This window comes from Streptomyces litchfieldiae, assembly GCF_031845365.1.
Classification (GTDB): domain Bacteria; phylum Actinomycetota; class Actinomycetes; order Streptomycetales; family Streptomycetaceae; genus Streptomyces; species Streptomyces litchfieldiae.
The window spans coordinates 111,667-227,009 of record NZ_JAVREL010000007.1; the positions used below are offsets into that span (position 1 = coordinate 111,667).

At 73.6% G+C, this 115,343-nt stretch carries 95 protein-coding genes, 2 pseudogenes and 2 riboswitches (2 of these 99 only partly in view); of the genes and pseudogenes, 54 read left to right on the plus strand and 43 right to left on the minus strand.

The features are described 5' to 3' along the window. Positions 1-662: the 5' portion of a sugar kinase gene (locus RM590_RS14435; RefSeq protein ID WP_311704933.1), read on the minus strand. It extends 322 nt beyond the left edge of the window; only the first 662 of its 984 coding nucleotides appear in the window; the start codon lies at positions 660-662; the stop codon falls past the left edge of the window. Between the two features lie 215 nt (positions 663-877). On the opposite strand from RM590_RS14435, the gene RM590_RS14440 reads away from it, so the two are divergent. Both RM590_RS14440 and RM590_RS14445 read left to right on the plus strand, forming a co-directional pair. Continuing rightward, positions 878-2,704: a serine/threonine-protein kinase gene (locus RM590_RS14440; protein WP_311704934.1), complete on the plus strand. Its 1,827-nt coding sequence runs from the start codon at positions 878-880 to the stop codon at positions 2,702-2,704. Positions 2,705-2,728: 24 nt separating this feature from the next. After that, entirely contained in the window at positions 2,729-3,226 is a 498-nt protein-coding gene (locus RM590_RS14445; RefSeq protein WP_311704935.1) for a hypothetical protein, read from the plus strand. A 57-nt stretch (positions 3,227-3,283) separates the two neighbouring features. Here the strand turns inward: RM590_RS14445 and RM590_RS14450 are convergent, their stop codons facing one another. Continuing rightward, complete coding sequence (locus tag RM590_RS14450; protein ID WP_311704936.1) at positions 3,284-4,405, minus strand: aminoglycoside phosphotransferase family protein; 1,122 nt, start codon at positions 4,403-4,405, stop codon at positions 3,284-3,286. Between the two features lie 232 nt (positions 4,406-4,637). On the opposite strand from RM590_RS14450, the gene RM590_RS14455 reads away from it, so the two are divergent. Further along, positions 4,638-6,116 carry a DNA-binding protein NsdB gene (locus tag RM590_RS14455; RefSeq protein ID WP_311704937.1) on the plus strand — a complete coding sequence of 493 codons (1,479 nt, stop codon included), beginning with the start codon at positions 4,638-4,640 and terminating at the stop codon, positions 6,114-6,116. Between the two features lie 78 nt (positions 6,117-6,194). On the opposite strand, the gene RM590_RS14460 is transcribed toward RM590_RS14455, so the two are convergent. After that, entirely contained in the window at positions 6,195-7,595 is a 1,401-nt protein-coding gene (locus RM590_RS14460) for a PP2C family protein-serine/threonine phosphatase (RefSeq protein WP_311704938.1), read from the minus strand. A 217-nt stretch (positions 7,596-7,812) separates the two neighbouring features. On the opposite strand from RM590_RS14460, the gene RM590_RS14465 reads away from it, so the two are divergent. The 4 genes from RM590_RS14465 (at position 7,813) to RM590_RS14480 (ending at position 12,638) form a co-directional block, all read left to right on the plus strand. Continuing rightward, positions 7,813-9,249 (plus strand): HEAT repeat domain-containing protein, encoded by a 1,437-nt coding sequence (locus RM590_RS14465; protein ID WP_311704939.1) that lies wholly within the window; start codon positions 7,813-7,815, stop codon positions 9,247-9,249. Between the two features lie 127 nt (positions 9,250-9,376). After that, on the plus strand, positions 9,377-10,501 hold the full coding sequence (locus RM590_RS14470; protein WP_311705086.1) for a glycosyltransferase family 4 protein: 1,125 nt from the start codon (positions 9,377-9,379) through the stop codon (positions 10,499-10,501). After that, positions 10,498-11,691: a glycosyltransferase gene (locus RM590_RS14475; RefSeq protein ID WP_311704940.1), complete on the plus strand. Its 1,194-nt coding sequence runs from the start codon at positions 10,498-10,500 to the stop codon at positions 11,689-11,691. The genes RM590_RS14470 and RM590_RS14475 overlap by 4 nt, the downstream gene beginning before the upstream one ends. Then, on the plus strand, positions 11,685-12,638 hold the full coding sequence (locus RM590_RS14480; protein ID WP_311704941.1) for an SGNH/GDSL hydrolase family protein: 954 nt from the start codon (positions 11,685-11,687) through the stop codon (positions 12,636-12,638). The genes RM590_RS14475 and RM590_RS14480 overlap by 7 nt, the downstream gene beginning before the upstream one ends. A 19-nt stretch (positions 12,639-12,657) precedes the next feature. On the opposite strand, the gene RM590_RS14485 is transcribed toward RM590_RS14480, so the two are convergent. After that, the gene (locus RM590_RS14485; RefSeq protein WP_311704942.1) at positions 12,658-13,110 is read right to left on the minus strand and encodes a Crp/Fnr family transcriptional regulator; all 453 of its coding nucleotides are present in this window, start codon (positions 13,108-13,110) and stop codon (positions 12,658-12,660) included. Between the two features lie 172 nt (positions 13,111-13,282). Between RM590_RS14485 and RM590_RS14490 the strand changes: the two genes are divergently transcribed. The 5 genes from RM590_RS14490 (at position 13,283) to RM590_RS14510 (ending at position 24,949) form a co-directional block, all read left to right on the plus strand. Beyond that, positions 13,283-15,718 (plus strand): SpoIIE family protein phosphatase, encoded by a 2,436-nt coding sequence (locus tag RM590_RS14490; protein WP_311705087.1) that lies wholly within the window; start codon positions 13,283-13,285, stop codon positions 15,716-15,718. A 9-nt stretch (positions 15,719-15,727) separates the two neighbouring features. Beyond that, positions 15,728-17,797, plus strand: a complete 2,070-nt coding sequence (locus RM590_RS14495) for a SpoIIE family protein phosphatase (RefSeq protein WP_311704943.1) — start codon at positions 15,728-15,730, stop codon at positions 17,795-17,797. Positions 17,798-17,891: 94 nt separating this feature from the next. Further along, positions 17,892-19,409, plus strand: coding sequence for a hypothetical protein (locus tag RM590_RS14500; RefSeq protein WP_394813863.1), 1,518 nt, complete (start codon positions 17,892-17,894; stop codon positions 19,407-19,409). Next, positions 19,406-20,278, plus strand: coding sequence for a hypothetical protein (locus tag RM590_RS14505; RefSeq protein ID WP_311704945.1), 873 nt, complete (start codon positions 19,406-19,408; stop codon positions 20,276-20,278). The genes RM590_RS14500 and RM590_RS14505 overlap by 4 nt, the downstream gene beginning before the upstream one ends. 33 nt (positions 20,279-20,311) lie before the next feature. Further along, positions 20,312-24,949 (plus strand): hypothetical protein, encoded by a 4,638-nt coding sequence (locus RM590_RS14510; protein WP_311704946.1) that lies wholly within the window; start codon positions 20,312-20,314, stop codon positions 24,947-24,949. A 31-nt stretch (positions 24,950-24,980) separates the two neighbouring features. Here the strand turns inward: RM590_RS14510 and RM590_RS14515 are convergent, their stop codons facing one another. Further along, positions 24,981-25,262, minus strand: coding sequence for a hypothetical protein (locus RM590_RS14515; RefSeq protein WP_311704947.1), 282 nt, complete (start codon positions 25,260-25,262; stop codon positions 24,981-24,983). Between the two features lie 258 nt (positions 25,263-25,520). Here RM590_RS14515 and RM590_RS14520 point away from each other — a divergent pair, with 258 nt between their 5' ends. Together RM590_RS14520 and RM590_RS14525 are read left to right on the plus strand one after the other, a co-directional pair. Continuing rightward, complete coding sequence (locus RM590_RS14520; protein ID WP_311704948.1) at positions 25,521-27,920, plus strand: sensor histidine kinase; 2,400 nt, start codon at positions 25,521-25,523, stop codon at positions 27,918-27,920. A gap of 90 nt (positions 27,921-28,010) precedes the next feature. Further along, positions 28,011-28,466: a roadblock/LC7 domain-containing protein gene (locus RM590_RS14525; RefSeq protein ID WP_311704949.1), complete on the plus strand. Its 456-nt coding sequence runs from the start codon at positions 28,011-28,013 to the stop codon at positions 28,464-28,466. A gap of 163 nt (positions 28,467-28,629) precedes the next feature. Here the strand turns inward: RM590_RS14525 and RM590_RS14530 are convergent, their stop codons facing one another. Beyond that, on the minus strand, positions 28,630-29,352 hold the full coding sequence (locus RM590_RS14530) for a M15 family metallopeptidase (protein WP_311704950.1): 723 nt from the start codon (positions 29,350-29,352) through the stop codon (positions 28,630-28,632). Between the two features lie 145 nt (positions 29,353-29,497). On the opposite strand from RM590_RS14530, the gene RM590_RS14535 reads away from it, so the two are divergent. Together RM590_RS14535 and RM590_RS14540 are read left to right on the plus strand one after the other, a co-directional pair. After that, positions 29,498-31,543 carry an acetoacetate--CoA ligase gene (locus tag RM590_RS14535; protein ID WP_311704951.1) on the plus strand — a complete coding sequence of 682 codons (2,046 nt, stop codon included), beginning with the start codon at positions 29,498-29,500 and terminating at the stop codon, positions 31,541-31,543. A 31-nt stretch (positions 31,544-31,574) separates the two neighbouring features. Next, positions 31,575-32,468 (plus strand): hypothetical protein, encoded by an 894-nt coding sequence (locus RM590_RS14540; protein ID WP_311704952.1) that lies wholly within the window; start codon positions 31,575-31,577, stop codon positions 32,466-32,468. 20 nt (positions 32,469-32,488) lie between these two features. On the opposite strand, the gene ptsP is transcribed toward RM590_RS14540, so the two are convergent. Then, positions 32,489-34,156: a phosphoenolpyruvate--protein phosphotransferase gene (gene ptsP, locus RM590_RS14545; RefSeq protein ID WP_311704953.1), complete on the minus strand. Its 1,668-nt coding sequence runs from the start codon at positions 34,154-34,156 to the stop codon at positions 32,489-32,491. A 179-nt stretch (positions 34,157-34,335) separates the two neighbouring features. Here ptsP and RM590_RS14550 point away from each other — a divergent pair, with 179 nt between their 5' ends. From RM590_RS14550 to RM590_RS14590, 9 genes are all read left to right on the plus strand, one after another. Then, positions 34,336-34,944, plus strand: a complete 609-nt coding sequence (locus tag RM590_RS14550) for a CDP-alcohol phosphatidyltransferase family protein (protein WP_311704954.1) — start codon at positions 34,336-34,338, stop codon at positions 34,942-34,944. A 135-nt stretch (positions 34,945-35,079) separates the two neighbouring features. Further along, on the plus strand, positions 35,080-37,575 hold the full coding sequence (locus RM590_RS14555) for a mannose-1-phosphate guanyltransferase (protein ID WP_311704955.1): 2,496 nt from the start codon (positions 35,080-35,082) through the stop codon (positions 37,573-37,575). Between the two features lie 311 nt (positions 37,576-37,886). After that, a complete protein-coding gene (locus RM590_RS14560) occupies positions 37,887-38,789 on the plus strand; it encodes a DUF881 domain-containing protein (RefSeq protein WP_311704956.1) in 903 nt (300 codons plus the stop codon). Then, complete coding sequence (locus RM590_RS14565) at positions 38,786-39,118, plus strand: small basic family protein (protein WP_311704957.1); 333 nt, start codon at positions 38,786-38,788, stop codon at positions 39,116-39,118. Before RM590_RS14560 ends, RM590_RS14565 begins: the two co-directional genes overlap by 4 nt. Before the next feature lie 4 nt (positions 39,119-39,122). After that, positions 39,123-39,893 carry a DUF881 domain-containing protein gene (locus RM590_RS14570; protein WP_311704958.1) on the plus strand — a complete coding sequence of 257 codons (771 nt, stop codon included), beginning with the start codon at positions 39,123-39,125 and terminating at the stop codon, positions 39,891-39,893. A 201-nt stretch (positions 39,894-40,094) separates the two neighbouring features. Next, positions 40,095-40,757 carry an FHA domain-containing protein gene (locus tag RM590_RS14575; RefSeq protein WP_394813864.1) on the plus strand — a complete coding sequence of 221 codons (663 nt, stop codon included), beginning with the start codon at positions 40,095-40,097 and terminating at the stop codon, positions 40,755-40,757. A gap of 77 nt (positions 40,758-40,834) precedes the next feature. Continuing rightward, positions 40,835-41,308 carry a bifunctional nuclease family protein gene (locus tag RM590_RS14580; RefSeq protein ID WP_059008346.1) on the plus strand — a complete coding sequence of 158 codons (474 nt, stop codon included), beginning with the start codon at positions 40,835-40,837 and terminating at the stop codon, positions 41,306-41,308. A 179-nt stretch (positions 41,309-41,487) separates the two neighbouring features. Next, complete coding sequence (locus RM590_RS14585) at positions 41,488-42,054, plus strand: MerR family transcriptional regulator (RefSeq protein ID WP_311705088.1); 567 nt, start codon at positions 41,488-41,490, stop codon at positions 42,052-42,054. A gap of 57 nt (positions 42,055-42,111) precedes the next feature. Further along, complete coding sequence (locus RM590_RS14590; protein ID WP_311704960.1) at positions 42,112-43,500, plus strand: DNA polymerase IV; 1,389 nt, start codon at positions 42,112-42,114, stop codon at positions 43,498-43,500. Here the strand turns inward: RM590_RS14590 and RM590_RS14595 are convergent. Further along, positions 43,467-43,856 carry a PRC-barrel domain-containing protein gene (locus RM590_RS14595; RefSeq protein WP_311704961.1) on the minus strand — a complete coding sequence of 130 codons (390 nt, stop codon included), beginning with the start codon at positions 43,854-43,856 and terminating at the stop codon, positions 43,467-43,469. The genes RM590_RS14590 and RM590_RS14595 overlap by 34 nt on opposite strands. A 135-nt stretch (positions 43,857-43,991) precedes the next feature. Then, positions 43,992-44,089: riboswitch (glycine riboswitch) on the plus strand. After that, a riboswitch (glycine riboswitch) is annotated at positions 44,090-44,210 on the plus strand. 60 nt (positions 44,211-44,270) lie between these two features. On the opposite strand from RM590_RS14595, the gene gcvP reads away from it, so the two are divergent. Beyond that, positions 44,271-47,168, plus strand: a complete 2,898-nt coding sequence (gcvP, locus tag RM590_RS14600) for an aminomethyl-transferring glycine dehydrogenase (protein ID WP_311704962.1) — start codon at positions 44,271-44,273, stop codon at positions 47,166-47,168. A gap of 70 nt (positions 47,169-47,238) precedes the next feature. Here gcvP and RM590_RS14605 read toward each other — a convergent pair whose 3' ends face one another. After that, positions 47,239-47,808: a hypothetical protein gene (locus RM590_RS14605; protein ID WP_311704963.1), complete on the minus strand. Its 570-nt coding sequence runs from the start codon at positions 47,806-47,808 to the stop codon at positions 47,239-47,241. A gap of 274 nt (positions 47,809-48,082) precedes the next feature. Between RM590_RS14605 and RM590_RS14610 the strand changes: the two genes are divergently transcribed. Further along, positions 48,083-49,573, plus strand: a complete 1,491-nt coding sequence (locus tag RM590_RS14610) for a glutamate--cysteine ligase (RefSeq protein WP_311704964.1) — start codon at positions 48,083-48,085, stop codon at positions 49,571-49,573. Between the two features lie 80 nt (positions 49,574-49,653). Further along, positions 49,654-50,457, plus strand: coding sequence for a CPBP family intramembrane glutamic endopeptidase (locus RM590_RS14615; RefSeq protein WP_311705089.1), 804 nt, complete (start codon positions 49,654-49,656; stop codon positions 50,455-50,457). A gap of 6 nt (positions 50,458-50,463) precedes the next feature. Here RM590_RS14615 and RM590_RS14620 read toward each other — a convergent pair whose 3' ends face one another. Then, positions 50,464-51,147, minus strand: coding sequence for a DUF4232 domain-containing protein (locus RM590_RS14620; RefSeq protein WP_311704965.1), 684 nt, complete (start codon positions 51,145-51,147; stop codon positions 50,464-50,466). A gap of 309 nt (positions 51,148-51,456) precedes the next feature. Here RM590_RS14620 and RM590_RS14625 point away from each other — a divergent pair. Then, positions 51,457-52,398, plus strand: a pseudogene (locus RM590_RS14625) (DMT family transporter); the annotation flags it as partial. Here RM590_RS14625 and RM590_RS14630 read toward each other — a convergent pair. Further along, on the minus strand, positions 52,390-53,070 hold the full coding sequence (locus RM590_RS14630; RefSeq protein WP_311704966.1) for a pyridoxamine 5'-phosphate oxidase family protein: 681 nt from the start codon (positions 53,068-53,070) through the stop codon (positions 52,390-52,392). The pseudogene RM590_RS14625 and the gene RM590_RS14630 sit on opposite strands and share 9 nt — an antisense overlap. A 57-nt stretch (positions 53,071-53,127) precedes the next feature. Between RM590_RS14630 and RM590_RS14635 the strand changes: the two genes are divergently transcribed. Then, a complete protein-coding gene (locus RM590_RS14635) occupies positions 53,128-54,459 on the plus strand; it encodes an aminotransferase class I/II-fold pyridoxal phosphate-dependent enzyme (protein ID WP_311704967.1) in 1,332 nt (443 codons plus the stop codon). 68 nt (positions 54,460-54,527) lie between these two features. Next, positions 54,528-55,433: a LysR family transcriptional regulator gene (locus RM590_RS14640; RefSeq protein WP_311704968.1), complete on the plus strand. Its 906-nt coding sequence runs from the start codon at positions 54,528-54,530 to the stop codon at positions 55,431-55,433. Between the two features lie 212 nt (positions 55,434-55,645). Here the strand turns inward: RM590_RS14640 and RM590_RS14645 are convergent, their stop codons facing one another. The 4 genes from RM590_RS14645 to RM590_RS14660 all read right to left on the minus strand — a co-directional run bounded on the left by RM590_RS14645 (position 55,646) and on the right by RM590_RS14660 (position 60,556). Then, on the minus strand, positions 55,646-56,047 hold the full coding sequence (locus RM590_RS14645) for a Rieske (2Fe-2S) protein (protein WP_394813865.1): 402 nt from the start codon (positions 56,045-56,047) through the stop codon (positions 55,646-55,648). 402 nt (positions 56,048-56,449) lie between these two features. Next, entirely contained in the window at positions 56,450-57,721 is a 1,272-nt protein-coding gene (locus RM590_RS14650) for an alginate lyase family protein (protein ID WP_311704969.1), read from the minus strand. A 619-nt stretch (positions 57,722-58,340) separates the two neighbouring features. Next, entirely contained in the window at positions 58,341-59,357 is a 1,017-nt protein-coding gene (locus RM590_RS14655) for a hydroxyacid dehydrogenase (RefSeq protein ID WP_311704970.1), read from the minus strand. Positions 59,358-59,452: 95 nt separating this feature from the next. Continuing rightward, positions 59,453-60,556, minus strand: coding sequence for a LacI family DNA-binding transcriptional regulator (locus tag RM590_RS14660; RefSeq protein WP_311704971.1), 1,104 nt, complete (start codon positions 60,554-60,556; stop codon positions 59,453-59,455). A 510-nt stretch (positions 60,557-61,066) separates the two neighbouring features. Between RM590_RS14660 and RM590_RS14665 the strand changes: the two genes are divergently transcribed. The 5 genes from RM590_RS14665 to RM590_RS14685 all read left to right on the plus strand — a co-directional run bounded on the left by RM590_RS14665 (position 61,067) and on the right by RM590_RS14685 (position 70,241). Next, positions 61,067-62,401, plus strand: coding sequence for an ABC transporter substrate-binding protein (locus tag RM590_RS14665; RefSeq protein ID WP_311704972.1), 1,335 nt, complete (start codon positions 61,067-61,069; stop codon positions 62,399-62,401). 10 nt (positions 62,402-62,411) lie between these two features. Next, positions 62,412-63,350, plus strand: a complete 939-nt coding sequence (locus tag RM590_RS14670) for a carbohydrate ABC transporter permease (RefSeq protein ID WP_311704973.1) — start codon at positions 62,412-62,414, stop codon at positions 63,348-63,350. Between the two features lie 219 nt (positions 63,351-63,569). Beyond that, on the plus strand, positions 63,570-64,253 hold the full coding sequence (locus tag RM590_RS14675; RefSeq protein ID WP_311704974.1) for a carbohydrate ABC transporter permease: 684 nt from the start codon (positions 63,570-63,572) through the stop codon (positions 64,251-64,253). Positions 64,254-64,316: 63 nt separating this feature from the next. Continuing rightward, positions 64,317-67,754, plus strand: coding sequence for a putative Ig domain-containing protein (locus tag RM590_RS14680; protein ID WP_311704975.1), 3,438 nt, complete (start codon positions 64,317-64,319; stop codon positions 67,752-67,754). Between the two features lie 447 nt (positions 67,755-68,201). Beyond that, a complete protein-coding gene (locus RM590_RS14685; RefSeq protein WP_311704976.1) occupies positions 68,202-70,241 on the plus strand; it encodes a family 43 glycosylhydrolase in 2,040 nt (679 codons plus the stop codon). A 567-nt stretch (positions 70,242-70,808) separates the two neighbouring features. On the opposite strand, the gene RM590_RS14690 is transcribed toward RM590_RS14685, so the two are convergent. After that, on the minus strand, positions 70,809-70,958 hold the full coding sequence (locus tag RM590_RS14690; RefSeq protein WP_311704977.1) for a hypothetical protein: 150 nt from the start codon (positions 70,956-70,958) through the stop codon (positions 70,809-70,811). A 62-nt stretch (positions 70,959-71,020) separates the two neighbouring features. Continuing rightward, the gene (locus tag RM590_RS14695; protein ID WP_311704978.1) at positions 71,021-72,232 is read right to left on the minus strand and encodes a Gfo/Idh/MocA family protein; all 1,212 of its coding nucleotides are present in this window, start codon (positions 72,230-72,232) and stop codon (positions 71,021-71,023) included. Between the two features lie 188 nt (positions 72,233-72,420). Between RM590_RS14695 and RM590_RS14700 the strand changes: the two genes are divergently transcribed. From RM590_RS14700 to ung, 8 genes and pseudogenes are all read left to right on the plus strand, one after another. Beyond that, positions 72,421-73,212 carry a helix-turn-helix domain-containing protein gene (locus RM590_RS14700; RefSeq protein ID WP_311704979.1) on the plus strand — a complete coding sequence of 264 codons (792 nt, stop codon included), beginning with the start codon at positions 72,421-72,423 and terminating at the stop codon, positions 73,210-73,212. Positions 73,213-73,588: 376 nt separating this feature from the next. Then, complete coding sequence (locus tag RM590_RS14705) at positions 73,589-73,702, plus strand: hypothetical protein (protein WP_311705091.1); 114 nt, start codon at positions 73,589-73,591, stop codon at positions 73,700-73,702. A gap of 102 nt (positions 73,703-73,804) precedes the next feature. Then, entirely contained in the window at positions 73,805-74,182 is a 378-nt protein-coding gene (locus tag RM590_RS14710; protein ID WP_311704980.1) for a hypothetical protein, read from the plus strand. Between the two features lie 337 nt (positions 74,183-74,519). Then, positions 74,520-75,350, plus strand: a complete 831-nt coding sequence (locus tag RM590_RS14715) for a HipA family kinase (protein ID WP_311704981.1) — start codon at positions 74,520-74,522, stop codon at positions 75,348-75,350. After that, the gene (locus tag RM590_RS14720; RefSeq protein ID WP_311704982.1) at positions 75,347-75,745 is read left to right on the plus strand and encodes a DUF3037 domain-containing protein; all 399 of its coding nucleotides are present in this window, start codon (positions 75,347-75,349) and stop codon (positions 75,743-75,745) included. The genes RM590_RS14715 and RM590_RS14720 overlap by 4 nt, the downstream gene beginning before the upstream one ends. An 84-nt stretch (positions 75,746-75,829) precedes the next feature. Beyond that, positions 75,830-76,591 carry a 3-oxoacyl-ACP reductase FabG gene (gene fabG / locus RM590_RS14725; RefSeq protein WP_311704983.1) on the plus strand — a complete coding sequence of 254 codons (762 nt, stop codon included), beginning with the start codon at positions 75,830-75,832 and terminating at the stop codon, positions 76,589-76,591. Between the two features lie 77 nt (positions 76,592-76,668). After that, a pseudogene (locus RM590_RS14730) lies at positions 76,669-76,851 on the plus strand (SDR family oxidoreductase); the annotation flags it as partial. A gap of 73 nt (positions 76,852-76,924) precedes the next feature. Continuing rightward, positions 76,925-77,596, plus strand: a complete 672-nt coding sequence (ung, locus tag RM590_RS14735) for a uracil-DNA glycosylase (RefSeq protein WP_311705092.1) — start codon at positions 76,925-76,927, stop codon at positions 77,594-77,596. 3 nt (positions 77,597-77,599) lie between these two features. Here ung and RM590_RS14740 read toward each other — a convergent pair whose 3' ends face one another. After that, positions 77,600-78,004 carry a DUF3224 domain-containing protein gene (locus RM590_RS14740; RefSeq protein ID WP_311704984.1) on the minus strand — a complete coding sequence of 135 codons (405 nt, stop codon included), beginning with the start codon at positions 78,002-78,004 and terminating at the stop codon, positions 77,600-77,602. 104 nt (positions 78,005-78,108) lie between these two features. Between RM590_RS14740 and RM590_RS14745 the strand changes: the two genes are divergently transcribed. Both RM590_RS14745 and RM590_RS14750 read left to right on the plus strand, forming a co-directional pair. Continuing rightward, positions 78,109-79,071, plus strand: a complete 963-nt coding sequence (locus RM590_RS14745; RefSeq protein WP_311704985.1) for a helix-turn-helix transcriptional regulator — start codon at positions 78,109-78,111, stop codon at positions 79,069-79,071. A gap of 65 nt (positions 79,072-79,136) precedes the next feature. Continuing rightward, positions 79,137-80,051 carry a Gfo/Idh/MocA family protein gene (locus tag RM590_RS14750; protein WP_311704986.1) on the plus strand — a complete coding sequence of 305 codons (915 nt, stop codon included), beginning with the start codon at positions 79,137-79,139 and terminating at the stop codon, positions 80,049-80,051. Here RM590_RS14750 and RM590_RS14755 read toward each other — a convergent pair. After that, complete coding sequence (locus tag RM590_RS14755) at positions 80,048-80,956, minus strand: undecaprenyl-diphosphate phosphatase (RefSeq protein ID WP_311704987.1); 909 nt, start codon at positions 80,954-80,956, stop codon at positions 80,048-80,050. The two genes, RM590_RS14750 and RM590_RS14755, sit on opposite strands and share 4 nt — an antisense overlap. 380 nt (positions 80,957-81,336) lie before the next feature. Between RM590_RS14755 and tuf the strand changes: the two genes are divergently transcribed. Then, complete coding sequence (tuf, locus tag RM590_RS14760) at positions 81,337-82,512, plus strand: elongation factor Tu (RefSeq protein WP_311704988.1); 1,176 nt, start codon at positions 81,337-81,339, stop codon at positions 82,510-82,512. Positions 82,513-82,591: 79 nt separating this feature from the next. Next, the gene (locus tag RM590_RS14765) at positions 82,592-83,434 is read left to right on the plus strand and encodes a spermidine synthase (RefSeq protein ID WP_311704989.1); all 843 of its coding nucleotides are present in this window, start codon (positions 82,592-82,594) and stop codon (positions 83,432-83,434) included. A 10-nt stretch (positions 83,435-83,444) separates the two neighbouring features. Here RM590_RS14765 and RM590_RS14770 read toward each other — a convergent pair whose 3' ends face one another. Continuing rightward, positions 83,445-84,527 (minus strand): hypothetical protein, encoded by a 1,083-nt coding sequence (locus RM590_RS14770; protein ID WP_311704990.1) that lies wholly within the window; start codon positions 84,525-84,527, stop codon positions 83,445-83,447. A gap of 92 nt (positions 84,528-84,619) precedes the next feature. Here RM590_RS14770 and RM590_RS14775 point away from each other — a divergent pair, with 92 nt between their 5' ends. Next, on the plus strand, positions 84,620-85,075 hold the full coding sequence (locus tag RM590_RS14775; protein ID WP_311704991.1) for a DUF4442 domain-containing protein: 456 nt from the start codon (positions 84,620-84,622) through the stop codon (positions 85,073-85,075). Between the two features lie 34 nt (positions 85,076-85,109). On the opposite strand, the gene RM590_RS14780 is transcribed toward RM590_RS14775, so the two are convergent. Further along, positions 85,110-85,970, minus strand: a complete 861-nt coding sequence (locus RM590_RS14780; protein ID WP_311704992.1) for an EamA family transporter — start codon at positions 85,968-85,970, stop codon at positions 85,110-85,112. A gap of 122 nt (positions 85,971-86,092) precedes the next feature. Between RM590_RS14780 and RM590_RS14785 the strand changes: the two genes are divergently transcribed. Both RM590_RS14785 and RM590_RS14790 read left to right on the plus strand, forming a co-directional pair. Next, a complete protein-coding gene (locus RM590_RS14785; RefSeq protein WP_311704993.1) occupies positions 86,093-86,668 on the plus strand; it encodes a helix-turn-helix domain-containing protein in 576 nt (191 codons plus the stop codon). A gap of 28 nt (positions 86,669-86,696) precedes the next feature. Further along, on the plus strand, positions 86,697-87,251 hold the full coding sequence (locus RM590_RS14790; RefSeq protein ID WP_311704994.1) for a YbaK/EbsC family protein: 555 nt from the start codon (positions 86,697-86,699) through the stop codon (positions 87,249-87,251). Between the two features lie 7 nt (positions 87,252-87,258). Here RM590_RS14790 and RM590_RS14795 read toward each other — a convergent pair whose 3' ends face one another. After that, positions 87,259-88,134 carry a pentapeptide repeat-containing protein gene (locus RM590_RS14795; protein WP_311704995.1) on the minus strand — a complete coding sequence of 292 codons (876 nt, stop codon included), beginning with the start codon at positions 88,132-88,134 and terminating at the stop codon, positions 87,259-87,261. A 358-nt stretch (positions 88,135-88,492) separates the two neighbouring features. Next, positions 88,493-88,885 (minus strand): VOC family protein, encoded by a 393-nt coding sequence (locus RM590_RS14800; RefSeq protein WP_311704996.1) that lies wholly within the window; start codon positions 88,883-88,885, stop codon positions 88,493-88,495. Positions 88,886-88,960: 75 nt separating this feature from the next. Between RM590_RS14800 and RM590_RS14805 the strand changes: the two genes are divergently transcribed. Continuing rightward, entirely contained in the window at positions 88,961-89,125 is a 165-nt protein-coding gene (locus RM590_RS14805; protein WP_311704997.1) for a hypothetical protein, read from the plus strand. Positions 89,126-89,141: 16 nt separating this feature from the next. Here the strand turns inward: RM590_RS14805 and fxsT are convergent, their stop codons facing one another. From fxsT to RM590_RS14835, 6 genes are read right to left on the minus strand one after another with little or no spacing between them, the layout of a single operon-like run. Beyond that, positions 89,142-92,738 (minus strand): FxSxx-COOH system tetratricopeptide repeat protein, encoded by a 3,597-nt coding sequence (fxsT, locus tag RM590_RS14810; protein ID WP_311704998.1) that lies wholly within the window; start codon positions 92,736-92,738, stop codon positions 89,142-89,144. Then, positions 92,735-94,039, minus strand: coding sequence for a CHAT domain-containing protein (locus RM590_RS14815; RefSeq protein ID WP_311704999.1), 1,305 nt, complete (start codon positions 94,037-94,039; stop codon positions 92,735-92,737). The genes fxsT and RM590_RS14815 overlap by 4 nt, the downstream gene beginning before the upstream one ends. Next, positions 94,036-95,862 (minus strand): hypothetical protein, encoded by a 1,827-nt coding sequence (locus RM590_RS14820; RefSeq protein WP_311705000.1) that lies wholly within the window; start codon positions 95,860-95,862, stop codon positions 94,036-94,038. Before RM590_RS14820 ends, RM590_RS14815 begins: the two co-directional genes overlap by 4 nt. Positions 95,863-95,864: 2 nt before the next feature. Next, positions 95,865-96,839, minus strand: coding sequence for an AAA family ATPase (locus RM590_RS14825; RefSeq protein ID WP_311705001.1), 975 nt, complete (start codon positions 96,837-96,839; stop codon positions 95,865-95,867). Continuing rightward, a complete protein-coding gene (locus RM590_RS14830; RefSeq protein WP_311705002.1) occupies positions 96,836-97,795 on the minus strand; it encodes a hypothetical protein in 960 nt (319 codons plus the stop codon). The genes RM590_RS14825 and RM590_RS14830 overlap by 4 nt, the downstream gene beginning before the upstream one ends. Further along, the gene (locus RM590_RS14835; protein WP_311705003.1) at positions 97,792-98,220 is read right to left on the minus strand and encodes a hypothetical protein; all 429 of its coding nucleotides are present in this window, start codon (positions 98,218-98,220) and stop codon (positions 97,792-97,794) included. Before RM590_RS14835 ends, RM590_RS14830 begins: the two co-directional genes overlap by 4 nt. A gap of 136 nt (positions 98,221-98,356) precedes the next feature. Between RM590_RS14835 and RM590_RS14840 the strand changes: the two genes are divergently transcribed. Further along, positions 98,357-98,947, plus strand: a complete 591-nt coding sequence (locus RM590_RS14840) for a dihydrofolate reductase family protein (RefSeq protein ID WP_311705004.1) — start codon at positions 98,357-98,359, stop codon at positions 98,945-98,947. On the opposite strand, the gene RM590_RS14845 is transcribed toward RM590_RS14840, so the two are convergent. The 11 genes from RM590_RS14845 to RM590_RS14895 form a co-directional block, all read right to left on the minus strand. Beyond that, the gene (locus RM590_RS14845; RefSeq protein ID WP_311705005.1) at positions 98,916-100,289 is read right to left on the minus strand and encodes a polysialyltransferase family glycosyltransferase; all 1,374 of its coding nucleotides are present in this window, start codon (positions 100,287-100,289) and stop codon (positions 98,916-98,918) included. The genes RM590_RS14840 and RM590_RS14845 overlap by 32 nt on opposite strands. Then, on the minus strand, positions 100,286-101,263 hold the full coding sequence (locus RM590_RS14850) for a glycosyltransferase family 2 protein (RefSeq protein WP_311705006.1): 978 nt from the start codon (positions 101,261-101,263) through the stop codon (positions 100,286-100,288). Before RM590_RS14850 ends, RM590_RS14845 begins: the two co-directional genes overlap by 4 nt. A 143-nt stretch (positions 101,264-101,406) precedes the next feature. After that, positions 101,407-102,192 (minus strand): SAM-dependent methyltransferase, encoded by a 786-nt coding sequence (locus RM590_RS14855; RefSeq protein WP_311705007.1) that lies wholly within the window; start codon positions 102,190-102,192, stop codon positions 101,407-101,409. After that, positions 102,189-103,073, minus strand: coding sequence for a helix-turn-helix domain-containing protein (locus tag RM590_RS14860; RefSeq protein ID WP_311705008.1), 885 nt, complete (start codon positions 103,071-103,073; stop codon positions 102,189-102,191). Before RM590_RS14860 ends, RM590_RS14855 begins: the two co-directional genes overlap by 4 nt. Before the next feature lie 353 nt (positions 103,074-103,426). Further along, positions 103,427-104,941, minus strand: a complete 1,515-nt coding sequence (locus RM590_RS14865; RefSeq protein WP_311705093.1) for an N-acetylmuramoyl-L-alanine amidase — start codon at positions 104,939-104,941, stop codon at positions 103,427-103,429. A gap of 178 nt (positions 104,942-105,119) precedes the next feature. After that, complete coding sequence (locus tag RM590_RS14870) at positions 105,120-106,553, minus strand: glucose-6-phosphate dehydrogenase (protein ID WP_311705009.1); 1,434 nt, start codon at positions 106,551-106,553, stop codon at positions 105,120-105,122. Next, on the minus strand, positions 106,550-108,379 hold the full coding sequence (locus RM590_RS14875) for a glycoside hydrolase family 15 protein (protein ID WP_311705010.1): 1,830 nt from the start codon (positions 108,377-108,379) through the stop codon (positions 106,550-106,552). The genes RM590_RS14870 and RM590_RS14875 overlap by 4 nt, the downstream gene beginning before the upstream one ends. A gap of 10 nt (positions 108,380-108,389) precedes the next feature. After that, on the minus strand, positions 108,390-109,355 hold the full coding sequence (locus tag RM590_RS14880; RefSeq protein WP_311705011.1) for a zinc-binding dehydrogenase: 966 nt from the start codon (positions 109,353-109,355) through the stop codon (positions 108,390-108,392). A gap of 174 nt (positions 109,356-109,529) precedes the next feature. Then, on the minus strand, positions 109,530-110,009 hold the full coding sequence (locus tag RM590_RS14885; RefSeq protein ID WP_311705012.1) for a hypothetical protein: 480 nt from the start codon (positions 110,007-110,009) through the stop codon (positions 109,530-109,532). A gap of 40 nt (positions 110,010-110,049) precedes the next feature. Continuing rightward, complete coding sequence (locus RM590_RS14890; RefSeq protein ID WP_311705013.1) at positions 110,050-110,469, minus strand: VOC family protein; 420 nt, start codon at positions 110,467-110,469, stop codon at positions 110,050-110,052. Continuing rightward, positions 110,466-111,464 (minus strand): serine/threonine-protein kinase, encoded by a 999-nt coding sequence (locus tag RM590_RS14895; RefSeq protein ID WP_311705014.1) that lies wholly within the window; start codon positions 111,462-111,464, stop codon positions 110,466-110,468. The genes RM590_RS14890 and RM590_RS14895 overlap by 4 nt, the downstream gene beginning before the upstream one ends. A 183-nt stretch (positions 111,465-111,647) precedes the next feature. Here RM590_RS14895 and RM590_RS14900 point away from each other — a divergent pair, with 183 nt between their 5' ends. After that, positions 111,648-112,112: a hypothetical protein gene (locus RM590_RS14900; RefSeq protein ID WP_311705015.1), complete on the plus strand. Its 465-nt coding sequence runs from the start codon at positions 111,648-111,650 to the stop codon at positions 112,110-112,112. 208 nt (positions 112,113-112,320) lie between these two features. On the opposite strand, the gene RM590_RS14905 is transcribed toward RM590_RS14900, so the two are convergent. The 3 genes from RM590_RS14905 to RM590_RS14915 all read right to left on the minus strand — a co-directional run. Beyond that, positions 112,321-113,244: an RNA polymerase sigma-70 factor gene (locus RM590_RS14905; RefSeq protein ID WP_311705016.1), complete on the minus strand. Its 924-nt coding sequence runs from the start codon at positions 113,242-113,244 to the stop codon at positions 112,321-112,323. Between the two features lie 259 nt (positions 113,245-113,503). Then, on the minus strand, positions 113,504-114,529 hold the full coding sequence (locus RM590_RS14910) for an ABC transporter permease subunit (protein ID WP_311705017.1): 1,026 nt from the start codon (positions 114,527-114,529) through the stop codon (positions 113,504-113,506). Then, a protein-coding gene (locus tag RM590_RS14915) for an ABC transporter ATP-binding protein (RefSeq protein ID WP_311705018.1) crosses the window boundary here: on the minus strand, positions 114,526-115,343 show its 3' portion. Its footprint extends 106 nt past the window's final position; 818 of the gene's 924 nt are visible here — the last part of the coding sequence; its start codon lies beyond the right edge, outside the window; the stop codon is at positions 114,526-114,528. Before RM590_RS14915 ends, RM590_RS14910 begins: the two co-directional genes overlap by 4 nt.

Genomic DNA, 115,343 nt, shown 5'->3' on the forward strand with positions numbered 1-115,343 from the left:
GCGCCGATCAGCTCGCGCACCTCCTCCGCCGTGGCCACCGGCCACAGCCGCGCCGCCTCGTCGAGGCCGACGAACACCACGTCCGCCGCCCGCGCCAGGCGCAGCAGCTCGGGCCCGGCCGGGCCATCCCACAGCGCGGGACGGTGGTTGACGTCGAAGCTGACCACGGCGCCGGACACGGGCCGTTCCAGCAGCAGGTGCTCGACCAGCCGGCGGCAGCCGTCGGACAGCGCCGGGGTGATGCCGCTCAGATGCACCACCCGGGGCCGCGCCGCCACCACCGACGCGGCCGTCTCCGGCCCCATCGCGGCGGCGGCCGAGCCCGCCCGGTAGTAGTACACCGAACTCCCGGACGGCGCGGGGTCCTTGAAGTACACCCCGGTCGGGCGGCGTTCGTCGCGGCCCACCAGGGAGACATCCACCCCGGCGGCGGCCACCTCGCCGACCACCAGCTCGCCCAGCGGGTCCGCGCCCACCCGGCCGCACCACGCCGCCCGGTGCCCGAGCCGAGCGAGGTTGACGGCGACGTTCGACTCGGCGCCCGCCGACCGCAGGGTCATCGCCGAGCGGCCGTCGAGGCGGCCCCCGGGCTCCGGCGTTACCTGGGCCATCGTCTCGCCGAGGCAGACCGCGTCGATGGGCGTTGCATATATCGCAACCATGGCGCGCATGGTAGCGAATGGCTTACGGAGGAGCGGAACGGGCATCGCCATTCCGTGGTGAACTTCATCGCCGCGCCCGCTCGCGATCGAATGCGCATACGACGGTGGAAAGTTCCTCTTTCCCGCCGATTGGCATAAGTACGTCCCCGGCAGGAAGCCATACTGGGGACGGTGGGGGCGCGACAGGCACGGATGACGGGGGCGAGAGACGGGCGATGGCGGAACACGCTCTGATCCACGGCCGCTACCAACTGCTCGAACTGATCGGGCGCGGTGGGATGGGCGAGGTGTGGCGTGCCCGTGACGAGGCGCTGGACCGGCGGGTCGCGGTGAAGTGCCTCAAGCCGCTGGGCACGCGGCAGGAGGAGTCGTTCCTCCGAGTGCTGCGCGAACGGTTCCGCCGCGAGGCGCGGGTGGCCGCCGGACTCCAGCACCGGGGGGTCACCGTCGTGCACGACTTCGGCGAATCCGACGGCGTGCTCTATCTGGTGATGGAGCTGCTCGACGGCCGCAATCTCAGCGAGCTGCTCAGCGCGCGCAGACCCGAGCCGCTCCCCGTGGCCGAGGTGGCGGACGTCGCCGACCAGGTCGCCGCCGCCCTCGCCTACACCCACGAACAGGGCATCGTGCACCGGGACCTGAAGCCCGCCAACGTGATGCGGCTCGCCGACGGCACCGTCAAGATCTGCGACTTCGGCATCGCCCGGCTCGCCCACGACATCGGCCTCAGCGCCAAGCTGACCAGCGCCGGCATGGCCGTCGGCACCCCGCACTACATGTCGCCCGAGCAGATCGCCGGGCTCACCGTGGACCACCGCAGCGACCTCTACTCGTTCGGCTGCGTCCTGTACGAAATCGCCACCGGCGCCCCGCCGTTCGACCTCGGCGACCCCTGGGCCATCCTCCTCGGGCACCGCGACACGCCCCCCGAGCCGCCGCGCGTCCGCCGGCCCGAACTGCCCGAGGAAATGGAGGCGTTCATCCTCGCCCTGCTGGCCAAGGACCCCGAGGACCGCCCCCGGGACCCCGCCGCGTTCGCCCGGGAGATGGTCGCGGCCTGGCGCCGGGACACCACCGCCCTGCGGATGCCGGCGCCCCGGCCGCCCGAGCGGCTGCCGGAGTGGACCCGCGGCATGCGCGCGGGCTCCCGCGCCAGCGGCTCCTGGTCGCTGCGGCTGCCGCCGCCCGACCGGTCCGCCGGCCTCACCGGCCAGTGGACGACGGGCCTGGCCCCCGCGACCCTGGTCCGGCCCCCGGCCGAGCGCCGCGGCCCGGCCCCCGAGTACCTGGCGGTGCTGGCCAGCCGCCACCGCGCCGGCCTGAGCCTGGGCCGGCTCGGCCGCTGGGAGGAGGCGTGCGACGTGCACCGCGCGGTCGCCGCGGAACGGGAGCGCGCCCTCGGCGAGGACCATCCGGACACCCTGGACAGCCGGTACGAGACGGCCTACGCGTTGGGCCGCCTCGGCCGCTGGGAGGAGGCGCTGGAGGGCCACCGGCGGGTGGCCGAGGCGCGCGCCGGAGTCCTCGGCGCCGACCACCCCGCGACGCTCGACGCCCGCTACGAGACCGGCATCAGCCTCGGCCGGCTCGGCCGCCCCGCCGAGGCGCTGCGGCTGTACACGGAGCTGGCCGAGGCCAGGACCCGCGCCCAGGGCCCCACCCACCCCGAGACGCTGCGCGCCCGGCACGGCCGGGGCATCAGCCTCGGCCGGCTCGGCCGCTGGGAGGAGGCGCTGGCGGAGGCCCGGCAGGTGTGGGGCATCCGCGGCCAGGTCCTGGGTCCCGACCACCCCGACACCCTGGTCAGCCACCGCGAGATCGCCGTCGCGCTGGGCTGGCTGGGCCGCTGGGACGCCGCGCTGGCGGAGTACCGGCAGGTCAGGCAGGCGCGGGAGCGGGTGCTCGGCCCGGGCCACCCGGATGCGCTGACCAGCCGCAACGACGAGGCCCACTGCCTGGAGCAACTGGGCCGTTCCGGCGAGGCCGTCGAGCTCTACCGCCAGGTGGCCACTCTGCGGGAGCGTGAGGGGACCGAGGGCTGAACGCGCCCCACGTACCATTGCGGCATGTCGTTTCTCCGCCGCCGCAACGCCGCTTCCCCCGCCGGGCCCGACTTCGACGTGCTGGCCATGGACCCGGGCGACTGGCCGGGCGTGCTGGGCGCCGGGCTGCTGCCGGCGCCCGACGGGAGCTGCCAGGGAGTCGTGCTGCGCTACGACCTGTTCGGCGGCCGGGGCCCGGCGATGGTCATCGGGAACCTGCCGGAGGGCTCGCCCGCCCGCGACGTGGCCGACGGAGAGGTGCCCTTCGAGGTCCACCAACTGCTGCTGGCGCTGGAGATGGACGAGGAGGTGCGGGCGACCGGCTCGGAGGAGGTCCCGGTGATGCACGACGGGAATCTCCTCATCGTGCGCCGGATCACCTGTACCGAAGGCCGGATCGCCTGCGTTCAGTTCGACCGCAGCGACGGCGTGCTGGTCACCATCGCGAGCTGGGACCGGCCCATCACCGACGAGCTGTACCAGCTTCTGAAGCCGCTGCCCGCCGAGATGTTCCAGCGCTGACGCGGGTGGCGGCGGGCCTGCCCGGGGTCGTCCGCACGGCCCCCGCCCGCCGCCCGGTCACCTGGTGCCCACCGCCGCGCGCACCGCGCGGCGGGTCAGCGCCCAGTCGTCGTGCAGCCGGCGCAGCAGCCGGCGGCGTTCCTCGCCGTAGGACAGCCGCCCGGCGCCCCCGTCCTCCCCGGTGGGGGGCGGGACGGACTCGGGGCGGCGCATCGCCTGCTGCACCGCGTCCTCGCACAGCCGGATCTCCCGGGTCAGCACGAGCATGAGGTTCACCAGGAACGCGTCCCGCTCCAGCGGTCCCGCGGCCTGGGCGGTCTGGCTGACCTGCCGCCGCGTCGCGGGCGCGTCCCGCAGCGAGGTCCACAGCGTCGCCAGGTCATAGCCCGGCAGATACCAGCCGGCCGCCTCCCAGCCGGTCAGCACCGGGCCGGTCGGCGACAGCAGGACATCGGCCAGCAGCGTTCCGCCGTGGTTCACCTGCCGGGGCAGCTCCTGCCGCCCGCGGGCGCGCAGCCCGTGCAGCAGCACCTGGAGATCGCTGACATCCCGGTCGGTGAGCAGCCCCAGCGCGTGGTAACGAGCCACCCGCGCCGGGTAGTTGATCGCCTCGGGCAGCTCCTCGGCCGGTGGCCGCCAGCAGTTGAGCCGGTGCACCGCGTGCAGCGTCGCCCGCAGATCGGCGGCGGACGGCGGGATCGCGGGATACCGTGGCCCGGCCGCCGGGCGGCCGGGGATGAACTCCGTGATGAGTACGAGGCCGTAGGGGTCGTCCGCGATCAGCCGCGGCACGCGCACCGGCGGCCGGTGCCGCAGGAAACAGCGGTGCGCCGCTATCTCCTGCTTGAAGAGGGCGGCCGAGGACCCCGAGGGGTCCAGCAGGCACTTGGCCACCACCGCGCGCCGGCCGGTCATCCCGACGAGCGCCACGCGGTGCGCGTCGTCGCGCAGGACCTGCACCGGGCCGAACTCCGGACAGATCTCGTGCACGGCGGACAGCGCGGCGCGCAGCCGTTCCCCTCGCGCGCCCGAGAGGTCCAGCCGGGCCGCTGCCGTGGGCGGCGGGCCGCTCCGGCGGGGCCGGCGGGCCCGCTCGTCCGCGCCGCCGGGCGTGCCGCCGGGCTGGCCACCCAGCCGCGGACGCTGCCGGGTGATCACGGGGGAGGGTGCTGAATACATGGGTGGGCATGGTCCCTTCGTGTGCCGGAAGGTTCACGGCGCCCCCCGGACCGGACGGCCCGTACACCCTGGGGAAGTGCCGGGGGCACCGGACCGGGGTGGCGCGGTGTCTACACCACCGCCTTTCACGGGTGGCACACCATGTGGCGAGGCATGGCGAACCATGGCGAATCGTCATACGGGCGTTGCGTGGCGGTTACTGTCAACTCAGCCGAGATCCTGGGGGCTTGACGTGAGCAGAAGATCCAACACCCGACTCGCCGATCTGTTCCGGCTGACGGGGTGGTCCAAGGGGGAACTCGCCCGGCTGGTGAACCGCCAGGCGGCTGCTCAGGGCCATCCTCAACTGGCCACGGACACCTCGCGGGTGCGGCGGTGGATCGACGTGGGGGAGACGCCGCGCGATCCGGTGCCCGAGGTGCTGGCGACCCTGTTCACCGAGCGACTCGGCCGTGTCGTGACCACCGAGGACCTCGGGTTGCGCCGACCCGGGCACGCGGGGAACAGGCCGTCCCTCCACGGACTGCCGTGGCCGCCCCGGCGGACTGCCGCGGTCCTCACCGAATTCACGGGAATGGACCTCATGCTCAACCGACGCGGCATGGTGGGCGCGGGCGCCGCGCTCGCCGCAGGCTCAGCACTCAGCGACGCCATGCACGACTGGCTCCGGGCCGCCCCGGCCCGGCACGCCGCCCCCGACGACTCAACATCCTCAGACGACCCGGCCGGTCTGGACCGGTACGAGGCGGCCCCCATCGGTTCCGAGGAGATCGAGGCCCTGGAGCACTCGGTCGAGATCTTCCGGGCCTGGGACGCCTCCCGGGGCGGCGGGCTGCAACGCAAGGCCGTGGTCGGCCAGCTCAACGAGGTCGGCGGCATGCTGGCCTACCGGCATCCGCCGCACCTCCAGCGGCGGTTGTGGGGCGTCGCGGCCAACCTCGCGGTGCTGGCCGGGTGGATGTCCCACGACGTGGGCATGGAGCCCACGGCCCAGAAGTACTTCGTCATCGCCGCGCACGCCGCCCGGGAGGGCGGCGACCGGCCGCGTGCCGGGGAGGCGCTGTCGCGCGCCGCCCGCCAGATGGTGCATCTGGGGCGCCCCGACGACGCGCTGGACCTGATGCAGTTGGCCCGGTCCGGCATGGGCGAGGAGGCGCTGCCGCGCACCCGGGCCATGCTGTGCACGATCGAGGCCTGGGCCCAGGCGTCCATGGGCCACGGCCAGGCGATGCGGCGGCTGCTGGGCGAGGCCGAGGAGCTGTTCGTCTCCGACCGGGCGGAGGTTCCGCCGCCGAGCTGGATGCAGATGTTCGACGAGGCCGACCTGCACGGCATGCAGGCCCTGGCCTACCGCACGCTCGCCGAGCACGACCCGTCGGCGGCCCGTTCGGCCGGCCGGCACGCCCGCCGGGCGCTGGCCCTGCGGGTGGACGAACGCCAGCGGTCCCGGATCTTCGACCAGATCACCCTGGCCTCGGCCTGCTTCATCGCCGACGACCCGGACCAGGCCGACCGTTACGCCCGGCTGGCGCTGGCCGCCATAGGGGAGAACTCCTCGCACCGGACCTGGGACCGGCTGCGCGAGATGTACCGGCTCACCGGCATTTACGCGGAGTACCCGGGCATCGCCGACCTGCGGGAGCAGATCGAACAGGCCATGCCCGCCCGGGCGTCGGCCGCCGCGCCGCCCGGCGCCGCCCGCCTCGTGTGAGGGGCACGGGGCCCGCCGTCCGTCCGTGCCGGACGAGGGAGCGGCACGGACGGACGGCACCGCCCCGGCCGGCGCGCGTCAGCGCCTGACGCGCGCCACCAGCACGCAGGCGTCGTCCTCGCGCCCCGCTTCGCCGCACTCGTCCAGCACCACGCGCAGGCATTCCAGCGCGCTGTCGGCGGACGTCAGCCGGGGCGCCAGCCCGATCAGCCGCAGATCGCCGCCGTGGCCGGACCGGCCGTCCGGGGGGATGTCCGAAAACAGACCATCCGTGTGGAGCACCAGCACATCGCCGGGCTCCAGCCGGTCGGCCCGCTGGGCATAGCCGGCGTCCGTGACCGCGCCGAGGAGCGGCCCGGCAGGCCGGGGCAGCGCCCATCCGGTGCCGCCCCGGCACAGCAGTGGCGCCGGGTGCCCGGCCTGGGCCCAGGTCAGCAGCCCGCCGTCCGGTTCGTAGCGGCAGCACAGCGCGCTGGCCAGAATCGGATGCACGCCGCGGTCGAGAAGCTGGTTCAGATGGCCGAGCAGCGTGCCCGGCTCGGTGCCGGTCAGCGCGATGCCGCGGATCGCGCCCAGCGCGGTGGCCGTGCCGGCCGCGGCGGCCGGGCCCCGGCCGGAGAGGTCGCCCACGCTGAGCACGAAGCCGCCGTCCGGCAGTTCCAGCGCGTCGTACCACTTGCCGCTCATCGGCGCGCCGGGCCGGGCCGGCAGATACCGGGCGGCCAGCTCCAGCGAGCCGGGCAGGCCCTTCGCGCGCCCGGGCTCGGGCGAGCCCAGCCAGGGCGCCAGCGCAGAGTCCTCCAGTTCGATCGCCAGCCCCGCCCGGGCGAGGCCGCGGTGGCGCCGCAGCTCGTCCTCCGCGCGGGCCTCCTCGCGGCCGGCCGCCGTCGCGCTGCGGCGCAGCTCGCTCACGTCGCGGATCATGGCCCACATCGCCACCGTGCCGCCGGCCTCGTCGACGATGGGCTCGCCCGCCATCTGCACGGTGCGCCGCGAGCCGTCCGGCCGGATCACCCGGAACTCGCAGTCCATCGGCTGCCCGTCGACCAGGCAGCCGGTGACGGCCGCGGTCAGCGTCGGCTGGTCCTCGGCGGGCAGGCAGGACGGCAGTTGGTCCAGGGTGAGCGGCCCGTCCTGGACCGGCCTGCCGAAGATCGAGAACATCTCCTCGGACCACTCGACCCCGTCGGTCAGGAGGTTCCACTCGGCGCTGCCGATCCGCATCCCCAGCCGCGCGCGCCCCTCGGGCGCCGGGGCGTCCCGGAGCTGGTCCAGCAGCTCCCCGACGTCCCCCAGCCGGTGCGCGGCCAGGGACCACACGGCCTGCCGTATCCCGTGCCCGGCCCCGGCCGGGGACTCGCCGAGCCGCGCGGCGTTCAGCTCGTCGCGCAGCCGGCGGGCCCGCGCGATGAGGTCGTCGAGAGTCGCCCCCGCGGGAACGTCGTTCGCGGGATGTTCAGGGTTTTGGGAGGAGAGCATGGCTGGTCCCCGATACGGCGCGATGAAGCCTGACAGGCCGGAGCGGTCTGCGCGGACGACTCCAGACTGTTGCACAGCCTTCCCCGCTCCGTAAGAGATTCAGCCGCCCGGGGGCGACCGATGCGGTTCGGGAGGTGTAGAACGGCTGTCACCGGCAAGGAGCCGCCCAACGGAAATCCCGTTGCCAGGGGACCCGACGCACCGGATGCTGACTCATATGTTCGCCAGTCCCATCGAAACAGGCATAGCGCCCAGCGGGTCCCTTCTCGGGCTCCTCCAGCGAGGGCGCGGCGACGGGTGGCTGCACGCCCTCGCGGCTCCCAGGGCGCAGGCCGTCGCCGCCCTGGAGCAGTGCGTGCTGCACGACCCACGCCAGGACTGGCGGCTGGAGCACCGCTCGCTGTACTACGCCCGGCTCTACGTCGAGCTCGACGCCGGCCTCGACGGCATCGCCGCCCACCTCGCCGACCCGGAGGACGCGCTGCGCGACGAGGAGGAGCGCACCGGCCTCGCCCTGTCGGTGCTGGGCCACCTCGCCTCCTACGGCAACGCCGAGGCGCTGCGCCTGCTGCGGCGCTACGCCATCGAGGGCGCCAACTGGCGGTGGGCCCTGGACGAGCTCGCGGTCCGCGACGACGACGCGGGGCTCCGCGCCCTGGGCCCCGAGATCCTGGCCCGCTTCCCGGCCACCGAGGAGGGCGAGGCGGCCCTCACCGCCGCCGTCCGCGACTCCTTCGAACCGCGCCCCTGGCACATCTGGGCCGCGGATCCGGCCCGCCCCGGGCAGCGCGCCCGGCTGGAACGCGCCCTGGAGGACGGCGACTTCGACCGCTGGCAGCGCCAGCTCCGGCCGCCGGGGCCGCAGCCGGGCTGGAGCGTCCGGGCCGTGCTGGACTGGGCGCGGGAGGGCTACGAACAGACCCCCCGGCAGTGGCGCGAGGCGCCCGCGGCGCGCTGCCTGGCCGCCGTCGCCGGGCCCGAGGACCGCCCGGAGCTGCTGGCCGCCGCCGCCGGCGACCAGCCCGCGGCGCGGGCGGCGGCCCTGCGGCACCTGGCCGAGCGCGGCGACCCCGAGGTGTTCCCGCTCATCCGGGCCGGCGCCGCCGCGGCGGACCCGGACATCGCGCGCTCCGCCGTCACCGCGTTCTCCCGCATGCGCGGGCCCGCCGCGCTCGCGCACGCCAGGCGCTGGGCCCCCCGCCAGGACGAACTCGGCGCGTGCGCCGCGGCCATGCTGGCCGAGCGCGGCGAGGTCTCCGACGCGCCGCTGGTGCTGACCGCCCTGCTGCGCGCCGTGCGCACCCACGGCAGCGACGCCCGGGAGCTGCGGCCCCTGGTGGAGGGCGCGGGCCGGCTGGCCGTGACCAGCGCGGCGCCCGTGCTGCGCCACATCTACCGCGAGACGTCGTCCTCCCATCTGCGCGGCCACGCCGCCCGCGCGCTGGCCGCCACCGACCCCTCGTTCGCCGCCGGGTTCGCCATCGAATGCCTGTGGGACTGCGAGGAGGACACTCGCGAGGTCGCCGCCCGCTTCGCCACCACCGTCGACAGCCGCGTCGTCGAACGATTGCGGCGCCTCGCCACCGATCCGGCCGAGCGCGCCGGGGTCCAGACTGCCGTCCGCGGCCGGCTGGCGGACCGCGCCGTGGGCTGAGCCGACGGCCACCCGCCGCCGCCCGGGGCCGGGTGGTGATGCTCATGGGACGTTTCCCGAACGGACATACGGATGTGGGCAGGGGAACAGCGGCGGCGGTGACAACTGCCGTATGCGCACCTCCCCGATGCGAGTCGCCATCATCACCGAGTCCTACCCCCCCGATATCAACGGTGTGGCGCACTGCGCGCTCCAGACCGCTCGCCACCTGGCGCGGCGCGGACACCACCCGCTGGTCATCGCCCCCGCCCCGGCGCCCGGCGTCCGGGTCCCGCACGACGGCCCCGCTCCCGTCGTGCACATCCCCTCCCTGCCGCTGCCGGGCTATCCCCAGGTCCGCGTCGCGCTGCCCAGCCGCAAGCTCGCCGCCGCGGTGGCCGCCCACCACGCGGACGTCGTCCACCTCGCCAGCCCGTTCATCCTCGGCGTGCGCGGTGTCGCGGTGGCCGCCCGTTTCGGCATCCCCGCCGTCGCCGTCTACCAGACCGACCTCGCCGGTTACGCCCGCACCTACCTCGGCGCCGGCGAACTGGCCGCCTGGCGCCGGATCCGCGCCGTGCACTCCGCGGCCGACCTGACGCTGGCGCCCTCCACCGCCTCGCTGCGGGCGCTCGTGGAGCGCGGCATACCGCGGGTCCATCTGTGGCCGCGCGGCGTGGACACCGAACGCTTCCGGCCGGACCGGCGCGATCCCGGGCTGCACCGCGAACTCGCCCCGAACGGCGAGCTGCTCGTCGGCTACATCGGCCGGCTCGCCCCGGAGAAGCACGTGGAACTGCTCGCCGAGGCCGCCCAGTTGCCCGGCGTGCGGATCGTCGTGGTCGGCGACGGGCCCAGCGAGACGATGCTGCGCTCGGCCCTGCCCGGCGCCCACTTCCTCGGCCGGCGCACCGGCGACGACCTCGCCCGCGTCTACGCGACGCTGGACGCGTTCGTGCACACCGGCCCGTTCGAGACGTTCTGCCAGACCGTGCAGGAGGCGCAGGCCAGCGGCGTGGCGGTGGCCGCCCCGGCCGTCGGCGGTCCGCTGGACCTGGTCGACCACGGCCGCACCGGGCTGCTCGTCGAGCCGCGCGACGCCGCCGCCGTGCGTGAGGCCGTCCGCACCCTGCGCGACGACCCGACGCTGCGCGGCGCCCTGGCCCGCGCCGGCCGGGCCGCCGTCGAGGGCCGCACCTGGGAGGCCGTCGGCGACCGCCTGCTGGACCACTACGCCCGGCTGCTGGACGCGCGGGCGGTGGCCGTCAAGTGAGCACCCGCACCGACCACGGCCTGCGCATCGTCCGCCTCGCCAACTTCGTCGCCCCCGCCTCCGGGGGGCTGCGCACCGCCCTGCGTGAGCTGGGCGTCGGCTACCGGGCGGCCGGGCACGAGCCCGTGCTGATCATCCCCGGCGAGAGCGCCGGCGACGCGATGACGGGCCAGGGGCGGGTGATCACCCTGCCCGGTCGCGTGCTCCCCGGCACCGGCGGCTACCGCGTCCTGACCGACCGGCGGCGGCTGGCCCGGCTGCTGGCCCGGCTGGCGCCCGACCGGCTGGAGGTCTCTGACCGCACCACCCTGCGCTGGACGGGGGAGTGGGCCCGGCAGCACCGGGTGCCCGCGGTGATGGTCTCCCACGAGAGCGTCGACGGCGTGCTGGCCACCTGGGGCCTGCCGGGCGGGCTGTGCCGCCTGGCCGCCGACCGGTTCAACGTCCGCACCGCGCACGCCTACACGCGCGTGGTGTGCACCACCGAGTGGGCGGCCCGCGAGTTCCGCCGGGTCGGCGCGCGCAATGTAGTGCGCGCCCCCCTCGGCGTGGACCTGCGCCGCTGCCGCCCGGAGCTGCGCGACACGGAGCTGCGCGACGAACTGGCCGGCGGCGCCCGGCTGCTCCTGGTCATGTGCTCCCGGCTCTCGCCCGAGAAGCGGCCCGGGATCGCCCTGGACACGCTCGCCGAGCTGCGGCGCGGTGGCATGGACGCGGCGCTGGTCATCGCCGGTGAGGGCCCGCTGGGCGCCCGGCTGCGCGAACGCGCCCGCGCCGAGCGGCTGCCCGTCGTGTTCGCCGGCCACATCGGCGACCCGGCCGACCTCGCCGTGCTCCAGGCCACCGCCGACATCGTGCTGGCCCCCGGCCCGGCCGAGACGTTCGGGCTGGCCGCGATGGAGGCGCTGGCCTGCGGCACCCCGGTGGTGGCCAGCGCCCGTTCCGCGGTGCCCGCGCTGCTGGGCACGGCCGGCACCAGCGCCGACGGCGACGGCCGGTCCTTCGCGGAGGGCGTGCGGCGCCTGCTGGCCCGCCCGGAGGCCGCCCGCCGCGCGGCGGCCCGGGAGCGGGCCGAGCTCTTCCCGTGGAGCCGGGCGGTCGACGCGTTCCTCACCGCGCTCGACGCGGCCCCCACCAGCCCGTCCCGCACCCCGTTCCCCGCCGCGACGGACGGCGGCGAGCCGTGCTGAGCGGCGTTCCGGCGCCGCCCGAGGCGGGCGGCGCCGGGCCCGGGCGGCAGGCGCTGCGGTTCGCCGCCCTCGGCGACTCCCTCACCGAGGGCCTGGGCGACCCGCTGCCCGGCGAGCGCTGGCGCGGCTTCGTCCCGCTGCTCGCCGCCGGGCTGCCGCCGCCCGGCCGGCCCGTGCTGGTGGCCAACCTGGCGCGCAGCGGCGCCCGCACCGCCGACGCGGCCGGCGAGCAGCTCGCCACCGCGCGGCGGCACCGCCCGCACCTCGCCTCGGTCATCGTCGGCGGGAACGACACGCTGCGCTCCCCGTTCGACCTCACCCGCGCCGCCCGGGATTTGGAGGTCATCCTGGCCACCCTGACCGGCGACGGCGCGGTCGTCCTCACCGCCTGCCTGCCCGACCCGGGGCGCATGCTGCGGCTGCCGCACGCGCTCACCCGCCCCCTCGCACGGCGCATGCAGGCGCTCAACGAGGTGGTGCACCACCTGTCCCTGCGCCATGGCGCGGTGCACGTCCACCTGGCCGACCACCCCCTCACGGCCGACCGCGCGGCCTGGAGCGTGGACCGGCTGCACCCCAGCGAGCTCGGCCACCGGCTGCTGGCCCGGGAGTTCCACGCCCGGCTGGCCGCCCGCGGGCTGGCCGCCGGCCCCCCGCCGCCGGCCGCCTGTGACCAGCCGCCGCCCAGCCGTTCGGCCGGCGCCCGATGGCTGGCCACCCGCGGCACCCGCTGGGTGCTGGCCCGCTCCACCGACCTGCTGCCGGGCCTGCTGCGGCTGGCCACCGCCGAGACCCGCCACCGGCTGGCGGGCACGGAGGACCGGCTCGAACGCGCCGCCCGCGAGGCCACCCGCGCCGCGCTGCTGGCCACGGCCGGCCCGCCGCTCCCCGGCGTGCCGGACCCACCCCGGCGGGCGGCGGAGCGCGCCCTGGAATCCCTCGACTGACCCGGCCCGGCGCCGCGACCTACAGCCGGCCGGCGTGCGGCGCCACCAGGTCCAGCAACTGCGTCCGCGCCGCCCGCACCCGGTGCGCCAAGACCTCGACGATGACCCGCAGCAACGCGTACCCGAACGCCGGATCTGCGTCGCACAGCGCCTGCACCTCCGCGCCGTCGAACTCGTACGCCCGCACCGGGCTCAGCGCCTCCGCCCCGAAGTCCCACTCGTACGGCGGGAAGAGCCACGACCAGCCCAGCAGATCCCCGCTCTCCAAGGAGGACACCTCCGTCGGCCGCGGCCCGCCCAGCCGAAGATCGAGCGTCACCGTGCCCGAGCGGATGATCCAGAACCGGTCGGCCCGGCCCTTCTCCTCGAAGATTCGCCGGCCTGCCTCGAACGACACCTCCCGGGCCGTTCCCATCAGCCGTTCGCGGTACTCGGCCGGCAGAACCCGCGGCAGTCGCCGTGGAGCCGTCATCGCCGCGCCTCCTCCCGACCCGGGGCGTCACTCCCCGCCCATTGGACCCCGAACGGCCCAGCCCCGCATCCCGGCCGCCCCCTCCCTGAGTCGCCGGGCGGCGCGAGGTCCGCGACAGTGGGAAGGAAGCAGGGCCGTGTCGGACTGGCCCGAGGGAGGAACGTTGAGCGCGATGCCGTACCCCGGTGACCTCGACGGCCCGCCCGGCGGAGCCGCCGTCGTCCTGCTGCTCGGCGAACGCGGCGAGGTCGTGGCGGGCACCCCCGGCAGCGAGCGGCTGACCGGCCGCCCGGTCGCCGATCTGTACGGCCGCCGGCTGGCCGACCTGCTCGCCGGGCCCGCGCCCTGGCCCGACCTCGACGAGCTCGCCGACCTCGGCGAACCCGGCCATGGCACCGTCAGCCTCCGCCTCGCCGACGGCGGAACGGCGGAGGTGCGGCTGGACGTCCTGCCCATCGCGGCCGACCACGGCCCCCGGCAGTTGGTGACCCTCACCCCCCGGGCGACCGCCCGCCACCAGGAGGAGGATCGCGGCATGCTGCGCGCGCTGTTTTCCCAGACCCGGGTCGGACTGGCCATCCACGACGCCGAACTGCGCGTCACCCGCATGAACTCCGACCCGTCCGCCATCATCCGGGACCAGCCGTTCCCCGCGCCGCTGGCCGAGCCGACCACCCTGCACGAGCTGATGATCAGGGAGGACGCCGACGCCATCCTGGAACAGCTCGGCCGCGTCGCCGCCACCGGCGAACCCCTCGCCTACTGGGAGCACTCCGCCCGGCTGCTGGCGGCCCCCGACCAGGACCGCGTGCTGGCCGTCTCCGCGCTCCAGCTCCAGGACGAGAGCGAACGCCTGCTCGGCGTCGTCAGCGTCTTCACCGACATCACCGAACAGCACCTGGCCCGCCGCCGGATGGCCCTCCTGCACACCGCCGCCCAGCGCATCGGCCCCACGCTCGACGTCACCCGCAACGCCGAGGAGCTGACCGGCGTCCTCGTCCCCGACTTCGCCGACCTGGCCGCCGTGGACCTCTCCGCCGCCGTCCTCACCGGCGACGAGCCCGGCCCCGTGCTCCAGGGCGCCCCGCTGCGCCGCGTCGCCGCCTCCGCCGCCTCCGCCGCCGACAGCCACTGGCCCATCGACGTCGCCCGGCACGGCGCCACGTTCCGCATCGACAACGTGGCCGAGGACCTGCGGCACGAGGGTGGCGTGCTCCGCGAGGCCGAGGTCTCCGCCCTGCGCCCCCGGCCGCTCGACAACGCCTCCGGCGAGTCCGCGCGCCCCGGGGAACTGCTGCCCACCACGCCCGGCTCCCGGATGGTCCTGCCGCTCCGCGCCCGCGGCCAGATCCTCGGCTCCCTCGCCCTGTGGCGCGCGGCCACCCGGCCCCCGTTCACCCGCTCCGACGCCGACCTGGCCGAGGAGATCGGCTCCCGGGCCGCCCTCAGCGTGGACAACGCCCGGCGCTACACCCGCGAGCACCGCACCCTGGAGACCCTCCAGCGCAGCCTGCTGCCCCGGCCCGTCTTCGAGGTCAGCGCCGCCCACACCGCGGGCAGTTACGTGCCGGCCGGCACCGCGGCCGGCATCGGCGGCGGCTGGTACGACGTCATCCCGCTGTCCTCCACCCGGGTCGCGTTCGTCATCGGCGACGTGGCCGGCCACGGCCTGGGCGCCACGGCCACCATGGGCCGGCTCCGCACGGCGGTGCAGACCCTCGCCGACCTCGACCTCGCCCCCGACGAACTGCTCACCCGGCTCGACGACCTCGCCATCCGGCTGGCCGACGTCGACGGCAGCCGCGGCGGGGCCGTCGGCGCCACCTGCCTGTACTGCGTCTACGACCCCGTCACCGGCCAGTGCGCCATGGCCGCCGCCAGCCGCGTGCCGCCCGTCGTCGCCCGCCCCGGCGAGCCCCCGGCGCAGGTCCCGCTGAAGGCCGGCCCGCCGCTGGGCACCGGCGGGCACCCGTTCGAAACCGTCCGCCTGCCGCTGCCCCCGGACAGCCTCCTGCTGTTCTTCAGCGAGGAACTCGTCGCGCACGCCGGCGAGAACGACGACGGTGCCCGCGAACGGCGCCTCGGCGAGCTGCGCGACCGGGTGGCCGAGGGCCTGGCGGCCGGCAGCCCCCCGGCCGCCGTCGGCCAGTCGGTGCTGGACACCCTGCTGCCCGGCCGGGCGCCGGCCAACGACGTGGCGCTGCTGGTGGCCCGCGTCCAGGCCCTCCCCGACGGATCCACCGCCGACTGGGAGTTCCCCGCCGAACCGGCCATCGTCGGCGAGGCCCGCGACGCCGTCCTCACCCAGCTCAAGGACTGGGATCTGACCGGCAACGCCTTCCCCACCGAACTCATCGTCAGCGAACTCCTCACCAATGCCATCCGCTACGCCGGCGGCCCCGTCGGGCTGCGGCTCATCCGCAACGAGACGCTGATCTGCGAGGTGTCCGACCCCAGCGAGACCCAGCCGCACCTGCGCCGCGCCCGCCCGACCGACGAGGGCGGCCGGGGCCTGTTCCTCATCGCCCAGCTCGCCCACCGCTGGGGCAGCCGCTACACCACCACCGGAAAGACCATCTGGACCGAGCAACTGCTCGACCGGGGCTGAGGAACGCCCGTGCCGCCCGAATCCGCCACCGCCGCGACGGTGGCCGTACCTGCACCCGGCAGCCTGCTCGACGAGGTCCGGCTCGCGGTCTTCGTCCTCGACGGCGCCGGGCACGTCGTCCTGTGGAGCCCGGAGGCCGAGCGGCTGTTCGGCCACCCCGCCGACCGCGTGCTGGGCGAGCCCGCGGAGTCGCTGCTCGTCCCCGCACGGCTGCGCCGGGCCGTGCGCGGCTGGTTCGAGCGGACCTGGGCCGGCCCCTCCTGGGCCGGCGTGCTTCCCGCCCTGCGCGCGGACGGCACCACGCTCCAGGTGGAGATCCGCAGCCGACGGCTGACCGACCCGGACGGCGCCGCCCGCATCCTCGCGCACGCCGCCGACACGACCACCGTGCGCCGGCTGGAGACCGACCTCGCCATGTCCGCCAGCCTCATCAACCAATCGCCCATCGGCCTCGCCCTGTTCGACACCGAGCTTCGCTGGCTGCGCGTCAACCCGGCTCTGGAACGGCTCAACGGGATCCCGGCCGACGCGCTGCTCGGCCGCCGCTTCGGCGAAGTCCTCGGCGACACCGACGTGCGCGACGTGGAGTCCGCCATCCGGCACGTCATGGCCACCGGCGAACCGCTGCTCGACCACCGCACCACCGGCCGCACCCCCGCCGACCCCGGACACGACCACGTCTGGTCCGTCTCCTACTACCGCGTGGACGACCCCGCCGGCCGCACCATCGGCGTCGCCGCCTCGGCCATCGACGTCACCGAACGGCAGCGCGCGAACGCCGAGGTGGCCGCCGCCCGCGAACGGCTCGCCGTCATCGCCGACTCCGGCACCCGCGTCGGCACCACCCTGGACCTCCCGCGCACCGCCCGCGAACTGGCCGAGGTCGTCGTCCCCCGCCTGGCCGACCTCGCCGCCGTCGACATCCTCGACCCGGTGCTCGGCGGCGAGAGCGCGCCCGCCGCACCCCCGGCCGGGGCCGCCCGCTTCCGCACCCTCGCCGTGATCGCCGGCGGCGGCTTCGACGCCGGGCGCGCCGCCTACCGCATCGGCGAGCCCACCTCCCACGGGCCCGACCACGTCCTCACCCGCTGCGTCCGGCAGGCCCGCCCCGTCCTGCTGCCCCGGGCCGACGCCGCCGCGCTGTGCGACCTCGCCCGCGACGACGAGGCGGCCGCGGTGTTCCGGGACATCGGAGTCCACTCCGCTCTCACAGTCCCGCTCGTCGCCCGCGGCGAGGTGCTGGGCACCCTCGGCCTCCTGCGCGCCGGCAACCCCCGCCCGTTCGACCAACAGGACCTCTCCCTCGCCACCGAACTGGCGGCGCGAGCCGCCGTCAGCGTGGACAACGCCCGCCTCTACGGCCGCGAACGCGCCATCGCCCTCACCCTCCAGCACAGCCTGCTGCCCCGGCTGACCGGCGGCCACGGCGGCCTGGACATCGCCTGCCGCTACCGGCCGGCCGTGCACGAGGTCGGCGGCGACTGGTTTGACGTGCTGCGGCTCGCCGACGGCCGGATCGGGCTGGTCGTCGGCGATGTGATGGGCAAGGGCGTCCGGGCCGCCGCCATCATGGGCCAGTTGCGCTCCACCATCCGCGCGCTGGCCCGGCTCGACCTGCCGCCCGGCGAACTCCTCGGCCACCTCGACGACATCGCCACCTTCCTCGGCGACGCGATCGCCACCTGCGTCTACGCCGTGTGCGATCCCCGCGACGGCTGGTGCGAACTGTCCAGCGCCGGCCACCTGCCCCCGGCGCTCGTCGGCCCCGACGGCACCGCCCACCTCCTCGAACTGGACAGCGCCGTGCCGCTGGGCGTCGGCGGCCAGCCGTTCACCACCGAACGCCGCAGGCTGGCCGCGGGCTCCACCCTCGCGCTGTTCACCGACGGCCTGGTGGAGGAACGCGGGGCGCCGATCGACGCCGGGCTCGACGCCGTGCTCCGCGTCCTGGCGGGCCCGCCACGGCCGTTGGAGGAGACCTGCGACGCCCTGCTGCACGGGCTGGGCAGGACCACGCCCGAGGACGACGTCGCCCTCCTCCTGGCCCGCATGCCGCCCCGCGCCCGGGCACCGCGCTGACCCCGCTCCGAACGCCCGCCGCGTGGCCGGATCCGGCCGTGGCACAACAGCCGCATCCGTGCCGAATCGAGCGCTGTCGGTGCCAGGTCCTAAGGTGTGCCCCGTGACCGCACCACCCCAGGCGACCAGCTCTCCGGCCGCCGCCCGGCCCGCCCCCGGCCCCGCCGCCGACGAGGGGCTCGCCCGGCGGCTGCGCGCGCTGGCCTGCACCGCGCCGCTGCACGACCTCGACTCCCGCAAGGCCAACCTGGCGGGGGAGTACGGCACTTACGCCATGGCCGAGGTCGCGCTGGCCGCCATCGACCTGGTCACCCTCAGCATGGACTTCGACACCGGCGCCGACCACGAGCAGGTCGTCGCCCGGCTGCTGCCCCGCGTCGCCGCCCAGGCCCCGCGCCGCCCCGCCGCCGAGCACGAGCGCGTCGCCCGCTGGGTGCTGGACAGCCTGATCAACGTCGGCAGCGTCGACCGCGGCTTCCGCGCCGTCTACGGCACGTTCGGGCCCGACGGCTCCTACGTCCGCCGGGACTACGACTTCAAGCTCATCGAGGAGGTCCCCGGCCCCGGCGGCGGGGTGTACCTGCGCACCACCGACGAGGCGGTCAACGTCCTGGTCGGCGCCCTCGACACCGACGTCACCAGCGCCCAGATCGCCGCCGAGGTCAAGCTCGACGTGCTCATCAGCCGCGGCCGGCTGGCCGACGCCCAGCTCGCCGCCGAGCAGGCCCGCTATCGCACCGTCCAGTACGCCGAGACCCTGCGCCGCACCCTGGAGGCCACCCGGCGCAACGTCCGCGCCGTCGACTGGCTGCACGCCGTCCCGGACATGATCAGCGAGGCGCTGGACCACATCGCCGACCGCTACCGCCACGAGAACGCGATCCTCACCAACATCCGCCGCGCCCGCGACGAGGCCACCGACACCGGACACAAGCTGCGCGCCGCCGAGTTGGTCGACATCGTCAAGGACTGCATCCGCCGGCACACCCAGCTCCAGACCCGGCTGCTGGAGGCCGGCCCGCTCTTCCGCGCCGAGCAGGACCGGCAGGCGTTCCAGCCGGCCGCCGCCCGCGCCGGTACCGACCTCTACGGCCAGCTCCTGGTCCCGCTGCTGCCGCTGCCCGTCGAGCGCGCCACCCGCGTCACCGACGCGTTCTTCGCCCGCGGCACCGGCCCCCGCCCGCCGACCGCGGTGCGCCTGGCCGACCTCGCCGAGCTGCTGCTCACCCCGCCGCCGCCCCGCGAGCACCTGGGTGCCGAGCTGCCCGAGCCCGACCTCGTGGCCACCCCCGACGACAGCCGCTTCAGCGAGGAGCAGGTCGCCGCCGCCCTGGAGCTGCTCCAGCTCCCGGAGGACGCCCCGCGCCGCCTCTCCGGCCTGCTCGCCGACGCCCGCCGCGCCGACCCCGACCTGCCCCATCTCGTCGCCCTGCTCGCCGTGCACGCCGCCAGCCCCCCGGTGGGCACCGCCCACCGGCAGGGCGAGCCGCGGCTGCTGTTCGCCGTGGACGACGGCACCGAGCTGGACGACGACCAGTTCGGCGGCGCCGACCTCATCGTCGGCACCGCCCTGCTGGGCCCCGCCCGGGACGTCAACGAGGAGGCGCCGTGACCGACTTCGCCGACCCGCCGGCCCAGGAGCAACGCGCGAGCGCGGCGGTGACCCCGGCCGACGCCGCCGACGCCGCCCGGCTGGTCTCCCTCGGCCTCCAGCCCAAGCTGGCGCCCGCCCGCGACGCCGAGTACGCCGCGCTGCTGCGGCGCTACCAGGAGGAGCCCGCCTTCGGCCGGCTCGCCGACGCCGTCGCCACCGGCCTCGGCCTGGTCGTCCTGGAGGTCTCCCCCCGCGCGGGCATGGCCCTGGCCGCCGGCGAGGACTCCGTGTTCGCCGTCCGCATGGGCGAGTACGCGCGCCGCGCCACCGCCGACCCCGCCGACCGCTTCCTGCACGGGCTGGCCCATCTCGCCGTCGCCGCCCTTGCGTTCCCCCGCCCGGCCGACCTCGCCGACGACGGCTACCTGGGCCGGATCACGGTCAACGGCGTCGAGGCGTTCGTCCGCCAGGCGTGCCGCCGCCTCGCGGAGAGAGCCGCCGAGCACGGCGAGAACACCGACCCGGCCACCGAGGCCCCCGGCCTGGAGGCGGCCTGGCGCGTCTACGCCCGGCGCAGCGCCACCGGCGCCACCAAGGACGCCCGCCGGCTGGCCGGTTCGACCCTCGGCATCGTCGGCAAGGCCGTCGCCTTCCTCGCCGACTCCGGCTTCCTCCAGCGCACCGGCGACGAGGCCGGCGGCACCTACCGCACCACCGCGCGTTACCAGTTGCAGGTGCGCGACATGGCGGCCGGTGCCGCCATGTCCGAGCTGCTGGCCCTCGGCGTCGTCCCGGTCGGCGACGGCGGTGCCACTCTGCTGCCGCCCGACGAGGACGGCGCCCTCGACCTGGTGGACGGCGCCGGCCTGCCGTTCCACGACCACTGACCCACACCCGCCACCGTCCACGGAAGACCCGCCATGTACGAGCTCTCCCGGATCCGCCTCTACTCCATCGGGCCGGCCGGCGCCCGGTACGCCGACACCGTGCTCGACCTGCGCGGCGTCGGCGCCCCGGTGCCCCGGCCGGCGCCCGCCCAGGCGGACTTCTTCGAGGACGAGCCCGTCGGCCCGCCGCGCCGCCCGGCGCCCGCCGGGGTGCTCTTCCTGGAGAACGGCGGCGGCAAGTCCGTGCTGCTCAAGCTCATCTTCTCGGTCATGCTCCCCGGCCACCGCAACACCCTGGGCGGCGCCAGCTCCGGCGTGCTGCGCAAGTTCCTCCTCGCCGACGACTGCGGCCACGTCGCCCTGGAGTGGCAGCACACCGTCACCGGCGAGACGGTCGTCGTCGGCAAGGTCAGCGAGTGGCGCGGCCGGCAGGTCTCCAGCGACCCCCGTAAGTTCGCCGAGGCGTGGTACTCGTTCCGGCCCGGCCCCGGCATGAGCCTGGACTCCCTGCCCGTCGCCGAGTCCACCGCGCTGCGCCCCGGCCCCGGCCAGGACGGCACCTCCGGCGCCCGGGGCCGCCGCCGCACCATGAAGGGCTTCCGGGACGTCCTCACCGAGACCGGCCGCGCCTACCCCAACCTCGACGTCGTCTGGGAGGAGGTCCACGAGCGCTGGGTGGACCACCTCGGGCGCCTCGGCCTCGACCCCGAACTCTTCCGCTACCAGCGCGAGATGAATGCCGACGAGGGCGAGGCCGCCGGCCTGTTCGCCGTCAAGAACGACTCGGACTTCACCGACCTGCTGCTCCGCGCCGTCACCGACACCCGGGACACCGACGGCCTGGCCGACCTCGTGCACGGCTTCACCCACAAGCTGGGTCGGCGGGCCGAACTCGCCGCCGAGCGGGACTTCACCGCCGGCTCCCTCGACCTGCTCACCCGCATCACCGAGGCCGCCGCCGAGCGCGACGCCGCCCGCGCCGTGCACACCGCCGCCGAGCGCCGCACCCGCGCCCTGGCCACGCGCCTGGGCGCCCGCGGCGACCGGGAGCGGGCCCGCGCCGCCGAGCTCGCCGACCGCGTGGGGGAGGCGGCCGCCACGGTCACCGGGGCCGAGGCCGTCCGCGCCCGCGCCTCCCGCACCACCGCCGAACTGGCCTACCGGCACGCCTCGTTGGCCCTCGCCGCCGCCGAGCGGGCCACCGCCGCCCAGCGCCGCGAGCTCACCGAGGCCCGTACCCTGCACGCCGCCTGGCAGGCCGCCGAGACCGTGCTCGCCCACCGCGCCGCCGCCGACCGCTCGGCCCGGGTCGCCGCCGCCATCCGCGAGGCCGAGCGCGACGCCGCGCCTGCCCTGGCCGCCCGCGGCCGGGCCGCCGCCGCGCTGGTGCGCGCCCTGCACACCGCCGCCGCCGACAGCGAACGCGCCGCCGCCGAGCTGGAGGAGCGCGTCACGGCGCTCCAGACCGCCTCGGAGGACGCGCACCGCGACGCCACCGCCGCCGCCACCGAGGCGCAGCGCGCCCGCAGCGAGAGCGAGCACCTGCGCCAGCGGCTCGCCGAGGTCGAGCAGGAGACCGCCGAGGCGGTGCGCGCCGGCTGGCTGGAGCCGGCCGCCCCGGACGGCGCCGCGCTCGCCGACCCCGCCCGCGCCGCGCTCGCCGCCAGCGACGCCGAACAGGCCGCGGTGGCCGCCTGGGAGAGCGCCCGCGAGACCGCGACCCGCACCGGCGAGGCCGCCGCGCTCGCCGCGGCGGAGCACACCCGCGCCGAGCTGGCCGCCGCCCGCGCCGCCGACGCGGCCGAGGCGGCCCGCGTCGCCCACGCGGCCGAGCACCGCACCGCCACTGCCCTGGCCGCCGAGCCGCGCCTGGCCCACCTGCTCGGCCTGCCCGCCGCCGGGGACGCGGACCCGGCGCCGCTGTCCGCCGAGGACCTCGACCGCAACGCCGACACCCTCGCCGAACTCCTCGACGAGAGCGTCACCACCGCCGAGCGGCAACTGTTCGACCTGCGCACCGCCGCGGCCGACGACTCCCGCATCCTCGCCGCCCTCGGCGACGGCGGCCTCCTGCCGCCCGGCCCCGACGTGCTGGCCACCGTCGAGTTCCTCGGCGAGCACGGCATTCCCGCCCTCCCCGGCTGGCGTTACCTGGCCCAGGCCGTCGACCCCGCCGACCACGCCGCGGTGCTGGCCGCCCGCCCCGAGCTCGTCGACGGCGTCGTCATCACCGACCCCGACAGCCACGCCCGCGCCCGCGAGGCGCTGTCCGGCGCCGCCCTGCTGCCCCGTTCCGCCGTCGCCGTCGGCACCGCCGCCGCGCTGCTGGCGCCCACCCCGCCGCCCGGCGGCCCGGACAGCGGCGTGTTCCTCGTGCCGCCCAACCCGGCCATGCACGACGAGAGCGCCGCCGACGCCGAACGCCGCGCCCTGCGCGAGCGCGCCACCGCCCGGGACGGCGACATCCGCGCCCTCGCCGCCGGCATCGCCGCCGACCGCGGCCTCGCCGCCCGGCTGGCGTCCTGGCGGGCCGGCTGCCCCGCCGGCCGGCTGGCCGAGCTGGCCGCCGCCGCGACGGCGGCCGAGGCCGCCGAGGCCGCCGCCGCCGACCGCCTCACCGAGGCCGCCGCCGTCCGCGCCGCGGCGGAGGAGACCGCGGCCGAGGCCGTCCGCGCCCGCGACGAGCGGCAGGAGGCCGCCCAGCGCGCCCGCCGCTCCGCCGACGCCCTGGCCGGCCTCGCCTTCCGGCTGCGCGAGCGCGCCCGCTGGCAGTCCCGCTGCACCCAGCTCGCCGCCGACGCCGCCGAGGCCGAGGCCCGCGCCGCCGAGCTGCTGGAACGCGCCCGCGCCGCCGACGAGGACCGCCGCAGCGTCCAGCGCGCCGCCGACGACGCCCGCCGCACCGCGCGCGCCCTGCGCGCCGAGCGGGCCGAGGTCTCCGGCGCCCCCGACGAGCCCGCCGACCCGGCCCCGGCCACCGGCGCGCCGCCCTCGCTGCCCGCGTTGCGCGAGGCGTACCGTTCGGCCTCGCAGCTCTACGAGAAGGTCGGCGTCGGCGCCGACCTCCGCGCCGAACAGGCCCGCGCCGAGGGCGACGAGAGCGCCGCCCTGACCGCCCTCGACCGCCTGAGCAACAAGGTCCGTACCCGCGCCGCCCGCCTCCTGGACGGCCCCGAGGGCGCCGACGGCCCCTCCCGGCAGGCCGCCGCGGCCCGCGCCGAATCCCTGGTCCAGCTCCTGGAGTCCCGCGCCTCGGCCGCCAGCGAGCGGCTCGGCCGCCTCCGCGGCGAGGCCGAGCGTCTCGCCCCCGCCGAGGGCGAGACCCATATCGAGCTGCCCCCCGAGTGGATCCCGGCCGACGCCGACAGCGCCCGCGAGCTGCTGCGCACCGCCACCGCCGAGCTGGCCGCCCACGAGGACGCCCTGCGGGCCGCCCGCGAGGCACACGAGGAGCTGGGCCACGACCACCGCGCCGCCCTGGACGCGGCCGATGGCTTCGAGGAGACCGCGGCCCTGCTGCGGGACCTGTTGCGCGACGCGCCGCCCGACGAGCCCGCCGAGCCGGACGGCCCCGGGAGCCCCGGCGACGCGGACGCCCCTGAGCCCTACCCGGGCACCCTGGCCGAGGCGCGGGCGACCGCGACCGACACCCGCCGCGCCCTCCGGTCGAGCGCCGCCGGGCTGGCCGCCGCCGAGGCCGCCGTCCGCGAGGCCGCCGACCGCCTGGTCCGGCACGCCAACGCCACCCGCTACGAGCAGGTCCGCACCCCCGCACGGCAGCAGATCAGGGAGCTGCCCGCCGCCGCCCTGGCCGGCCACGCCGCCGCCTGGGCCGAGGCGTTCGGGCCCCGACTGCGCGTTCTCACCGACGAGCTGGCCCAGCTCGAACGGAATCGCGACGGCATCATCGACCGGCTGCGCGGTCTGGTGGAGTCCTCCCTGGACACCCTCCGCTCCGCCCAGCGGCTCTCCCGGCTCCCCGAGGGCCTGGGCGAGTGGTCCGGCCAGGAGTTCCTGCGGATCCGCTTCGACGACCCCGACCAGGCGACCCTCACCGAGCGCCTGGGCGAGGTCATCGACGAGGCCACCCGGGCCGCCGTCCGGAAGAACGCCGACCTGCGCCGCGACGGCATGTCCCTCCTGCTGCGGGGCGTGCACGCCGCCCTCGGCCCGCGCGGCGTGCGGGTGGAGATCCTCAAGCCCGACGCCGTGCTGCGCGCCGAGCGCGTCCCCGTCGGACAGATGGGCGACGTCTTCTCCGGCGGCCAGTTGCTGACTGCCGCCATCGCCCTCTACTGCACGATGGCCGCGCTCCGGGGCAACGACCGCGGCCGGGACCGGCACCGCCACGCGGGCACGCTCTTCCTGGACAACCCCATCGGCCGGGCCAACGCCACCTACCTGCTGGAGCTCCAGCGCGCCGTGGCCGACGCCCTCGGTGTCCAACTGCTCTACACCACGGGCTTGTTCGACACGACGGCGCTGGCCGAGTTCCCCCTGGTGATCCGGCTGCGCAACGACGCGGACCTGCGCGCGGGCCTGAAGTACATCAGTGTCGAGGAGCACTTGCGCCCCGGACTGCCCCGCCAGGACCCGGCCGCCGAGCCCGTGCACGGCGAGATCACGGCCACCCGCGTCTTCCGCCGGCCCGCGCCCGCGGACTCCGCCTGACATCGGTCAAGGCGGCGGTCAAAGGTGCCGGTCACCGCCGCCGCAGCACCCGCCGCCGGGCCGCGCTGTTCGGCATGGACACCACGCCGTTGCGCTGCCGCCAGGCCTGCCGCGTGATCCAGATGTCCAGCACCGCCCAGGTGGCCACGAATGTGCTCGCCACCGAGGACAGCGTCATCGGGAAGGCCAGCCACGAGCCGGCCAGTGTGCACAGCAACACCACGACAACTTGAGTGAGCGTCAGTGCGATGATGATGACGGCGCGGACCGCGGCGGCACGCACCGGATCCGGCATGCGGGGTCTCGCGTACACTCCTGCCTTCGCTCCCTGCACGGTGAGATGCGCGCATATGTCCTCGACACACATGGTAGAACGCCTTGCGCACAGCGTCAGGACGGGCAAGTATGAGGCGCTCCGCGAGTCAACTCCGGGTAAACGCCGGGCGGTCGGCGGACCGGCGCCCCGTCCGGTAGTAGGCTCGCGCTGCCGGACGGTCCCGGGCACAGGCGGGACGGCCGGGAGATCCAAGGGGAGGGCATGCGTTTTCGCGGCACGTCGGTCCGAAGGAGGATGGGGGCGCTCGTTCTGGTGCCCCTGGTGTCACTCGTGTCGGTCTGGGCGTGCGCGACGTTCATCACCGTGCCCGGCGCCCGTGACGTGCGGGCCGCCACCGCCGCCGCCGACTCGCTGGCCACGCCCACGCTGGACACCGTGCTCGCCGTCCAGCGGGAACGCCGCCAGACGATGGTCCACCTCGCCGACCCCCGACGGGCCGATGAGCTCAGCGAGTTGGAGGAGGCCCAGGAGGTCACCGACCGCGCGGTGGCCCAACTCGGGGAGCGCGCCGCGGACGACCGGGGCGCCCTGGGCGACGGGGCGGGTAGCCGGCTCGACACCCTGCTGTCCGCGCTCGACGGCCTCGAACAGCTCCGCGACCAGGTCGACAGTTCCACCATCCACGGCAGCGGCGCGCTGGAGGAGTACAGCCGGCTGACCGAGCCGGCCCTGCGCTTCCTGTCCGCCCTCCCGCCCGCCACCGACGCGGACCTGGACCGGCAGGGCCGGGCCGCCGTCGGGCTGGCCCTGGCCCGGGAGTTCCTCTCCCAGGAGGACGCCCTGGTGGCCGCCGCCCTGGCGGCCGGCGGCACCACCGACAACGAACTGGCGGCCCTCGCCGACCTGTTGGAACGGCGCGACCTCGCGTACGACCTCTACCTGCCCGATCTGCCCGTCGAGCACCGCCAGGCCCACGAGAGCTTCTGGGAGAGCGGCACCGGCCGCCTCCTGGCCGACATGGAGCAGAGCCTGCTGGAGGGCCGCACCACGGTGGTCCGGGCCGACCAGTGGGAGCAGACCGGCTCCGACGCCCTCGACGAGCTCGGCCGGCTCGCCGCCGGCGTGGACGCCGACTACCGGGCGGCGGTCGGCCCCGACTCCTCGGACGCCGTGTTCCGCACCACTCTGGTGGCCGTCCTGGGCCTGCTGGCCGTGGCCGTCTCGGCGTTCGTCGCCCTGCGCTTCGGCCGCGGGCTGGACCGCGAACTGCGCGCGCTCTCCCGGGAGGCGAAGGACGCCGCCGAGCTGCGCCTGCCCGGGGTGATGCGGCGGCTGGCCGCCGGCGAGCACGTGGACGTGGAGACCGAGGCGCCCCGGCTGGAGTACCCGCCCGACGAGGTGGGCCAGGTGGGCCGCGCGCTCAACACGCTGCAACGCGAGGCCGTTTCCGCCGCCGTGGAACGCTCCGAGACCCGTCGCGGCGTTTCCGAGGTCTTCGTCAACCTCGCCCGCCGCAGCCAGGTGCTGCTGCACCGCCAGCTCAACCTGCTGGACGCCCTCCAGCGCCGCAGCGTCAACGCCGACGACCTCGCCGACCTCATCCGGCTCGACCACCTCACCACGCGCATGCGGCGGCACGCGGAGGGGCTGGTCATCCTCTCCGGCGCCGCCCCGGCCCGCCAGTGGCGCAAGCCCGAGCAGCTCATGGACGTGGTCCGGGCCGCCGTCGCCGAGGTCGAGGACTACGAGCGCATCGAGATCCGCCGGCTCCCGCCGTTCGCCGTCACCGGCGGCGCGGTCGCCGACCTCACCCACCTCATAGCCGAACTGCTGGAGAACGCCACCGTGTTCTCGCCCCCGCACACCGCCGTCCAGGTGTCCGGCGAGCGCGTTCCGCACGGCTTCACCCTCGAAATCCACGACCGCGGGCTCGGCATGACCGCCGAGGCGCTGCGCGAGGCCAACCAACGGCTCGCGGAGACCCCGGAGTTCGAGCTGTCGGACACCGACCGCATCGGCCACTTCGTCGTCTCCCGGCTCGCCGACCGCCACGGCATCCGGGTCTCGCTGCGCGAATCGCCCTACGGCGGCACCACCGCGGTCACCCTGATCCCCGGCGAACTGCTCACCGAGACCCGCGAGGAGCCCGGCCAGCGCGACCCGCTGCCCCGCTCGCCGGCCCGGCCCCCCCTGCTCAACGGCCCGGTGGACGGCCCCGTCGAGCTGGAGGCGCCCATCGGCGCGGCCGGCGACCGCGGCGGCGACCACGACGCCCACGCCGAGCGGCTGCCCGGGCCCGGCGTGGAGCACGCCGCGGCCCCGGACCCGGAGGACCCCGCCCCGGTTCCCCGGCTGCCGCAGCGCCGGCCCGCCCCCGTCCTGGTCACCGATCACGGCCGCACGGTGGGCCACCCGCCCGGCACCCACGAGACGCCCCGGGCCGCCGCGCGGCGCGACGAGTCCCCGGAGGGCACGACCGGCGTCGGACTCCCGCGCAGGGTGCGGCAGTCCGCGCCCGGCGGCGCCGAGGCGGGGCGGGCCGGCGGCCACCCCGACACCGACGCCGAGGCCGTTCCCGACCTGGACGCCGACGAGGTCCGGGCCCGCATGGCCTCGCTCCAGCGCGGCTGGCGGATGGGGCGGCAGCAGACCGACACCCGCCGGGACCAGCTTCCGCCGGGCACCGGACCGTAGCCCGCACCGAGTCCGTCCCACCCAGCGCACAGAGCAGCCCCAGATCAGCCAGAGCAGTCAGTCCAGACAGATCACCGTAAGGCAGGACCGATGACCGCACCGGAGGCCGCGGCTCACGGCGGCACACCGCACCACGGCACCGCCCACGAGAGCAGGCAGATCGGCAGACTCCTCGACGAGCTGGTGGAACGTGTGGCCAGCGTCCGCCACGCCCTCGTGCTGGCCGCCGACGGCCTGCCGCGCGGGGCATCGCGCTCTTTGAGCCGGGAGGACGGCGAGCAACTGGCCGCCGTCGCCTCGGGGTTCCACAGCCTGGCCAAGGGCGTGGGCCGGCACTTCCAGACCGGCGCCGCCCGCCAGACACTGGTAGAGCTGGACGACGCGTTCCTCCTGGTGACCGCCGCCGGTTCGGGCAGCGCGCTGGCGGTGTTCGCCGAGTCAGACGCCGACATCGGCCTGGTCGCCTACGAGATGGCACTGCTCGTCAAGCGCGTCGGCCCCCAACTGGCCACCGCCCCGCGCACGGTGCCCGGGGGACCCGTCTGAGCTGCGCGTTTCGTTACCCGTGGGTATCATCTCCGGTCCGCTGCGCGGATGTCGCGAACGGGTGACAACATCGCCGGGCGGTGAACCGCCGCCCAGGATCCGGCGTCGAATGCGATGACGGCGGCGGGCCGGGACCGACGGGGGTGGCTCCGGACCGCCGCCGTCACCCGTGCCGGTCCGCCAGCGACTCCCGGGTCACCGGAAAGTCGAAGTAGGTGTCGGGAAACGGCTCGCCGCCGAGGGTGAAGTGCCACCACTCGGTGTCCACCGGCTCGAAGCCCTCCGCCGTGAGCGCCGCGCGGAGCAGCTCGCGCGCCGCCCGCGGCCGCTCCCCGACCTCGGCCGACGAGGTGTGCGAGCGCGGATCGAAGAAGTCGAACTCGGTGCCCATGTCCACCGGTTCGCCCGACCCTCGGCGCACCAGCGTGACATCCACCGTGCTGCCCCGGCTGTGCCCGGAGCGGGCGGCGAGATAACCCTCGTCGAAGAGGCGGTCCTTGGGCACGCGAGGGTGGAACTCCTCCCGGCTGTCGTCCTCCTCCGGGCCGGCCGCCCAGCGGAGGAAGTGCTCGACGGCCCGCCGCGGCCGGTAGCAGTCGTACACCAGCAGCCCCAGGCCGCGCCCGGCGAGCGACTGGTGCGCGCGCCGCAGCGCCCGCGCCGCCTCGCCGGTCAGCAGGCACACCGCCTCGTCGTAGCCGTCGACGACCTCGCCGGTGAAGTTGTCCCCGGACGCGTACCGCATGTCCTGCCGGATCCCGGGAGCCACCTCGGCCAGCGCCACGAACCCGTCCGGTGCCCGCGGCCCGGCCGCCACCGGCGCCGCCGAACCGGCGACCCCGGCCAGCAGCGCGGCCAGCGCGAGAGCGGCGGTCGAGCGGCGCACGCCTCCACACCTACCAGCAGCGCCGCACCGGGGACAGCGGGGGCCGCCCGGTTTCCCGCCTTCGAGTGATTCCGCCCTGGTATCCGCGCCGGTCACCTGGCATCGTCCTGCCCAGCCGTGCCACGCGTACCATCCGGGAGCCGCCATGACCGCCTCGCCCGACGCACCGCCACCGCCCGAACAGCCGGAACCGCTCTGGCGGCCCAACGCCGAACGCGTCGCCGCCGCCCGGCTCACCCGCTTCCACGCGTTCGCGGCCGCCGGCCACGGCGCCCCCGCGCCCGGCGGCGCCGACCCGGCGGCCGACTACGCGGCCCTGCACCGCTGGTCCGTCACGGAGCTGGGCGCCTTCTGGGGGGCGGTGGCCGACTGGTTCGACGTCCGGTTCACCACGCCGCCCCGGACGGTGCTCGCCAACGCGACCATGCCGGGGGCCCAGTGGTTCCCCGGCGCCACGCTCAACTACGCGGAGCACGCCCTGCGCGAGGGCGCGCCCGGCTCGCTGCGCGCCGGGGAGCCCGCGCTGCTCCGCGTCGACGAGCGCCACGAGCCCGAGCCGGTGAGCTTTGCCGAACTGCGCCGCCGGACCGGGTCGCTGGCCGCCGCCCTGCGCGGCCTCGGCGTGCGCGCGGGCGACCGGGTCGGCGGCTATCTGCCGAATGTCCCCGAGGCCGTCGTGGCCCTGCTGGCCACCGCCGCGGTGGGCGCCGTGTGGACGTCGTGCGCGCCCGACTTCGGCGCCCGCAGCGTGCTGGACCGCTTCCAACAGGTCGAGCCCGTCGTGCTGTTCGCCGTCGACGGCTACCGTTATGGCGGCCGGGTCCACGACCGCACCGAGACCGTCGCCGAGCTGCGCCGGGGCCTGCCCACGCTGCGCGCCGTCGTCCATGTGCCGCTGCTGGGCACGCCGCCGCCGGAGGGAGCCCTGGCGTGGGACGAGCTGACCGGCTCGGACACCGAGCCGGAGTTCACGCCCGTGCCCTTCGACCACCCGCTGTGGGTGCTGTACTCCTCGGGCACCACGGGCCTGCCCAAGGCGATCGTGCAGTCCCAGGGCGGGATCCTGCTGGAGCACCTCAAACAGCTCGGGCTGCACTGCGACCTGGGCGCCGGCGACCGGCTGTTCTGGTACACCTCCACCGGCTGGATGATGTGGAACTTCCTGGTCTCCGCCCTGCTGACCGGCACCACCGCGGTTCTCTACGACGGCAGCCCCGGCCATCCGGACGCGGCCGCCCAGTGGCGCGTCGCCGAACGCACCCGGGCCACCCTCTTCGGGACCTCCGCCGCCTATGTGCTGGCCTGCGGCAAGGCGGACGTCCACCCCGGCCGGGACTTCGACCTGTCCGCCACCCGCTGCGTCGCCACCACCGGCTCGCCGCTGCCGCCCGACGGCTTCCGCTGGCTGCGCGACGAGGTCGGCGCCGACCTGTGGATCGCCTCGGTCAGCGGCGGCACGGACGTGTGCAGTTGCTTCGCGGGCGCCGTGCCGACCCTGCCCGTCCACACCGGCGAACTCCAGGCGCCCTGTCTGGGCACCGACCTGCGCGCGTTCGGGCCGGACGGCCGGCCGCTGGTGGACGAGGTCGGCGAGCTGGTCGTCACCACCCCCATGCCGTCGATGCCGATCGGCTTCTGGAACGACCCCGACGGGTCCCGTTACCGTGAGAGCTACTTCGCGATGTTCCCCGGCGTGTGGCGGCACGGCGACTGGACGACGCTCACCTCCCGCGGCACGGTCGTCATTCACGGTCGGTCGGACTCCACGCTCAACAGGCAGGGCGTGCGCATGGGTTCGGCCGACATCTACGAGGCCGTGGAACGGCTGCCGGAGATCCACGAGTCCCTGGTCATCGGCGTCGAACGGCCGGACGGCGGCTACTGGATGCCGCTGTTCGTCCGGCTCGCCGAGGGCGCGGTGCTCGACGACGGCCTGCGGGAACGCGTCCGCGCCGCGATCCGGTCGGCGCTGTCCCCGCGCCATCTCCCGGACGAGATCATCGAGATCCCCGGGGTGCCGCACACCCTGACCGGCAAACGGCTGGAGGTGCCGGTCAAGCGCCTGCTCCAGGGCGCGGCGCTGGAGAGCGCGGTGAACCCGGGCTCCGTGGACAACCCCGAACTGCTGCGGTTCTTCCAGCGGCTGGCCGGCGAACGGGCCGTTGTCAGTGCCGCCGACTACGGTGAGTAACCAGAAGCTTCCGATCCGTTGAGGGGGAGTCATGGCACACACCACACGGCGCGCCGGGCGCGGCGCGGCGCCGCTGCGGGAGTCGGCCGGCACGGTCGCGGTCATCGCGGACGCTGGCGGCTTCGCGCTGATGCGCCGGTACGCCACGTTCCGGTTCACCGACCATCCCAGCTATCTGCGGCAGACCGAGGGGCTGCTGCGCGCGCTGGCCGGCCGGCACGGGCACACCAGCGTGGCCCTGTTCGACCCGGTCGGGTTCGCGGAGTTCTGCGAGCGCGAGGGGCTGCATCCGGACAGCCCGGCCAGCCGCGCCCGGTACACCGCGGAGATCGCCGCCCGGGGCGCCACCGTGCCCTACGAGGGCCAGCCGCTGGCCCGGCTCGTGCCCGACCTGCTCGCCGAGCAGTTGCGCTGGGAGACCTGGGAGGCGGGCACCGACCTGCTGGCCGCGGCCGGCTCCTGTGCCGACTGCGGGGCGCCGCAGGCGCGTTGCGCCTTCCAGCGGGCCGCCGCCCTGCTGGCCCGCGTCCTGGAGGGGACCCGGCCGGGCGTCCATCACCTGGTGTGCAGTCTGATCGCCGAGACGGGGCCGCTCACCGCCGCCCTGCACGCGGGCCGCGGCCCAGACGGCTCGCTGGACATGGCCGAGCCGGAGGCGATGGTGCTGTGCACGCTGCTCGCCGTCGGCCTGGCCACCGGCGACCCGGGCGGGCTCGTGCTGCGCTCCGGCTCGCCCGGCCAGGGCCAGGGGGAGGAGGTGCGCGGCTGGAGCCTCCAGTTGGGCCGGCTGCGCGGGCTGAGCGAGGCCGAGGTGTTCTCGGCGTACTGCACGGACGTCCGCACCGGGGAGCCGGTGCCGCCCGAGCACGGCGTCGCCTACCGCGCCGCCGACGACCTGCCGCCCGCCGGCTGCCCGGAGCCGTGAGGCGCCGGGCACCCGCGGCCTCACTCGCCGGACAGCACCGCCTGCGCGGCCGTGCGGGCGTCCGCCGCGTTGTCCGCGGCGCGCGCGGCGGCCGCCGCCCGTTCGCACTGCGCCAGCGTGTGCTTGGCCAGCGTGGCCCGGACGTACGGGATGGCCGACGGGCCCATGGAGAGGCTGGTGACGCCCAGCCCCGTCAGCACACAGGCCAGCAGCGGGTCGGCCGCCGCCTCGCCGCACACCCCGCAGCTCTTGCCCTCCGCCTTGGCCGCCTCGGCGGCCAGCGCGACCAGGTCGAGCAGCGCGGGCTGCCACGGGTCCTGGAGCCGGGCGACGGCCCCGACCTGCCGGTCGGCCGCGAAGGTGTACTGCGCCAGGTCGTTGGTGCCCAGCGAGAGGAACTCCACCTCCTGCAGCACCGCCCGCGCCCGCAGCGCGGCGGAGGGAATTTCCACCATCGCGCCGTACTTCGCGTGCAGCCCGGCCGCCCGGCACGCCTCGGCGAACGCCTTGGCGTCGGCGCGGTCGGCCACCATGGGCGCCATCACCTCCAGATAGACCGGCAGCCCTTCGGCGGCCCGGGCCAGCGCGCGCAACTGCGTGTCCAGCACGTCCGGATGGGCCAGCAGGGCCCGCAGCCCGCGCACGCCCAGCGCCGGGTTGGGCTCGTCGTCCGCCGTGAGGAACGGCAGCGGCTTGTCGGCGCCCGCGTCCAGCACGCGCACCACGACCCGCCCCTCGGGGAACGCCTCCAGCACCTGCCGGTAGGCCGCGGTCTGCTCGTCCTCCGAGGGGGCCCGCTCGCCGTCGATGAACAGGAACTCCGTGCGGAACAGGCCCACGCCCTCGGCCCCCGCCTCCACCGCGGCGGGCACGTCGGCCGGACCGCCGACGTTCGCCAGCAGCGGCACCTTGTGCCCGTCGGAGGTCGCGCCGGGCCCGGTCGTGTCCGCGAGCGCCGCCCGGCGCTCCGCGGAGGCCCGCGCCAGCGCGGCACGCTCCTCACCGGTCGGGTTCACCAGGATCTCGCCGGTGCTGCCGTCCACCGCGACGACCATGCCCTCGGCGATCTGGCCGGCGCCGGCCAGCGCCACCACCGCGGGCACACCCAGCGCCCGCGCCAGGATCGCGCTGTGGCTGGTCGGCCCGCCCTCCTCGGTGATGAAGCCCAGCACCAGCGAGGGGTCGAGCAGCGCCGTGTCCGCCGGAGCCAGGTCACGGGCGATCAGGACATACGGCTCGTCGCTGTCGGGCACGCCCGGGATGGGCACGCCCAGCAGGCGCGCCACGATCCGGTTGCGCACGTCGTCCAGGTCGGCCACCCGGCCGGCCAGATACTCCCCGGCGCCCGCCAGCAACGCCCGGTACGCGGCGAACGCGTCGAACACCGCCCGCGCTGCCGTCGCGCCCACGCCGATCCGGCGCTCCACATCGGCCAGCAGCTCCGGGTCCAGGGCCATCAGGGACTGGGCCTCCAGCACCGCCTGGGCCTCGCCGCCGGCCAGCGTGCCGCGCGCGACGAGATCGGCGGCCACCGCCTCCGCGGCCTGCCGGGCCCGGCCCACCTCCCGGGGCGCCTCCTCCGGGGAGATCTGTCCGGCCGGCGGTTCCAGGACCGCCGTGCCCATGTGCCGGACCTCACCGATCGCCACTCCGTGACTGACGCCGACGCCTTGCAGTCTGGTCTCCATGTCACCCGCCTCGTGCCGCCGCGTTCGGGCGGCAAACCACCTGAAAGGGTAGGTCATGCCCGATCTCACCTCCGGGCGGCCCACCCGGCGCCCCGGCCGGAGCCGGCCGGTAAGGTCGGACCGCGCAGCGCCGGCACGGGGTCGCAGGTCACATCACAGCTCAACAGGAGGGCGTCCGGGTGGAGGTCCAGGAGACTCGCGTTCAGACGGACCGGGTCCTCACCATTCCCAACATCCTCAGCATGGCCCGGCTGGTGGGCGTGCCGGTGTTCCTGTGGCTGGTCCTGTCCCCGGTCTTCGACGGCCCCGACCTGGACGGCTGGGCGCTGCTGGTGCTCGCCCTCAGTGGCGTCAGCGACTACCTGGACGGCAAGCTCGCCCGCCGGTGGAACCAGATCAGCGCCCTCGGCCGCGTGCTGGACCCGGCCGCCGACCGCCTCTACATCCTCTCCACCCTCGTCGGCCTGACGTGGCGCGAGATCCTGCCGCTGTGGCTGACCGCACTCCTCCTCGCCCGTGAACTGATGCTGCTGTTCATGGTCTGGCGCCTGGACCGGGCCGGTTACGCGCCGCCGCAGGTGAACTTCCTCGGAAAGGCGGCCACATTCAACCTGATGTACGCCTTCCCGTTGCTGCTGCTCAGCGACGGAACTGGCTGGCTCGCTTCACTCGCTGCTATTTTCGGATGGGCGTTCGCCGGCTGGGGTACAGCGCTCTACTGGTGGGCAGGGATCCTCTACGTGGTCCAGGTCCGCCATCTCCTCAAGGCGGATGCCACGGCCGACTGAGCTCGCCCTGGCAGTGTCGCAGGGGCCTGGCGCCCGCACGTGCCGCAGTATTCCGGGGAGCCACCCCGGGCCCGGGCCCCTCCAGACGGGCGCAGTCGGAGTGACTGTCGACTCCCCAAGGAGGACACTTCCGATATGAAGGCCGTTGTAATGGCTGGTGGCGAAGGCACCCGGCTTCGCCCAATGACCGCGAGCATGCCCAAGCCCCTGCTGCCCGTGGCGAATCGCCCGATCATGGAGCACGTGCTCCGGCTGCTGAAGCGGCACGGGCTCACCGAGACCGTGGTCACGGTGCAATTCCTCGCCTCACTCGTCAAAAACTATTTCGGTGACGGTGAGGAACTCGGGATGGATCTCACCTATGCCCACGAAGAGAAGCCACTGGGCACGGCCGGAAGTGTGAAGAACGCCGAGGATGCGCTCAAGAACGACTCGTTTCTGGTGATCTCGGGGGACGCGCTCACCGACTTCGACCTCACCGAACTCATCCGCTACCACCGGGAACGCGGTGCCCTGGTCACCGTCTGCCTGACCCGCGTCCCCAACCCGCTGGAGTTCGGCATCACCATCGTCGACGAGGACGGCCGCGTCGACCGCTTCCTGGAGAAGCCCACCTGGGGACAGGTGTTCTCCGACACCGTCAACACCGGTATCTACGTGATGGAACCGGAGGTGTTCGACTACGTCGAACCGGATATCCCCGTGGACTGGTCCGGAGATGTGTTCCCCCGCCTGATGAAGGAGGGCAAGCCGGTCTTCGGATATGTGGCCGAGGGTTACTGGGAGGACGTCGGCACGCACGAGAGCTACGTCAAGGCACAGGCCGACGTGCTCGAAGGAAAAGTCGACGTCGAGATCGACGGATTCGAGATCTCGCCCGGCGTATGGATCGCCGAGGGCGCCGAGGTCCACCCCGACGCCAAGCTCCGCGGCCCGCTCTACATCGGCGACTACGCCAAGATCGAGGCCGGCGCGGAGATCCGCGAGCACACGGTCATCGGCTCCAACGTCGTGGTGAAGTCCGACGCGTTCCTGCACAAGGCCGTTGTCCACGACAACGTATACATCGGCCCCCAGACCAATCTGCGCGGCTGCGTCGTCGGCAAGAACACGGACGTCATGCGCGCCGCGCGCATCGAGGACGGCGCCGTCATCGGCGACGAATGCCTCGTCGGCGAGGAATCCATCGTCCAGGGCAACGTCCGCGTCTACCCGTTCAAGACCGTCGAGGCCGGCGCCTTCGTCAACACGTCGGTCATCTGGGAGGCCCGCGGCCAGGCCAACCTGTTCGGCGCCCGCGGCGTCTCCGGCATCCTCAACGTCGAGATCACGCCCGAGCTCGCGGTCCGCCTCGCCAGCGCCTACGCCACCACCCTGAAGAAGGGCTCCACCGTCACCACGGCCCGCGACCACTCCCGGGGCGCCCGCGCCCTGAAGCGCGCGGTCATCTCAGCTCTCCAGGCCAGCGCGATCGACGTGCGCGACCTGGAGAACGTCCCCCTGCCCGTCGCCCGCCAGCAGACCGCCCGCGGCAGCGCGGGCGGTGTCATGATCCGCACCACCCCGGGCGTTCCCGACTCCGTCGACATCATGTTCTTCGACGAGCGCGGCGCCGACCTCTCCCAGGCCGGCCAGCGCAAGCTGGACCGCGTCTACGCCCGCCAGGAGTACCGCCGCGCCTTCCCCGGCGAGATCGGCGATCTCCGGTTCCCGGCGAGCGTGTTCGACGCGTACACCGGTTCCGTCCTCCGGGCCGTCGACATTACCGGCGTCGCCGAGTCCGGGCTGAAGATCGTGGTCGACGCCGCCAACGGCAGCGCCGGCCTGGTGCTGCCCAGCCTGCTCGGCCGCCTCGGCGTCGACGCCCTCACCATCAACCCGGGGCTGGACGAGGCCAGGCCCACCGAGACCGCCGAGGCCCGGCGCGCCGGACTGGTCCGGCTCGGCGAGATCGTCGCCTCCGCCCGCGCCGCCTTCGGCGTCCGCTTCGACCCGGTCGGCGAGCGGCTCGCCCTGGTCGACGAGCGCGGCCGCATCATCGAGGACCAGCGCGCCCTGCTGGTCATGCTCGACCTCATCGCGGCCGAGCGCCGCAGCGGCCGGGTGGCCCTGCCCGTCACCACCACCCGGATCGCCGAGCAGGTCGCCGCCTACCACGGCACCCAGGTCGAGTGGACGACCACCTCGCCCGACGACCTGACCCGGGTCGCCCACAAGGAGAGCTCGGTCTTCGGCGGCGACGGCCAGGGGGCGTTCATCGTCCCGGAGTTCTCCTCCGTCTTCGACGCCACGGCGGCCTTCACCCGGCTCATCGCCCTGGTCGCGCGCACCCAGCTCTCGCTCAGCCAGATCGACGCCCGCATCCCGCGCGCCCATGTGCTCCGCCGGGACGTCGCCACCCCCTGGGCGATCAAGGGCCTGGTGATGCGCCGCGTCGTCGAGGCGGCGGGCGACCGCACCATCGACACCACCGACGGCGTGCGGGTGGTCGAGCCCGACGGCCGGTGGATCCTGGTCCTGCCCGACCCGGCCGAGGCCGTCACGCACCTGTGGGCCGAGGGTCCCGACGACGCCGCGGCGCAGGAACTGCTGGACCACTGGTCGGGAGTGGTCGACAGCGCCGACCGATAGTGCCCCGTCAGCCAAGGTTCGCCCCGTCGCGACTCCCCCAGGCCCCTCTGGGGCCTGGGAGGTGCCCCCATGCGCACGGCACCTCGCTGCGTTGCCGAATCACTCAAGTGCGCCCAGCACGAGGGCGATCCGGCGCCTTGCTGGGGGTACCTCCCAGGCCCCCAAGGGCCTGGGGGAGCACCGCACCGGACGCCGCTCCTTGACGGGCAAACCCTGACTGACGCGGCACTGGCCCAGGCCGACTCGCGTCAACGGGCCCGGCCACCGGGCCCGTTTCGGTCTCCCGCGGGGCGCGTGCGACGATGTCCGCCATGCCACAGCAGGAGCCGGGGCGGCGCGTCCCGGCGCGTCCCGACGCCTCGATGTCGCTGCTGACCACCGTCATGAGCAACACCCTCGACGAGGGGTACGCCCAGGCGGCGGCCAGACGGCGGGCCGAAGGCCGGTCGGAGCTGCCGCGCACGCTGCGCGCCAGACTCTGGCTGGCCGCCGGCCTGGTGCTGGCCGCCCTCGTCGTCACCCTGGGCGCGGCGCAGGCCCGCGAGGCCGCGCCCACCCTCGCCCGGGAGCGGGAGGAACTGCTGGACCGCGTCGAGTCCGGCACCGCGGACGTCGACGCCCTCCAGGACGAGGTGAACGAGCTGCGCGCGGAGGTCGCCGACCGCCAGCGCGACGCGATCGGCGACCCCGAGTCGGAGCACGGCGAGCTGATCGCCCTCCTCGCCGGCGCCACGCCCGTGGCGGGCCCCGGCCTCGAACTCACCGTGAACGACGCCGAGGACGCCGCCCCGGGCGAGGACGCGCCGGGCGGCGGCGGCTTCTCCGACACCGGCCGGGTGCGCGACCGCGACCTGCAACGCGTCGTCAACGGCCTCTGGCAGGCCGGTGCCGAGGCGATCTCCGTCAACGGCCAGCGCCTCACCGCGCTGTCCGCCATCCGCGCCGCCGGCGACGCCGTCCTGGTCGACAACCGCCCGCTCGTCCCGCCCTACACGCTGCTCGCCATCGGCGCCGGGGACGACCTCGCCGCGGCCTTCGCCGGCACCCCCGACGGCCGCTATCTGGAGGTCCTGCGCGACAGTTACGGCATCAGGACCAGCACCGCCGTCCGGGACGAGGTGCGGCTGCCGGCCGCCCCCGCGCTGGCCATCCGCACCGCCCGGCCCGCGGGCACGGAAGCATCGGAAGCGTCTGAAGAAGGAAGCCCACAGTGATCGCCGTTCTGGGACTGGTCCTGGGAGTCGTGGTCGGAGTCCTCACCCGGCCGGTGGTCCCGACCGGCGTGGAACCGTACCTGCCCATCGCCGTCGTGGCCGCCCTGGACGCGGTGTTCGGCGGCCTGCGCGCCATGCTGGACGGCATGTTCGACGACAAGGTGTTCGTCGTGTCGTTCCTGTCGAACGTCACCGTGGCCGCGCTCATCGTCTTCCTCGGGGACAAGCTCGGGGTCGGCGCCCAGCTCTCCACCGGCGTGGTGGTCGTCCTGGGCATCCGGATCTTCTCCAACGCCGCCGCCATCCGCCGGCACGTCTTCGGAGCGTGAGCCGGTGACCGACGAGGAGACCACCCCCGCCCCCGCCCCCGCCCCCGCCCCGCGCCTCACCGGCCGCCGGGCGCTGCGCGCCGCGCTCTGGCCGCCCCGCGCGGGCCGCGGCCAACTGGTCGCCGCCGTCCTGCTGTTCGTGCTGGGCCTGGGCCTGGCCATCCAGGTGCGCGCCACCGGTAGCGAGGAGACGGCGCTGCGCGGCGCCCGGCAGGAGGACCTGGTGCGCATCCTCAGCGACCTGGAGGACCGCACCGCCCGGCTGGAGGACGAGAAGCGCGCGCTGGAGGAGCAGCGCACCGAGCTGGAGACCAGCTCCGACCAGGCCGAGGAGGCCAGACGGCAGACCGAGGAGCGGGAGCGCCAACTCGGCGTGCTGGCCGGCACGGTGGCCGCCGAGGGCCCGGGCATCACGCTGCGCATCGACGATCCGCTGGGCGCCGTGGAGGCCGATATGCTGCTCGACGCGGTGCAGGAACTGCGCGCCGCCGGCGCCGAGACCATCCAGATCAACGACGTGCGGATCGTGGCGGACACCGCGTTCGTGGACGACAACGGCGGGGTGCGGATCGACGGCCGCTCCGTGCGCGCACCGTTCGAGGTCGCGGCCATCGGCCGGCCCCAGGACCTGGAGCCGGCGCTGAACATCCCCGGGGGCGTGGTGCAGTCCCTGGAGAACGAGCAGGCGGAGGTGGCCGTGGAGCGGCCGGATAACGTCGTCGTTGACGCCTTGCGATCGGCGGAGCAGCCTGACTACGCTCAGTCGTCATCGTGACCGAACTCGACGTCACGGGGGCTGCCGGGCCTTCGTGGCGCTCGGTGAGGGAAACTGAACGGGGGCCGGGGACGTTGTCGGAATGTCCCGCACGGCCGGTGAGAGACAATGGACCGTCCCGCCCGACGGCGGGCCGGGCTAGGTGCGAGGGGATCGCGGGTGAGCTTTTTCGCTAGATTGTTCGGCAGGCGTCAGAGCGGCATGCACAGTGCCGCACGGCCCCGCGCCCGCCAGCAAGGCGAGCCGGCGCCGGCGGCCGGTGCCGAGCCGGGCCGCCCGTTGTTCCGGGACGAGGTCGCCGGCCCCGGCGGCATAGGCTCGCAGGGCCCCGGACGCGAGACGGTCACCTGCTCCCGCTGCGGCCACCGGTCGGCCGCGACCAGCAGGTTCTGTTCCAACTGCGGCAACGCGCTGCGGCCCGGGTTCGAGGGCTCCTCCGAGACCACGTCCACGATCTCCATCACCGGACTGGAGGCGTACGAGGCCGAGGTCACCGGGCAGCACCCGGCGCCGGCCCTCTCGCCCGAGGCACAGGCCGCCGTGGAGGCCCTGCCGCCCGGCTCCGCGCTGCTGATCGTTCGCCGAGGGCCGAACTCGGGCAGCCGCTTCCTGCTGGACGGCGACGTGACCACCGCCGGACGCCACCCGCACAGCGACATCTTCCTGGACGACGTCACGGTGTCCCGCCGTCACGTGGAGTTCCGGCGGCAGCCGGACGGCGGCTTCACGGTCAGTGACGTCGGCAGCCTGAACGGCACCTATGTCAACCGCGAGCCGATCGACTCGGTGATCCTCAACAACGGCGACGAGGTCCAGATCGGCAAGTACCGGCTGGTTTTCTTCGCCAGCAGGCAGGGTTTCTGAGCCGACCAGGGGCGTGGGCGCGCCGCACGGCGGTGCTCGACTATCCAAATGCACCGAGCACCGCCTAGGGTTGCTGTGTGAATCAGCTCGACGTCGTGGGCGTGCGGGTGGAAATGCCCAACAATCAGCCCATCGTGCTACTCCGTGAAGTCGGCGGAGATCGTTACCTCCCGATCTGGATCGGACCGGGGGAGGCGACCGCCATCGCGTTTGCCCAGCAGGGCATGACCCCTGCCCGGCCACTGACGCACGACCTGTTCAAGAACGTGCTGGAAGCGGTGGGGCAGGAGCTCAGCGCGGTGCGCATCACCGATCTGCGCGACGGAGTCTTCTATGCCGAGCTCGTGTTCGCCAGCGGGGTCGAGGTCAGCGCCCGTCCCTCCGACGCCATAGCCCTCGCGCTGCGCGTGGGCACGCCGATCTACGGCAGCGACGCCGTACTCGACGACGCGGGGATCATCATCCCCGATGAGCAGGAGGACGAGGTGGAGAGGTTCCGCGAGTTCCTCGACCAGATCTCCCCGGAGGACTTCGGCACGAGCAGCCAGTAGCGGCGCGTGGCGATCGTTGACGCGCTGAGTGTGGATGCCTAGCGTCAATAGGGCATGTCTTGGGAGGAGCGCTGTGTGCGTGCTCATCGTGACAGCCGGTGAGCGACGAAGGCACGGTCGGGGCATGCGGAACGGAGGCCGGCGTGACAGGTAACGGCGACAGCAGAGCGGTCGGCGGGATGTCCGCCCTCCCCGGTGCGCCGCCACCCCCCGGCCCGCGGGGGCCCCTGGCCCCCCAGGAGCGCGGGACGCCCGACCAGATGGGCTACCGAGGACCCAGCGCCTGCGCGGCGGCCGGGATCACCTATCGCCAGTTGGACTATTGGGCGCGCACCGGTCTGGTGCAGCCCAGCATCCGGCCGGCCCATGGCTCCGGCACCCAGCGGCTGTACGGCTTCCGGGACGTGCTGGTCCTCAAGATCGTCAAGCGGCTGCTGGACGCCGGCGTCTCGTTGCAGAGCATCCGGACGGCCGTCCAGGCCCTGCGGTCCGCCGATCTGGCGGAGCTGTCCGGCATGACCCTGATGAGCGACGGCGCCACCGTCTACCGCTGCGCCTCCCCGGACGAGCTCGCCGAGCTGCTCCAGGGCGGCCGGGGCATCTTCGGCATCGCCGTGGGCGCCGTGTGGAGCGACGCGGAGAGCGCCCTCGGGCAGCTACCGGCCGAGCGCCTGGACACCGGCGAGCCGGTGCCCGCCGTCCACCCCGCCGACGAGCTGGCCCGCCGGCGCCACCGCACCGGCTGACCGCGCGCCCCGGCCCGGGGCGGGCGGCTGTCAGACCTCTGCGGCACCATCGGACAGGTGAGAGGCCAGCCGACCATCCTGCACCTCGACATGGACGCCTTCTACGCCTCGGTGGAGCAGGCGGCCAAGCCGAGCCTGCGCGGCAAGCCGGTGATCGTCGGCGGTCTCGGCCCGCGCGGTGTGGTCGCCACCGCCTCCTACGAGGCGCGCCGGTTCGGCGTGCACTCGGCGATGCCCATGGCCCAGGCCCGGCGCCTGTGTCCGAACGCCGCCGCCCTCGTGCCGCGGTTCGGCGTGTACCGCGCGATCAGCGAGACCGTGATGGGCCTGCTCGCCGAGCTGTCGCCGCTGATCGAGCCGCTGAGCCTGGACGAGGCGTTCGTCGACCTGGCGGCCGGCGGCACCGCTGCCACGGCCGAGGACGCCCTGGCCACCGGGGAGCGGCTGCGCGAGCGGATCCGCGTGACCACCGGGCTGACCGGCTCGGTGGGGCTGGCCGGATCCAAGATGCTGGCCAAGATCGCCTCGGAGCGGGCGAAGCCGGACGGGCTGGTGCTCATCCGGCCGGGCACCGAGCGGGAGCTGCTGGTCCCGCTGCCGGTGCGGACGCTGCCCGGGGTCGGCCCGGCCACGGCCGAGGCGCTGCGCCGGGCCGGGATCCACACCATCGGCGAGACGGTGCGGGCCGGGGAGGCCGAACTGCTGCGGCTGTTGGGCAAGGCGCACGGGGCCTCGGTGTACGCCATGGCCAACGGTGTGGACGAGCGGCCGGTGGTCGCGGACCGGGACACGAAGTCCGTCTCGGTCGAGGACACCTTCGACGCGGACGTCACCGACCGGGCCCGGATCCGTTTCGAGGTGGCGCGGCTCGCCGACCGCTGTGTGGCGAGGCTGCGCGCGGCCGGCCGGTCGGGGCGCACCGTGGTGCTCAAGGTGCGGCGGTACGACTTCACCACCCTCACGCGTTCCGAGACGCTGCGCGGGCCCACCGACGACCCGGCCGTGGTCCGGGAGGCGGCCGGTCGGCTGCTGGAGGGCGTGGACACCACGGAGGGCGTCCGGCTGCTCGGGGTGGGCGTCAGCGGCCTCGCCGACTTCACCCAGGAGGATCTGTTCGCCCAGTCGGTCCAGGCGGTCCGGGGCAGCCACATCGGGCCGGCGGCCCAGGAGGTGCCGGTCGTCGCGCCGGAGCCGTCCCCGGAGGGCCGGAGCGAGCCGTCCCCGGCGCGGAGCTGGCTGCCGGGGGTGGACGTGGCGCACGAGCGGTACGGGCCGGGCTGGGTGCAGGGCAGCGGGCTGGGCCGGGTCACGGTGCGTTTCGAGCGGCCGGACACGCCGCCCGGCCGGGTGCGGACCTTCGCCGTGGACGATCCCGAGCTGGCCCGGGGCGATTCGCTGCCGCTGGTGGCGGCTCAGCCCTGCCCGTCGTCCGGGGAGGCGAGCTGACCGAAGTCGCGGTCCGGCGGCACCGGGTCGCCCGGCGCGGCGCGCGGCACGTCCAGGCCGTAGTGGTGGTAGAGCTCCAGTTCCTGTTCGGGGGAGAGGTGCCTGCCGACGCCGAAGTCGGGCGCGTCCTTGATCAGCGACCGTGTGAACGGCACCCGCAGCGTGTCGTTCACCAGCTCGCTGGGCTCCAGCGGCACGAACGCGTCGCGACTGAAGAGTCCCGTGCGGACCGCCGCCCATTCGGGTGTCCCGGTGGCGTCGTCGAGATACACCTCGTCCACCGTGCCGATCTTGGCGCCGTCGCGGTCGAACGCCTTGCGGCCGATGAGGCTGCGCGGGTCGATGTCGGTCTGCACGATTCCTCCAACTGATCCAGCAGGTCCGGAAAAGGGCCGCTATGACCTACGTAAGAACACATTCCGGAAGCTGGCCAGTCGAGTGGCGCCCTGGTCCCCGGCGGGGGGTCCGCTGGTAGGCTCGAAGACGGTTGACAACCTCGTGCGGGAGAGTCCCGACGCCGCACGGCGCCGGGCGCCGAAGGAGCAACTCCTCCCCGGAATCTCTCAGGCCCCTGTACCGCGCGAGGAAGACCACTCTGGAAAGCAGGGTGGCGGCGGACGACAGCCCGCCGGCGCCCTCACCGACGGTGCAAGCCGGGGCGCGCGAGTGCCGCGGTGAAGCTCTCAGGTCGACATGACAGAGGGGGAGGCCCGCCGGGCAGTGCCGCCCGGCACCCCCGCAGGTCGTCGCGACCAGGAGGAGCCTTCCGCATGACTGTCCGCCACATACCGTTGTCCGCCCTGGAGCAGGGCACCCCCTTCGCCGCCCGGCACATCGGGCCGGACCCCGCCGCCGAGGCGAAGATGCTCGCCCAGGTCGGCTTCGGCTCGCTGGACGAGCTGACCGCCGCCGCGGTGCCCGAGGCGATCCGCACCACCGAGGCGATGCGCCTGCCCGAGGCCCGTGACGAGGCGGCCGTCCTCGCCGAGCTGCGCGCGCTGGCGGCCCGCAACACCGTGCTGCACTCCATGATCGGCCTGGGGTACTACGGCACGTTCACGCCGCCGGTCATCCTGCGGAACGTCATGGAGAACCCGGCCTGGTACACGGCCTACACCCCCTACCAGCCGGAGATCTCCCAGGGCCGGCTGGAGGCCCTGCTCAACTTCCAGACCGTCGTGTCCGACCTCACCGGCCTGCCCACGGCCGGCGCCTCGCTGCTCGACGAGGGAACGGCAGCCGCCGAGGCCATGGCCCTCTCCCGGCGCGTCGGCAAGGTCAAGGACGGCGTGTTCCTGGTCGACGCCGACTGCCTGCCGCAGACCATCGCGGTCGTCCAGACGCGCGCCGAGCCCACCGGGGTGGACGTGGTGGTTGCCGACCTGAGCGACGGCATCCCCGCCGAGGTCGCCGAGCGCGGCGTCTTCGGCGTGCTGGTGCAGTACCCCGGCGCCTCCGGCGCGGTCCGCGATCACCGCGCCCTGATCGAGCGGGCCCACGAGCTGGGCGCCGTGGTGACCGTCGCCGCCGACCTGCTAGCCCTCACCCTCCTCACCTCACCCGGCGACCTGGGCGCCGACATCGCGGTCGGCTCCAGCCAGCGGTTCGGCGTCCCGATGGGCTTCGGCGGGCCGCACGCCGGTTTCATGGCGGTCCGCGACTCCTACGCCCGCAGCCTGCCCGGGCGGCTGGTCGGCGTCTCCCGCGACGCCGACGGCGCGCCCGCCTACCGGCTCGCCCTCCAGACCCGGGAGCAGCACATCCGGCGGGAGAAGGCCACCAGCAACATCTGCACGGCGCAGGTCCTGCTCGCCGTGCTGGCCGGCATGTACGCCGTCTACCACGGGCCCGAGGGGCTGGCCGCCATCGCCCGCCGCACCCACCGTTACGCCGCGCTGCTGGCCGCCGGACTGCGGGACGGCGGGGTGGAGGTGGTGCACGACGCGTTCTTCGACACCGTCACCGCCCGGGTGCCGGGCCGCGCGGCCGAGGTCGTGGCCGCCGCCCGCGGCGCCGGGGTAAACCTCCGCCTCACCGACGCCGACCACGTCGGCATCGCCTGCGACGAGACCACCGGACGCGCCCAACTGGCCGCCGTCTGGGCGGCGTTCGGGGTCGCGGGGGATGCGTTCGGCATCGAGGCGCTGGACGCCCGCACGCCCGACGCGCTGCCGGACGGCCTGCTGCGCGAGGGCGAGTACCTGACCCACCCGGTCTTCCACCGGCACCGTTCCGAGACGGCGATGCTGCGCTATCTGCGGCGCCTCGCCGACCGGGACTACGCGCTGGACCGGGGCATGATCCCGCTCGGCTCGTGCACCATGAAGCTCAACGCCACGGTCGAGATGGAGCCGATCACCTGGCCCGAGTTCGCCGCGCTGCACCCGTTCGCGCCCATCGAGCAGGCCGAGGGCTATCTGTCGCTGATCCGTGAACTGGAGCAGCGGCTGGCCGAGATCACCGGCTACGACAGCGTGTCGCTCCAGCCCAACGCCGGCTCCCAGGGCGAGCTGGCCGGTCTGCTGGCCGTCCGCGCCTACCACCGGGCCAACGGCGAGCCGGACCGCACCGTCTGCCTGATACCGTCCTCCGCCCACGGCACCAACGCCGCCAGCGCCGTGATGGCGGGGATGCGGGTCGTCGTGGTCGCCACCGGCGAGAACGGCGACGTGGACTTCGACGACCTGCGCGCCAAGATCGCCCGGCACGCGGACGAGTTGGCCGTGCTGATGGTCACCTACCCCTCGACGCACGGGGTGTTCGAGAAGGACATCGCCGGCATCTGCGCGGCCGTGCACGACGCGGGCGGCCAGGTGTACGTGGACGGCGCCAACCTCAACGCCCTGGTGGGGCTGGCCCGGCCCGGCAGGTTCGGCGCCGACGTCTCGCACCTCAACCTGCACAAGACGTTCTGCATCCCGCACGGCGGCGGCGGGCCCGGCGTCGGCCCGGTGGCCGTGCGCGCCCACCTCGCGCCGTATCTGCCCGGCCACCCGCTCCAGCCGGCGGCGGGCCCGGCGGGCGGCGGCATCGGGCCGGTCGCGTCCGCGCCCTGGGGTTCGGCCGGGATCCTGCCGATCTCCTGGGCCTATCTGCGGCTGATGGGCGCCGACGGGCTCCGCCGGGCGACGCAGGTCGCGGTGCTGGCCGCCAACTACATCGCCAAGCGCCTCGAACCGCACTACCCCGTGCTCTACACCGGGCCGGGCGGGCTGGTCGCGCACGAGTGCATCATCGACGTGCGCCCGCTGACCAAGGCCACCGGCGTGAGCATCGACGACGTGGCCAAGCGCCTGATCGACTACGGGTTCCACGCGCCGACCATGTCGTTCCCGGTGCCGGGCACGCTGATGATCGAGCCGACGGAGAGCGAGGATCTCGCCGAGATCGACCGGTTCTGCGAGGCGATGATCGCCATCCGGTCCGAGATTGACCGGGTCGGCTCGGGGGAGTGGCCCAAGGACGACAACCCGCTGGCCAACGCTCCGCACACCGCCGCCCGTCTCACCGGCGAGTGGCCGCACCCGTACAGCCGCCGGGAGGCGGCCTACCCGGCCGGGACGAGCACGGACGGCAAGTACTGGCCGCCGGTGCGCCGCATCGACGGCGCCTTCGGCGACCGGAATCTGGTCTGTTCCTGCCCGCCGCTGGACGAGTACGCGGGCTGACGGCCCGCAGTGGAGTGCCGGGACCGGTTCGCGCCGTTGCGTGCCGGTCCCGGACGTGCTTGCCGGGAGGTCAGCTCGCCAGGCCGAGCGGCGCCAGCCGGCTGGTCAGCAGCGGCAGCAGGGCGGCCGTGGTCACCGCCCGGTCGGCGGCGATGCCGGGCGGCGCCGGGGCCAGCGGCATCAGCAGGTCCTCCGGCAGCGGGTCCCCCGCCGCGGGGTCCGCGCCCGGGTCGGAGTGCAGCCAGAGGGTGAGCATGTACAGCTCCGGAACGGACAGCAGCCGGGGCTGATACGGCCCGGGCAGGGCGTCCGCCAGTCGCACCGCCCGCTCGCTGGACGCGATGAAGGGGCCCTCGCAGAAGTGCGAGAACGCCCAGCCGTCCGCCGTCAGCATGGTCTCGGCCGCCCCGACGGCCAGGCCGTCCCGGGCCAGCAGGAAGCGCCAGCCCGTGAGCCGCGCGCGCGGCGGCTCGGTGGGGCCGGTGACCGGCGCCAGCCGGTGCACGGGCAGGGGAAGGACCGGTTGCAGGGCCCCCTCGCCGAGGCGCGGCGGGCGCGGTGTCACCGGCGTCGTCGAGTGGAGTGCCGTTCGTACGCTGCGCTCGGCGGCAGCGGGAGCCAGGGGAATGTGCAGGGGCATGATGGGTCGCCTCTCGCTTTGGAGTAGGTCGCCTCTTCTGTGGGAGACACGCCGTGGCGGAGTTTATACGAGACATGTTCTCTCTATGTTTCCTGTAGCCGACCCGGGACGTTTCGGCAAGAGGCAAAACCGGCCGCCGGAACAGTTCGACCCCGGCGTCCTATTCCCATGGAATATGCCGGAACGGGGACCGGGGGCACCCGGGGCATGCGTGCCACCCCTGTGGTCTGGGCAGGATCGAGCCCGAGACGCCGCGCGACGCAGGAGGTGCCCCATGGGGGAGAAGGTCGTGGCCGACCGGTTCGATCTGGCCGCCCGGCAGCGGTTCCGGGACCGGCTGCACGCGTGTCTGGACGGGCTCGGAACGCTGCTGCGCGAGGACCGTTTCGCGCCGCACGAGGACCGGATCGGGCTGGAGGTGGAACTGTGTCTGGCGGATTCCGACGGTTCGCCGCGAATGGTCAACGACGACGTCCTCACGCGAATGGCCACCCGGGATTTCCAGACCGAGCTCGGACAATTCACGCTGGAGCTGAATATGGTGCCCCGGCGGCTGTCCGGGCGGGTCTTCGACGACATGGCCGAAGAACTGCGCATCGCCCTCGGATACGCCGACCGAATAGCCGGGGAATTCGGCGCCGGACTCGTGATGACCGGAGTGCTCCCGACGATCAGTGCCGATCAGATGGTGCCCGAGTCCTTCTCGCCCGGTGACCGGTACACGCTGCTGAACGATCAGATCATGGCCGCCCGGGGCGAGCTGATCAGCCTCGACATCACCGGGACCGAGACGCTGCGCCGGACGTTCGACTCCATCGTGGCGGAGGCCGCCTGCACCTCCGTGCAGTTCCATCTCCAGGTCACCCCCGAGCGGTTCGCCGACACCTGGAACGCCGCGCAGGCCGCCGCGGCCGCGCAGATAGCCGTCGGCGCCAACGCCCCCTTCGTCTTCGGCCGCGAACTCTGGCACGAGTCGCGGCCGCCGTTCTTCCTCCAGGCCACGGACAGCCGTCCGCCGGAGCTCGCCGCGCAGGGAGTCCGCCCGCGCGCCTGGTTCGGGGAGCGCTGGATCGACTCCGTGCACTGCCTCTTCGAGGAGAACGTCCGCTACTTCCCCGCGCTGCTGCCGCTGTGCGCCGACGAGGACCCGCTGGAGACGCTGGCCGCCGGCGGCGTGCCCCGCCTGGCCGAGCTGTCTTTGCACAACGGCACGGTCTACCGCTGGAACCGCCCGGTCTACGCCGTGGCCGGCGGCGTGCCCCACCTGCGCGTGGAGAACCGGGTGCTGTCCACCGGCCCCACCATCACCGACACCGTCGCCAACGCCGCGTTCTACTACGGCCTGGTGCGCGCGCTGGCCGACCAGCCGGACCCGGTGTGGCACCGGCTGCCGTTCGCCACCGCCGAGCGCAACTTCCTGGCGGCCTGCCGCCACGGCATCGACGCCGAACTCGACTGGCCCGGCCCGGACGGCACCGTCGCCCCGCTGCCCGCCGCCGACCTCGTCCGGGACCGCCTGCTGCCGCTCGCGGCCGAGGGCCTGGCCGCCTGCGGCGTGGCGGCCGGGGACCGCGACCACTACCTGACGGTCATCGAGGAGCGATGCCGCCGTCGCGTCACCGGGGCGGGCTGGCAGACTCGGGCCTACCACCAAGCGGTGGCGAATGGAGCGGACCGGGCGACCGCCCTGCGGGATCTCGTCCGGCGGTACTGCGAACTGGCGCGGACGGACGCTCCCGTGCACACCTGGCCGACCGGGGCATAACGGCTCCGGCGGCCGGCTCGCGGTCGCACGGGGCGCCGGCCCGCCGGACGGGAGACGGAGTGGGACTGAAGCCGGACCAGATGGCGGACGCGGCATCGGGCGGCGGCGCGGCGCGGCTCTCCCGGCGCGTTCTGCGCCAGGAGATGCTGCTCGTGCTGGCCGTCTCGCTCGGTGCGAGCGCGGTCGGCGCGCTGATCAGTTTCACCGGCGTCGTCACCCGCCCCGGCGGGCTGAGCGAGCAGGCCGCCACGCTCAACAGCTCGCGCGCCCCCGACCGCCCCTGGCTCGACCTGGCCTGGCAGCTCTTCGGCATCACGACCGACCTGGTGCCCGTGGTGCTGGTGGCCCATCTCCTGATGCGCGAGTGGGCCGAGGCGGGCGGGCCCGGGCTGCGCGCGATCGGCTTCGACCTGCGCCGGCCCCGTTTCGACCTGGCCTGGGGCGCGGTCGTCGCGGCCGGCATCGGCGGCAGCGGGCTGCTGCTCTACCTCGGCGCGCACGCCGCCGGAGCCAATCTGACGGTGGTGCCGGAGTCGCTGCCGGACGTGTGGTGGAAGATCCCGGTGCTGATCGCCTCCGCCCTGGAGAACGCCGTGCTGGAGGAGGTGATCGTCGTCGGCTATCTGCTGCGCCGGCTCGGGCAGTTGGGCTGGACCCCGGTCGGCGCCCTGGTCGCCAGCTCCGTGCTGCGCGGCAGCTACCACCTCTACCAGGGCATCGGCGGCTTCTTCGGCAATGTGGTCATGGGCGTCATCTTCGTCTGGCTGTACCGGCGGTGGGGGCGGGTCATGCCGCTGGTCGTGGCGCACGCGCTGATCGACATCGTGGCGTTCGTCGGCTACGCGCTGCTGGCCGGCCGGGTCGACTGGCTCCCCACCGCCTGACCGCAGTTACCGCGCGGGCCCGGTGCCCTCGGCCAGCGGCTGCGCCTCGATCCGGCCCGCGCCGCACACCGACCCCAGTTCCCAGGAGGCGGTGGTCGGGCTGTACTCGTCGGGCGGGATCACGTTCAGCACGGCCGGGTCGGGCCCGCAGCCGTCGGCCGGGTCCTCGGCGCCGGGCACGGCGCTCCAGTGCAGCCGGGCCCAGGCGCTGCCGCCCGGTTCGAGGGTGAGCTCCACCGGCTCGGCGGAGTCGTCGCGCACGGTCGTGGTCGGGATCTCGTCGCCGTCGCCCGCAGTGAGCTGAAGGCCGGGCCAGCCCTGGGTGCGGCAGGGCTCGGAGGCGGAGTTGGTGAGCACGAGCGCGGCGTACCGGTTGCCGGCGCCCGGCTCAAGCGGGGTGACCGAGGCGGTCAGCGCGTCGTGGGAGCACCAGGCCGGCTCCTCGGCCGGCGTGGGGGCGTCGGACTCGGGGGCGGCCGACTCGCTGCCGGAGTCGCCGGAGTCGGCCGGGGTTTCGGACGGTGCGCCGTCCTCCTCGGTGGCGGGAGTCCGTTCGCCGGACCGGTCGTCGCGCGCGGCGGCGGTGTCGTCGGCGGCGGAGTCCTGTGAGTCGTTGGATTCGGCGCAGCCCGCGACGACCAGGACGGCGATCGCGGCGGCGCACACGGTGCGCAAGGGGTGGGACACCATTCGAGGTCCTCCGGTGGGGGTTCGGCTGGGCGGAGGAGTGCTGTGGCGATTGGACGTGGCCACGACAGAACGGGTTCCCCGGAGCGCCCTCTCGCACGCCTCCCGCCCCTGGTCCGTTGCCCCGCCGTTGTCCCCGCCGCCGGCGCGCGCCTAAGGTGTGCACCGTGACGCCGAGCAACGTTCTCTCGCCGCCCACCGCGTAACGCGGGCGGCCCACGACGGCACGCGCCGGGTTCAGCGCCCCGCGCGAGGTCGGTCCTGCCCGCGACCGGGATCAGGTGACCGCCTCGACTCCTCCGTTGGAGAACCATGCGTTACGCGCTTTCCCCAGCCCTGCCCAGGCGGCGGGGACTTCTCTTCGTCGCCATCGCCGCCACCGCCTGGGGCACCGCGGGTGCCGCCGCCGCGCTGCTCTTCGAGAGCAGCGGGCTCGGCCCCGTGGCCCTGACCTTCTGGCGCTCGGCCGGCGGCCTGGCCCTGCTGCTCCTCGTCCGGCCCCTCGTCCGCCGGCCGTGCCGGACCGGCCGCGGGCCCGGCGAGCGGCTCCGGCGCCGCGCCGCGCACGCCGCGGTGCTGGGCGCCGGCTTCACCCTCTTCCAGGTCGCCTACTTCGCGGCCGTGGCGGCCACCGGCCTGGCCGTCGCCACCGTCGTCACCCTGGGCGCGGGCCCGGTGCTCATCGCGCTGGCGGCCCGGCCGTTGCTGGGCGAACGGCCGGGCCCGGGCGGGGTGTTGGCCCTGTTCGGCGCGCTGGCGGGGCTCGCCGTGCTCACGCTGGGCGGCGGGAGCGGGGCGGGCGCGGTGCGGCCGTCCGGCGTCGGCCTCGCGCTGCTGTCCGCGGCGGGCTACACCGCCGTCACGCTCCACAGCCGCCGCCGGGGGCGGGACGGCACCGCCGCCGACCCGCTGGGCGCCACGCTGTCCTCCCTGACCGTGGGCACGGTGTGCACGCTGCCGTTCGCGCTGGCCTCGGGCATCGTGCCGCGCGCCGACGGGCTCGCGCCCTCGCTGGCGCTGCTGCTGTACCTGGCGGCGGTGCCGACCGCGCTGGCCTACGCGCTGTACTTCGCCGGGCTCGCCGTGGTGCGGGCCGCCACCGCCTCCGTGATCACGCTGATCGAGCCGGTGACGGCGACGGCCATCGCGGTGCTCCTGCTCGGCGAGCGGCTGACCCCGGCCGTCCTCGCCGGCACGGCCGTGCTGCTGACGGCCGTGACGGCGCTGGTGGTGGCGGAGTCCCGGTCAGGGCCTGGCGTAGCCCGTCAGGTAGGCCGGGGCGGGCGGGGTCTCGCCGGGGCCGCCGGCCGGGACGGGGGCGCCGTGGACGGTGGTCACCGGGAGGACGCCGCTCCAGTACGGGAGTGAGAGGTCCTCGGGGTCGTCGTTCGGGCCGCCGGTGCGGACCTTGGCCGAGACCTCGGCCAGGTCGAGTTCCAGCACCGCGGTGGCGGCCAGTTCGCGGGCGTCGGCCGGGCGGCAGTCGGCCGACCGGCCCGGTATCACGTGGTCGACGACGAGGTCGAACGCCCGCCTCTTGGCCGCCTCGTCGGTCACCGGCCGGGCGGTGCCGTGGACCACCACCGAGCGGTAGTTGACGGAGTGGTGGAACGCCGACCGGGCCAGCACCAGGCCGTCCACGTGCGTCACGGTCAGGCACACGGGCAGCCCCGGCCCCGGCTCGCCGGCGGCCCGCACCACGCGGGCGCCGGTGGAGCCGTGGACATACAGCCGTTCGCCGTCGCGCGCGTACAGCGTCGGCAGCACGACGGGCCGCCCGTCCCGGACGAAGCCGAGGTGGCACAGATAGCCCTCGTCGAGGATGCCGTGCACCAACTCCCGGTCGTAGGAGACCCGATGACGGGACCGGGTGGGGGTGGTGCGCGTGGTCTGCGGGTAGGGGGCGGCCGGGCCGGTGGGCGGCATGGTTCTCTCCTCGGGTCGCTCTTGCCCCAGCTTTTGAACTAGTGCAAAATGCTCTTTGTGCTAGGAGAATATACGATCGAGGGCCGGGGCGCCGCCGAAATCGCGGCCAGCGTCGAACGCGGCGTCGGCAGTGGCGAGTTGTCCCCCGGGTCCGCCCTCCCGCCGCTGCGCGAGCTGGCCGCCCGGCTCGGGGTGAACCCCAACACGGTCGCCGCCGCGTACCGCATCCTGCGCGAGCGCGGCGTCATCGAAACGGCCGGCCGCCGCGGCAGCCGGGTGCGGGCCCGCCCGGTCAGCACGCCCCGGGAGGCCCTCGGCGTCGAGGCGCCCGCCGGGGTCCGCGACGTCTCCCAGGGCAACCCCGACCCGGCCCTGCTGCCCGACCTCGGCCCGGCCCTCGCCGAGGCCGCCGCCCGCGCCGCCCGTTCCCCCGTGCTCTACGGCCACCCGCCCGTGCGCGAGGAGCTGGCCCGCGTCGCCCGCGCCCGGTTCGACCGGGACGGCGTCCCCGGCGGTCCCCTCGCCGTCACCTCCGGAGCGCTGGACGCCATCGAGCGTGTCCTCGCCGCACACCTGCGCCCCGGCGACACCGTCGCCGTCGAGGACCCCGGCTGGGGCAGCTTCCTGGACCTCATCCCGGCGCTCGGCCTGCGCGCGGTGCCCGTCGCGGTGGACGACGACGGCCCGCTCCCCGGCCCGGCCGGCCGCGCGCTGCGCCAGGGCGCCCGCGCCCTGGTCGTCACCGCCCGCGCGCAGAACCCCACCGGGGCCGCCGTCTCCCCGGCCCGCGCCGAGGCGCTGCGGGCGGTGCTCGCCGCCCACCCCGACACGCTGCTCATCGAGGACGACCACGGCGACGGCATCGTCGAGCAGCCGCTGTGCCCGCTCTCCGGGCACACCCGGCACTGGGCGTTCGTCCGGTCCGCCGCCAAGGCGTACGCGCCGGACCTGCGTCTGGGGGTGTTTACCGGGGACCCGGTCACCGTGGACCGGGTGCTGGGCCGGCAGCGGCTCGGCCCCGGCTGGATCAGCCACCTGCTCCAGGACACCGTCGCCGCGCTGTGGCGCGCCGAGCCCGCCGACCCCGGCCGCGCCGCCCGCGCCTACGGCGAGCGCCGCGCCGCCCTGATCGCCGCCCTCGCGGCCCGGGGCGTCCCCGCCCACGGCCGCAGCGGACTCAACGTGTGGGTGCCCGTCCCCGACGAGACCGGCGCCCTCGCCCGGCTGCTGCACGCGGGCTGGGCCGCGGCGCCCGGCGCGCGGTTCCGGGTGGCCGCGCCGCCGGGCCTCCGGCTGACCGTGTCCGCCCTCGCCGAGGCCGACGTCGGGCCGCTGGCCGACGCGGTGGCCGCCGCGATCCGGCCGCCCGCCGCCCGCCGTTACGACTGAAGGCCGCGGCGGGCGCGACGGTGTAGGGCCGTTACGGAAAGGCGCCGCCGGAACGTAGCATCGCTGAGGTGTTGAACATCGACCGGCTCCGCGTCCTGCACGCCATCAGCCACCACGGCTCGGTGAGCGCCGCCGCCGACGCCCTGCACGTCACCACCTCCGCCGTCTCCCAGCAGATGGCCAAGCTGGAGCGCGAGACGGGGCAGCGGCTGCTCGCGAAGCACGGCCGCGGGGTGCGGCTCACCGACGCCGGCCGGCTGCTGTCCGAGCACGCCGAACGCATCCTGGCCCAGGTGGAGTTCGCGCACGCCGACCTGGAGGCCCAGCGGGGGCAGGTGGTGGGCGAGCTGGTGATCGGCGCGTTCGCGACCGCCTCCCGGGGCCTGTTCCCGCCGACGCTGGCCGCGCTGGTCGCCGGACATCCCCGACTGCGCATCCACCTGCGGGAGATGGAACCGGACGTGGCGCTGCGCGACCTGGAACGCGGCGACATCGATCTCGCCGTCGTGCTCGACTGGTACAACCGGCCGCTCGCCCTGCCCGGCGGGCTGGCCCGCCAGACGCTGCTGGACGACGTGGCCGACGTGGCGATGCCCGTCACCCACCCGCTGGCCGGCCGGGAAGGGGTGGACCTGGAGGACTTCGCGGACGACCCCTGGGTCTCCTGGCCGCCGGGCGCCGTCTGCCACGAGTGGCTGATGTTCACCCTGCGCGGCAAGGGCGTCGAGCCCCGGCTGATCCACACCGCCGTCGAGCACCACACCCAGCTCGCCCTGGTCGCCGCCGGCCTCGGCGTCGCGGTGGCGCCGCGACTGGGCCGCGACCCGGTGCCGGAGGGCGTCGCGCTGGTCCCCGTGCGGCACACCATCACCCGCCGCGTGTACGCGGTCTGGCGCGCGGGGGCCGACCGCCGCCCCTCGGTCCGGGCCGCGGTCGCCGCGCTGCGCGACGCCGCGCGCGGCGTTCCGAACTAGGGCCTGTATCGAGTTCCCGCCCGGGCCCGCGACGCCAGTCACGGCACCTCGCCGCTCCCCCAGACTCCGTCTGGGAGGTGCCCCCAGCCGAATCGCGCGAATACGGCCGGGTATGAGCTGCGATCCGGTGCCTTGCGATGCACCGCGTCTGACGCCGCGGGCTGATCCGACCGGGAACTCGATACAGGCCCTAGGCCCGGAATGCCGCCCGCTCACGCCAGATGGACGAACTCCCCCCGCACGGTGATCCGTTCCTCCGGCAGCGGCTCGGTGGCCGGGCCGCGCACCACTCCGCCGTCCTCGATGGCGAACTTGCTGCCGTGGCAGGCACAGTCGATCGTCCCGTCGCGTACCTCGCTCACCGTGCAGCCCCGGTGCGTGCACACGGCCGAGAACGCCCGGAACTCCCCGTCGGCCGGCTGGACCACCACCACCACCACCCGCCGGTCCCCGAAGACCTTCCCGCCGCCCGCCGGGATGTCGGAGGTGGCGGCCAGCCGCTCGCCCTGCCCGCCGCCCTCGCGCTCGCCGTCCCCGTCGCCGGAGCCGCACGCCGTCAGCCCCGCGGCGCCCGCCGCGACGACCACCCGCCGGGATGTCACTGGTCCGGTCACACCGGCCCCCTTCCTCGTTCCACCCGCCGGGGGCCCGGCGGTATCCGCGGTCTTCCCGCATTCGGCCCCTGCTGGTCTCCGTGCCCCGTACAAGGTGAGGGCTCCTGCACCAGTGCACGGGTGCGCCATCGGTGCCCCCATGGGCCGGTCGTCTCCGCGACCGTTCACCTCTCCCGAAGCCGCGCCGCCGTCGCCGGGGTGGTGAGGCTCGATGAGCCGGCAGCCGATCACCACGGGCCCCTCACCTTCGCAGGCTGACGGCCGCGCAGACCGGTGGCTTGTCGTCGGTGCGCGGCTCGGTATCCCACAGGGCGGCGTGACGGGCCACTGGCTCGGGCGGCGTGCGCCGCCCGAGCCACCCTCAGCGGGGAGTGGGAGCGTGTGAGGCGGTGGGGTCTTCTGTCATTCGCTCACCAAGCGGTCGACGTATGCGAGCGTGCCGAACCCCAGTTCGTCGAAGCCGCCGCTGTTCGGGCCGTAGTCGCCGCCGCCGCCCTCCGGGGAGTTGGCCAGGGCCATTTCCTGGATGCCCGGGCAGTCCTGGTTCAGCCGACCCCAGTAGTGGTGGAAGACCCGCTCCCAGACCGGGCGCACCTGGCCGCGACCGCCTTCGGAGATGACGGTGTGCACCACTCCCTCGCAGTTCTCGTAGGTGGTGAACGGCACGTCGTCCTTGCCCAGGTTGTAGCGGGCCACGTACTCGCACGCCTTGCGGAACCTGTAGTCGTCCGCGGCGTAGAGGTCGACGCCCTGGCTGTAGGCCATCTCGCAGAGCGTGCCCATCAGCCCGATGCCCATCATGCTGTGGGCCTGGTCGCGCCCGCTCTCCTGCCACTGGGCCAGGGCGACGTCGTCGTAGACGAACGGGATCGCGTTCACCAGGTTGCCGGTGCCCAGGCCGTTGTGGAAGTAGTCCACCGCTTCGTTGAACTGGGCCTGGTCGTCGCGCAGGATCCCGATGGCCATGATCGAGGCCATGTTGCACAGGTCCCAGTTGGCCCAGTAGTGGGACTCGCAGGTGCCGTTGTGTCGGACCAGGAAGTCAGAGTTCAGCGGGTAGAAAACGTTCTGCATCAGGTCCTGGAACCGAGCCAGGTCGAAACCCTCGTGGTCGCGGATGATCTCGCCGACGTTGGCGAACTGGTACCCGTAGATGCCTGACGCGAGACGGGAGTCGGAGGGGCCGGCGTCGATGGACGTCAGTGTCTCCGACCAGGCGTTGCAGATGTCCCGAGCGGTGTCGCCGTGGGCGGTGTCGCCGGTGATCTTCCAGCGCAGCGCGTTCTGGTACGCCGCGTGGATGTCGTTGTAGAGGATCCAGTAGTTCTCCGGCCCTGAGCCGCCGGACCCGCGGATGATCGTCTCCTGCGGGTTGGGGATCCAGTCGGCCGCCGAGTGCGTGTTGGCGGTGAGCCGGTTCCAGCCGGTGATCCACGGCTCGTCGCCCGCGGCCACGTGCTCTGCCATCCGGTCGAAGGCTTCCTGTGTGTGGAGCGCACCGGGGTGGGTGAACGTCTGGAGGGGCCGGGTTGTCTGCCGCCGTGCCTCGGTGCCGGCGGACTGGCTGGCGTAGACGGCGCCGGGGATCGCCAGCGCGCCACTGCCCAGGACGGCGGCCTTCAGGATGCGGCGGCGGCCCGGGTTCTCCTCCTCCGGGCGATGCGTGCCCTTCATGAGAATCCCTCTTTCGGTTGTGTGTGGGGGTAGGCACGTCCCGCGTGCCGACTCCCATGGTTCCCCCCGGCCATGGAAAAGGTTCTCTAGAAGCGGATTTTCGAAAGATTTCGAGCTCTTTATGGAGCGGGGTGGACCAGTAGCGCCGGGCAAGCGGTGGCGGCGCCGTTGGGGGCGAGGCGCCATGAACGTCGACTCGATGGTGCGGTCGCCGTTGCCGGTCGGGGCTATCAGCCGCTCAGGGCGCGCCGTCCTTCAACAAGAAGCTCTCCGCCTCGATGTCCTCGAAGAGTTCTGGGAGCGAACCGAGGGTGCCGAGCGTGAGGCAAACAGCCGACCGACGCCTGCTCGATCAATGTGAGCATGCCAAGCGCGGCATGGCGGCACCGTGCCTCGCGGTCGCCGCATCATGATGGCAGCGGTCAGCACCCGGCAGGGAGATCCGCACCGTGAGCACGCCGGAACACGACCTGCCGCTCCGCCTGCCACTTCGCCCCTCGCTGACGTCGAGGAACTGCTGGCCGTGAAGGGCGCGAAGCCGATCCGCTCGCTGGACGAACTGCGCGCCGGTCACCCGGTTCCAGCGCCGCCTGCGCCGCGCCGCCAACCCCGGGCCCTGTCAGGCGACGCGGTGGAAGTCGCCGTGGTCGACCCGGTACCGCAGGGCGTGCCCCGCCAGCAGCCGTTCCAGCTCCTCGACAGCGGTCAGGCCCAGGCGCCGCAGCTCGTTGCCGTGGGAGCCGGCGATGTGTGGGGTGAGGAGCACGTTCGGCAGCTCGTACAGGGGTGAGGAGGCGGGCAGCGGCTCGGGTTCGGTGACGTCCAAAACGGCCGACAACCGCCCGGAGACGAGCTCGGCGGCGAGCGCGTCGTGGTCGATGAGGCTGCCGCGCGAGGTGTTGACCAGGACCGCGCCGTCGCGCATCGAAGCCAACCCGGCGCGGTCGATCATGTGGCGCGTAGCGGGGGTGGCGGGGGCGTGGACGCTCACGATGTCGCTGGTCGCGAGCAGCGACGCCAGCGGGACCTGCCGCACGCCCAGCCGCGCCGCCTCGGACCGGTCCACGTACGGGTCGTGGAGCAGCACCTCGAAGTCGAACGGCCGCAGCAACTCGATCACCCGCCGGCCGATCTTGGAGGCACCGACGAGGCCGACGCGGCGGCCGACATTCCCGATATGGGGGTGGATCTCGCCCAGGACGAAGCCGCGCTCGGCCCGCAGGCGCTCGCGCAGCTCGAACACGCCCTTGCCGGCCAGCAGGATCATGCCGAGCGTGTACTCCGCCACCGGCAGCGCGTTCGCGGCGGCGGCGGAGGAGACCAGCACGCCCCGCTCCCAGCCCTCCGGCGGCAGCAGGTGCTTGACCGAGCCACCGGTGTGGAGCACCGCGCGCAACTTGGGCGCGGCGTCGAGGACATCCACGGCGAGCGGCGGGCAGCCCCAGCCGGTGATCAGCACCTCCGTGTCGGCCAGCAGCCGCCGGGCAGCGGAGGCTGCGCCCGGATGCCGCAGGTCGGCGACGGTGCCCGGATCGACGTCGGCGAGGGCAGTGAGCCGCGCCATGACCTCCGGCGGGAAGAGCAGCGGGAGGTAACGGGACTCCAGGGCGAACAGCGCCGAGGGTCGCTCAGGCATGGGGCGGACGTCCCTTCCGATCATGTAGAAATCGTTCTCCATGGTAAGCGCGTGCCTCGCCCGGGTCAACCGCGCCCGGGCGGGTCCGGGCGGAGCTAGCGTGGGGCGCGGGCCGTGCCGGCCGGCGGGGGCGCGACGGAGTCGCGGAACACCACGTGAGTGCCGAGCAGCACATGGCTCTCGCGCGCGAACCGGCCGCTGCCCCGGTGGTCGAGCGCGAGCTGGACCGCGGTGCGGCCCATCTCCTCGTACGGCACGTGCACGGTGGTCAGCAGCGGCCTGAGGTCCGTGGCCGGCGGCACGTCGTCGTACCCGACGAGCGAGACGTCCCCCGGCACCTGAAGGCCGGCCTCGGTCAGGGCCCGCAGCGCGCCGGCCGCGATGACGTCGGTGAGGGCGAAGACGGCGGTGAAGTCGCGTGCGGCGGCGAGCCGTTCCCGCATCCGCAGGTACGCGTCACCGCGGTCGAAGGCGGCCTTGACGACCAGGTCCTCCTCGTACGGGACGCCGTAGTCGGTCAGCGCCCTGCGGTAGCCGGCGAAGCGCTGGGCGCTGGTGGTGAACGCGACGTCGCCGCCGAACAGCAGGATGCGGCGGTGGCCGGCCGCCAGCAGACGGCTGGTGACGGCGTGCGCGCCGGCCTCGTTTTCGTACTCCACGATCGTCACGGGCACGCCCTCGCCCAGCGGCGGGCGGCCGCACAGCACCAGCCGAGAGCCGGCCTGGTCAAGGGAGCGTGCGATCTCCGTCATCTGCCGCCGGTACGCCTCGTCGTCCACGATGCTGCCGATGATGATGACGGCCTCGGCGCCCTGCTGGCGCATGAGGTTCAGGGCTCGCAGCTCCCGGACGGGGTCGCCGCCGCTGACGCACAGCAGGCACAGTCGGCCCCAGCGGGACGCCTCCTCCTCGATGCCGTGCGCGAACTGCGCGAACGCCTGGCCCCGCACGTCCCTCAGGATGAACGCCACGGTCTTGGCGCCGTGCCCGCGCAGGGCGCGGGCGTGCGTGTTGGCGACGTAGTCCAGCTCGCGCAGCGCCTTCTCCACCCGTCGCCTGGTGCCCAGCGCGACCGGATAGTCGCCGGCGATGACGCGGGAGACGGTCGGCACCGAGACCTCGGCCCGGCGGGCGACGTCCTTCAACGTGGCGCGCCGATGGCGCGCGCCGTCGGCCCCTTTGCGGAAATCGTTTGTCACATGCCTCAGCGTAATGGGTGGGCGGGCGGCGCGTCCGGCGCGGGGGAGGAGGGACGTGCCGTCCGCTGGAGGCCCGTTGCCGCCGTCAGGTGACGGTGGTGGTGGAGGGCCACGGGCCGGTCAGAGGTGCGGTGGTCGCCCGTGGCGCGGTCGCTGGTGGGGAACACCTCAGACACCACCTTGGGCTTGTTCCAGGCGGGGCGACCTGCTCGCCGTCGCCCGCGTGCCGCGTCTACCGCAGCAGCGCGCCGGGCGCCGTCCCGCGCCACCTCGACGCCGCCGAACTCGCCCCGAGCCTGCTGCCGTCACGCGCTGCGCCGCTCGTCCTGCCAGTCGTGGAACGAGTCGCGCGAGCGGTCGGCGAGGATGGAAAACCTTTGTGCGAACGGTTGACGCGATCCACCCCCACGCCTAACTTGCTCGACCATGTACAGGCGATAGAAAACGGTAACTAAGCGATAAGCCGCAGTGCCCCGCCTGACGACCCATCACCATCCCCGGAGTGTCCTTATGCAACCCGCGAGAATCACGCTGGCGTCCGCAGTCGCCGTCACCCTGTCCCTGCTGGCGACGGCGTGCGGCGGCGGCGCCGAGGGCGACCAGGGCGACGGCCCGGTCGTCATCGAGATGTGGTCCTGGAACGAGGAACGCACCATGCAGCCGATCGTCGACGAGTTCAACGCCACCCACGACGACATCCAGATCAGGTTGGTGAAGCAGGTAGACATCACCAGCGCCGCCGCCAACCTCCGCAACGCGGTCGCCTCCGGCGAGGGCGTCCCCTGCCTGGTGCAGAGCATGACGGGCGTCGGCGAGGTGCCCGCCCTCACCGCCGAGGGCCTGCTGATCGACGTCACCGACGCGCTCCAGCCCTACCTCGACGACGGCGTCTTCAACGAGGCGGCGCTGCCCGGCGCCCAGGTCGGCGACCGCTACTACGGCGTGCCCACCGGCTTCAACCCCAGCTTCATGATGATCAACCGCGCCGTGTACGACGAGTACGGCATCGAGGTCCCCACCACCTGGGACGAGCTCATCGCGGCGGGCGAGGAACTGCGCCCGCACGGCATCTACGTCATGAACCTCGCCGGCGAGGACCCCTCCACCCTCGTCAACCTGGTGCAGCAGGCCGGCGGCTCCTGGTACGAGATCGAGGGCGACGCGTGGCGCGTCGACTTCCTCTCCGAGGAGTCCCGCAAGGCCGCCGACATCGTGCAGCAGCTCATCGACAAGAACCTGGTCGCCCACCAGACCTACCTCGACCGGCCCGCGCTGATCGAGTACTTCGACTCGGGCCAGATGGTCTCCCTGCCGACCTCGACCTGGCAGCTGACCAAGTACGAGATCGATTTCCGGAACACGATCGGCGACTGGCAGCCCATGGATCTGCCGCAGTTCTCGGACGCCGGGGAGTTCGTCACGCCCGCACACGGCGGCGCCGAGATCGTGCCCGATGGCTGCGAGCACGTGGAGGAGGCGGTCGAGGTCTCCGTCTGGAAGGCCACGAACGAGGAGGCGATCAATGCCACGCTCGACCCGGAGACCGGCGCGTACGCGTGGCCGGGCGCCGTGCCCGACCCGTCCCCGTGGGTCGACTCCGCCGTCCCCGAACGCCTCTTCGGCGAGCGCCGTGGCGAGGCCCGCGACGTGATCCTGAGGGCAGTCCAGGCCGGCCGGGACCCGTGGGTGGTCGGGCCCAACTACACCGGCGTCTTCGCCGAGCTGCAGGACCAGTGGGCCAATGCCGTCAACGGCGAGATCACCATGGTGGAGCTGCTGGAGCGGATGCAGGACTTCACGGTGGAGGATCTGCGCTCCAAGAACATCAACGTCGTCGGAAGCTGAGGCTCAAGCAATGGCCGTTTCCGTCGATCAGCGAAAGCCGCCCGCCAGCCGGTTGCCGCGCTGGCACCGGCTGGTGGCGCTCAAGGGCGCGTCGTTCACCCTGCCGTTCTTCCTCGGATTCGTCGTCTTCACCGTCGTTCCCCTGGTCATGGCGCTGCGGGAGAGCTTCTACCGGGAGCAGAGCTCGGGCCTCGGCTTCGGCGAGAAGACGGTGGAGTTCGTCGGCCTCGACAACTTCATCGAGGGGTTCGGGGACGGCCGGTTCTGGGCGTCGATGCTGCGGGTGGCGCTGTTCGCGCTGGTCTGCATTCCCGCGATCCAGATCCTCAGCGTGCTCCTGGCGCTGCTGCTCGACTCCGCCACGCAGCGCGTCGCGAACGTCTTCCGGCTGCCGCTGCTCATTCCGTACATGATTCCGGGCATCGTCGCCACGCTGATCTGGGTCTACGTCTACAGCCCGGACGTCGGCCCGCTCACGCCGATGTTCGATGTCGTCGGCATCGACGCCAACTTCTACAGCGGCGAGATGATCTGGGTCTCGATCGGGAATCTCATGGCGTGGGGCGCGATCGGCTTCAACATGCTGATCATCTACGCGTCGCTGCGGTCGGTTCCCCGCGAGATCTACGACAGCGCGTACGTCGACGGCGCGTCGGAATGGCGCGTCGCGTGGTCGATCAAGATTCCGATGGTCCGCCGCACGCTGGTACTCACCACGGTGCTGGCCATCATCGGAACGCTCCAGATCTTCAGCGACCCCGTGCTGTTCCGCTCGATGACCCCGGAGACGGTCACCCGCGACTTCACGCCGATCATGGCCATCTACGACTGGGCCTTCGCGCAGGGCGAGTTCAACTACGCCGCCACCCTGTCGATCATCCTGGCCCTGGTCGTGGGCTCCGTCTCGGCCCTCTTCTACCGGCTTACGAACAAGGCGCCCACCTCATGACCACCACCACCCACCCGAAGGCCACCCCGCCGGGGCCGGCCACACCATCGACCGGACGGGGCCCGGACCACCCGGCGGACCCGGGCCCTGATCATCACGGGCCTGGTCCTGTTCACCCTCTACTCCCTGGCCCCCGTCTGGTGGCTGATCGTTTCCGCGACCAAGTCGCAGCGGGACCTCTATACCTCCAACGGCCTGTGGTTCGCCGAGTTCAACCTCATGCAGAACTTCGAAGATCTCTTCACCTACCAGGACGGGATCTTCCTGACGTGGATGTGGAACACCCTGTTCTACGGCATCGTCGGCACGGCGGGAATGACGCTGATATCCGTCGCGTGCGGATACGGCCTGGCGATGTACAGCTTCCGGGGACGCGGCTTCCTGATGGGCTGCATCATCGGCTCCTTCCTCGTCCCCGGCGCCCTGCTCACCATTCCCTCTTTCCTGCTCTACACCGACCTGCGTCTCATCGACACTCCGACCGCGATCATTGTCCCCAGCTTCTTCAACGCCTTCTCGGTCTACCTCGCCAAGGTGTACGCCGAGGGAGCCATTCCTCACGAGCTGCTGGAGGCGGCCCGCATCGACGGCGCGGGCGAGTACCGCATCTTCTTCCAGGTCGGCGTCCGCCTGATGTCCACGGGTGCGGCCACCATTTTCCTGCTCGGATTCGTCGGGATGTGGAACTCCTTCTTCGGCCCTCTGGTCTTCCTGCGCAGCAGCGAGAAGTGGACCGTCATGCTCGGCCTCTACTCCTGGCTGACGGTGAAGCACGACCAGACCGTCGACCTGACCGGCATGGTCGTGGTCGGCTCGATCATCTCCCTCATCCCGATGGTGGTGCTGATGGTCTCGATGCAGCGCTTCTGGCGCACGGGGGTCAGCCTCGGCAGCCTGAAGTGACCGCGGACGCCCGCCGCCCTACACGTCCTTACATCCTCCACTTCAACGAAGAAGGTGCCTTTTGTGGATCAGACTGTAGCCGCCGCAGGCGGCCACGGCAGACGGTTCCGTGCGTTCGCCGCAGTGCTCCTCCTCGTCACCGGACTCCTCGTCGCGGTGGCCCGGCCAGCACCCGGGCAGGATCTCGGCACGTGCGACGTGACGTTCCAGCCGACCGTCAGCGAGCAGGGGTTCGCCCACCCCGGCGTCGGCCTGACCGAGCCGATCCTGGAGAACGCGCGCCGGCAGATCGCCGCGGGCGCTGAGCCGTGGACCTCCGGGTTCGAGGCCATGAAGCGGTCCGCCGCGGCCGGCGAGAACGTGAGGTCGTCCAATGCCGGGTCCGACCCGACCAGGCCCGCCTCCGACGCGTTCAACGCGGGCATGAAAGGGCGTTTCGTCTCCGACGGCCTGAAGGCTTACACGCAGGCGGTCATGTACGTGCTCACCGGAAAGGAGGTCCACCGCAGGAACTCCCTGGACATCCTCCGCATCTGGGCGCAGATGGACCCCGCCAAGTACGAGTACCACACTGACTCGCACATTTACACCGGTGTCCCGCTCTTCCGCATGGTCTCCGCCGCCGAGCTGCTGCGCTACACCAGCTGCGGCGAGGACGAGGCCTACCCGTGGACCGAGGCCGACACCCAGGCTCTCACTGAGAACCTCATCGTGCCCTCCATCGAGACGTTCATGTCCTCTCCTGACCATTTCATGAACCAGCACAACTACCCGCTGATGGGCTCCATGGCCGGGGCGATCTTCATGGACGACACCGCCCTGTACGAGGAGAAGGTCGAGTGGTTCACCGTCAACTCAACCGCCAAGGACGAGGGCTTCAACGGTTCCATCGCGCGGCTGCTCCGCTGGGTCGACACGAATGACAGGACCGGCGAGCCGATCGACGACCCCCACGTGCAGCTGGTCGAAATGGGCCGCGATCAGGCGCACGCCGGCGGCAATCTCACGAACTTCGCGGTCCTGGCGCGCATGCTGCTCGCCCAGGACACCTGGGTGGACCCGGTCGACGGCACGGTCTCGACCGCCGAGGACGCGGTGGGGCCGTATGAGTTCCTGAACGATCGCATCCTGGATGCCGCCGACTACTTCTGGCAGTTCATGCTCGGCTACGACACCGAGTGGACGCCGGTTGGCTACGCGATCTCGCCGGACGGCACGATCCGCGACACCTACAACCACATCTCCGACGGCTACCGCGGCCGTTATTCGACCGCGAGTTTCTGGGAGATTTACTACTACTACAGGTTCACGCTCGGCAGGGACGTCGAGGCGATGGCCCCCTACTTCGCCGAGGCCTACGCCCAGCGCCCCGGCCCGCTGTACCACCGCGGCGGAACGGTGAACAACTCGTGGGACGGCGGTGACGGCGGCGGTGACTCGTGGCTGTTCGCCCCTGCCGAGGCGGCCGGGGAGCCGACCCCGCCACCACTGGGCGACAACCCCAACATCTACGAGGTCGAGGAACGCTACACGCACCTGGCCGGGGACGTCGAGACCGGCGACGGCTACGTGCGCATGGCCGACGGCTCGGAGATCGCGTATCTCAGCGGCCAGGCCAACCGCCCGCGGCTCGGCTTCCTCGTCCGCACCGAAGGCCGCGCCGTGATCAACCTGCGCACAGCCAGACACGGCCACAGCATGCAACGCGAGTACCCCATGATCGTGCCGGACACCGGCGGCGCATGGCGTTATGTCACGGTCGACGGACCCATGGACGACATCCTGTTCATCGAGACCGAAGGCGCCACCGTCGACCTCGACCACATCAACATCAACGCCCAAGCCGAACTCACCGGGCCGGTCTTCCCCGAGGACGCCGCCGACCGGATCGTCGGCTGGGCCCGCGCCGACGTCACCGTCGACCTCGCCGCGACCGCCGCCGAGGGCACGACGTACGCCGCGACCGGGCTTCCCGACGGCGCCGAACTCGACCCGGAAACCGGCACCCTGACCTGGACTCCGGCCAAGGCCGGCTCCTGGACGGTCACCGTCGCCGCCGACGACGGCACCAACGCCGCCGCCCGCCGCCTCACCCTGGTCGCCGCCGACGGCCGCGAGGGCGCCTTGGAGCTCGCCGAGGACGGGTACGACCCCAAGACCCTGTACGAGTCCGCGACCGAGGCCGCCTACAGGGACGCCGACGACACCGCCGAGGCTCTGCGCAAGCACGGCTCCGAGACGGAATACCTGGCAGCGCTGGCCGACCTCGTCACGGCCGTCGACGGACTGCGCCTGCTCTCGCCGAAGAGCGATCTGGACGGCAGCCTCGACTACCCGGGGCTCGTCGCCTCCTCCACCACCGGGGAGCGCGTCGTCAACATGGTCGATGGCGACGCACAGACCGGCACCGTCTACCCCCAGGCCGTCAACATGTCGCACACCTTCGACTTCGGCCCTGACTTCAGAGTCTCGGCCATGAAGTTCGGATTCCAGAGCAACATCTTCGCCGACCGCCTGGCCAACTCGACGGTGTTCGGCTCCAACGACGGCACCAACTGGACCCGGCTCACCCCGGGGACCACGGCGTTCACCCAGGACTTCAACACCCTGGACGTCGCCGAGGACCTTCAGGACGACCGGTTCCGATACATCAAGGTCCAGATGCTCGAACAGCAGCCGGACGTCCTCTACGGGATCGTGCGGGGCGTGTTCGAGATGACCGAGTTTCACATCTACGGCGAACGCCACGAGAGCGGCAACCTGATCGAGGCGACCTCGATCACCTCCGACCAGGCCGTCGCGGGAAGGATCACGATGGGCGACACCGTCGATGTCTCAGTCACCGCGAAGGAGCCGCTCGACTCACTCACCGTCGACGTGATGGGCCAATCGGCGGCGGCCACTTCGGACGACGGCGTCAACTGGAACGCTTCGGTCGCCCTCGACGACGTCGAGGCCGGCCCGGTCACCCTCACGGTCGACTACACCGGCTCCGACGGCGAGTCCGGACCGACTTTCTACGGCACCACCGATGGGTCGAAGCTCTACATCACGGACCCCGCACACCTCATCGAGGTGGCCGGGCTGGCCACCGTCACCGCCTCCGACAAGCAGTGGCCGGGTAACGGACTGGGCGCCGACGAGGTTGGCTACCTGCTCTTCGACGGCGACCCAGACACATACGGCGACCTGAACACCGGGCCAGGGGCGTTCTACACCATCGACTTCGGCGCGAACGCGGCCGTGCGGCCCGAGTTGGTGCTGATGCTGCCGCGGGCCAGCCACCCGCAGCGGGCCAACGGCACGGTCGTGCAGGGGTCGAACGACGGCCAGACCTGGACCGACCTCACCAAGCCGCTCACCGGGGCCGTTGCGAACGGCTGGAGCTACCAGACCGCCTCGGGCGAGGATCACTACCGGTACCTGCGGATCCACAACGCCGCGAACTGGTCCGGCAACCTCTCCGAGGTCGAGCTCTACGGCGACATCAACGACGCGTAGGCCGCCACGAAGGTGCGCACACCCGACGAATCCGTTAGCGCTCCATGAGCGCTAACGGATTCCCGGCCCTCACCTGGGCGGCCACTCGCAAGGTCCGTGAAGACATCCGCTGGAGGTGTACAACGAACGTCTCCGTCCCGTAGGTGATGAAGAGTGACGGGTGTCGGCGCGGGCCAGGACGATCCCGTGCCGTGCCCGGCGTGCGGGCAGCCGACGGGGCCGGTGCATGGCTTCCGCTCTCCCGCCCGACCGCCCTGCGCGTCCCGTGTGTGCTCGGCATCGACGACTTGCCCTCAAGCGTCGGCACCGCTACGCCACCGTGATCATCGACGCCGAGACCGGCGAGCGGATCGACGTCGGGCCGGATCGCACTGTCCAGCCCACCCGGACACCAGGCTGGTTCCGCGTTGGAACCGCACGTGATGACTCCCAACCATGGACAAAATCGTGAACACCACCAGACGACAGCTCGGCCGAATCGCCGCGGTCGGCACCGGGCCCCTCCGGCTGCCACCAAGCGCGGCGTCGGCAGCCACCCCTCCGGCTGGTACGTGGGGCGACCAGGGCGACGGCACCTACGTCAACCCCATCATCCCGGCCGACCTCAGCGACTGGGACTGCATCCGGGTCGGCGCCGACTACTACGGCATCACCAGCACGTTCGGGTACTCGCCCGGCGTGGCCGTCCTGCACTCGAAGGACCTGGTCAACTGGCGGACGCTCGGTGGCGTAGTCGACGATGTCACCCGCATCGGACCAGAGCTGAACTGGGACCGGATGAACCGCTACGGCCGCGGCGTGTGGGCCGGGGCCATCCGCTACCACGCGGGGCGCTACTGGGTGTACTTCAACGCTCCCGACGAAGGCTTCTTCATGACGTCGGCCCCGTCGCCGACCGGGCCGTGGGAGCCGTTGCACGCGCTGTGGCGGACCGCCGGCTGGAACGACGTGTGCCCATTCTGGGACGACGACGGCCAGGGCTACCTGGTCTCCACGCACTACGCGGACTCCTACAAGGTGCACCTGTTCAAGCTGTCCGAGGACGGGAAGTCGCTGATCGGCCCGTCCTCGGTCATCCATCAGTCGCAGGGCAGCGAGGCCAACAAGCTGTACAAGTTCGACGGTGTCTACTACCACCTCTTCAGCGAGGTGACGTCCGAGGGCCGGGTGCTCATGATGAACCGCGGCTCCAGCCTCTACGGCCCGTTCGAGACCAGGCAGCTGGCGCACGTCAACACCTCGGTGGACCGTGAGCCCAACCAGGGTGGACTGGTGCAGGCTCCCAACGGTGCTTGGTACTTTGTGACCCACCACGGCCACGGCGGCTGGGAGGGGCGCGTGCTGTCCCTGCTGCCGGTGACCTGGGTGGACGGCTGGCCGATCCTGGGCTCGGTGGGCGCGGACGGCATCGGCACCATGGTGTGGACGGGCCAGGTGCCCGCCGGCGGCACACCCGGTATGCCGGTCGACGCGCTGCCGCCCGTGGTGACCAGCGACTTGTTCACCGATACCCGCCTCAAGCCGCAGTGGGAGTGGCACTACCAGCCGCGCGCGGACCGGTGGTCGTTGACCGAACGCCCCGGCTACCTGCGGTTGAAGGCGTTTGTTCCGCTGGCGGCCGACGACCTGACCAAGGCCGGGAACACACTCACCCAACGGGTGCTGCGCACGGCGGGCGGCGTGACGGTGACGGTCCGCCTCGAACTGGCCGGCCTCGGCGACGGCCAGCATGCCGGGCTGTGCCACTACGCGGCGACCTACGCCGGGTTGGGTGTCCGGCGCTCCGGGACCATCACCATGATCGCGCATAACGCCGGTGGCAGCCTGACGTACGGTCCGGCGATCGCACAGAACGCCGTGTGGCTGCGCACATCGTGGGACGTGAACGGGGTCAGCCGCTTCTCCTACAGCCTCGATGGGGGCACGTTCACCGCGTTCGGTGGCACCTACCAGCTCACGTGGGGCGGTTACCGCGGTGACCGGGTCGGCATCTACACCTACAACCCGAACGGCACCGGCCACGTCGACGTGGACTCAGTGCGGTACACCATCGCACCCACCAGGGCCTATACGTGCGTCAGCGTGCGCAGTGGCAAGGTCGCCGACGTCTCCGGTGCGTCGAACGCGGACGGCGCCGCCGTGATCCAGTGGCCCGATACCGGCGAACCGAACCAGCACTGGGCCTTCCAGTCCACCGGGGACGGCTACCACACCATCACCTGCGTCGGCAGCGGCAAGGTGCTTGACGTGGCGGGGGTGTCGTCGGCGGACGGCGCGCGGGTCGTGCAGGCGACCGCCAACGGCCGGGCGAGCCAGCAGTGGCAGTTGTGCCCGCAGACCGGTGGCGTGTTCCTCGTGGTCAACCGCAACAGCGGCAAGGTGCTCGACGTCGGCGGAGGCAGTGCGGCCGATGGTGTCGCGCTGATCCAGTACCGTGACAACGGCGGGTCCAACCAGCGATGGACCTTCCACCGCGTCACCGGCTAAGGAGAGATCGCCGGGAGCTGCACAAGAGTGGGACACGCGTCGGTGAGGTGCCCGGCCTGCGGCACGAGGCCATCGCGGCGGCCGAGCGCGAGCTGTTCGTCTCGTCGTCCCCGCCTGAACGACAACGGGGCCCGCACCAAGTCCTGCCAGTCGCGGCGGTTCCCTGTCAGCGCCGAGCTGCGAGCCGGACGCGTATCAGATCCGGGCCGGTGCCTTCAGCCACGACATCCGTACCTCGGCCCCCGTGACCGTGGACGGCGAATCCGTCGGGCGGCACCCGGTGATGAGCACCGGGATCGACGCCGCGGACTTCGACGAATCCCACGGCGTCGAACTGGCCGACCACAGCAAAACCTCCGGCGACTCCGCGACACCTGCCCGCGACCACGCAGGGTCTGGCGGGCTCGTCCACCGCTCCTGCGACTTCGGCCCCAACGGCCCCGGCCATATCAGCCTCACCGCCGCCGCCACCACCAACGGCGCGGCCCCCGCCGAGGTCGAACTACACGTGCGCGGCACCGCTTTCCGCGTAACACTCGCTGTCGCACACACTCCCGACCGCTACACCTACACCACCATCAGCCATTCGACGACGCTCGCACCGGCATCCACAATCTGCACATCACCCTCCACGGCGACGTGCGGCTGCGTCGCGCCGGGCGGCCTCCTCGCCGCCTGGTCCAGCGACGGCGTGCCGCGGACGACCTGCGACCCCACCGGCTGGGCGCCGTCGGCGAACCGCTGTGCGCCACGGAGCGGACGGGCCCGACGGCGCTCACTCAGCCCTCTGCGTCCGGCTGGGCGGGGGCCTCTCCGAAGTCGGGGATCTCCAGCCGGGCGCCGCCTTGGAGGGCGGACTGGTGGGCGATAACGCCGGGCAGGGTGTAGCGGGCGGCGACCCAGGCGTTGACCGGGGGGAGTGAGCCCGTGGTGACGGCCCTCACGAAGTCGTCGGCCAGGAAGTGGTGACTGCCCTCGTGGCCGTTGGGGGCGTGGGCGAACTCTCGCGGCAACCGGGAACGGTCGTGGACAGGAGCCGTTCCGGACGCGAAGGCGTCGCGCAGGGCGGGGGCGAGGTGGGCCAGTGAGGGATCGTCCGGGGAGAGAGTGGGCCTGGGGTGCAGATGTTCGGTGATGTCTTCGACGCCCTTCTTGTCCTGCCAGAGGCTGACCGTCGCGAGCTGCTCCAGGCTCCCCTCGGTTCCAAAGAACCGGAATCGCGATTCCCGTATGTAGGAGGGGTAACCGACCCTGCGGAACTCGTTGATGCGGAAGGAGCCGCCGCCGGCCGCTTCGAACAGCGCGGTGGCGTTGGAGAAGTCGTTGCCGAACTGGCTGATCGCACGGTCGAAGACCCCGTCCTCGCGGTCGTCGACGACGCCGATCGCGCTGACGCTCGTGGCATAGGTCTGCCAGGCTCCCAGGATTCCGCCGAGGGAGTGGGTCGGGTAGAGCAGCGGCGGGTAGCTTGCCGTGGCCTTCCAGTTCTCGCCGCCGCTGTACTGGTAGGCGTGGTAGAAACCGAGGTCCATGTCGTGGACGTAGTCGCCCTCGGCGTGGAAGAGCCGGCCGAAGGCGCCGGCGGCGGCCCGCTGGCGGGCGTAGACGGTTGCCGGGTTGTAGTGGCTGGTCTCGCCCATCATGTACGTCAGGCCCGTCTCCCGCACCGCCTGGATGATGGCCGCGATCTCCTGCTCGGTGATGGCCATGGGCACCGCCGAGTAGACGTGTTTGCCTGCGCGCAGCGCCTGGAGGACGAGCGGGCCGTGCGTCCAGCGCTGGGTGAAGACCGCGACCGCGTCAACGTCCGAGTCGAGCATGGCCTCGTACGACGGGAGGGTCCCGGCGAGGTCGTGGTCGGCGGCGAGCCGTGCGGCCCGCTCGGGCAGCAAATCGCAGGCCAGAATGTCACCCACGCCCGGGTGCAGCCGCCACAGCTTGGCGAACGATCCGGCGAACTGCCCGGCTCCGACGATACCCAGAGAGAACACTTCACGACTCCTCACCGCGGACTGCCCGCCGCGTCATCTCGCACAGAACCGGCGGCCGACGGCAGCCGGTGCGACACCGCATGCGACGATACGAACCTAGGAAGCATGAAGTCTTCATCGATGAGAGTGAGAGTTTCCTGGATCCTCTGATTCCTTCTCGCGTCGAGCCGTCCCGCCCCACTGGCTGGATGGGCCGGCCCGTGCTGATGGACGCCGCCCATCAGCACGACGATCTGGAGATCAACCTCGTGGCCGAGGGCGGCACGATGCTCTACCTGTTCGGCGGCGTCCCGGTCGAGGTCGGTCCCGGGAGCGTGGCCGCGTTCTGGGCCGCCGTGCCGCACCAACTCGTCGCGAACTCGGCCACCCGCGTCCACTGGATCTACGTGCCGTTCGCGGAGTTCCTGCGCTGGGGACTGCCCGACTCTCTCGTCAGCCGCCTCCTGTCCGGCACACCGCTGGTCTCCGCGCCGCCAGCCGCCGCGACCACCGACCCGGCGAGCTTCGCCCAGTGGGCCAGCGACCTGACCAGCGGCCAGCCCGAACGCCACCGGATCGCCATGCTCGAAGTCGAGGCCCGGGTACGCCGGCTCGCCCTGGCCGCGATGGGCGAACCGGTGCGCCACTACACCGGCGGTGCCCCCGCGCTGCGCCAGGTCATCGCCATGGTGCGGCACATCGCCGAACACTTCCGCGAGCCTCTCACCGTCCCTGACATCGCCGCGGCGGCACGGCTGCACCCCAGCCATGCGATGGCTCAGTTCCGCACGGTCGTCCACGTCACGGTCGGCGACTACCTCATGCGATGCCGCCTGGCCGAGGCCCGCCGCCTGCTGGTCACCACCGACCTGCCGATCGCCCACGTGGCCTCGGCGTCCGGCTTCGGCTCGGTCAGCCGCTTCTACGCCGCGTTCACCTCCACATGCGGCGTACCACCGGCCAGGTTCCGGCGAGAACACCCGCGAATCGGACTGCGCTGAGCCGCCCTCCTGCCTCGCCGGGGCTCCCGCGACGAGCCCAGCGGTGCCCGCCGACGCGCATCCGCGAACACTCGGGCCGCTCGAGCCAGCTTGCATTCGTCATGCCGGTCGACAACGAGGCGCGCTCCGGACTGTCGGCGTGGTCGACCGTACGACCGTACTGATGTTTGCCTGACGCCCGGCAGGGGGCTGCCGACGGAAGGACTTTCCGCGGAACGATCACCTACACGCAGGCTCTGGCGGGGCTGACGGGCATGGTGCTGGTCGCCTCCGCCATGGTCACCCCAACCGTGCTCGCTGGCTCCCCGGCGGCCGCCAAGGGCGCCACGCTCGCACAGACTCCCCCGATGGGCTTCAACAACCGGAACGCCTTCGACTGCGACGTCAGCGCCGAACCTGCACTGGCTTCCCCGGACGCCTGGGCCACGAGGAGACCGACGCCCAGACCTTCGCCAACTGGGGCGTGGACTACCTCAAATGCGACAACTGAAACAACAACAGCGACGGCTTCCAGCAGGTCCACATCAACCGCTACCAGTCCATGGAGGACGCCCTCGACGCCACCGGTCGCCCCATCCCACTCCGTCTGCGAATGGGCGCCACCGGCAACATCCAGGACAGCCGGTCCAGCCTGAAGAACATCGTCGGCTGGTACCTCCCCGACGCCTCCGGACCGGGCCACTGGAACGACCCGGACATGCTGCAGATCGGCACCGGCGGCATGCATCACCGACCACACGATCAAATCAACTTGGCGAAGCGCTGCTGGCGCCCGGGTGGGGGGCGCCCCGAAGACCAGGCGAGGGCAGGAGCAGAGGGTCCGGCTTCATTTAGCGCCGCACCTGGGGCATTTGGCGCTGAAGAAAGTGACGCCAGCGGAACTGCGGGCCTGCATAGCACAGTTGGAGGCCACGGTGGCCTCGGTCGACTACCGGCGAAGCATCCTGGCCGAGCTGTCCGGGATCCTTGAGACCGCTGTTGACGACCGGCGCATCGCCAGGAACCTCATGCGCTCGAAGTCGGTGCGATGGCCGAAAGCGTCCAAGGCGCGCCGCGAGGCGTGGCCGCTCGAGACCGCGCTCCGCGTCCACGACGTGACTGGACCGCTACGCGCACTTCATGTCGGAGGCTGGAGACAAGGGGGGTCCCGCCATCGACGCGCTGTTCGGTGGGGGAGGGCGGCGGTAGGCTTCGGCAGCCGGAACTCCCCAGGAACTCCCCAGAGATGATCAAGGTGGGTCGGCGAGCCGGGCGGCTCGCCGACCTGCCGTGAATTCCATGGCAGGAGGGGCATATAGCCTGGGACGATGCTGCGCGAAACGTCCGCCACCCGCTATGTCACCCCCCTGAGGGAGGGCGGCTCACTGCCGGGGATCGTCGAGGCCGACGACCTCGGGACCTATGTGATGAAGTTCACCGGCGCCGGCCAGGGCCGCAAGTCCCTGGTGGCGGAGGTGATCTGCGGCGGCCTCGCCCGCCGGCTCGGGCTGCGCGTGCCCGAGCTGGTGCGCATGACCCTGGACCCGGTCATCGGCCTGGCCGAGCCCGACCAGGAGGTGCAGGAGCTGCTCAAGGCCAGCGGCGGGCTGAACCTGGGCATGGACTTCCTGCCCGGCTCCCTCGGCTTCGACCCGCTCGCCTTCCAGGTGTCGGCCGAAGAGGCCGGCCGCGTCGTGTGGTTCGACGCCCTCGTCAACAACGTCGACCGCTCCTGGCGCAACCCCAACCTGCTCGTCTGGCACGGCGACCTGTGGCTCATCGACCACGGCGCGGCGCTGATCTGGCACCACAACTGGCCCGCCGCCACCGCCTCGGCCGCGCGCCCCTACGACGCCTCCGACCACGCGCTGGCGCCGTTCGGTCCCGATCTGGCCGCCGCCGCGGCCGACTTGGGGCCGCTGGTCACCGACGACCTGCTCGCCGAGACGCTGGCCGACGTGCCCGACGAATGGCTCGTGGACGAGCCGGGGTTCGCCGGACCCGACGCGGTGCGCGCCGCCTACGCCGAGGCCCTGGCCGCCCGCGCCCCCACCGGCCACGACCGCATCACGCTGGGGGCGCCCACCGCCGACCGGCCCTCGCGGGCCCCCGGCTGGCTGACCGGCCGGCCGGAGCGGAAGAGCGGAGCCGCACGATGAGCCGCGCCGAACGCCGCGACCGCGACGTCTTCGAGTACGCCGTGCTGCGCGTGATCCCCCGGGTCGAGCGCGGCGAGTCGATCAACGCCGGGGTCATCCTCTACTGCCGCGCCCGGTCCTTCCTGGCCGCCGCCACCCACCTCGACGAGAGCCGGCTGCGCGCGCTGGACCCCGCCGCGGACGTGGCCGGCGTCCGCGCCGCCCTGCACGCCGCCGAACGCGTCTGCGACGGCGGCACGGCCGCCGGGCCCGCCGCGGGCGACGACGCCGGGCGCCGTTTCCGCTGGCTGATCGCCCCGCGCAGCACCGTCGTGCAGCCCGGGCCGGTGCACACCGGCCTGACGGCCGACCCGCCCGGCGAGCTGGACCGGCTGCTTCGCGTGCTGGTGCGTTGACAGATGGTGCGCGGGGTTTCTAGCGTCGCCCCTGCGGTAGTTACTTCGCGGTAGCCCATCACTCGACGGCGAGGAGAAGCAGACATGTCCACCACCGAGCAGCGGGTCGCGATCGTCACCGGTGCGGCCAGAGGCATCGGCGCGGCCACGGCGGTCCGGCTCGCGGATCAGGGCCGCGCGGTCGCCGTGCTGGACCTGGACGCCGCCGCGGGCAAGGACACCGTGGAGAAGATCACCGCCGCGGGCGGCCGGGCGCTGGCCGTCGGCTGCGACGTGTCCGACGCCGAGGCGGTGCGCGCGGCCGTCGACCGGGTCGCCGGGGAGCTCGGCCCGCCGCAGATCCTCGTCAACAACGCCGGTGTCCTGCGCGACAACCTGCTGTTCAAGATGAGCGACGGCGACTGGGACACCGTCATGAACGTCCATCTGCGCGGCGCGTTCCTGATGTCCCGCGCCTGCCAGGCGCACATGGTCGAGGCCGGCTTCGGCCGCATCGTCAACCTCTCCTCCAGCTCCGCCCTGGGCAACCGCGGGCAGGCCAACTACTCCGCCGCCAAGGCGGGCCTCCAGGGCTTCACCAAGACCCTGGCCATCGAGCTGGGGAAGTTCGGCATCACGGCCAACGCCGTCGCCCCCGGCTTCATCGCCACCGACATGACCGCCCAGACCGCCGCCCGGGTGGGCGTCGGATTCGAGGACTTCCAGCGCGCCGCCGCCGAGAGCATCCCGGTGCGCCGGGTCGGCCGGCCCCAGGACGTCGCCGACGCCATCGCCTTCTTCACCGGCGAGGGCGCGGGTTTCGTCTCCGGACAGGTGCTGTACGTGGCCGGCGGACCTCTCGACTGAGCGGAGGAACAAGGAAGATGAGCGAGTCGGAGGTCGCCGTGATCACCGGCGGCAGCCGTGGGATCGGCTACGGCATCGCCGCCGCGCTCTACGAGGGCCGCGAGGAGGAGGCGGCCGCCGCCTACCCGCTGGGCCGCCTCGGCGTGCCCGACGACGTGGCCGGCGCCGCCGCGTTCCTCACCTCCGGCGCGGCCGGCTGGATCACCGGGCAGACGCTGGTGGTGGACGGCGGGCTCTCCCTGAACGCGGGGCTCGCCTGAGCTGTCAGTGCCAGCAGGTACGTTCTGGAAAACAACTCATCGCGTACCTCTGGAGGTTCACGACGTGACCGACATGCTGCCCGACTCCTGGCGGGGCGTCCTCGGTGAAGAGTTCGGCAAGCCCTACTTCAAGGAGCTCACCGAGTTCGTCGAGGAGGAGCGGGCGCGCGGCCCGGTGTACCCGCCGCGCGAGGAGGTCTTCGCGGCGCTGGACGCCACGCCGTTCGACGAGGTCAAGGTGCTGATCCTCGGCCAGGATCCGTACCACGGGGAGGGCCAGGGGCACGGCCTGTGCTTCTCCGTGCGCCCCGGGGTGCGGATCCCGCCCTCCCTGCGGAACATCTACAAGGAGATGCACGCCGAGCTGGGCCTGCCCATCCCGGACAACGGCTATCTGATGCCCTGGGCCCGGCAGGGCGTCCTCCTGCTGAACGCCGTCCTGACCGTCCGCGCCGGCGAGCCCAACTCCCACAAGAACAAGGGCTGGGAGCAGTTCACCGACGCGGTGATCAGCGCCGTTTCCGCCCGGCCCGACCCGGCCGTCTTCGTCCTGTGGGGCGCCTACGCCCGCAAGAAGCTCCGGCTGATCGACACCGGGCGGCACACCGTGGTGGAGGGCGCCCACCCCTCGCCGCTGTCCGCCAAGAAGTTCTTCGGCTCGCGGCCCTTCACTCAGATCAACGAGGCCATCGCCGCGCAGGGCCACATGCCCGTCGACTGGCGCGTCCCCGCCCTGGGGGAGTGACGGTCAGGCCCACTCGACGTCGAAGGCGTAGGGGATGGACTTCGTGCCGTGCACCGCGGTGAAGCCTCCCGTGCCGCGAAGCCCGGCCAGGCCGTCCGTGCCCGAGCCGGGCAGCACCTCGAAGGAGCAGTGCGTCCCTTCCTTGTCGAAGGTGCCCCACTCCCGCAGGACGAACGAGCCCTGCCGCCCGTCCACAGTGCCGGTGCACGTCTCGTAGCCCGTGAACACCCCGGTGGCGTCATCGGCGTAGGAGATGGCGTACACACACCGGGTGCCCTGCGCCTCGATCCCGCCGGTGAACGCGTTGGTGACGACGGCGTGGGCCAGCCGCGGCCCGCCCTCGTCGCCGGCGACGACCGACTCCTGCCAGTCCGCGAAGGTGAAGCTGCCGGTGGTGCGCGTCGTCATGACGCCCCCTTCTCGCCGTGGCGCGGGCCTGTCCCGCACCGCATGACCTCACCCTTTCCGCCGTACCTGACATCTTCTGTCAGGTACGGCGGCACAATGGTCCCGTGCGTGCCGACCGTCTGCTCTCCGCCCTGCTGCTGCTCCAGAGCCGCGGCCGGATGACCGCGCCCGAGCTCGCCGCCGAGCTGGAGGTCTCCGTCCGCACCGTGTACCGCGACATCGAGGCGCTGGCCGCCTCCGGCGTCCCGGTCTACGCCGACCGCGGCCCGGCCGGCGGCTACCGCCTCATGGACGGCTACCGCACGCGGCTGACCGGGCTCACCGGCGAGGAGGCGGACTCGCTGGCGCTGGCCGGCATGCCCGGCGCCGCCGCCGAACTCGGCCTCGGCGCCGACCTCGCCACGGCCCAGCTCAAGCTCCACGCGGCCCTGCCCGCCCCGCTCGGCGAACGCGCCCGGCGCATCGCCGAGCGCTTCCATCTCGACGCACCCGCCTGGTTCCGCGACGCCGACCCCGTTCCGTTCCTCGCCGAGGTGGCCGCCGCCGTCTGGGAGGAGCGGCTGCTGCGCGTGCGCTACCGCCGCTGGGCCGGCGAGGTCGACCGCGAGCTGCACCCGCTCGGCCTGGTGCTCAAGGGCGGCATCTGGTACCTGGTGGCCCGCGCCGAGGAACGGGTCCGCACCTACCGCGTCTCCCGCCTGCTGTCCGTGGAGGTCCTGGGACCGGCGCCGCCGCGGCCGGCGGACTTCGACCTGGCCGCCCACTGGACGCGGACCACCCGCGACCTGGAGGCGGCCCGCTACCAAAGCGAGGCGCGGGTGCGGGTCTCCCCGCGCGCCCTGAAGCTGCTGCCCATGCAGTTCGGCGCGGCCGGGGCCCGGGCCGCCCGCGACGCCGGCCCGCCGGACGCCGGCGGCTGGGTCGAGGTGGACCTGCCGGTGGAGGTCACCCCGGTCGCCGTCTGCGATCTGCTGCGGCTCGGCGCCGAGGCCGAGGTGCTCGGCCCGCCGGAGCTGCGCGCGGCGCTCGCCGACACGGTCGCCGTCCTGGCCCGCCGGTACGGGTGACGGAGCGCACATCACCGCCGCGTATGCTGCCGGTCCACGCACCGTCGATCACGAAGGAGCCCGCAGTGAAGGTCGGCGTGATCGGGCTGGGGGACATCGCCCACAAGGCGTACCTGCCCGTGCTCACCACCCAGCCCGGCGTCCAGCCCCATCTGCACACCCGGTCCCGCACCACCCTGGACCGGACGGGCGACCTGCACCGGGTGCCCGCCGACCGGCGCCACGGCGATCTGGACTCGCTGATCGCCGCCGGCCCGGACGCCGCGTTCGTGCACGCCCCGACCGCCGCCCACCCCGCGATCGTCACCCGGCTGCTGACGGCCGGCATACCCACCTATGTCGACAAGCCGCTCGCCTACGAGCTGGCCGAGGCCCAGCGCATCGTCGAGCTCGCCGAGGGCCGCGGCGTTCCCCTGGCCGTCGGGTTCAATCGCCGCCACGCGCCCGCCTACGCCCATCTCCGGGAGCACCCGCGGGACTTGATCGTGATGCAGAAGCACCGCCGGGGGCTGCCCGAGGACCCGCGGCAGATGGTGTTCGACGACTTCATCCACGTCGTGGACACGCTGCGGTTCCTCGTGCCCGGCGCCGTCGACCGGGTCGCGGTCAGCACCCGCGTCCGCGACGGGCTGCTGCACCACGTGGTGCTCCAGCTCTCCGGCGACGGGTTCACCGCGGTCGGCGCCATGAACCATCTCTCCGGCTCCGCCGAGGAGATCCTGGAGGTCTCCGGGCAGGACGCCAAGCGCGAGATCCGCAATCTGGCCGAGATCATCGACCACAAGGGCCAGCCCAGCGTCCGCCGCCGCGGCGACTGGGTGCCCGTCGCCCGCCAGCGCGGCATCGAGCAGGCGGTGGTGACGTTCCTGGCGGCCGTCCGCGCGGGACGGCCGCTGAGCGCTCAGGACGCGTTGCGCACCCACGAGTTGTGCGAACGGATCGTGCTCGCCGCCGCGGAGGAGCACGGAACGGCGCGCTAGCCGTCCTCGGAGGTGATCTCGTCGCCCGTGCCGATGTCCTCACCGGCGCTGGGCTCGATCACGCCGAACCAGATCAGCACCAGCAGCAGCACGCCCAGCACCAGCCGGTACCAGACGAAGGGCATGAAGCTGCGGGTGCTGATCCACTTCATGAACCAGGCGATGATCGCGTAGCCGACGAGGAACGCGACCACCGTGGCGAAGACCGTCGGGCCCCAGGAGACGTGCGACCCCTCCTCGCCGATGGAGGTCAGCTCATAGGCGCCCGAGGCCAGCACCGCCGGGATGGCGAGCAGGAAGGAGTAACGGGCCGCGGCCTCCCGGCGGTAGCCCAGGAACAGGCCGCCGGTGATCGTCGCGCCCGACCGGGACACGCCCGGTACCAGGGCCATCGCCTGGCACAGACCGTAGATGAGGCCGTCCCGGACGCTCAACTGCTCCAGCGACTTGCGCGGCTTGACCGCCCGGTGCTTGCCGCCGATCGCGTCCCGCATCGCCAGCCGGTCCGCGACGCCCAGGATGATGCCGAGCACGATCAGGTTCATCGCGATGAGCCGCAGATCGCGGAACGGCCCCTCGATGGCGTCCTGAAGGGTCAGGCCGAGCACGCCGATCGGTATCGACCCGACGATCACCAGCCAGCCCATCCGCGCGTCGGGATCGGCCCGGGCGGCCCGGTCCCGCAGTGAGCGGAGCCACGCCGAGACGATCCGCGCGATGTCCTTGCGGAAATAGATGAGCACCGCCGTCTCGGTGCCGATCTGCGTGACCGCGGTGAACGCCGGTCCGGGGTCCTCCCAGTCGAAGGCAACGGCGGTCAGCCGCAGATGCGCGCTGGAGGAGATCGGCAGGAACTCCGTCAGCCCCTGGACAAGACCGAGAATCAGCGATTCGAACCAAGACATGAACTCTGCGGCATCCCGGGGAGAGTGTCGTGATGGGTGAGCTACGTGAAGCGAGATCACTCTAAGCCAGGCGCGGGGGTGCCTCGTACCGCGGGCCACCCGAAAACGGCTCGACGGACCGGCCGGCCGCGCGCCATCATTGTTCCGTGACCTGGCACGCCTTCCCCGCGCTCCCGTCCGCTGTCGCGGACGCGCCGGAGGCTGCCCTCCTCCCGGCCGTTCCTCTCGCCGCCGCAGCCGACGGCGCCCGACGCTGACCCTTCCCGGATCGTTCCGCGGACCCCGCAGGGGGAGGGTCGGCGGAAGTCGAGGGGTCCGTGTCCCGGCCGCGCGCACCGCGCCCGCCGGGATCCCACCGCAGCAGCGAGGAAGAGACCGTCATGCCCAAGCAGGCATACGTGCGCACCAAGCCCCACCTCAACATCGGCACCATGGGACACGTCGACCACGGGAAGACCACGCTGACCGCCGCCATCACCAAGGTCCTCAGCGAGCGCGGGAGCGGCACCTTCGTCCCGTTCGACCGCATCGACCGGGCGCCCGAGGAGGCGGCGCGCGGCATCACCATCACCATCTCGCACGTCGAGTACGAGACGGACACCCGCCACTACGCCCACGTGGACATGCCCGGCCACGCCGACTACATCAAGAACATGGTGACCGGCGCGGCCCAGCTCGACGGGGCGATCCTGGTGGTCTCCGCCGTCGACGGCGTGATGCCGCAGACCGCCGAACACGTGCTGCTCGCCCGGCAGGTGGGCGTCGGGCACGTCGTCGTCGCCCTCAACAAGGCGGACGCCGGCGACCCGGAGCTGACCGACCTCGTCGAGCTGGAGGTGCGTGAACTGCTCACCGCGCACGGCTATCCCGGCGAGATCCTGCCCGTGGTCCGGGTCTCCGGACTCGGCGCGCTGAACGGCGAACCACGCTGGACGGCGGCCGTCGAGGCGCTGCTGGACGCCGTGGACACCTATGTCCCGGTGCCGGACCGCTACCTCGACGCGCCGTTCCTGCTCCCGGTGGAGAACGTGCTGACCATCACCGGGCGCGGCACGGTCGTCACGGGCGCCGTCGAGCGCGGCACGGTGCGCGTCGGCGACCGGGTCGAGGTGCTGGGCGCGGACACCGAGACGGTGGTCACCGGGCTGGAGACGTTCGGCAAGCCGATGACGGAGGCGCAGGCCGGCGACAACGTGGCGCTGCTGCTGCGCGGTGTCGCCCGCGACACCGTCCGCCGCGGCCATGTGGTGGCCCGGCCCGGCAGCGTCGTGCCGCGGCGCCGCTTCACCGCGGAGGTGTACCTGTTGTCCGGGGCCGAGGGCGGGCGCCGCACGGGCATCGTCACCGGCTACCGGCCGCAGTTCTACATCAGGACGGCGGACGTCGTCGGCGACATCGGTCTCGGCGAGGCCGGCCGTGCCCTGCCGGGCGAGACCGTCACCATGACGGTCGAGCTCGGCCACCCGGTGCCGCTGGAGCCGGGGCTCGGCTTCGCGATCCGCGAGGGCGGGCGCACCGTGGGCGCCGGAACGGTCACGGCTGTCGTCGACGGCTGAGGCGGCCCGGTCGGTCCGGTCCGGTCCGTGCGTGAGGCACGGGCCGGACCGGCCGGTCCCGATGGCCCACAATGGTCCGGTGAACGAGCCGCTGCCGGTCGTCCGGACCACCGACCTGGGCACGGCCCGCCTGCTCCCCGACGTCGACCGCGAGCGCGCGTGGCTGCTCACGGTCGACGACGCGCCCCAGTCGTATGTGGACCTGGCCGATCCCACGCACCTGGAGTTCGAGTACGTCCGGCGCCTCGCCCATGTGCTGGACACGGCGCCGCCGGGCGGGCCGCTGGACCTGCTGCACCTGGGCGGCGGCGGTCTCACGCTGCCCCGCTGGGTTGCCGCCACCCGCACCGGATCGCGGCAGCGCGTCGCCGAGGCCGACCGGGGGCTGGCCGAACTGGTCGGCGAATGCCTGCCGTTGCCGGCCGGCGCGGACATCGAGGTGGCGACGGTGGACGCGCGGGCGGCCGTGGCGGCCACGCCGCCGGGCACCGTGGACGTGGTCGTGGCCGATGTCTTCGGCGGCTCCCGCGTCCCGGCGCAGGTGACCACCCTCGGCTTCGCGCGGGCCGTCGCCCGCGTCCTGCGGCCGGACGGCGTCTACGCCGCGAACCTGGCCGACGCCGCGCCGTTCGCCTTTCTGCGGGGCCAACTCGCCACGTTCCGGGCGGTGTTCGGGGAGCTGTGCCTGCTCGCCGAGCCGGGCGTGCTGCGCGGGCGCCGTTTCGGCAACGTGGTGCTGGCGGCCTCCCGGGCCCCGCTGGACGTGGCGGAACTCGCCCGCCGCGCCGCCGCCGATCCCTTTCCGGCCCGGGTGGTGCACGGCGGCGCGCTCGACCGCCTCGTCGGGGGCGCCGCCCCGGTGCGGGACGGCGCCGCGCTCCCCTCGCCCGCGCCACCCGCCGGAGCGTTCACCGTGGGCTGAGGGGAAACGTTCACTCGGTCGAGCCGCCCTCCGGGTAGGGGCGCAGGCTGTTCATGATCTGCTGGACCGTCTCGTCGTCCAGCTCTCCCTCGAAACCGGTGTCCATGACCAGCACCCAGGTGGCCAGGTCGTTGTTGAGGTCGAGGTAGGACACCGCGACCACCTTGCCGTCCCAGGTCCCGCACTCGTGGTCCGGGTTGTCGGGAACGCCGGTGATGGTGGCCGTCGCCGTGTGCCCCACGATGCCGTAGTCGCTCTCGAACGGCTCGGCCTCGGACACCTCCAGCGTGCCCTGCTCCTCCTGGTCGTAGGCGGCCAGGGCCCAGCTCCCCGCCTCGCCACGGACGGCCTCCTCGGTGCCCGTGGCGCCCTGGCCGCCCTTGGTGCCGGCCACCGCGCGCCAGCTCGCGCCCGTCTCGGACTCCGGGCACCAGCCGTCCATGTAGACGGCCGGGGCGGACATGGTGACGAGCGGATCGCCGAACGGGTTCTCCCCGCCCTCCTCGTCGTCGTTCGTCGTGTCCTCGTACCCGACCCAGGTGCCCTCGGACCCGATGGTCCAGGTCTCCGGCGGCACGTCGAAGGCGTTGTGCCGGTTCTCGATGGCCTGCACCTGCCAGTCCGGCGCGACGACGGGGTCGGGGCGTTGCAGGACGCCCTGCCGCGGGTCGTCCGGGTCCGAGCCGCCGGTGGCGCCCTCCTCGGCGGACTCCTCCTCCGTGGGCTCCTCCGACGGTGCGGGCGAATCGCCCGCAGAGGTCTCTTCGTTCCCGTCGTCCCCCGTGAACACGACGACGCCGGTGATCACCGCCGCCGCCACGACCGCCGTGGCCAGCACGACGGCGATGGCCGTCTTCCCTCGTCCGCCATTGCCGCTGCCGCTGCTGCCCGTGAGGGGCAGGCCCCTGCCATCCGTCGGCACCGCCGCCGGCCCGGGCTGCTGCCACTGACCGGTGCCCTGCTGCGGCTGCTGCCACTGACCGGGCTGACCCTGCGTCTGGTACGGGTTCTGCTGCTGATACCCCGGCTGCTGGTAGGGGTTCGACCACTGGGAGGAAGGATCGCCCCCCGGCTGTTGTTCTCCTGGCCTCATGCGCGCGACCTTACGGCCGCCGCGCCCGCCGGATCACGCCGGTACCCGGTATTGCTACGGAGCTGCGACTTACCCGTTGGTAACATGTGGCCATGACAGACGACAGCCCCACCTCGCTGGGCGCGACGCTCACGGCCACTGTCCCCATGGTCCGCACGCTGAACCTCGAATACCTGGAGACCGCCGCCGACCGCGCCGTCCTGCGGCTGCCCGACCAGCCCGCGTACCACAACCACCTCGGCGGGCCGCACGCCGGCGCGATGTTCACGCTGGCCGAATCCGCCAGCGGGGCCATAGTCCTGGCCGCCTTCGGCGATCAGCTCTCCCGCGCCGTGCCGCTGCCCGTGCACGCCGAGATCGACTTCAAGAAGGTCGCCAAGGGCCCTGTCACCGCCACCGCCACGCTGGGCCGCCCCGCCGTCGACGTCATCGCCGACCTCGACGCCGGGCACCGCCCCGAGTTCCCGGTCACCGTCGAGATCCGGCGCGAGGACGGCGCGGTGACCGGCGAGATGAGAGTGATGTGGACGCTGCGCCCGCACAAGTAGGTCCGGTCCCCGGGGCGTTGGGCCGGTGTCGTCGTCAGCCGGAGCCCAGCAGCAGGGTGCCGGCCACCGCCAGGCCGGCGCCGGCCGCCTGGACCGCGCGCAGCCGCTCCCGCAGCACGCCCAGCGCCGCCAGGGTGGTGACCACGGGGTAGAGCGAGGCGAGCACCGCCGCCACGGTCACCGGGCCGATCCGGGCCGCCAGCGCGTAGGTCGCGTTGGCGGCGACATCGGCCAGGCCGACGAAGGTCAGCGCGGGCATCGCGCTCATCACCACCGCCCGCCCGCCCTCGGGCAGCACCGGGGAGCCGCGCCGCGCCGACACGAACAGCGCCGCGCCGCCGGTCACCACGTTGCACACGCGCTGGACGAACAGTGCGAGGAACAGCCCCGTGACCGTGGTGGACGCCTCGGCGATCAGCGCCAGCGTCGCCCCGAAGCCGAACGCGGCCACCAGCGTGTAGGTCATCGCCTGCCGCCGCACCGGCGCGCCCCGGAACTCCGGCCCGCCGGCCAGGATCACGCCCGTGAAGGCGATCAGGATGCCCGTGTACTGCGCCGTGTCGGGCCGCTCGCCCAGGAACAGCGCCACGCCGATCGGGACCGCCACCGCCGTGCCGGCCAGCGGGGAGACCACGCCCATCGGGCCCAGGGCCAGCGCCCGGTAGAAGCAGAGCATCGCCACCGGGCCGATCAGCCCGGCCGCGACCGCGAACCACAGCCGTCCGCCGGCCTCCTGCCACGCCTGGGTGGCCACCACGATGACGCCGAGGACCGCGGCGGCCAGCGCCTGCGAGATGACGACCACGGTCAGCGCGGGCATGCGGCGCGTCAGCAGCCCGCCGCCGAAGTCGGCCAGACCCCACAACAGGCTGGTGGCCAGGGCCAGGGGAACCATCGCATACCTCGCAGCGCGGTGAGTACAGTGTGGTGAACATTCGAGTCCAGCAGAGCATAGTTCATTCTGCTGGACTCCAAGTGCAAAATATTTTTCGAACCATGGTCAGGAGAGGGCGCCCGTTGACCGACCTCGTTCAGCTCACCCAGTCGCTCGCGAGGAATCTGCGCCGGCTGCGGACCGACCGCGGCCTCACCCTGGACGGTCTCGCGGCACGGGCGGGCATCAGCCGCGGCATGCTGATCCAGATCGAGCAGGCCCGGACCAACCCGAGCGTCGGCACGGTGGTGAAGATCGGTGACGCCCTCGGCGTCAGCATCACCACCCTGCTCGATGTCGAGCAGGCGCCCACCGTGCGCCTCGTCCCCGCCGAGCAGGCCGTGCGGATGTGGTCCACCGACGCGGGCAGCCACGGCGTTCTGCTGATCGGTACCGAGGCCCCGGGCCCGCTGGAGCTGTGGAACTGGCGGCTGATGCCGGGGGAGGAGCACGTCTCCCACGCCCATCCGCCGGGCACCTCGGAGCTGATCCACGTCACCGCGGGGGAGTTGACGCTCAGTCTGGACGGCATCGACCACGTCGTGCCGGCCGGGACCTCCGCGTCGTTCGCGTCGCACGTACCGCACAGCTACCGCAACGACGGGAACGAGCCCGCCGAGATCACCATGACGGTCTCCGTTCCGGCGGCGCCTCGCTGACCGGCGGGCGGCTGGTACGGTGCGGGCCATGCGCGCACCGATTGGCGATTTTTCCGATGTCCGCCCGGCCGGTGAGGCCCTTGACCTGCTGCCGGACCCGGTGGCCGCTGCCGTCCGCCACTGGGCGGGGCCGGTGCCCGTCGAGCAGGTGGTCTTCGTGGACACCGCGCCGGACAAGGCCGACACCGCCGACTTCGTCGCGGCCTACGGCACCGGCCTGCTGCCGTTCTCGGCCAACTGCGTGATCGTCGCGGGCCGGCGCGGCGGGGAAACGCGGCTGGCGGCCTGCGTGGTGCCCTCCGCCTCCCGGGTCGACGTCAACGGCACGGTCCGCCGCCAACTGGACGTCCGCAAGGCGTCGTTCGCACCCCTGGAGGTCGCGGTCGGCGAGACGGGAATGGAGTACGGCGGCATCACGCCGATCGGCCTGCCCGCCGACTGGCCGCTGCTGGTGGACGCCTCGCTGGTGGACCTGCCGCACGTGCTGCTGGGCAGCGGGCGGCGCCGCGGAAAGCTGATCATGCCGGGCAAGGCGCTGTCCCAGCTCACGGGCGCCGAGGCCGTGGAGGGCCTCGGCCGCTGACGCCGTCTCAACGGCCTCCGCGCGCGCCCCGGTTGGGCCGCCGCCGCGCACGCCAGTGCGCCGGGCGCTCCAGCCCCGGGGACAGGCGCGTCGTGGCATCGCCCCGCGCCGCGTTCACCTGGGCCTGAGTGAGGAAGACGGCGCCGGTGAGGTCGGCGCCGGTGAGGTCCGCGTCCCGCAGATCCGCCCCGATCAGGTCCGCCGTCCGCAGGTCGGCCTTGCGCAGATCCGCCGCGACGAGCAGCGCCCCGCGCAGGCTGGCGCCGCGCAGGTTGGCGCCGGTGAGCGCGGCGCCGACCAGGTCGGCGCCGCGGTGGTTCCGCCGGGGGCCCGGCAGCTTGGCCCGCACCAGCTCGCTGGCGCGCAGCAGCAACTCGTTGACCTCGTCCCGGAGCGCCGGCACGTCCAGCGCCCCGAGGGCGTCCGCGCCGCCGCGCGTCAGGCGCTCGATGTCGCCGAACGCGCGGCGCAGTTCGCCGTGAACGGGCCGGGCGGGCGCCAGGGCCAGCGCCTCGGTGACGTACCACAGCAGCTCGTGCAACTGCCGCATCACGGGGAACACCGCGAACATCTCCCGCGCGGTCGCGGGCGATGACCGCCAGTCCCGGCCGCCGAAGGTGACCTGCGAGACCCGCTGGCCCGCGCCGAAGCAGTCGAAGACGGTGCAGCCGGAGTAGCCGCTCTCGCGCAGGCGGGCGTGGATGCCGCAGCGGAAGTCCGCCCCCAGGTTCCCGCAGGGCTGACCGGCGGCCTTGTCCGCCGCGAAGTCCGCCGAGGCGGCGAAGGGCAGCGCGACACAGCAGAGCCCGAAACAGCTCGCGCAGTCGGCCACCAGATCCCGCCGCACCTCGGCCGGGGAAGTGACGGGGGACTCGGGGGACACGCGCACGCTCTCCTGTACGGAACAAGGGCACGGCCACCCGCCGCACCCGGGACACCGCCCATTGTCCCGCACGCCGCGCCGGCCTCCGCCCCGGTACGTCTCGACGACGGACGCCGGGCCCCGCGCCCGCAGGTGCGACGGCGAGGCCGTACTCGTTGCACCGCCCGCCGTCCGGCGGCGTCCGCCGGGTCGATTCCGCGGCGACGCCCTGCGTGTCACGCTGCCCGCCGTTCCGGCGGAAGCGGATCTCCGTGCGCCGGCGCAACGCGCCGCCGGGGTCCGGACATGGCGAACGGATGGGCAACCGCCGGGCGGGTATCGGTGTTGTGGCGGGCGCACCCGGCCGGTGGGCATTCCCTCAGGCGGTGGACTCCCGTTCCGCCGCGCTGACCTCGACGCAGAACTCGTTGCCCGCGGGGTCCGCCAGGACGACCCAGCCGCGGCCGTTCGGTTTGCGGCGGTCGTCGACCACCGTCGCGCCGAGCGCTGTCAGCCGTGCCACCTCCTCGTCGCGCGGCCGGTTCGGCTGGAGGTCGAGGTGTATCCGGTTCTTCAGCGTCTTGGCCTCCGGCACCCGCACGAACAGCAGCGTCGGCTGACCGTCGGGCACGGCCAGGGCCACCTCGTCGTCGCCCGGCTCGTCGATGGCGTCGACCGGATGCCCCAGCACCTCGCTCCAGAACTCGGCCAGCGCGTACGGCTCGTGCGGTGCGGCGCAGTCGACGGTGATGTGCCGGATGATGGACGTCACATGATCTCCTCGTGGTCGGCGGGCACGGCGCGCGCCCGCATGAGTATCTCCGGTGCTCGCGGGTACTCGCGGCGCATGAACGGGAAAGATCAGGACGCCCAGACCCCCGATCTGCCCCCGGTCGTCGAGATCCCCGACGCCTGGCCGCCGCGCGAGGAACTCCGGGAGGGCGAGCGGGACGAGGAGAAGAAGGAACGCGAGGAGACGGCGGACGCCGCGGTCCAGGAGCCGCCCGACTGAGGCGGCGGCGCGCCGGTCAGCCGACCAGCGGCTCGAAGTCCCACTGCGGCCGGACCCGGGTGCGCGCCTCGATGACGCGGGCATGTTCGTGACCGAGCATGGCGACCAGGTCCATCAGAGCCTGCTCCTCCACTTGGTTCGCCTCCGGGAACTGCCGCACGGCGCGGAGATCGGCAGCCAGCCCCACCTGCGCGGACAGGGACACCGGGTGCGTGCGGCCCAGCACGGCGGTGGCCCGGCGGGTGGTGTCCCGGCTCAGCGGGGCGGCGTCCCGCGGGTCGCGCCCGGCGCTGGTGTTCAGCGCGACGCCCAGGGTCCACGGATGGTCGGGCCCGAGCGCGTTCGTCATGCCCGCCAGGCATTCCTCCAGCAGCAGCAGGGACTGCGGCCGCTCCCCGGTGGCGCGCAGCACCAGCGCGTGGTTCATCGTGGCGCCGATGGTGAACGGGTGCTGGTGGCCGAGGGTGGCGCGGTAGGTCTCCACCACGCGTTCGCCCAGCCAGCGCGCGCGGTCCAGCTCGCCGTGGGCCCGCTCGGCGGTCGCGCAGCAGGTCGCGGCGGCCAGGGTGAGCGGTGAGAAGTCGCCCAGGACTCGTTCGGTGCGCTCCAGCAGCGGGCCCAGCCGGGCGAGGGCGGCCGACGGGCCGCTGGTGTCCCGCAGGCACATCGCGAGGTTGAGCTCGGCGGTGAGCGTCTGCGGATTGTCCGGGCCCATCACCAGGCGGTGGGTCTCGACGCTCTGCTCCATCACGGACAGCGCCTCGGCGTACCGGCCCAGCAGCCGCAGGTCCAGCCCAAAGGCGTTCTCCGAGGAGAGCGAGAGGGTGTGCCGGGGCCGGTGCAGCTCGCGGCGTTCCTGGAGGTTGAACCGGTCGGCCTCGAGCGCTTCCTCGAAGCGGCCGAGGAACCGCAGCGAGGCGGCGAGGTTGTGCCGGGCGTTGAGCGTGCGGGGGTCGTGCTCGCCGACCAGCTCCTGGTACGTGTCGAACACCCGCTGGCTGATCTCCAGCGACTCGGTGTAACGGGCCTGGCCGCTGAGGTCGGCGCCCAGCCCCTCCTCCGCGCGCAGCACGGTGAGGTCCCGGGGCCCGCGGTGCACGCCGAGGCGTTCGATGACCTCGCGGTCGATGGCCTCGGTCTCCCGGTAGGCACCGGTGGCACGCAGCAGGGTGGCCTTCTGTGAGGCGAGGTCCCACACCAGTGGGTCGTCCTCGCCGAAGACATCGCGCCAGGCCCGTTCGGCGCGCTCGGCCAGTTGGATGCCGGTGGTGTACTCGCCGGCCAGGTAGAGGTAGCTCAGGCAGTGGAAGATCAGCCGGTGCATGTCGGCGTTCCGGCTGGCGAGCGCGCCGGAGGCGTCCAGGTGCGGCACGATCTTGGCGAACCGGGACCAGCGGCGGGTGTCCGAGGGACGCCCCGGGTTGGCGGCGGACAGACCGCGGCGCACCGCGCGGGCGAACAGGTCCCAGTCCTGCCGGGCCATTCCCACCCGGACGATCTGGTGGACCATGCGGTGCACATGGATGGTGCCGGAGCTCTCCGGGTCGGCCTCCGTGTCGGAGGCGTCCCAGCGGATCACGGAGTACTGCACGAGCTTGCTGATGGCGGCGTTCCAGCGCAGCGCGTCGGTCATGAACAACGCCAGGCCGCCGGGCAGATCCTCGGCCGGCACGGCCCGGATGAGCTGGACGGGGATGGTGCCGGGTGCGAAGAAGGCGCACAGGCGCAGCAGTTCGACGGCCTCCGGCACCGTCTCGCGCAGCCGGTTCAGCAGGATCGCGAAGGCGGTGTAGTAGGTCATGGGGAAGTCGGCGGCGACGCGCAGGCCGATCTCCTGGTCGGAGCCGCTGCCGAGCAGGTCGATGTACTCGGCCACCGACATGGAGGAGTCGCTGAGCCACCCGGCGGTCTGGTCCAGCGCCAGCGGCAGATCGCCCAGCGCCTCGGCCAGCGCGTCGGCCTCGGCGTAGCCGATGCGCGGCGCGCGGCGGCGGATGAACGCCACCGATTCGTCGCGGTCGTAGAGGGGGACCTCGTGCAACGCCGTGTTGTACTCGGCCCATTCGCGGTTCTGCGAGGTGATGATCACGTGTCCCGGCCCGCTGGGCACCAGGTCGGCGATCGGGGCCGGGTCGTCCGCGCCGTCCAGCACGACCAGCCAGCGGGAGTAGGGGTCGCCGCGGCGCAGCACGTTGGCGACGGCCCGCAGCCGTTCCCCGTACTCGGGGCCGGTGGTCAGGCCGAGGGCCGGGGCCAGCTCCGCGAGGCGCTGGCGCAGCGTGCCGCGCTGTTCGGCCGGCACCCACCACACCATGTCGTACTCGGAGCCGAAGCGGTGCACGTACTCGGCGGCGATCTGCGTCTTGCCGACACCGGACATGCCCAGCAGTGTCACGACGCCCGCGCCCGGTTCCGCCTGCTGGAGCGTTTCGTAGACGGCTTGCAGGGTGTACTCGCGGCCGGTGAAACGAGCGTTCCGCCGGGGGACGCCGCCCCACACCTCCGGCTGGTCGTGCGGAAAGCGCGGTCCGCCCACGGCGTCCGAGGAGGACGCGCGGTCCAGCCCGAGCACGGTCAGCAGCCGGCGCTCGGCCTCGCGGGTGCCCATGCCCCACAGCTCGGTGACCTCGCCGAAGGCCGCGGCGGCCGTGGGCATGGGCATGCTGGCCACGGAGACGGCGGCGAAGCGGTGGGAGTTGGGCGCGACGACGGAGCGCAGGGCGGCGTTCCACTCGGCGTCGGTGCGCGGGCCGAGCTTGAAGTACCAGTCGCTCAGCACCACGAGGATGCGGCCCTCGACCAGCAGCAGATCGCGCAGCGCCTCTTCCAGGGGGATCTCCATGGGCGGATTCCACCGCTGGTGGGTGACCCGCAGGCCAGCGAGCTCCAGCCGGTGCCCGATCCACGCCGCCCAGGCCCGGTTGAACCCGGCGAAGCTGATGGTGATCTGCCTCTCCTCCCGGTCCTGGGGCGGGGTCTCCGGTTCGCGCGGCGGCTCCCCGGCCGGTCGGCGCCGGCGGAGCAGGCGGGGAAGGCGGCGGATGAATCCCGGCGGCGATGGGCCGTCCACCGCCGGGCCGGGACCGAATCCGGGGCCGGGCTCGGCTTCCGCCGGGCCGGGGCCCAGCCCGGCCTCCGCCCGGCCGGGACTGGGAGGGGCCGGTGCCGCCGGCCCGCCGTCGGCCGCGCGGCCGGTGTCCGGGAGCAGCAGCCGGGCCTGCCCGGAGTCCGGGGGCGCGGACCCGTTCCCGGGGGTGACGCTCACCGGGAGGGCCATGGTGCGGAACGGGACCCCACCGGCGGTGACAAGGGTCAGGCTCAGCTCGCCCGCGCCCCGCGGCGCGCCCTCCGCGGTCACATGCGCCACGAACCGCGCCGGGCCGTAGGTGCCGCCGAAGCGGTGCAGCAACACCGCGGCGGCGCCCAGCGATTCGATGGCGATGCCCGGCCGGCTCTCCAGCACGCAGCCGACCGCGTACTCCTCCCGGTCGTACGGCCACTCGCCGGCCGGCCCGGCCAGCTCCAGGTCCACCGTGATCAAGTAGCTCCGCCCGGGCTCCACTTCCCGGGGCCAGCGCACCAACGGCCGCAGCGAGACGGACGGCTCGGTCATGAGGTGCTCCGGTGAGCGGCGGTCACGGTCACCAGGGACGTGTCCGGGTGGCCGAAGTACACATACAGGAAGCTGTCGAAGAACAGCTTGAAGTCCGCCTCGGTGCGGCTGTCCTCCCGCTCCCCGGGCCGCCGCCGGGCCAGCCGGGCGTAGTGCCGGCGATGCCCGTGCAGCACCGCCGCCAGATTCGTCTGTCCGGCCTCGGTCTCCAGCAGCAGCCGCACCGCGAAGTCGTGGGAGTGGTTGAGGTCGATGTCGCCCACCGTGGCGATGACCGCGCTCGCTCCGCGCCGCAGGAAGAGCTCCGCGAACCCGCGCACCGGCGCGCCGGGATGGCGGGCGTCGGCGACCGTGCGCCCGGAGGAGCAGGCGTTGAGCAGAACGGGCGCCCGGAACCGCCGTAACGCCGCCATGCTGAAGTCCGTGTACTCGTTGAGGGACAGCCCACCCAGGGTGAACCGGCGCGTCTCGGGCGAGTAGACGCCGTGGCAGCGGATCAGCAGCAGCCCGAACGGCTCCCCGGGCTCGCCCAGCCGGCTCATCAGCTCGGGCACCGTGCGGGCGCGCGGCTCCACCAGATACGGGGTGAAGCTGTCCGGGGCGTCCGCCGGCCGCCCGCCGTCCAGCGTCTCGTCCTCCAGCATCAACAGGCCGCCCTCGCCGGCCCATTCCTCCGCCGAGTACCGCCGGTAGCGCTCGCCGTCGTGGACGGACGTCCAGCGGATCACCGGGATCAGCTCGCCCAGCCAGCCCGTCGTCGGATCCGGGTCGTTCAACGACGGCTGGTGGTAGAGCAGTTCCCAGGCGATGTCGTGCGCCGTGTTGTCCCACACGACCAGCCGCCCGCCGCCCGGGGTGGCCAGCAGCTCCCGGATCCACTCCATCAGCCGGGTCTCCGGCAGCCACCAGTTCATCACCTCGTAGTAGGCGTCCCGCCACGCCCGGCCGTCCCGGCGTTCCCCGGCCTCCCGCACCAGCCGGGCCAACGACAGGTCGGACGGCGGCAGTTCGAGCGAGATCCGCTCGTGCGACGCCGACCGCACCGACCGCCGGTGATGCCAGTTGAGCGTCAGCCGCGGCTCGCCCTCCCAGCGGGAGGCGGTCACGCACAGCAGGGCCACGTCGTCGGGCAGCGAGGCGGTCAGCCCGGCGCGTTCCGGCTCGAACCCCCGCGCGGGGGGCGGCGGAACGGCGTCCTCGGGCGGGGCCGCGGCCGGCGGCCGGACGGCCGGGGCCGACGCGGCGCCCTCGCTGTCCGCCTCCAGATAGCCGCGCAGGCCCGCGGATCCGTCGCCGGTCATGGGCGCCCCCTGGGCATGCCGACGAGGGTGCCGCCCATCGCCTCCGCCAGGTCGAACGCCAGCTCCGGATGGAACTCGGTGTCCGGGCTGATGACCACCGGACGGGCACGGGGAACGGTCCGGACGGCCGCGGCCACCCGCTGCGCGTCGCTGACGCCCTGCCGGCTGACGTTCGCCGGGGTCTCGCCGCGGACGCTGGCGTCCAGCGGCACGTTCCCCCGGCCGTCGGTGACCACCACGAGCACCACCTCGTCGAACGACGCCCGCCCGCGCCGCAGCATCCGGCGCAGCTCGTTCACCGCCAGGTCCAGCGCGTGGGCCAGCGGACTGGCCAGCCCCGGCGCCCGGTTGAGCGAGACCAGGATCCGGGGATCGAGGAGCGAGTCGGCCCGGTAGCGCTCGGCGGCCAGCTCCGCCGCCGCGTCCCGGTGACCGAACTCCACCACGGAGACAGCCGCGTTGGAGTAGTAGCCCCAGCGCAGATACGGCGCCAGCGCCGGGGCCCAGTCCCAGCCGGTGCGGCAGGAGTGGTCCAGCACGAGCAGCAGCGCCCGGCCGCTGTCCGGGCGGCGCCGGTACTGCCGCAGGTCGCCGGGGCTGACGATCAGCCCGCCGCGCCCCGGTCCGGCGGCCGCCGGGCGCCGGATCCGCTGGAACTTGGCGGCCTCGACGAGGCTGGGCACCAGCGCCAGGTCCCGCAGCTCGCGGGCCGGCCGCAGCCCCGCCGGATGCCCGCGCAGCAGGCCCGTCCGGTGGCGGGACGGCCGGGGCGCCCGCAGCGAGCCGAACCGCGGCAGCGCCTGCGGATCGTCCTCGGGGTAGGGCGAGCGCGGGTCGTGACCGGCGGGCGCGGGCGCCGTCTCCAGCGGAACGGCCGGCCCCGGCTCCGTCACCGGCAGCGCCCGGACCGGCCCGGCCGGGCTCGGCCCCGGCGGCTGGGCGGGCTGCGGCGGCGGCTCGGGCGCCGGGGGCGGCTCGCTCACGTCGGCCGCCGGCGCGGGGGCCGGGGGAACGGCGGGCGGTCTCACCCCGAGCAGGGCGGCGGCCCGGCGCACATGGTCAACGCCCACCGCCTCGGCGGGCCCGTCGAGCGCGGCCAGCGCCCGGGCCGTGCGGGCCAGCGCCAGATCCCGGCGCCGGCTTCCGCTCGCCGGCATCAGCGACACCACCTCGCGCGCCGCCTCCGGGCCCAACCGCGGGAGCCCACCGGCGCGCCGCGCGGGCGCGGGCGCCGGCGCGACCGAGCGGAGCAGCGCCGGATCGTCCGGCGCGGACTCCTCGCGCAGCGCCAGCAGCCCCTCGTACGCCCCCGCCGCGTTCACCCGGGCCGGGAACCGGTCCAGCAGATGCGGCGACAACTGCCGTGCCCCGGCGCGCGATACAGCCGCCAGCCAGCGGGCGCGCGGGCGCCAGCGCAGGCTGTGGCCGAACAGCTCGGCGGAGGCCGCGTCCGCGTCCAGCAGCGTCACCGCCGCCTGGGTGACCACCAGCCCGGCATGCCCCAGATCGGGCACGACCACCACCGGCGGCGGGCCCTGGGCGTCCTCGACCAGCACCCCCGGCAGCACCGCGAACTCCCCGTCGGTCAGGCCGGTCCGCAGCCACAGGTCCTCGGCCGTCGTCCACGAGCCGAGCGTGACCACCGGGCCGGGCGCCGGGTCCAGCCGCTCGGCCAGCACCTCGCCCAGCAGCGGCAGCAGGGCCGGCTCCAGATCGAAGAACAGCACCCCGCCCAGCCGGGGCTCGGCCGCCACGCAGCCGACGACGGTCAGCACCCGGGCCAGCGGGTCGTCGTCCGCGGCGGGGGAGGGGCTCGACATCATCGCTACTCCGCCCCGGAGTGCGGCAGTTGCTCGGCCACCCGGGCGTCGTCCTCGGCCGTCCACTCCGGCAGCGTGCCCGAGTCCCCCGGCGCCCGCCGGTGCACCAGCACCATCCGGGCCACCCGCCGCACATGGCGCTCGGTCACCTCCGGCTCGCCGTCGATCGCGGCCAGCGCCCGGCTCGCCCGCCCCAGCACCAGATCGCCCCGGTGCCCCACCAGCCGGAACGCCGCGGCCAGCCGCGCGCACGCGGCGGCCGTGCCCGGCCCGTACCGCACCGCGCCCAGCCGCTCCCGCGCCGCGTCCAGCGCCCGCTTCCGCTCCGCGTCGCGCCGCCGGGCCTCGGCCAGGAACTCCGAGTCCGGGTCGTCCCGTTCCGCCTCGAAACGCAGCACCGTCTCCACCACGCGCTGCCGCTGCGCCGCGTCCTCCTCCGGCTGCACGGTGGCCACCAGGCCGAATCTGTCCAGCAGTTGGGGGCGCAGCCCGCCCTCGTCCGGGTTCATCGTGCCGACCAGCGTGAAGTCCACGCGCTGCGGCCGCTGCACCCGCCCCTCCCGCTGGACGCTGAGGATGCCGGTGGAGACCACGTCCAGAATGATGTTGACCAGGTAGTCGTCGAGCAGATTGATCTCGTCGACATACAGCATCCGGGCCGCCGACCGGGCCGCCTCCACCAGCAGCCCGTCCTCCGGCTCCGCCGCGCCCTGCATCAGCTTCTTGATCTGCCAGCCGCCCAGCACCCGGTCGTCGGTCGCCCCGATCGGCAGCGTCACCGGCAGCTCGCCCACCGTCATCATGGTGAACGCCCGCACCGTCGTCGTTTTCGCCGTGCCCCGCTGCCCCGTGGCCAGCACCCCGCCCACCGCCTCGTTGACATAGGCGATCTCCAGCGCGGTGCGCAGCTCCTGGTGCCCGACCAGCAGCGAGTACGGGAGGATCGGGCCCACTTCGGCCACCTCGGCCAACGACGTCATTCGGCATCACCGTTCAGTGAGTAGCGGAGTGCGGGATCCAGCGGCACGCCCTGCCGCCACAGGTCGCTGAGCTGGACGTTGAGCGCGCGTTCGTCGGCCTGCCCGGCGGGCGCCGCCAGGCGCAGCGCGGCCAGCAGATCGAAGCGGTGCAGGTCGAACGCCACCTGCACGGACTCCCCGTACGCCAACGCGGCCTGCACCGCGCCCCGGTAGGAGATCCACGACAGCGCCAGCGGGACCAGGGCCAGCGCCAGCCACCAGCCCGAACGCGCCAGCAGCACCGCCGACACCGGCGCGGTCAGCGCCATCACGGCGCACATCCGGGCCGCCGTGTCCACGGTGTCCCGCCGGTCGTCCACCAGCGCCCGGTGCTGCTCGCCCAGCACCGAGTACAGCCGGGGCCAGGCGGCCACCGCGTCCAGGCCGTAGGGCCGGCCGGCCCGGTCCCCGATCGCCGCCAGGGCGTTGCCCAGCGCGGTCGGGGTCACCAGATGGTCGGGCAGCGGGAAACGGCGCCGCAGCTCGTGCCCCGCGGCCCCGGCCCGCTGGACCTGCTCCGGGGCGAGCACGCCGTCCGGCGGCAGTGCCGCCGCCGCCTCCCAGGATCGTTTCCTGGCCAGTTGCCGCCGCCGTGTCGCCCCGGCGCCGGGCAGCCGGGGCCGGCCGCCCTCCAGGAGCCGGATCAGCGGGAGTTGCAGCGGCTGGAGCAGGACGGCGGCCAGCATGACCGCCAGCACCAGGACCACCAGCTCACCGGCGCGCAGGCTGCCCGCCGTCTCCCAGGCCGCCGCCGGGCTCGGCCCGCCGCCCACCGGCTCCCGCCAGGCCCGGGCGCCCGACCAGAACAGCATCAGCAGGAACAACAGTGCGGCGTACAGCGGGAGATGGCCCATCAGGAAGAACCGGGGCCCGGTGCCCGACTCGGCGGGCGGTCCGATCGTCGAGGGCAGGCTCACCGTTGCAGTTCCATCGCGCCGTGCCCGGCCTCGGCGCACACGGGATGGAGCCGCGGGTCGTAATAGGAAAGCGTCTGTGCCGCCCCGCACCCGGCGCTGCCGCAGGCGAACCGGATCGCCCGGTACTGCCCCGACAGCCCCGGCAGGCTCGCCCGGTCGGCCATCCCGGCCTCGGGCACCGCCACGTTGGCCTGCCCGGCGGCGGCCCGCAGCCGGGCGGGGGTGCTGACGCCCACGTCCCGCCCGCCCAGACGGATCATCACCCCGGCCAGCTCGGGCCGTTCCCCGAAGAGCCGCGACAGCCGCAGGCTCACCTCGTCGGCCCGGTCGTCGGGCGTGACGTCCAGCCGGGCGCCGAACCCGGTGGCGTCCGGATCGATGAGCCTGCCGTAGACGCCGCGTGCCCGGGCGATGTCCGTGTCCATCCGCTGACCCCCTGTCACGTCTGTCGCACCACATGGTACGAGCAGCGCGCGATCGGCGTGCCCCGGCGCTGAGTTTTGCCGCGCCGGCGGGTCTGCCCTGCCGGAAGAACATGTCACCCGGCACGGAGGAGCAGTCATGGCCAAGGTCCTGTACTCGATGATGTCGTCGCTCGACGGCTACATCGAGGACGCGAACGGCGACATCGGGTTCTCGGCACCGGACCAGGAGGTGCACCGCATGGCGAACGAGCAGACCCGGCAGGCCGCCGCGTTCCTCTTCGGGCGGGGACTCTACGAGGCGATGGAGGAGCCCTGGACCTCGGCCGCGCGGCAGGAGGATCTGCCCGAGGTCGAGGCCGAGTTCGCCCGTCTCTACCTGCGCACCCCGAGGATCGTGTTCTCCGACACGCTGGAAAGCGTTCCCGAGGGGGTCCGCCTCGTGCGCCGCGCCGACGCCGTGGCCGAGGTGCGGCGGCTGAAGGAGGAGACGGAGGGCGAACTGCACCTCGGCGGCGCACAGTTGGCCGCCTCGCTGCTGGACCTGATCGACGAGTTCCGGCTGTTCGTCATGCCCGTGGCGGTGGGCGGCGGCAAGCCGTTCCTCCCGCGGGGCCGGGAGCTCGAACTGGCGCTGACCGAGTACCGCGTCTTCGCCTCCGGCACCCTGTATCTGCGCTACGAGCGGCGCGGCGCGGTCACCGGCACGTCCGGGCCGGTGCCGGTCTGAGCGAGCGGGCCAGCCGGACCGCGCGGCGCACCGTGGGGTTGCGGCGCAGGATCCGTGCCCGGCCGGGCGCGCTGCCCGGCAGGTCCAGGGCGGTGAGCCGGCGCCGCTTGAAGTACCGCCGGTCCTCGGGAAGCCGCGCCCGGAGCAGCGCGGCGGTCTCGTCCCGCAGCTCCGGGTACCGGGCGGACTGCATGCAGTAGCCCACGGCCCGCACCAGCGGGGCGAGGCGGTCACTCACCGCGCCGGGGGAGAGGTCCGGCGCGGTGACGGGGACCCCGGGATCCTCCAGGTCGGGCAGCAGCGCGTCGACGATCGTCAGGGGAACGCGGTTGCTGTTCTGGTAGGGGGTGATCCGCTCCAGCAGCAGTTCCGTGCCGACGCGCGCCGTGGGGACGCCGTACAGGGTGGCTGCGGTCATCAGCGCCGTGGAGAAGCAGCCGACGACCAGCCGGGGACGCAGGTGCGCGAACAGCGTCTCGGCCAGCAGCGGCGTCTCCGACACGGTCAGGCGCACGCCGAGCTCGCGCGCCGTCCGCTCCAGGGCGCCGGCGATCCGGGCGGGCGCGGTGGGGTGCGGCTTGAACAGCACCGACGCGTGTCCGCGGGCCGCGGCTCCGCGCAGCATGCGCGCGTGCAGGTCCTCCTCCTCCGCCTCGGTGATGAGCCCCAGTGCGGACAGGTACTGGCCCAGCAGAACGGCCGTGGGCGGCGGGCCGGCGGGCAGCGAGCGTTCCAGGACACCGGCGCCGGCCGACCCGATCGCCGACAGGACGCCCTGGACGTGCTCGCCCGGGATCGCCACCTGCTCGACGCCGTGCTCGCTCAGCAGCAGCGGGCGCAGGCCGGGCACCAGCACCGGGTGCAGGAGCCGGCGCAGGCGGGTGCTCAACTCGGGCGGGACCCCGTTCCGGGTCGGGCCGTAACTCATCAGTCCATCGGCGTAGATGTGGACCGGGGCGTCCGCGAAGATCGTGGCCAGTGCCCGGGCCGGGCTCACCTGAATGGACTCGCAGGCCACCTCGACCGGCCCGTCGCCCAGGTCCCAGGCGCGCCGCAGCATCCTCTCCCACAGCGCGGCGTCCGCCGGCCGCGGCGCCCAGTCGGACGGGTGGTAGGGCGCGATCGTGGCGTTCCACGAGTGCCGTGCGTCGAACTCCCCGGCGATCGCCCCGAAGCCGGTCATCTCGTCCAGCGGAACGCTCAGTTCGGGCCGGCTCGCGGTGTTGCCCACCACCAGCAGCCGGCGGTGGGCGCGGCGGTCCCCGAAGAGGCCCGAACGGAGCGCGGCGGCCAGGGTCGCCGCGCCGTACAGGGTGGTCGCCAGGAACACCTGGGCGGTCACGCGGCCACCCCCCGACGGCCGAGCAGTCGGCGCAGCGTGTGGGCCCGCTCCTCGTTCATGCCGGCCAGCGCGGCGCCGAGATGGTCGTGCGGGATGCGGCGCAGGGCCTGCGCGCTGAGCTGCCGGAGGCTGCGCTTCACGGACCGCTCCAGCCGCTGGGTGTGGCGCAGGTGGTGGAGGATCACGGCGCAGTAGTTGCGGATGGCCTTGGGGCGCAGCAGGTCCGCCTCCGGGTCCCGCTCCAGGTCGGCCAGCACCTGGTCGAACGCGCGGATGAAATCGAGCTGCCGCGCGTCGCCTATCTGGGTGAGGGAGGTGGCCACCCCGCGGCGGTAGAACACCCCGTACAGGCTGGGCACCAGGAACGAGTCGGCCCGCCGGTGCAGGTTCCAGATCCAGGGGCGGTCCTCCGCGGTGCGCAGTCCCTCGGGGAAGCGCAGCAGTCCCCGGTCGAGGAGCCGCCGGTGGTAGATCCCGGCCCAGGAGTAGGGATAGTCCACCATCGTGCTGGTGTGCACCGGGAGGATGGACTCCCGGGGGTTCAGGGGGACGTCGCGCCGCGCGACCGGGGCGCGCCGGATCGTGCGCCGCAGGCCGGTGACCCGCACGTGGTCGGTGCGCAGGAAGTCCACGTCGTGGCGCTCGATGATGTCGAGCAGGCGCGGCAGATAGCCGCGGTCCAGCCAGTCGTCCCCGTCGAGGAACGTGAGGTAACGCCCCCGGGCCTCGTCGATGCCCCTGTTGCGGGCCGAGGCCGGCCCCGCGTTGACCTCCTGCCGGAGCACGGTGGCGTTCGGCAGCCGCCGCACCGCGGCGTCCAGCACCTCGGCCGTGCCGTCGGTCGACGCGTCGTCGACGAACAGGAACTCGAAGTCGTCCCGCGCGTTGTTGGCCAGGCTGGTCACGGCGTCCGCCAGGAACTCCCGGACGTCGCAGCACAGGACTATGACGGAAAGCGATGGCTCACTGGCCATGGGTCACCACCGTGGGCGCCATCCCCCACCGGCACGGGACCTTCCCGGCTCGCTTTCGTAGCTGACCACGGCCGGCCGCGCCTCGCCAGCCGGGTCCCCCCGGGGGATGACCCGGCCGGTGGGCCCCGGCGGCGGCGCCCCGGTCAGGGCTTGCGCGCCAGCAGGCCCCACTGGTAGGTCGGTTCGAGCGTGGCGCCGCCGGGCCGCCACTCGTTCAGCGGGCCCACACCGGGCGGCAGGATCTCCAGCCCGGTCGCGGTGGCCGCCAGTTGCTCCGGCGAGCGGCAGATGTAGGGCACGGCCCCGGACGCCGCGTAGTCCTCGTTGAGCTTGAGCATCTCCGGCGCGTTGATCGAGTCGCAGGTGGCCAGGAAGCTGCCCGGGGCCAGCCGGGCGGTGTACCGCTGGACGAGCAGCGCCGCCTCGTCGGGGTCGATGTGGCCGAGCATGCTCAGCAGCATCAGGGCCACCGGCTTGTCGAAGTCCAGGGTCTTCGCGGCCTCCTGGAAAACGGTGTCGGGGTCGCGCACGTCGGCCTCGACATAGTCGGTGGCCCCGTCCGGGTGCGTGGTGAGCAGGGCGCGGGCGTGCGTCAGGACCAGCGGGTCGTTGTCCACGTACACGATCCGGCACTCGGAGGCGTACCGCTGGGCGACCTCGTGGGTGTTGTCGGCGGTGGGCAGGCCCGTGCCGATGTCGAGGAACTGCCGTATCCCCTCCTCCTCGACGAGGGTCCGCACCACGCGGCGCAGGAAGTCGCGGGACGCCCGGGCCACGTTGAGGGCCGACGGGTAGTGCTCCCGCAGATACTCGCCGAGCTTCTCGTCGGCCTCGAAGTGGTCCTTCCCGCCGAGCACCCAGTTCCAGACGCGGGCGGAATGGGGAACGCTGGTATCGATGTGCGGCCGGGGCCGCGGCTGTGACGTCACTGCTGCTCGTCTCCCTGGGTGAGTGAAGGACCGGTGGGCACGGGGGTGTGGGGCTCCGGGGCCGCCATGCACGCCAGGTCCAGCGCGCGGGCGTACTGCCGGACGGCGCCGATGTCGTCGGTGATGGTGGCGGCGACCTGGTGCAGCCCGCTCACCACCAGACGATCGGCCAGATACGGGTGTTCGAAGCGCATGACGTGAACGGTGCCGCTGGCGAGCATCGGGTGCGTCGGCGCGTCCAGGGGCATGACCTGGACCGTTCGGGTGGAGGACCGGTCGGCGGCCAGCGCGTCCAGGTAGGCGATCTGCTCGCGCATCACACCCGGGTCGCCAATGGGGCGGTGCAACGCGGCCTCCTCGATCAGCACCCACAGCCGCAGCGGCCGTTCCCGCTCGAAGGCCGCCCGGCGGCGGGCGGCCAGCAGCGCGATCCGGCGGTCGAGGGTGGCGGCGTCGTCCTGCGGGTGGTGCCGGCGCAGCAGGACGCGGGCGTACCCCTCCGTCTGGAGGAGGTCGGGCACCAGCGCCGGCGCGTAGCTGCGGATGAGCCCGGCCGACGACTCGAAGTCGAGGATGTCCGACTGCTCCGGGGTGAGCAGATCCCGGAACTCGTGCCACCAGCCGGGCTGGTTGGCCTGGGAGAGCGCGGTGAGGATGCGCGCGACCTCCTCCGGCGCCGTTCCGTACAGCGTCAGGAGATGCGCGACGGTGGCCGGCTTGAGGGTGTGCCGGGCGGCCTCCAGGCGGCGGATGGTCGTGGGGTGGACGTCCAGCTTCTCGGCGGCGGCGGCTATCGACATTCCGGCGGCCTCGCGGCGAATGCGCAGGTCGGCCGCGAGCAGACGCAGCGCGGTCGTGGCGCCGGAGCGGGCTCGCGACATGCCTCTCCCTGCTGGTCGACGAGCGTCGGTACGACCAAGGCATTAAATCACTTTGTTCAGTTGCACAGTGCGCGTCGCGCGGTTCGTCCGTCCGTCAGGGATGCGGTGCGATACGGCAGTTCGGTGGCGGGGACCGCCCGGCGCGGTCCCCGCCGGTTCGCTAGGTCCTGTCCGGTCGGTCTCGTCGGATCAGCCCGGGGCGTCAGATGCGGTCAATCGCAAGGCGCCGGATCGCAGCTCGTACTTGGCCGTACTCGCGCGATTCGGTTGGGGGCACCTCCCAGCGTTAGCTGGGGGAGCAGCGAGTGGCCGTAGCTGGCGTCGCGGGCCCGGCTAGACCGGCCGGACAGGGCCTACCTGCCCGCCTGGAGCGCCGTCCACGTCTGGGAGCCGACCAGGCCGTCGACGGACAGGCCGCGGCTGCTCTGGTAGTCGCGGACGGCCTGTTCGGTGAGCGGGCCGAAGTCGCCGTCGATCGAGACGGTCCGGCCCAGCGCGGCGGTCAGCGCCCGCTGGAGCCGTGACACGGCCTCGCCCGTGCTGCCCTCGCCCAGCGAGGGTCTGGTGCCGGCGGACAGCAGAGCGGTCCAGGTGCGCCGCCCGACGACGCCGTCGGCGGTGAGGCCGCGCGAGGACTGGAACGAGCGGACCGCGCTCCCGGTGGCCGGGCCGAAGTCGCCGTCGGTGGCGCCGGCGTTGTGCCCGTTCTGGGTGAGGAGATGCTGAAGTGCCGCCACCTGCGGGCCCGTTGAGCCCGAGCTCAGCGTCGCGTACGACGGGAAGTCGAGCTGGGGGGCGCCCGGTTCGCCGGGGTCGCCGCCGATCAGCTCCATGTAGTGGTCCCAGTCCCAGTGCGGGCCCGGGTCGGTGTGGTCGTTGCCCGGCACCTCGGAGTGGCCGACGATGTGCTGCCGGTCCCGAGGGATGCCGTACCGGTCGGCGAGGTGCCGGGTCAGGGCGGCGGAGGAGCGGTACATCGCGTCCGTGAACCAGGACGGCTGGTCGACCCAGCCCTCGTGTTCGATGCCGATGCTGTAGGGGTTGCCCGAGCGCGCGTGCCAGGCGGTGTTCGCGTCGCGCACCGTCTGGGTGACCTCGCCGTCCGAGGAGCGGATGACGTAGTGGGCGCTGACCTGCGAGGCCGGGTTCTGGAACCAACTGATCGAGCCGGCGTAGGAGCCCTGGGTGACATGGATGACGACCGCGCTGATCGGCTGGGTACGGCCCGTCGCGTAGTTGGCGGAGCTGGCCGGGACCCAGCGGGCGGGCGGATAGTCCGTGCTGAGCGTGCCGAGGCTGGCGGCTGCGTACCGCCCGCGCTCGGGGCTGACCGGGCGCGGCGCGACCTCCACCCGCTCACCCCCCGCGACGGGGGCGGAGATGCCGTCCCGCAGCAGTTCGTAGACCGCGTCCGCGTACAGCCGCGCGGTGACGTCCTCGGTGGCGCCGCCGTAGCGGGCGACCACCGGGTACCAGGCGCCGAGGTCGCCCCGGTCGGCGGCGGACAGCCCGAGGTCGTCGGCATACGCGCGTAGAACGGCCGCGCCGCCGTGGATGTTCGCCGTGGTGTCGCGCCGCAACTCGGCGGTCGGCAGGCCGGTTTCCGCCGCCGCCGTCTCCAGCGTGCGGTGGGTCGGGTTGCTCACCAGGTGCATCACGCCGTAGCCGCGCGCGTGGCTCGGCAGGCCGTCGTGGTCGTCGAGGCGGGTCTCGCCGTAGCCGACCGCGACCAGCAGGTCCCGGGGCACCTGGTACTCCGCCGCGGCCTCGTCGAACGCGGCGCCGACCGGGTCACCGGCCTCGGTGGCGATGGCGGGCTGCGCCGTGGCCAGCAGCGCGGCGAGGGCCGCGCCCGCCAGGGCCGTCATGCCCAGCCGCCGGGATCGGGAAGATCGTCTGAACACGCTTCTCCGTTCGCAGATGACGTACGCGGCGCCCCGTGGGGTCGGGCGCGCGTTCGAGATCCACCCTTGAGCTAGAACCATGGCCATGTCAACAACGCCTGGCCAGGCCGCCGTTGGGCCCGCGCGGTGCGCCGAGCGCGCGTCAGGGAATGACCGGGGGAGCCGCCCCCTCGTGGAGCAGGTCGTCCCGCCGCCGCGGCCCGCCGCCGGTCCCCTCGCGCGGGGGCGGCCCGTCCGAGCCGGCCGGGTACTCCTCCAGCGGAACGAGGTCCCGCTCCCAGGCCGACAGCACGGGGGCGACCACCCGCCACGCCTCCTCGGCCTCGTCGCCGCGGATGGACAGGGCCGGTTCCCCCTTGAGGACATCCAGCAGGAGCCGGCCATAGGCGGGGAGGTCGGGCGCCGCCATCCGGGCGGTGAGCGAGAGCGGCGTGAGAATGTTCGCCCGGGGGCCGATGCCCATCAGATCCAGGGACAGGCCCTCCGGTTCGAGCCCGAAGCGCAGCACGTTGGGCAGAGCCTCACCGCCCTGGCCGAAGGGCAGATGCGGCACCGAACGGAAGCGCACCGCGACCTCCTTGCGGTCGGCCTTCAGCGCCTTGCCGCTGCGCAGCCGGAACGTCGTGCCGGCCCAGCGCCAGTTGTCCAGCTCCAGTTCGATCTCGGCGAACGTCTCGGTGTGGCGCGCCGGGTCCACGCCCTCCTCGTCGGCGTACGCGGGAATGTCGCGGTCGCCGATCCGGCCGGGGAGGTAGCGCGCGCGGCGCGTGCGGTGCGTGACGTCGTAGTCGGTGAGGAGCCGCACCGACCGCAGCACGTCCACCTTCCGGTCGCGCAGGTCCCGCTCGCCCAGGGTGAGCGGCGGCTCCATGGCCACCAGGCAGAGCAGTTGGAGCAGATGGTTCTGCACCATGTCCTTGAGGGCGCCGACCGTGTCGTAGTAGCCGGCCCTGCCCTCCAGCGCGAGGGTCTCGTCCCAGACGATCTCGATCTCGGCGATGTGGGTGCTGTTCCAGAGAGGTTCCAGCACGCGGTTGGCGAGCCGGCTGCCGAGCACGTTCTGGACGGTCGTCATGGCCAGGAAGTGGTCCACCCGGAACACCGCCTGCTCCGGCACCAGCCCGGCGAGAAGCCGGTTCAGCTCCTGCGCGCCGGCCAGGTCCTCGCCGAACGGCTTCTCCAGCACGACCCGGCTGCCCGGCGGCAGGCCCGTGCCGTGCAGCGCGGTGACGACGGTCGGGAACAGGCCCGGGGGCAGGGCGAGATAGACGGCGACGGGTCCGGCGCCGGCGATGGCCGCGGCGATGTCGGCGGCGTCGGTGACATCGGCCCGCCGGTAGCGGGCCGAGGCGGCGACCGCCTCCTTGGCGTCGCGCGGACAGGGCCCGCAGTGGCGGTCGAGCTGGTCGGCGATCCACGCGCGGAACCGCTCGTCGTCCCAGTCCTCCCGGCTCGCGCCGGTCAGTTCGAACCGCTCGGGCAGGTGCCCCGCCGCCCGCAGGTCGGCCAGCGCGGGCAGCAGGTAACGGGCGCTGAGGTCGCCTGTCGCGCCGAAGACGGCGAGCCGGTCGATCATGTCCGCGCGCCCGCGCTCGCCCGGGCCAGGTTCACGCCGCTGGCGATGATCCCGATGTGGCTGAACGCCTGGGGGAAGTTGCCCATGAACTCTCCTGTGGACGGGTGGATCTGTTCCGGCAGCAGCCCGAGCGGGCTCGCCCGGGCGCACAGCGAGGCGTACAGCTCCTCGGCCTCCCCGATCCGGCCCTGGCCGATCAGGTTGTCGACCAGCCAGAAACTGCACAGCACGAACGCGCCCTCGTCGCCTGCCAGACCGTCGGGCAGCTCGCTGTGCAGGTAGCGGTAGAGCAGCCCGTCACCGGCCGACAGGCGCTCGGCGACGGCCGTCGCGGTCGCCACCATCCGCGGGTGATCGGGCGGCACGACCTGGCGCAGCGGAAGCGCGAGCAGGCTCGCGTCCAGGACGCCGCCACCGTCCAGGTGCGCGCTGAGGGTCCGCGCGTCCTCGTCCCAGGACTGCTCCAGGATCAGCCGGCGCAGTTCGTCCGCCGAGGCCCGCCACGCGCTGATCCGCCCCGGCAGGCCGAGCCGTTCCGCCATCGCCGCGGTCCGGTCCAGGGCCACCTGGCACATTCCGGCCGAGTAGGTGAACACCCGGCCCTCGCCGCGCACTTCCCAGATCCCCTGGTCCGGCTGCCGCCAGGCCTGCTCGGCGGCGTCGGCCAGCCCGGTCAGGCCCGCCCACAGTCCGGGCTGCATCTCGCCGCCGGCGCGCAGCCACTGGTCGGCGCAGTCCAGGATCTCGCCGTAGACGTCGTGCTGGCGCTGGTCGGCCGCGCCGTTGCCCCAGCGCACCGGCGAGGAGTGCCGGTAGCCCTCCAGGTCGCCGTCCTCCACCTCGTCCGGCACCGGGCCGCCGTGCAGGTCGTACATGATCCGGGGCCGCCCGCTGTACTCGAAGGCGTCCAGCACCCAGCCGAGGAAGGCGTCGGCCTCGCCCTGATAGCCGATGCGGCGCAGCGCGAACACGGTGAAGGCCGCGTCGCGGATCCAGGCGTAGCGGTAGTCCCAGTTGCGGACACCGCCGATCGGGGCCGGCAGGGAGGAGGTCGGTGCCGCGACCAGCGAGCCGTTGGTCCAGTCGTCGCACAGTTTCAGCGTGATCGCGGACCGCCTGACCAGGGCTTCCTCGGGACCGTCGTAGGCGAAGTGCGTCATCCAGCGGCGCCACGCGTCGGCGGTTCCGCGCAGCGTCGTTTCCGCGTCGAACCGGTGGTGGCGGTGGAAGCGGCCCCAGGACAGCACGAGATCGAGCCGGTCCCCCTCCCGCAGGTCGTGGGTGCTGCTCAGGCCGGCCAGCGGACGGTTGGACCGCAGGTGCAGCCGCACGCCGGGCCGCCGGGACGGCCGCACCTCCAGTCCGCTGAACAGGGCCCGCGCCTGCCCGCCGCCGCGCGGCGCCAGCTCGGCCCGCAGCCGCACCTTCCCGGCCAGCACCACCGCCGATCGCACGAGTTCGGCGCGGTCGGCCGGGGTGTCGTCGGTGAGATCGGCGCCGGAGCGCAGGGCCAGCGCGTCGGTCACGCGGACGAGCCCGGTGGGCGTGCGCAGCTCGGTCGTCAGCACGCCGGTGTCCGGCTCATAGCGCTGGCGGGCCTCCAGCAGATCCTCCGGGGCCACGGTGAAATGCCCACCGCGGGTCCGGTCCAGCAGGCCGCAGAACAGGGGTTCGCCGTCGAACCGGGGGAGGCACATCCAGGGGATGGAGCCGTCCAGGCCGACGAGCGCGGCCGTCGTGCCGTCCCCGATGAGGCCGAGGTCCTCCAGCGGCAGGTAGCCGTCGCGCCGGGTGACCGGCCGGAACGGGGGATCGGGATCGTACATGCCGCCTCGCCTAGAAGGTGATCAAGACTTTCACGACGTCCTCAAGCTTCTTGTCGGAGACCTCGAAGGCCCGTTCCATGTCGTCGAAGGAGAACTCATGGGTCGTCATGGGTGACGGGTCGACGCGCTGTGTCTCCAGCAGGCGCAGGAGCCGCTCCATGCGGAGTCTTCCGCCGGGGCAGAGCCCCGTCGCGATCGTCTTGTCGGCCATTCCGACGCCCCATTCGAGGCGGGGGATGCGCACGAATTCCCCTTCGCCGAAATAGCCGATGTTGGAGACCGTGCCACCCGGCTTGGTGATCCTGACCGCCGTCTGGAACGTCGGGTCCGCGCCGAGCGCCTCGATGGCGGTGTCCACGCCCTGGCACCGCGTGAGTTCCAGGATTCGCTCGTCCACGTTCTCGCTCGTGAAATCCACGATCTCGTCCGCGCCGTAGCTCCGCGCCAGCTTCTGCCGGGCGGGAACGGATTCGACCCCGATGACCAGCCCGGCGCCGCACAGCCTGGCCCCCGCCACCGCCATCAGGCCCACCGGCCCCAGCGCGAGAACGGCCACGGTTCCGCCGATCGGGATCATCCCCTTCTCGGCACCCATGAAGCCGGTCGAGAGCATATCGGCGCAGTACACCGCCGCCTCGTCCGAGACGGTGTCGGGGATTTTCGCGAGATTGGCGTCGGCGTCGTTCACATGGAAGTAGTCGGCGAAGACCCCGTCCTTGGAATTCGCGAACTTGAATCCCCCGAGCGGCCCGCCGGACTGCGACGGAAAGCCGTTCTGGGTGGCCCGGTCGCCCCAGTCCGGGGTGATGGCACCGGCCAGCACACGGTCGCCGGGCCGGAAATCCCGCACCTCGTCCCCCACGGCGTGCACGACGCCCACCGCCTCGTGTCCGAGCGTCAAACTCTCCCGGGGACCGATGCCGCCCTTGACGGTATGGGAGTCGGAGGTGCAGATCAGAGCCCGGGTCGTCCGCACGACGGCGTCCCCCGGCCCCAGCCGCGGTTCGGGCTTCTCCAGGAACCCACCCGCCCGATTTCTTTCATCACGAATGCCTTCACAACACCGCACCTCTCTCCCGGCACGTCACCGTCACCGAAATGGCGGAAAGGCGAAGCACGGCGGGCCGCGCCGTTTCCTGTCCGCATATTCTCAGGAGGCGCACGGGACCGCGATTCGACGGCGCCACCGGTCCGCTTCCGGGTGGCGCCCGGTGGGGCATGCGCGCGAGGCCAGGCGCCGGGCGAGTCCGCGCCGCAGCCGGGCGGAAGCCCCGGGAAGAGACCCGAGCCGCCGCACCTCGTCCGCGTCGACCTCACCCCGTTCGGCCAGGGCGAGCACGGCCCCATAGGGCCGCTCCCCCCGCACGAGCCCGGCCGCCGTCGCCTCCAGCACGGCACGCAGGACGACGCGGTCCGCACGGGGGTGCTCCGCCAGCAGGCGCAGGAGCCCGTTGTCGCTCCAGACGTTGTCGCGGCGCGCACACAACTCCAGCAGGGCGACGGGCGGGGTACGGGGGTTCGTGGCAAGCGCCTGCCAGACGAACGGGTAGGGGCAGTACACGAGTTGGCGCAGGAGACGCACGTCGCTCCCGGTGCGGGCCAGGGCGAGGTGGTCGGCGGGCGTCGGCACGGACGGGAGCTCCCTCGGGGGCAGTGAAGCGGCCTTGCCGTCACTCCGGGGCGGCGACGAGTTCGATCTCGAAGCCGTCGGTGTTTTCCAGGTACGCGGCGTACTGCTGGGGGCCGCCCGCGTGGGGGTGGCGGTCGGGGAAGAGGAGGGTCCAGCCGTGGTTGAGCGCCCTGTCGGTGAGGGTGTCGACGTCGTGGCGGGTTCCGGCGTGGAACGCGAGGTGGTTGAGGCCGGGGGCGCGGCGGTCGTGGTGGGTGGTGGTGAGCGCGGGGGACTGTTCGAGGACGAGGTAGGTGTGGCCGTGGCGCCAGCTCTTCCCGGTGGGCCAGTCCTGGTGAAGGGTGTAGCCGAACGCTTCGAGGAGCCAGGCCCAGTCCCGGGTCGCCCTGGCGAGGTCGGGGACCCAGATCTCGATGTGGTGCAGGGATCCCCGGGGCGGGGTGGGGGAGGGCCCGGTCACCCCGTGGCGTCCTTGGCGCTCAACGCGAGCCGCGACAGCGCGGAACGCAACTGGGCCGGCGTCGGCCTGTCCTGGGGGACCTTCGCGAGCAGGCTGGTGAGCAGCGGGCCCAGTGGCGTCCCCGCGCGTCTCGGGGTGAGCGGCGGGTCGGTGAGGACGGCGGCCATGGCCGCCGTCGGGCTGGGCCCGCCGAAAGCGGGCCGCCCCTCCACCGCGTAGAAGAGCGTGGCCCCAAGGCCCCACAGATCGGTGGCGGGTGAGCTCTCCAGGCCCCGGATCTGCTCCGGCGCCATATAGGCCGGGGTACCGATGATGGCGCCCGCCTCGGTCAGCGTGGGGTCGCCCTCGAACCGGGCGATGCCGAAGTCGGCGAGCTTGACCGATCCATCCTGCCGGAGCAGGACGTTGGCGGGTTTCACGTCGCGGTGGACGATGCCGAGTTCGTGGGCTTCCGTCAGCACGTCGAGCATCTCGCGGCCGATGGCGGCGGCCCGCGCGGGCGGCAGCGGCCCGTCGCGCTCCACCGTCCTGCTCAGCGTCTCGGCCTTGACCAGCTCCATCACGATGAGAACCGAGTCGTGGTCCACGAGCACGTCGTAGACGGTCACGGCGTTCCTGTGGTCGAGCTGCGCGGCGGCGCGAGCCTCACGGAGCATGCGGGCTCGCATGGTGCCTCGCGCGTCGGGAGCGAGCCCGGAGGGCGGCAGGAGCTGTTTGATCGCCACCTGCCGGCCCAGCACGCCGTCCCTGGCCCGCCAGACGACGCCCATGCCGCCACGGCCGAGCTCCTCCAGCGGCGTGAACCGGCCCTCCGACAGCGTGACGGCACGCGGCCCCGGCGCGGTCACGGTGGGCGACATGGGCGCGGGAACGACGACGGTGGGCGCGGGCACCGGCCGCGCCGCCCTCCTCCGGCGACGCCGGATCAGCAGGGGCACGGCGATCAGGGCGAACAGCACGAGCAGAAGGAGAATGCCGCGGGGGGCGACGCTCACGAAAGAAAGGACGGGCTCCGACTCCTCTGCCGTCACGGCTACTCCCTTCGTTGCCCGCACAGCCTGAACCACGGCTTGTTCAAAGGTCATTGCGGCCCCTCGTCCGGCGATCCCCAGGACAGTAACCTCGCTCACCGGCGAAGAAGCGTCAAGCGAAACGGATCGGCGCGGCCGCGTTCGCCGTTGACCGCTCGTCCAGAAGGATCCCCCCTGACCACCCCCGAGCTTTCTCCCGACTGGCTCACCGCTTGGCAACGCGGGATCACCGGCCAACTCGACCGAGCACTCGCCCTCTTCGAGCGCGCCCATGGCTACCCACCGGGCGACAACGAGGTGCCCCCGGCCGACGACACTAGCCGAGCCGCGGTCGCACGACCGATGGACACCACCGAGCTCCCGCCCGACCTGGTGCTCGACCACCTCACGGCCTACGGCCCCGTCCGCATCGCCGACCGGGCCACCGGCATCGTGTTCGGCAGTGACGGTGGAGGCATCCTGTTCGCCATCGATCACGACGGGCGCGTCCACCGGTCCGCCACCGCGAGCTGGTCGGACGACTTCCAACCGATTGTCCCGAGCCTGGCCCAATTCCTTGAGCGGCTACACCGAGCTGTTGCCGACCTGGCGAGCTCCCGACGGGGCGCGTGACACGTTCGGACCAGCTCTCGGGCAAGAGCCGGCGGCAGGACTCGTTCGGTGAAGGCTTCGATGCCGTTGATGACGGCTTCGAAGCGCATCGCACGGCCGACAGTGCCCGGCGACCGCGACGCCGGGCAGCGTGAACCAGACGGCTTTCTTCGGAGTGAGGTGGGGGGAACTGTGCCTGCGCAAGATCTTGCGGAGCCGCTCCTCCGGTTCACCCCGCGGCCCGGCGGACCCGCTTCGCCGCGCGGGTGATCGCCCAGGCGTCCGCCACCGGACCCACGTGCGCGAGCTTGTCGGGGTTGCTCACCGAGCGGATCGTCCGGATCCGCCCGTCGGCCACGTCGAGCGTCCAGGTGGTGAGCACCTTGTGGTCCCGGTCGCGGACGATCGCGCCGGGATGGCCGTTCACCTCGCGCGGCTCCCACTCCACCCCGACCCGGGCGAGCGCGGCGAAGCTCATGGACAGCAGCCGGGCCGTGTTGTCGGCGCCGACGATGCTCCTGGCCAACTGGGGGACCTTGCCGCCGCCGTCCCCGACCAACCGAACGTCGGCGGCGAGCAGTTCCCGCAGGCCCTCGACGTCGCCCTCCCGGAGCGCGTCGAAGAAACGCGCCGCCAGCTCGTCCCGCTCCCCGCGGTCCGCCTCGAACCGGGGGCGGCCCGCGTCCATGTGGCGCCGCGCCCGCACCGCGAGCTGGCGGCACGCCGCCTCCGACCTCCCCACCGCCGACGCGACCTCGGGGAAGCCGAACCCGAAGACCTCCCGCAGCACGAAGACCGCCCGCTCCAGCGGGCTCAGCCGCTCCAGCAGCAACAGCGCCGCCACCGACACCGAGTCGGCCAGCTCCGCCGACCGCGCCGGATCCTCATACGGGTCCGTGAGCAGCGGCTCGGGAAGCCACTGCCCGACGTACTCCTCCCGCCGGAAGCGGGCCGAGCGCAGCACGTCGATCGAGATCCGGGTGACCACGGCCGAGAGGAAGGCCTTGGCCGACCTGTGCCGCGTCCGCGAGGACTCGAAGCGCAGCCAGGTCTCCTGGACCGCGTCCTCGGCCTCGGTCACGCTGCCCAGCAGCCGGTACGCGATCGAGAACAGCAGCGGCCGCAGTTCCTCGAACTCCTCGGCCCGGGTCACGCCCGTCCCCCCTCGACGCCCCGGCACCCCGAGGGGCGGCGCGGCTCCCGCCCGCCGGCGGCGCCGGACACGCCGTTCGCCTGTCGCTCCACACCCGGGACGGTAGCGCCCGGCCGCCGCCCCGGGACCCCGGTCCCGCCTGTCACGAACACCCACATGCCTGTCACGTTCCCGATTCCGGAATCTGTCTCCGACACCCGAGACGAGACAGCCCCGCCGTCTGTGACACGAGGGGGGCCGCGGTACGGCGGGCGGGGCCTCAGTTCAGCCGGCGGCGGACGCGCCAGAGCCCGAAGGCCGTCAGCAGGGCGCCGGCCGCGAGGTACAGCGCGGTCTCCAGCCACTGGAACGGCCAGTAGCGTTCCGCCGGGTGGTACGAGACATCGACGTGGAGGCCGAGTTCGCCGAGGCACACCGCGGTGTCGCCGAATCTGCCGCCGGCTCCCGTCACCGGTGGGTCGTCGAGGCACTTGTTGAACGTGGCCTCGTCGAGCGCCCGGCCGTCCGCGGTGCGCAGCGGGCTCGTGTGGCTGATCCAGGCGCCGGGCTCGTCGGGCAGCCGCAGGCCGCCGACGGCGGCGCCCCCGGTGATGCTGCCCAGGCTCTTGGCCTCGTTGATGGCCTGGGCGGTCATGGGCAGCGACGCCGGCTCCGGCGACATCAGGTGCGGGCGCACGAAGTTGGGCACCAGCAACGCGAGCGCGAGCGAGACCGCGAGGGTGAGTGCCATCGCGGGCAGGGTCCGGCGCAGCACCAGGCCGATGACGACGCCGAGTGCGACGGCCAGCGCGGCGTGGCCGAGGGGCGCGATGTTGCGGGCGCCGAACTCCAGGGCGCTGAACCGGCTGCGAGCCACCTCGTCGAACGGGCTCGCCGCCCAGGTGAGCAGCGCGCTGGCCGCGCCCGTCACGGCCATGGCGGACAGGCCGACGACCAGCAGCTTGGTCAGCAGCCAGCGGACGCGGGTCACGCTCTGGTTCCACACCAACCGGTGGGTCCCGGCCTCCAGTTCGCGGGCGATGAGCGGCGCGCCCCAGAACGCGCCGAGGACGGCGGGGACCAGCGCGAGTCCGCCGGCGAGGAACAGCAGCGTGTTCTCGTAGGCGCCGCGGAACCGGGCCGCGGCCTCGGCGCAGTCGGCCTCGGTCCGGCACTGTTCCCGGTACGCGTCGTGCGCGTCGCGGATGTCCAGGCCGAGATACCCCAGGTAGGAGGTGGCCAGGGCCAGCGTGAGGACGGCGGCCAGCGCCTGGACGCGGAACTGCCGCCAGCTCAGCCAGATCATCGCGCGCCCCTTCCCGCCCGGGCCCCGGCGCGGGCGGCGGGCTCGGCCGCCCGCGTCATATAGGCGAGGACGAGCTCCTCCAGCGTGACGGGCTCCACCGAACCGGGCAGCGCCGACGGCGTTCCCGCGTCGGCCCGCACGAGCGCGCTGACGTGCCGCCCGTCGTTCTCCTCCCGCACCCGGATCACCTCGGCTCCGCCGGGCAGCCGGTCGAGCTCTTCGCGCGGCGCGACCAGCCGGTGGTGGGCGGCCAGCAGGTCGGGGATGTCGCCGGCGATCTGCACCCGGGACGCGCACAGCACGACGAGGTGGTCACAGACGCGTTCGATGTCGCCGAGCACGTGCGACGACAGCACCGCGCCGGCGCCGAGTTCGGTGACGAACTCCAGCAGGTTCTCCAGGAACGCCTGTCGCGCCAGCGGATCGAGCGCGGCGGCCGGCTCGTCGAATATCAGCAGCTCGGGGCGGGTCGCGGCGGCGATCGTCAGCGCCAGTTGCGCGCGCTGGCCGCCGGAGAGCCGCCCGGCCTTCTGTGCCGGGCTCAGCCCGGCCCGCGCGATCCGCCGCTCGGCCAGGTCCCGGTCCCACGACGGGTTCAGCCGCGCGCCCAGCCGCAGGTGATCGGCCACGCTGAACGACCCGTACACGGGCGTGTCCTGGGCAACGAACCCCACCCTCGCGAGGTGCGCGGCGCCGGCCGCCGGGCGGGACCCGAGCACGTTCAGCCAGCCGGACGTCGGCTCGGTCAGCCCGCAGGCGAGGTGCAGCAGTGTCGACTTGCCGGCCCCGTTCGGGCCGACCAGGCCGATGACAC

Bases quoted from the DNA above. Each gene is read 5' to 3' on its own strand.
- RM590_RS14620 (WP_311704965.1), bottom strand. From the start codon at position 51,147: ATGGTGTCCCACCCCTTGCGCACCGTGTGCGCCGCCGCGATCGCCGTC.
- RM590_RS14670 (WP_311704973.1), top strand. From the start codon at position 62,412: ATGGCCGTTTCCGTCGATCAGCGAAAGCCGCCCGCCAGCCGGTTGCCG.
- RM590_RS14820 (WP_311705000.1), bottom strand. From the start codon at position 95,862: ATGATGTCGAGCCCCTCCCCCGCCGCGGACGACGACCCGCTGGCCCGG.
- RM590_RS14615 (WP_311705089.1), top strand. From the start codon at position 49,654: ATGGCGGACGCGGCATCGGGCGGCGGCGCGGCGCGGCTCTCCCGGCGC.
- RM590_RS14835 (WP_311705003.1), bottom strand. From the start codon at position 98,220: ATGGACACGGACATCGCCCGGGCACGCGGCGTCTACGGCAGGCTCATC.
- RM590_RS14555 (WP_311704955.1), top strand. From the start codon at position 35,080: ATGAAGGCCGTTGTAATGGCTGGTGGCGAAGGCACCCGGCTTCGCCCA.
- RM590_RS14675 (WP_311704974.1), top strand. From the start codon at position 63,570: ATGCAGAACTTCGAAGATCTCTTCACCTACCAGGACGGGATCTTCCTG.
- ptsP (WP_311704953.1), bottom strand. From the start codon at position 34,156: ATGGAGACCAGACTGCAAGGCGTCGGCGTCAGTCACGGAGTGGCGATC.
- RM590_RS14790 (WP_311704994.1), top strand. From the start codon at position 86,697: ATGCGCGCACCGATTGGCGATTTTTCCGATGTCCGCCCGGCCGGTGAG.
- RM590_RS14910 (WP_311705017.1), bottom strand. From the start codon at position 114,529: ATGATCTGGCTGAGCTGGCGGCAGTTCCGCGTCCAGGCGCTGGCCGCC.
- RM590_RS14485 (WP_311704942.1), bottom strand. From the start codon at position 13,110: ATGACGGCTCCACGGCGACTGCCGCGGGTTCTGCCGGCCGAGTACCGC.
- RM590_RS14510 (WP_311704946.1), top strand. From the start codon at position 20,312: ATGTACGAGCTCTCCCGGATCCGCCTCTACTCCATCGGGCCGGCCGGC.
- RM590_RS14805 (WP_311704997.1), top strand. From the start codon at position 88,961: ATGAACGGGAAAGATCAGGACGCCCAGACCCCCGATCTGCCCCCGGTC.
- RM590_RS14560 (WP_311704956.1), top strand. From the start codon at position 37,887: ATGCCACAGCAGGAGCCGGGGCGGCGCGTCCCGGCGCGTCCCGACGCC.
- RM590_RS14715 (WP_311704981.1), top strand. From the start codon at position 74,520: ATGCTGCGCGAAACGTCCGCCACCCGCTATGTCACCCCCCTGAGGGAG.
- RM590_RS14490 (WP_311705087.1), top strand. From the start codon at position 13,283: ATGCCGTACCCCGGTGACCTCGACGGCCCGCCCGGCGGAGCCGCCGTC.
- RM590_RS14535 (WP_311704951.1), top strand. From the start codon at position 29,498: ATGACCGCCTCGCCCGACGCACCGCCACCGCCCGAACAGCCGGAACCG.
- RM590_RS14825 (WP_311705001.1), bottom strand. From the start codon at position 96,839: ATGACGTCGTTGGCCGAGGTGGCCGAAGTGGGCCCGATCCTCCCGTAC.
- RM590_RS14520 (WP_311704948.1), top strand. From the start codon at position 25,521: ATGGGGGCGCTCGTTCTGGTGCCCCTGGTGTCACTCGTGTCGGTCTGG.
- RM590_RS14770 (WP_311704990.1), bottom strand. From the start codon at position 84,527: ATGAGGCCAGGAGAACAACAGCCGGGGGGCGATCCTTCCTCCCAGTGG.
- RM590_RS14840 (WP_311705004.1), top strand. From the start codon at position 98,357: ATGGCCAAGGTCCTGTACTCGATGATGTCGTCGCTCGACGGCTACATC.
- RM590_RS14465 (WP_311704939.1), top strand. From the start codon at position 7,813: ATGTTCGCCAGTCCCATCGAAACAGGCATAGCGCCCAGCGGGTCCCTT.
- RM590_RS14665 (WP_311704972.1), top strand. From the start codon at position 61,067: ATGCAACCCGCGAGAATCACGCTGGCGTCCGCAGTCGCCGTCACCCTG.
- RM590_RS14540 (WP_311704952.1), top strand. From the start codon at position 31,575: ATGGCACACACCACACGGCGCGCCGGGCGCGGCGCGGCGCCGCTGCGG.
- tuf (WP_311704988.1), top strand. From the start codon at position 81,337: ATGCCCAAGCAGGCATACGTGCGCACCAAGCCCCACCTCAACATCGGC.
- RM590_RS14440 (WP_311704934.1), top strand. From the start codon at position 878: ATGGCGGAACACGCTCTGATCCACGGCCGCTACCAACTGCTCGAACTG.
- RM590_RS14655 (WP_311704970.1), bottom strand. From the start codon at position 59,357: ATGCCTGAGCGACCCTCGGCGCTGTTCGCCCTGGAGTCCCGTTACCTC.
- fxsT (WP_311704998.1), bottom strand. From the start codon at position 92,738: ATGACCGAGCCGTCCGTCTCGCTGCGGCCGTTGGTGCGCTGGCCCCGG.
- RM590_RS14875 (WP_311705010.1), bottom strand. From the start codon at position 108,379: ATGTACGATCCCGATCCCCCGTTCCGGCCGGTCACCCGGCGCGACGGC.
- RM590_RS14720 (WP_311704982.1), top strand. From the start codon at position 75,347: ATGAGCCGCGCCGAACGCCGCGACCGCGACGTCTTCGAGTACGCCGTG.
- RM590_RS14815 (WP_311704999.1), bottom strand. From the start codon at position 94,039: ATGACCGGCGACGGATCCGCGGGCCTGCGCGGCTATCTGGAGGCGGAC.
- RM590_RS14850 (WP_311705006.1), bottom strand. From the start codon at position 101,263: ATGGCCAGTGAGCCATCGCTTTCCGTCATAGTCCTGTGCTGCGACGTC.
- RM590_RS14630 (WP_311704966.1), bottom strand. From the start codon at position 53,070: ATGCCGCCCACCGGCCCGGCCGCCCCCTACCCGCAGACCACGCGCACC.
- RM590_RS14755 (WP_311704987.1), bottom strand. From the start codon at position 80,956: ATGTCTTGGTTCGAATCGCTGATTCTCGGTCTTGTCCAGGGGCTGACG.
- RM590_RS14710 (WP_311704980.1), top strand. From the start codon at position 73,805: ATGGGCGCCACCGGCAACATCCAGGACAGCCGGTCCAGCCTGAAGAAC.
- RM590_RS14775 (WP_311704991.1), top strand. From the start codon at position 84,620: ATGACAGACGACAGCCCCACCTCGCTGGGCGCGACGCTCACGGCCACT.
- RM590_RS14860 (WP_311705008.1), bottom strand. From the start codon at position 103,073: ATGTCGCGAGCCCGCTCCGGCGCCACGACCGCGCTGCGTCTGCTCGCG.
- RM590_RS14445 (WP_311704935.1), top strand. From the start codon at position 2,729: ATGTCGTTTCTCCGCCGCCGCAACGCCGCTTCCCCCGCCGGGCCCGAC.
- RM590_RS14470 (WP_311705086.1), top strand. From the start codon at position 9,377: ATGCGAGTCGCCATCATCACCGAGTCCTACCCCCCCGATATCAACGGT.
- ung (WP_311705092.1), top strand. From the start codon at position 76,925: ATGCTGCCCGACTCCTGGCGGGGCGTCCTCGGTGAAGAGTTCGGCAAG.
- RM590_RS14525 (WP_311704949.1), top strand. From the start codon at position 28,011: ATGACCGCACCGGAGGCCGCGGCTCACGGCGGCACACCGCACCACGGC.
- gcvP (WP_311704962.1), top strand. From the start codon at position 44,271: ATGACTGTCCGCCACATACCGTTGTCCGCCCTGGAGCAGGGCACCCCC.
- RM590_RS14585 (WP_311705088.1), top strand. From the start codon at position 41,488: ATGTCCGCCCTCCCCGGTGCGCCGCCACCCCCCGGCCCGCGGGGGCCC.
- RM590_RS14605 (WP_311704963.1), bottom strand. From the start codon at position 47,808: ATGCCCCTGCACATTCCCCTGGCTCCCGCTGCCGCCGAGCGCAGCGTA.
- fabG (WP_311704983.1), top strand. From the start codon at position 75,830: ATGTCCACCACCGAGCAGCGGGTCGCGATCGTCACCGGTGCGGCCAGA.
- RM590_RS14460 (WP_311704938.1), bottom strand. From the start codon at position 7,595: ATGCTCTCCTCCCAAAACCCTGAACATCCCGCGAACGACGTTCCCGCG.
- RM590_RS14575 (WP_394813864.1), top strand. From the start codon at position 40,095: ATGCACAGTGCCGCACGGCCCCGCGCCCGCCAGCAAGGCGAGCCGGCG.
- RM590_RS14870 (WP_311705009.1), bottom strand. From the start codon at position 106,553: ATGATCGACCGGCTCGCCGTCTTCGGCGCGACAGGCGACCTCAGCGCC.
- RM590_RS14450 (WP_311704936.1), bottom strand. From the start codon at position 4,405: ATGTATTCAGCACCCTCCCCCGTGATCACCCGGCAGCGTCCGCGGCTG.
- RM590_RS14865 (WP_311705093.1), bottom strand. From the start codon at position 104,941: ATGACGGCCCTGGCGGGCGCGGCCCTCGCCGCGCTGCTGGCCACGGCG.
- RM590_RS14740 (WP_311704984.1), bottom strand. From the start codon at position 78,004: ATGACGACGCGCACCACCGGCAGCTTCACCTTCGCGGACTGGCAGGAG.
- RM590_RS14700 (WP_311704979.1), top strand. From the start codon at position 72,421: ATGGGCCGGCCCGTGCTGATGGACGCCGCCCATCAGCACGACGATCTG.
- RM590_RS14610 (WP_311704964.1), top strand. From the start codon at position 48,083: ATGGGGGAGAAGGTCGTGGCCGACCGGTTCGATCTGGCCGCCCGGCAG.
- RM590_RS14780 (WP_311704992.1), bottom strand. From the start codon at position 85,970: ATGGTTCCCCTGGCCCTGGCCACCAGCCTGTTGTGGGGTCTGGCCGAC.
- RM590_RS14650 (WP_311704969.1), bottom strand. From the start codon at position 57,721: ATGAAGGGCACGCATCGCCCGGAGGAGGAGAACCCGGGCCGCCGCCGC.